Annotated in this window: 111 protein-coding genes and 2 pseudogenes (1 of these 113 running past the window's edge); 67 read left to right on the top strand and 46 right to left on the bottom strand. The window is 67.4% G+C overall.

Annotation, left to right across the window (positions count from 1 at the left end; translation table 11 throughout):
* Positions 1–359 precede the first annotated feature (359 nt).
* The 5 genes from AC0IZS_RS18645 to AC0IZS_RS18625 form a co-directional block, all read right to left on the bottom strand.
* A complete protein-coding gene (locus tag AC0IZS_RS18645; RefSeq protein ID WP_471636962.1) occupies positions 360–605 on the bottom strand; it encodes a hypothetical protein in 246 nt (81 codons plus the stop codon).
* Positions 602–1,285: a hypothetical protein gene (locus tag AC0IZS_RS18640; RefSeq protein ID WP_471636961.1), complete on the bottom strand. Its 684-nt coding sequence runs from the start codon at positions 1,283–1,285 to the stop codon at positions 602–604. The genes AC0IZS_RS18645 and AC0IZS_RS18640 overlap by 4 nt, the downstream gene beginning before the upstream one ends.
* A gap of 123 nt (positions 1,286–1,408) precedes the next feature.
* Positions 1,409–1,831, bottom strand: a complete 423-nt coding sequence (locus AC0IZS_RS18635; RefSeq protein ID WP_471636960.1) for a hypothetical protein — start codon at positions 1,829–1,831, stop codon at positions 1,409–1,411.
* Between the two features lie 33 nt (positions 1,832–1,864).
* Complete coding sequence (locus tag AC0IZS_RS18630; RefSeq protein WP_471636959.1) at positions 1,865–2,686, bottom strand: ankyrin repeat domain-containing protein; 822 nt, start codon at positions 2,684–2,686, stop codon at positions 1,865–1,867.
* Between the two features lie 438 nt (positions 2,687–3,124).
* Complete coding sequence (locus AC0IZS_RS18625; protein WP_471636958.1) at positions 3,125–4,135, bottom strand: AraC family transcriptional regulator; 1,011 nt, start codon at positions 4,133–4,135, stop codon at positions 3,125–3,127.
* A 74-nt stretch (positions 4,136–4,209) separates the two neighbouring features.
* Here AC0IZS_RS18625 and AC0IZS_RS18620 point away from each other — a divergent pair, with 74 nt between their 5' ends.
* Together AC0IZS_RS18620 and AC0IZS_RS18615 are read left to right on the top strand one after the other, a co-directional pair.
* The gene (locus tag AC0IZS_RS18620; RefSeq protein WP_471636957.1) at positions 4,210–5,460 is read left to right on the top strand and encodes an MFS transporter; all 1,251 of its coding nucleotides are present in this window, start codon (positions 4,210–4,212) and stop codon (positions 5,458–5,460) included.
* 18 nt (positions 5,461–5,478) lie between these two features.
* Positions 5,479–6,498 (top strand): NADP-dependent oxidoreductase, encoded by a 1,020-nt coding sequence (locus AC0IZS_RS18615; RefSeq protein ID WP_471636956.1) that lies wholly within the window; start codon positions 5,479–5,481, stop codon positions 6,496–6,498.
* Between the two features lie 17 nt (positions 6,499–6,515).
* Here the strand turns inward: AC0IZS_RS18615 and AC0IZS_RS18610 are convergent, their stop codons facing one another.
* From AC0IZS_RS18610 to AC0IZS_RS18575, 8 genes are all read right to left on the bottom strand, one after another.
* Entirely contained in the window at positions 6,516–7,505 is a 990-nt protein-coding gene (locus AC0IZS_RS18610) for a DUF3014 domain-containing protein (protein ID WP_471636955.1), read from the bottom strand.
* Between the two features lie 161 nt (positions 7,506–7,666).
* Positions 7,667–8,323 (bottom strand): alpha/beta hydrolase, encoded by a 657-nt coding sequence (locus AC0IZS_RS18605; RefSeq protein ID WP_471636954.1) that lies wholly within the window; start codon positions 8,321–8,323, stop codon positions 7,667–7,669.
* A 136-nt stretch (positions 8,324–8,459) separates the two neighbouring features.
* Positions 8,460–9,296, bottom strand: coding sequence for a DODA-type extradiol aromatic ring-opening family dioxygenase (locus AC0IZS_RS18600; RefSeq protein ID WP_471636953.1), 837 nt, complete (start codon positions 9,294–9,296; stop codon positions 8,460–8,462).
* 157 nt (positions 9,297–9,453) lie between these two features.
* On the bottom strand, positions 9,454–9,963 hold the full coding sequence (locus AC0IZS_RS18595; protein WP_471636952.1) for an HAD family hydrolase: 510 nt from the start codon (positions 9,961–9,963) through the stop codon (positions 9,454–9,456).
* 63 nt (positions 9,964–10,026) lie between these two features.
* Positions 10,027–10,491 (bottom strand): alternative ribosome rescue aminoacyl-tRNA hydrolase ArfB, encoded by a 465-nt coding sequence (gene arfB, locus AC0IZS_RS18590; protein ID WP_471639553.1) that lies wholly within the window; start codon positions 10,489–10,491, stop codon positions 10,027–10,029.
* Positions 10,492–10,552: 61 nt separating this feature from the next.
* Positions 10,553–11,479 carry an alpha/beta fold hydrolase gene (locus AC0IZS_RS18585; protein WP_471636951.1) on the bottom strand — a complete coding sequence of 309 codons (927 nt, stop codon included), beginning with the start codon at positions 11,477–11,479 and terminating at the stop codon, positions 10,553–10,555.
* Positions 11,479–11,931 carry a type II 3-dehydroquinate dehydratase gene (gene aroQ / locus AC0IZS_RS18580; protein ID WP_471636950.1) on the bottom strand — a complete coding sequence of 151 codons (453 nt, stop codon included), beginning with the start codon at positions 11,929–11,931 and terminating at the stop codon, positions 11,479–11,481. Before aroQ ends, AC0IZS_RS18585 begins: the two co-directional genes overlap by 1 nt.
* Positions 11,932–12,089: 158 nt before the next feature.
* The gene (locus AC0IZS_RS18575) at positions 12,090–12,449 is read right to left on the bottom strand and encodes a hypothetical protein (protein WP_471636949.1); all 360 of its coding nucleotides are present in this window, start codon (positions 12,447–12,449) and stop codon (positions 12,090–12,092) included.
* A gap of 334 nt (positions 12,450–12,783) precedes the next feature.
* Here AC0IZS_RS18575 and AC0IZS_RS18570 point away from each other — a divergent pair, with 334 nt between their 5' ends.
* The 4 genes from AC0IZS_RS18570 to AC0IZS_RS18555 all read left to right on the top strand — a co-directional run bounded on the left by AC0IZS_RS18570 (position 12,784) and on the right by AC0IZS_RS18555 (position 15,947).
* Positions 12,784–14,607, top strand: a complete 1,824-nt coding sequence (locus AC0IZS_RS18570) for a glutamine--tRNA ligase/YqeY domain fusion protein (RefSeq protein WP_471636948.1) — start codon at positions 12,784–12,786, stop codon at positions 14,605–14,607.
* A 94-nt stretch (positions 14,608–14,701) separates the two neighbouring features.
* Entirely contained in the window at positions 14,702–14,950 is a 249-nt protein-coding gene (locus AC0IZS_RS18565) for a type II toxin-antitoxin system Phd/YefM family antitoxin (protein ID WP_471636947.1), read from the top strand.
* A 138-nt stretch (positions 14,951–15,088) separates the two neighbouring features.
* On the top strand, positions 15,089–15,511 hold the full coding sequence (locus AC0IZS_RS18560) for a nuclear transport factor 2 family protein (RefSeq protein ID WP_471636946.1): 423 nt from the start codon (positions 15,089–15,091) through the stop codon (positions 15,509–15,511).
* A 115-nt stretch (positions 15,512–15,626) separates the two neighbouring features.
* The gene (locus tag AC0IZS_RS18555) at positions 15,627–15,947 is read left to right on the top strand and encodes a DUF2322 family protein (RefSeq protein WP_057199499.1); all 321 of its coding nucleotides are present in this window, start codon (positions 15,627–15,629) and stop codon (positions 15,945–15,947) included.
* A 44-nt stretch (positions 15,948–15,991) separates the two neighbouring features.
* Here AC0IZS_RS18555 and AC0IZS_RS18550 read toward each other — a convergent pair.
* The 5 genes and pseudogenes from AC0IZS_RS18550 to AC0IZS_RS18530 form a co-directional block, all read right to left on the bottom strand.
* Positions 15,992–16,561, bottom strand: a pseudogene (locus tag AC0IZS_RS18550) (transporter substrate-binding domain-containing protein); the annotation flags it as partial.
* A 266-nt stretch (positions 16,562–16,827) separates the two neighbouring features.
* A pseudogene (locus tag AC0IZS_RS18545) lies at positions 16,828–17,041 on the bottom strand (transporter substrate-binding domain-containing protein); the annotation flags it as partial.
* 137 nt (positions 17,042–17,178) lie between these two features.
* The gene (locus AC0IZS_RS18540; protein WP_471636945.1) at positions 17,179–18,702 is read right to left on the bottom strand and encodes a TgpA N-terminal domain-containing protein; all 1,524 of its coding nucleotides are present in this window, start codon (positions 18,700–18,702) and stop codon (positions 17,179–17,181) included.
* Positions 18,699–19,874: a DUF58 domain-containing protein gene (locus AC0IZS_RS18535; RefSeq protein WP_471636944.1), complete on the bottom strand. Its 1,176-nt coding sequence runs from the start codon at positions 19,872–19,874 to the stop codon at positions 18,699–18,701. The genes AC0IZS_RS18540 and AC0IZS_RS18535 overlap by 4 nt, the downstream gene beginning before the upstream one ends.
* An 8-nt stretch (positions 19,875–19,882) precedes the next feature.
* A complete protein-coding gene (locus tag AC0IZS_RS18530) occupies positions 19,883–20,848 on the bottom strand; it encodes an AAA family ATPase (RefSeq protein WP_471636943.1) in 966 nt (321 codons plus the stop codon).
* A gap of 171 nt (positions 20,849–21,019) precedes the next feature.
* Here AC0IZS_RS18530 and AC0IZS_RS18525 point away from each other — a divergent pair, with 171 nt between their 5' ends.
* On the top strand, positions 21,020–21,271 hold the full coding sequence (locus AC0IZS_RS18525; RefSeq protein WP_471636942.1) for a hypothetical protein: 252 nt from the start codon (positions 21,020–21,022) through the stop codon (positions 21,269–21,271).
* 64 nt (positions 21,272–21,335) lie between these two features.
* Here the strand turns inward: AC0IZS_RS18525 and AC0IZS_RS18520 are convergent, their stop codons facing one another.
* A complete protein-coding gene (locus tag AC0IZS_RS18520; RefSeq protein WP_471636941.1) occupies positions 21,336–22,382 on the bottom strand; it encodes a hypothetical protein in 1,047 nt (348 codons plus the stop codon).
* Positions 22,383–22,581: 199 nt separating this feature from the next.
* Between AC0IZS_RS18520 and AC0IZS_RS18515 the strand changes: the two genes are divergently transcribed.
* Positions 22,582–22,821 (top strand): addiction module protein, encoded by a 240-nt coding sequence (locus tag AC0IZS_RS18515; protein WP_471636940.1) that lies wholly within the window; start codon positions 22,582–22,584, stop codon positions 22,819–22,821.
* Positions 22,822–22,857: 36 nt separating this feature from the next.
* Here AC0IZS_RS18515 and AC0IZS_RS18510 read toward each other — a convergent pair whose 3' ends face one another.
* Positions 22,858–24,141, bottom strand: coding sequence for a phospholipase D-like domain-containing protein (locus AC0IZS_RS18510; protein ID WP_471636939.1), 1,284 nt, complete (start codon positions 24,139–24,141; stop codon positions 22,858–22,860).
* Positions 24,142–24,321: 180 nt separating this feature from the next.
* Here AC0IZS_RS18510 and AC0IZS_RS18505 point away from each other — a divergent pair, with 180 nt between their 5' ends.
* The gene (locus AC0IZS_RS18505) at positions 24,322–25,188 is read left to right on the top strand and encodes a peptidoglycan DD-metalloendopeptidase family protein (protein WP_471636938.1); all 867 of its coding nucleotides are present in this window, start codon (positions 24,322–24,324) and stop codon (positions 25,186–25,188) included.
* 11 nt (positions 25,189–25,199) lie between these two features.
* Positions 25,200–25,412: a hypothetical protein gene (locus AC0IZS_RS18500; protein WP_322592854.1), complete on the top strand. Its 213-nt coding sequence runs from the start codon at positions 25,200–25,202 to the stop codon at positions 25,410–25,412.
* A gap of 1,032 nt (positions 25,413–26,444) precedes the next feature.
* Here AC0IZS_RS18500 and gltS read toward each other — a convergent pair.
* Positions 26,445–27,641: a sodium/glutamate symporter gene (gltS, locus tag AC0IZS_RS18495; protein WP_471636937.1), complete on the bottom strand. Its 1,197-nt coding sequence runs from the start codon at positions 27,639–27,641 to the stop codon at positions 26,445–26,447.
* Positions 27,642–27,869: 228 nt separating this feature from the next.
* Between gltS and AC0IZS_RS18490 the strand changes: the two genes are divergently transcribed.
* The 4 genes from AC0IZS_RS18490 (at position 27,870) to AC0IZS_RS18475 (ending at position 31,194) form a co-directional block, all read left to right on the top strand.
* Positions 27,870–28,418, top strand: a complete 549-nt coding sequence (locus tag AC0IZS_RS18490; protein ID WP_471636936.1) for a pseudouridine synthase — start codon at positions 27,870–27,872, stop codon at positions 28,416–28,418.
* Between the two features lie 91 nt (positions 28,419–28,509).
* Positions 28,510–29,256: a GntR family transcriptional regulator gene (locus AC0IZS_RS18485; protein WP_471636935.1), complete on the top strand. Its 747-nt coding sequence runs from the start codon at positions 28,510–28,512 to the stop codon at positions 29,254–29,256.
* Between the two features lie 36 nt (positions 29,257–29,292).
* Positions 29,293–30,297 carry a tripartite tricarboxylate transporter substrate binding protein gene (locus AC0IZS_RS18480; protein WP_471636934.1) on the top strand — a complete coding sequence of 335 codons (1,005 nt, stop codon included), beginning with the start codon at positions 29,293–29,295 and terminating at the stop codon, positions 30,295–30,297.
* A 78-nt stretch (positions 30,298–30,375) separates the two neighbouring features.
* Entirely contained in the window at positions 30,376–31,194 is an 819-nt protein-coding gene (locus AC0IZS_RS18475; RefSeq protein ID WP_471636933.1) for an amidohydrolase family protein, read from the top strand.
* A gap of 17 nt (positions 31,195–31,211) precedes the next feature.
* On the opposite strand, the gene AC0IZS_RS18470 is transcribed toward AC0IZS_RS18475, so the two are convergent.
* Positions 31,212–31,814: a DUF2242 domain-containing protein gene (locus AC0IZS_RS18470; RefSeq protein WP_471636932.1), complete on the bottom strand. Its 603-nt coding sequence runs from the start codon at positions 31,812–31,814 to the stop codon at positions 31,212–31,214.
* A gap of 462 nt (positions 31,815–32,276) precedes the next feature.
* Between AC0IZS_RS18470 and AC0IZS_RS18465 the strand changes: the two genes are divergently transcribed.
* Complete coding sequence (locus tag AC0IZS_RS18465; protein WP_471636931.1) at positions 32,277–33,353, top strand: tetratricopeptide repeat protein; 1,077 nt, start codon at positions 32,277–32,279, stop codon at positions 33,351–33,353.
* 186 nt (positions 33,354–33,539) lie between these two features.
* Complete coding sequence (locus AC0IZS_RS18460) at positions 33,540–34,847, top strand: UDP-N-acetylglucosamine 1-carboxyvinyltransferase (protein ID WP_471636930.1); 1,308 nt, start codon at positions 33,540–33,542, stop codon at positions 34,845–34,847.
* A gap of 7 nt (positions 34,848–34,854) precedes the next feature.
* Here the strand turns inward: AC0IZS_RS18460 and AC0IZS_RS18455 are convergent, their stop codons facing one another.
* The gene (locus AC0IZS_RS18455; protein ID WP_471636929.1) at positions 34,855–35,514 is read right to left on the bottom strand and encodes a hypothetical protein; all 660 of its coding nucleotides are present in this window, start codon (positions 35,512–35,514) and stop codon (positions 34,855–34,857) included.
* Positions 35,515–35,636: 122 nt separating this feature from the next.
* Between AC0IZS_RS18455 and AC0IZS_RS18450 the strand changes: the two genes are divergently transcribed.
* From AC0IZS_RS18450 to AC0IZS_RS18430, 5 genes are all read left to right on the top strand, one after another.
* Positions 35,637–36,113: a thermonuclease family protein gene (locus AC0IZS_RS18450; RefSeq protein ID WP_471636928.1), complete on the top strand. Its 477-nt coding sequence runs from the start codon at positions 35,637–35,639 to the stop codon at positions 36,111–36,113.
* 115 nt (positions 36,114–36,228) lie between these two features.
* The gene (locus tag AC0IZS_RS18445) at positions 36,229–36,735 is read left to right on the top strand and encodes a pilin (protein ID WP_471636927.1); all 507 of its coding nucleotides are present in this window, start codon (positions 36,229–36,231) and stop codon (positions 36,733–36,735) included.
* Positions 36,736–36,827: 92 nt separating this feature from the next.
* Positions 36,828–37,277: a hypothetical protein gene (locus AC0IZS_RS18440; protein ID WP_471636926.1), complete on the top strand. Its 450-nt coding sequence runs from the start codon at positions 36,828–36,830 to the stop codon at positions 37,275–37,277.
* Positions 37,274–38,323: a type II secretion system F family protein gene (locus tag AC0IZS_RS18435; RefSeq protein ID WP_471636925.1), complete on the top strand. Its 1,050-nt coding sequence runs from the start codon at positions 37,274–37,276 to the stop codon at positions 38,321–38,323. The genes AC0IZS_RS18440 and AC0IZS_RS18435 overlap by 4 nt, the downstream gene beginning before the upstream one ends.
* The gene (locus AC0IZS_RS18430) at positions 38,320–38,838 is read left to right on the top strand and encodes a pilin (RefSeq protein WP_471636924.1); all 519 of its coding nucleotides are present in this window, start codon (positions 38,320–38,322) and stop codon (positions 38,836–38,838) included. Before AC0IZS_RS18435 ends, AC0IZS_RS18430 begins: the two co-directional genes overlap by 4 nt.
* A gap of 15 nt (positions 38,839–38,853) precedes the next feature.
* Here AC0IZS_RS18430 and AC0IZS_RS18425 read toward each other — a convergent pair whose 3' ends face one another.
* Positions 38,854–40,554, bottom strand: a complete 1,701-nt coding sequence (locus AC0IZS_RS18425) for a flagellinolysin (protein ID WP_471636923.1) — start codon at positions 40,552–40,554, stop codon at positions 38,854–38,856.
* A 559-nt stretch (positions 40,555–41,113) separates the two neighbouring features.
* On the opposite strand from AC0IZS_RS18425, the gene AC0IZS_RS18420 reads away from it, so the two are divergent.
* The 3 genes from AC0IZS_RS18420 to AC0IZS_RS18410 all read left to right on the top strand — a co-directional run bounded on the left by AC0IZS_RS18420 (position 41,114) and on the right by AC0IZS_RS18410 (position 45,336).
* A complete protein-coding gene (locus AC0IZS_RS18420; protein WP_471636922.1) occupies positions 41,114–42,388 on the top strand; it encodes an MFS transporter in 1,275 nt (424 codons plus the stop codon).
* Positions 42,389–42,544: 156 nt separating this feature from the next.
* Positions 42,545–44,122, top strand: coding sequence for a DUF1800 domain-containing protein (locus AC0IZS_RS18415; RefSeq protein ID WP_471636921.1), 1,578 nt, complete (start codon positions 42,545–42,547; stop codon positions 44,120–44,122).
* 11 nt (positions 44,123–44,133) lie between these two features.
* Complete coding sequence (locus AC0IZS_RS18410) at positions 44,134–45,336, top strand: DUF1501 domain-containing protein (protein ID WP_471636920.1); 1,203 nt, start codon at positions 44,134–44,136, stop codon at positions 45,334–45,336.
* Positions 45,337–45,348: 12 nt separating this feature from the next.
* Here the strand turns inward: AC0IZS_RS18410 and AC0IZS_RS18405 are convergent, their stop codons facing one another.
* A complete protein-coding gene (locus AC0IZS_RS18405; RefSeq protein WP_471636919.1) occupies positions 45,349–46,266 on the bottom strand; it encodes a DHH family phosphoesterase in 918 nt (305 codons plus the stop codon).
* Between the two features lie 118 nt (positions 46,267–46,384).
* Between AC0IZS_RS18405 and AC0IZS_RS18400 the strand changes: the two genes are divergently transcribed.
* Entirely contained in the window at positions 46,385–46,852 is a 468-nt protein-coding gene (locus AC0IZS_RS18400) for a tellurite resistance TerB family protein (protein WP_471636918.1), read from the top strand.
* Positions 46,853–46,864: 12 nt separating this feature from the next.
* Here the strand turns inward: AC0IZS_RS18400 and AC0IZS_RS18395 are convergent, their stop codons facing one another.
* The 4 genes from AC0IZS_RS18395 to AC0IZS_RS18380 all read right to left on the bottom strand — a co-directional run bounded on the left by AC0IZS_RS18395 (position 46,865) and on the right by AC0IZS_RS18380 (position 49,445).
* Entirely contained in the window at positions 46,865–47,200 is a 336-nt protein-coding gene (locus AC0IZS_RS18395) for an ankyrin repeat domain-containing protein (protein WP_471636917.1), read from the bottom strand.
* A 25-nt stretch (positions 47,201–47,225) separates the two neighbouring features.
* Positions 47,226–47,879 carry a tetratricopeptide repeat protein gene (locus AC0IZS_RS18390; protein ID WP_471636916.1) on the bottom strand — a complete coding sequence of 218 codons (654 nt, stop codon included), beginning with the start codon at positions 47,877–47,879 and terminating at the stop codon, positions 47,226–47,228.
* 124 nt (positions 47,880–48,003) lie between these two features.
* On the bottom strand, positions 48,004–48,630 hold the full coding sequence (locus AC0IZS_RS18385; protein WP_471636915.1) for a DUF6151 family protein: 627 nt from the start codon (positions 48,628–48,630) through the stop codon (positions 48,004–48,006).
* An 86-nt stretch (positions 48,631–48,716) separates the two neighbouring features.
* On the bottom strand, positions 48,717–49,445 hold the full coding sequence (locus AC0IZS_RS18380) for an alpha/beta fold hydrolase (RefSeq protein ID WP_471636914.1): 729 nt from the start codon (positions 49,443–49,445) through the stop codon (positions 48,717–48,719).
* Between the two features lie 144 nt (positions 49,446–49,589).
* Between AC0IZS_RS18380 and AC0IZS_RS18375 the strand changes: the two genes are divergently transcribed.
* The 8 genes from AC0IZS_RS18375 (at position 49,590) to AC0IZS_RS18340 (ending at position 56,671) form a co-directional block, all read left to right on the top strand.
* Positions 49,590–50,336: a pseudouridine synthase gene (locus AC0IZS_RS18375; RefSeq protein ID WP_471636913.1), complete on the top strand. Its 747-nt coding sequence runs from the start codon at positions 49,590–49,592 to the stop codon at positions 50,334–50,336.
* 70 nt (positions 50,337–50,406) lie between these two features.
* Entirely contained in the window at positions 50,407–51,363 is a 957-nt protein-coding gene (locus AC0IZS_RS18370; RefSeq protein WP_471636912.1) for an NAD(P)H-dependent flavin oxidoreductase, read from the top strand.
* Positions 51,364–51,430: 67 nt separating this feature from the next.
* Positions 51,431–52,063, top strand: a complete 633-nt coding sequence (locus tag AC0IZS_RS18365) for a DUF7482 domain-containing protein (RefSeq protein WP_471636911.1) — start codon at positions 51,431–51,433, stop codon at positions 52,061–52,063.
* 1,023 nt (positions 52,064–53,086) lie between these two features.
* A complete protein-coding gene (locus AC0IZS_RS18360) occupies positions 53,087–53,638 on the top strand; it encodes an MgtC/SapB family protein (protein ID WP_471636910.1) in 552 nt (183 codons plus the stop codon).
* A 190-nt stretch (positions 53,639–53,828) separates the two neighbouring features.
* Positions 53,829–54,761, top strand: coding sequence for a DMT family transporter (locus AC0IZS_RS18355; protein ID WP_471636909.1), 933 nt, complete (start codon positions 53,829–53,831; stop codon positions 54,759–54,761).
* Positions 54,762–54,866: 105 nt separating this feature from the next.
* Positions 54,867–55,100 (top strand): hypothetical protein, encoded by a 234-nt coding sequence (locus AC0IZS_RS18350; RefSeq protein ID WP_110536811.1) that lies wholly within the window; start codon positions 54,867–54,869, stop codon positions 55,098–55,100.
* 168 nt (positions 55,101–55,268) lie between these two features.
* A complete protein-coding gene (locus tag AC0IZS_RS18345) occupies positions 55,269–56,072 on the top strand; it encodes a DODA-type extradiol aromatic ring-opening family dioxygenase (RefSeq protein WP_471636908.1) in 804 nt (267 codons plus the stop codon).
* Positions 56,073–56,128: 56 nt separating this feature from the next.
* Positions 56,129–56,671, top strand: a complete 543-nt coding sequence (locus tag AC0IZS_RS18340) for a DUF924 family protein (RefSeq protein WP_471636907.1) — start codon at positions 56,129–56,131, stop codon at positions 56,669–56,671.
* Positions 56,672–56,684: 13 nt separating this feature from the next.
* On the opposite strand, the gene AC0IZS_RS18335 is transcribed toward AC0IZS_RS18340, so the two are convergent.
* The 3 genes from AC0IZS_RS18335 to AC0IZS_RS18325 form a co-directional block, all read right to left on the bottom strand.
* Positions 56,685–57,452 carry a fumarylacetoacetate hydrolase family protein gene (locus AC0IZS_RS18335; protein ID WP_471636906.1) on the bottom strand — a complete coding sequence of 256 codons (768 nt, stop codon included), beginning with the start codon at positions 57,450–57,452 and terminating at the stop codon, positions 56,685–56,687.
* A gap of 5 nt (positions 57,453–57,457) precedes the next feature.
* The gene (locus AC0IZS_RS18330) at positions 57,458–58,435 is read right to left on the bottom strand and encodes a Bug family tripartite tricarboxylate transporter substrate binding protein (protein WP_471636905.1); all 978 of its coding nucleotides are present in this window, start codon (positions 58,433–58,435) and stop codon (positions 57,458–57,460) included.
* Positions 58,436–58,662: 227 nt separating this feature from the next.
* Positions 58,663–59,904, bottom strand: coding sequence for a pyridoxal-phosphate-dependent aminotransferase family protein (locus tag AC0IZS_RS18325; RefSeq protein ID WP_471636904.1), 1,242 nt, complete (start codon positions 59,902–59,904; stop codon positions 58,663–58,665).
* A gap of 122 nt (positions 59,905–60,026) precedes the next feature.
* Here AC0IZS_RS18325 and AC0IZS_RS18320 point away from each other — a divergent pair, with 122 nt between their 5' ends.
* From AC0IZS_RS18320 to AC0IZS_RS18310, 3 genes are all read left to right on the top strand, one after another.
* Complete coding sequence (locus tag AC0IZS_RS18320) at positions 60,027–60,719, top strand: GntR family transcriptional regulator (protein WP_471636903.1); 693 nt, start codon at positions 60,027–60,029, stop codon at positions 60,717–60,719.
* Between the two features lie 10 nt (positions 60,720–60,729).
* On the top strand, positions 60,730–63,774 hold the full coding sequence (locus AC0IZS_RS18315) for an FAD-binding and (Fe-S)-binding domain-containing protein (protein WP_471636902.1): 3,045 nt from the start codon (positions 60,730–60,732) through the stop codon (positions 63,772–63,774).
* Between the two features lie 441 nt (positions 63,775–64,215).
* On the top strand, positions 64,216–64,512 hold the full coding sequence (locus AC0IZS_RS18310; RefSeq protein WP_471636901.1) for a YrhB domain-containing protein: 297 nt from the start codon (positions 64,216–64,218) through the stop codon (positions 64,510–64,512).
* A gap of 27 nt (positions 64,513–64,539) precedes the next feature.
* On the opposite strand, the gene AC0IZS_RS18305 is transcribed toward AC0IZS_RS18310, so the two are convergent.
* Positions 64,540–64,947, bottom strand: a complete 408-nt coding sequence (locus AC0IZS_RS18305; protein ID WP_471636900.1) for a hypothetical protein — start codon at positions 64,945–64,947, stop codon at positions 64,540–64,542.
* Positions 64,948–65,110: 163 nt separating this feature from the next.
* Positions 65,111–66,049 (bottom strand): M14 family metallopeptidase, encoded by a 939-nt coding sequence (locus AC0IZS_RS18300; RefSeq protein WP_471636899.1) that lies wholly within the window; start codon positions 66,047–66,049, stop codon positions 65,111–65,113.
* Between the two features lie 137 nt (positions 66,050–66,186).
* Here AC0IZS_RS18300 and AC0IZS_RS18295 point away from each other — a divergent pair, with 137 nt between their 5' ends.
* On the top strand, positions 66,187–69,294 hold the full coding sequence (locus AC0IZS_RS18295; RefSeq protein WP_471636898.1) for a WD40 repeat domain-containing protein: 3,108 nt from the start codon (positions 66,187–66,189) through the stop codon (positions 69,292–69,294).
* 24 nt (positions 69,295–69,318) lie between these two features.
* Here the strand turns inward: AC0IZS_RS18295 and soxR are convergent, their stop codons facing one another.
* The gene (gene soxR, locus AC0IZS_RS18290) at positions 69,319–69,786 is read right to left on the bottom strand and encodes a redox-sensitive transcriptional activator SoxR (RefSeq protein ID WP_471636897.1); all 468 of its coding nucleotides are present in this window, start codon (positions 69,784–69,786) and stop codon (positions 69,319–69,321) included.
* 88 nt (positions 69,787–69,874) lie between these two features.
* Between soxR and AC0IZS_RS18285 the strand changes: the two genes are divergently transcribed.
* Together AC0IZS_RS18285 and AC0IZS_RS18280 are read left to right on the top strand one after the other, a co-directional pair.
* Positions 69,875–70,327: a RidA family protein gene (locus AC0IZS_RS18285; RefSeq protein ID WP_471636896.1), complete on the top strand. Its 453-nt coding sequence runs from the start codon at positions 69,875–69,877 to the stop codon at positions 70,325–70,327.
* 117 nt (positions 70,328–70,444) lie between these two features.
* On the top strand, positions 70,445–70,588 hold the full coding sequence (locus AC0IZS_RS18280) for a hypothetical protein (protein WP_471636895.1): 144 nt from the start codon (positions 70,445–70,447) through the stop codon (positions 70,586–70,588).
* Positions 70,589–70,665: 77 nt separating this feature from the next.
* On the opposite strand, the gene AC0IZS_RS18275 is transcribed toward AC0IZS_RS18280, so the two are convergent.
* Entirely contained in the window at positions 70,666–72,957 is a 2,292-nt protein-coding gene (locus AC0IZS_RS18275) for a putative bifunctional diguanylate cyclase/phosphodiesterase (RefSeq protein ID WP_471636894.1), read from the bottom strand.
* Positions 72,958–73,071: 114 nt separating this feature from the next.
* Complete coding sequence (gene ylqF / locus AC0IZS_RS18270; protein ID WP_471636893.1) at positions 73,072–74,055, bottom strand: ribosome biogenesis GTPase YlqF; 984 nt, start codon at positions 74,053–74,055, stop codon at positions 73,072–73,074.
* A gap of 114 nt (positions 74,056–74,169) precedes the next feature.
* On the opposite strand from ylqF, the gene AC0IZS_RS18265 reads away from it, so the two are divergent.
* From AC0IZS_RS18265 to AC0IZS_RS18240, 6 genes are all read left to right on the top strand, one after another.
* Positions 74,170–74,409, top strand: a complete 240-nt coding sequence (locus tag AC0IZS_RS18265; protein ID WP_057268064.1) for a hypothetical protein — start codon at positions 74,170–74,172, stop codon at positions 74,407–74,409.
* Positions 74,410–74,471: 62 nt separating this feature from the next.
* Positions 74,472–74,639 carry an oxidoreductase-like domain-containing protein gene (locus AC0IZS_RS18260; RefSeq protein ID WP_471639552.1) on the top strand — a complete coding sequence of 56 codons (168 nt, stop codon included), beginning with the start codon at positions 74,472–74,474 and terminating at the stop codon, positions 74,637–74,639.
* A 238-nt stretch (positions 74,640–74,877) separates the two neighbouring features.
* On the top strand, positions 74,878–76,341 hold the full coding sequence (locus tag AC0IZS_RS18255; protein ID WP_471636892.1) for a DUF3375 domain-containing protein: 1,464 nt from the start codon (positions 74,878–74,880) through the stop codon (positions 76,339–76,341).
* Between the two features lie 2 nt (positions 76,342–76,343).
* A complete protein-coding gene (locus tag AC0IZS_RS18250) occupies positions 76,344–76,994 on the top strand; it encodes a DUF4194 domain-containing protein (protein ID WP_471636891.1) in 651 nt (216 codons plus the stop codon).
* Entirely contained in the window at positions 76,987–80,367 is a 3,381-nt protein-coding gene (locus tag AC0IZS_RS18245; protein ID WP_471636890.1) for an ATP-binding protein, read from the top strand. The genes AC0IZS_RS18250 and AC0IZS_RS18245 overlap by 8 nt, the downstream gene beginning before the upstream one ends.
* Complete coding sequence (locus AC0IZS_RS18240) at positions 80,364–81,554, top strand: DUF3322 domain-containing protein (protein ID WP_471636889.1); 1,191 nt, start codon at positions 80,364–80,366, stop codon at positions 81,552–81,554. The genes AC0IZS_RS18245 and AC0IZS_RS18240 overlap by 4 nt, the downstream gene beginning before the upstream one ends.
* Before the next feature lie 43 nt (positions 81,555–81,597).
* On the opposite strand, the gene gshA is transcribed toward AC0IZS_RS18240, so the two are convergent.
* Together gshA and AC0IZS_RS18230 are read right to left on the bottom strand one after the other, a co-directional pair.
* On the bottom strand, positions 81,598–83,127 hold the full coding sequence (gshA, locus tag AC0IZS_RS18235) for a glutamate--cysteine ligase (RefSeq protein ID WP_471636888.1): 1,530 nt from the start codon (positions 83,125–83,127) through the stop codon (positions 81,598–81,600).
* A gap of 68 nt (positions 83,128–83,195) precedes the next feature.
* A complete protein-coding gene (locus AC0IZS_RS18230) occupies positions 83,196–84,104 on the bottom strand; it encodes an SDR family NAD(P)-dependent oxidoreductase (RefSeq protein WP_471636887.1) in 909 nt (302 codons plus the stop codon).
* A 183-nt stretch (positions 84,105–84,287) separates the two neighbouring features.
* Here AC0IZS_RS18230 and AC0IZS_RS18225 point away from each other — a divergent pair, with 183 nt between their 5' ends.
* The 14 genes from AC0IZS_RS18225 to AC0IZS_RS18160 all read left to right on the top strand — a co-directional run bounded on the left by AC0IZS_RS18225 (position 84,288) and on the right by AC0IZS_RS18160 (position 95,123).
* Complete coding sequence (locus AC0IZS_RS18225; protein WP_007858480.1) at positions 84,288–84,569, top strand: DUF427 domain-containing protein; 282 nt, start codon at positions 84,288–84,290, stop codon at positions 84,567–84,569.
* Positions 84,570–85,165: 596 nt separating this feature from the next.
* Entirely contained in the window at positions 85,166–85,810 is a 645-nt protein-coding gene (locus tag AC0IZS_RS18220; protein ID WP_471636886.1) for a DUF938 domain-containing protein, read from the top strand.
* Complete coding sequence (locus tag AC0IZS_RS18215) at positions 85,807–86,100, top strand: 2Fe-2S iron-sulfur cluster-binding protein (RefSeq protein WP_471636885.1); 294 nt, start codon at positions 85,807–85,809, stop codon at positions 86,098–86,100. Before AC0IZS_RS18220 ends, AC0IZS_RS18215 begins: the two co-directional genes overlap by 4 nt.
* Positions 86,101–86,311: 211 nt before the next feature.
* A complete protein-coding gene (gene ribBA, locus AC0IZS_RS18210; protein WP_471636884.1) occupies positions 86,312–87,433 on the top strand; it encodes a bifunctional 3,4-dihydroxy-2-butanone-4-phosphate synthase/GTP cyclohydrolase II in 1,122 nt (373 codons plus the stop codon).
* 18 nt (positions 87,434–87,451) lie between these two features.
* Positions 87,452–87,916: a 6,7-dimethyl-8-ribityllumazine synthase gene (ribH, locus tag AC0IZS_RS18205; protein ID WP_471636883.1), complete on the top strand. Its 465-nt coding sequence runs from the start codon at positions 87,452–87,454 to the stop codon at positions 87,914–87,916.
* On the top strand, positions 87,913–88,542 hold the full coding sequence (nusB, locus tag AC0IZS_RS18200) for a transcription antitermination factor NusB (RefSeq protein WP_471636882.1): 630 nt from the start codon (positions 87,913–87,915) through the stop codon (positions 88,540–88,542). The genes ribH and nusB overlap by 4 nt, the downstream gene beginning before the upstream one ends.
* Before the next feature lie 113 nt (positions 88,543–88,655).
* A complete protein-coding gene (locus tag AC0IZS_RS18195; protein ID WP_471636881.1) occupies positions 88,656–89,840 on the top strand; it encodes a pyridoxal phosphate-dependent aminotransferase in 1,185 nt (394 codons plus the stop codon).
* 819 nt (positions 89,841–90,659) lie between these two features.
* Positions 90,660–91,088 carry a tol-pal system-associated acyl-CoA thioesterase gene (ybgC, locus tag AC0IZS_RS18190; RefSeq protein ID WP_471636880.1) on the top strand — a complete coding sequence of 143 codons (429 nt, stop codon included), beginning with the start codon at positions 90,660–90,662 and terminating at the stop codon, positions 91,086–91,088.
* Positions 91,085–91,789, top strand: coding sequence for a protein TolQ (gene tolQ / locus AC0IZS_RS18185; protein WP_471636879.1), 705 nt, complete (start codon positions 91,085–91,087; stop codon positions 91,787–91,789). The genes ybgC and tolQ overlap by 4 nt, the downstream gene beginning before the upstream one ends.
* 16 nt (positions 91,790–91,805) lie before the next feature.
* Positions 91,806–92,228 (top strand): biopolymer transporter ExbD, encoded by a 423-nt coding sequence (locus AC0IZS_RS18180; RefSeq protein ID WP_471636878.1) that lies wholly within the window; start codon positions 91,806–91,808, stop codon positions 92,226–92,228.
* Positions 92,229–92,297: 69 nt separating this feature from the next.
* Positions 92,298–93,284 carry a cell envelope integrity protein TolA gene (gene tolA / locus AC0IZS_RS18175; RefSeq protein ID WP_471636877.1) on the top strand — a complete coding sequence of 329 codons (987 nt, stop codon included), beginning with the start codon at positions 92,298–92,300 and terminating at the stop codon, positions 93,282–93,284.
* A gap of 83 nt (positions 93,285–93,367) precedes the next feature.
* Complete coding sequence (locus AC0IZS_RS18170; RefSeq protein WP_471636876.1) at positions 93,368–94,336, top strand: TonB family protein; 969 nt, start codon at positions 93,368–93,370, stop codon at positions 94,334–94,336.
* Between the two features lie 206 nt (positions 94,337–94,542).
* Positions 94,543–94,746, top strand: coding sequence for a type II toxin-antitoxin system VapB family antitoxin (locus tag AC0IZS_RS18165; RefSeq protein WP_322592771.1), 204 nt, complete (start codon positions 94,543–94,545; stop codon positions 94,744–94,746).
* Positions 94,746–95,123, top strand: a complete 378-nt coding sequence (locus tag AC0IZS_RS18160) for a type II toxin-antitoxin system VapC family toxin (protein WP_471639551.1) — start codon at positions 94,746–94,748, stop codon at positions 95,121–95,123. Before AC0IZS_RS18165 ends, AC0IZS_RS18160 begins: the two co-directional genes overlap by 1 nt.
* A 2-nt stretch (positions 95,124–95,125) precedes the next feature.
* Here the strand turns inward: AC0IZS_RS18160 and phnY are convergent, their stop codons facing one another.
* The 6 genes from phnY to phnD are packed head-to-tail and all read right to left on the bottom strand — an operon-like array spanning position 95,126 to position 101,447.
* On the bottom strand, positions 95,126–96,571 hold the full coding sequence (phnY, locus tag AC0IZS_RS18155) for a phosphonoacetaldehyde dehydrogenase (RefSeq protein WP_471636875.1): 1,446 nt from the start codon (positions 96,569–96,571) through the stop codon (positions 95,126–95,128).
* Positions 96,568–97,677 carry an iron-containing alcohol dehydrogenase PsrA gene (psrA, locus tag AC0IZS_RS18150; RefSeq protein ID WP_471636874.1) on the bottom strand — a complete coding sequence of 370 codons (1,110 nt, stop codon included), beginning with the start codon at positions 97,675–97,677 and terminating at the stop codon, positions 96,568–96,570. The genes phnY and psrA overlap by 4 nt, the downstream gene beginning before the upstream one ends.
* 11 nt (positions 97,678–97,688) lie before the next feature.
* A complete protein-coding gene (gene phnA / locus AC0IZS_RS18145) occupies positions 97,689–98,933 on the bottom strand; it encodes a phosphonoacetate hydrolase (protein ID WP_471636873.1) in 1,245 nt (414 codons plus the stop codon).
* Positions 98,933–99,748 carry a phosphonate ABC transporter, permease protein PhnE gene (phnE, locus tag AC0IZS_RS18140; protein WP_471636872.1) on the bottom strand — a complete coding sequence of 272 codons (816 nt, stop codon included), beginning with the start codon at positions 99,746–99,748 and terminating at the stop codon, positions 98,933–98,935. The genes phnA and phnE overlap by 1 nt, the downstream gene beginning before the upstream one ends.
* The gene (phnC, locus tag AC0IZS_RS18135) at positions 99,745–100,569 is read right to left on the bottom strand and encodes a phosphonate ABC transporter ATP-binding protein (protein WP_436218982.1); all 825 of its coding nucleotides are present in this window, start codon (positions 100,567–100,569) and stop codon (positions 99,745–99,747) included. Before phnC ends, phnE begins: the two co-directional genes overlap by 4 nt.
* Positions 100,566–101,447, bottom strand: coding sequence for a phosphonate ABC transporter substrate-binding protein (gene phnD / locus AC0IZS_RS18130; RefSeq protein ID WP_471636871.1), 882 nt, complete (start codon positions 101,445–101,447; stop codon positions 100,566–100,568). The genes phnC and phnD overlap by 4 nt, the downstream gene beginning before the upstream one ends.
* Positions 101,448–101,615: 168 nt before the next feature.
* Here phnD and AC0IZS_RS18125 point away from each other — a divergent pair, with 168 nt between their 5' ends.
* Entirely contained in the window at positions 101,616–102,479 is an 864-nt protein-coding gene (locus AC0IZS_RS18125) for a LysR substrate-binding domain-containing protein (protein ID WP_322592764.1), read from the top strand.
* Positions 102,480–102,727: 248 nt separating this feature from the next.
* On the opposite strand, the gene AC0IZS_RS18120 is transcribed toward AC0IZS_RS18125, so the two are convergent.
* Complete coding sequence (locus AC0IZS_RS18120; protein WP_471636870.1) at positions 102,728–104,068, bottom strand: MFS transporter; 1,341 nt, start codon at positions 104,066–104,068, stop codon at positions 102,728–102,730.
* Positions 104,069–104,346: 278 nt separating this feature from the next.
* Between AC0IZS_RS18120 and cyoA the strand changes: the two genes are divergently transcribed.
* From cyoA to AC0IZS_RS18085, 7 genes are all read left to right on the top strand, one after another.
* A complete protein-coding gene (gene cyoA, locus AC0IZS_RS18115; RefSeq protein WP_436177225.1) occupies positions 104,347–105,411 on the top strand; it encodes a ubiquinol oxidase subunit II in 1,065 nt (354 codons plus the stop codon).
* Between the two features lie 24 nt (positions 105,412–105,435).
* Complete coding sequence (cyoB, locus tag AC0IZS_RS18110) at positions 105,436–107,445, top strand: cytochrome o ubiquinol oxidase subunit I (RefSeq protein WP_471636869.1); 2,010 nt, start codon at positions 105,436–105,438, stop codon at positions 107,443–107,445.
* Complete coding sequence (cyoC, locus tag AC0IZS_RS18105) at positions 107,438–108,097, top strand: cytochrome o ubiquinol oxidase subunit III (RefSeq protein WP_471636868.1); 660 nt, start codon at positions 107,438–107,440, stop codon at positions 108,095–108,097. Before cyoB ends, cyoC begins: the two co-directional genes overlap by 8 nt.
* Entirely contained in the window at positions 108,098–108,550 is a 453-nt protein-coding gene (gene cyoD, locus AC0IZS_RS18100; RefSeq protein WP_436218986.1) for a cytochrome o ubiquinol oxidase subunit IV, read from the top strand.
* Positions 108,551–108,688: 138 nt separating this feature from the next.
* On the top strand, positions 108,689–109,480 hold the full coding sequence (locus AC0IZS_RS18095; protein ID WP_471636867.1) for an SURF1 family protein: 792 nt from the start codon (positions 108,689–108,691) through the stop codon (positions 109,478–109,480).
* Positions 109,481–109,489: 9 nt separating this feature from the next.
* On the top strand, positions 109,490–110,836 hold the full coding sequence (locus AC0IZS_RS18090; protein WP_471636866.1) for an ATP-binding protein: 1,347 nt from the start codon (positions 109,490–109,492) through the stop codon (positions 110,834–110,836).
* A 125-nt stretch (positions 110,837–110,961) separates the two neighbouring features.
* Positions 110,962–111,170, top strand: the beginning of a protein-coding gene (locus AC0IZS_RS18085) for a response regulator transcription factor (RefSeq protein WP_471636865.1). The gene runs 394 nt beyond the window's last position; only the first 209 of its 603 coding nucleotides appear in the window; its start codon is at positions 110,962–110,964; its stop codon lies off the right edge, out of view.

Below are 111,170 nucleotides of genomic sequence, written 5' to 3'. Positions count from 1 at the left end.
CACGGAGTCCTGGTGGGTCAGCTCATTGGCAACGCCGTGGTTGCTGTCATCGCTTTAGGCCTGTGCTGGATCTTCGTGAGGCGCCAGACCATGACTTTGCAGGCGTAGTTGTAGGGGCGGCGTGGTGCTGTCCGTTGGAACGCCCAGGCCCTAGTGTCCCGAGTTGGAAATTCGTCGAATAAATCGTAAGCGGCCGGGCATCCCATCTTGACGGGCAGGTCCGGTGGAGCGTTGGGCTAGACTTCGGCTGTCGGCCGAGGCTGTGTGAAAACGTCGATAGACGACTTTTTCGGGGGGTACTTTAATGATCGTGCGTTGTAGGCCGATCTAAGCGGTCGATTTCTGAGTCGGCCGGCAAGTCAAGGGCGCAACGTGCGTTTCCACACAGCCTCGGCCGCTACCGGAAGTCTAGCCCACCGCCCCAACTGTTCCTCAGCGATGGTTTGGCCGACCATCCACGGCCCTTGCTCACGGTGCTGAACTCTGTCCACAGTGCCGATCTGGCTGTCCAGAAGAGCCGAAATACGCTGCAGGCTCTCGAGGGAGAATTCCTCGATGGCCTCTGCAAGTGCAAGGGTGCGGTGGTGGGCGGGTTGCATGCTCATGCGCCCAGAGAGTTGTCGATGCCGTTGTCGCGCAGCCAGACCGGGTCGGTCTTCCACAGGTGGTCCTGGTCTTCGTGCTCCAGATCTTCGCGGAACTCCGTGCCGCTGCCCTCACGCCAGTTCAGGTGGCCCAGGTGCATGAACCAGGTCTGCACGCGCGGGGCCTGCACGCTGCCTTGCACGCAGGCATAGCTGCGGCCCACGTAGTCTGCCCTGTCGGGATCGTCATGCCCGGCGGTGGCCAGCACGGCGCGCGTGGTGTCCAGGTCGCCGGTGATCCAGGCCAGGTCGCCCTGCCAGAACTCAAAGGCGCCACAGCGCACGCTGCCGAAGACGAACAGCGCCTGGCAGCCACGCGTGTCGATGCGCGGAGCTTGCAGGCTGCCATTGACGACCACGGTACAGGCGCGCTCCAGCAGTTCTTCCAGCGGGGTGATGGCGCCGGCCATCTGGCCGCGCCGCTTGGCGCCTGCGGCCATGGCATCGAAGGGTTCATCGAGCCGCGTGTCGCCATCGAGTACCAGCGCCATCAGCGGGCCGCCGGCGTGGGGCGATCCGAAGGAAGGGACCATGGTGTCCTCCATCGCATCGTAGCGGCCGTCGCGGTGGAACAGTGCCTCCAGTCCGAACGTGGCGATGGCGGCAGGCAGGGGAATCAGGCGGTGGTTGGCAGGGATCATGGGAGGCAACGGGGTTCTCATACGGATTTGCATTCAATCGTATAACTAGGAGGGAAGCCGCAGACAGTGCTGTAGCACGGCAAGGCGGACCAACGAAGTTAGACGGTTGAAGGCAAATCCGTATCAATGCCGGTCTTCGCCGGGCTGGTAGGTGTGCAGCAGCACGGCGGCGAAGCCGGTGCCGGCCGCGATGTGACCACACAAGGCGTCGAGCTGAGCCAGCTCCTCGGGCGTGTCCGTTGCGTGGCCGGGACGGTTGAAAAACAACGTCCAGCCTGCCTGCGGGCGCTCCGGAAAACGCAGCACTCCGCGCTGGTCCGCATTGGGGTATAGGTCGAAATACCATCTGGGAGACTGCTTGTGGAACTGGCAGTAGCAGTGGCTGTACTGCGGCTCCAGATCAGGTCGCTCGGGGTTGCGCAGGCCCGTGGGCTGCTTGCGGTACAGCGGGCGCCAGCCCTGCGCCGCGAGAAAGGCGTTGAGGTTTTTCACCAGCAACGCTTCATCATCGGTGGCGCAGACCAGTCCGTATTCGCAGGCTTGCATGGGGACTTTTCCTTTCGGTCTGCGTGGCAGTCCTTAGCGCACCGGCAGCAGCTTGTCGGGCTCTTGCCCGCGCTCACGCATGCGTTGGCGCTCTTCGTCGCGCGAGGGCGGGGGCCAGGCCACGCCCATGCCGATGATGCGGTCGCGGACCTGCAGCATACGGCGCTGTGCCAGTGAGCCGCCTTGCTGCCGCCCGATCTGGAACTGCAACTGCCCTGCGAACGATACGCCATTGATGTTGACGAAGTGCGGGCTGGCGCCCCGGTCGAGCAAATACACCACCTGGTCGAGTTGCATGCCTTGCAGCGCCTGCATCAGTGCGGTGTTGCCCAGCGTGTTCTTCTTGTCGATGGTCGCGCCGCGGTCGAGCAACAGCGCGAGCGTGGCGGCGGTGTGCTGTGTGGCGGCATCGAACAGGATGGGCGAGCTGCCGCGCACGGTGTCGGGGCTCACGCCGCCGTCGAGCAGCGCCTGCACGTGCAGCGGGCTCTGGGCACGCAGCGCAACGCCGAGCACGCTGCCGAGATCGGGCACCTCCTGCATCGGGTCGGCGCCCGCGCGCACCAGCGCGGTGATGATCTGCAGTGGCCGGGGCTTCTCGCCCATGGCGTTTTGCAGCGCGAAGAACAGCAGCGTCATGTCCTGCGCGCCGGGGCGGTTCAGCCCCTCATGGCCCAGGCGGTGCGCCAGCGGGGCGATGTCTGCCATGGCCCCTTGGTAAATGGCCTGCGCCAGGGTGAGCTGGTCTCCGGAGAAAAACGTTGGTGGCTGCCGGGCTGCGGCACCACCGGCCAGCAGCGATTGCAACGCAAGCACCAGAGAGCAGAGCAATGCACGCAGAGGGCGGTGGGTCATGGTGTCTCGTCCGTCAGATGCAGCAGAACCTTGCCATGGTCGCGGCGTGTCTCACAAGCAGTTCGGGCACTTTGTCATCCTTCGGCTGGGTGGCGCAAGGTGTCCGCAGCCTTGGCCATCTTTGGTGGCCTGTTTTAACGCAGGCTGACGTGCCCTGCGGCCCCACGGCTTCAAGACGCAGGTCAATTTCGTGAAATTGTTGGCTTGTTTCGTGAGGGGACATGGAGAATCTCAGCCCAGCGGTCGCCATCAAAATACGCAGCACCACCGGAGTTCCATCGTCCACCACGACGCCCGGACTGCCGGACTGCCGGGCTGCATATCGCCGCAGCCTTGCTCAGCAGGCTGCCTCGGTGCGCGTGCTGCCTGCGCCCCAACGCCAGGTTGCGTGCCAGGCTGCGTGGTTGACACCATCAGCCCAGGTGCCCGCGGGCTCCTTCACGCCCGCGCCGTGCTCGGCGGGTGCCCGATGATGCGCTTGTACGCCCGGCTGAACGAGGCCTCGGACTCGTAGCCCAGGCGGTTGGCCGCCACCGCCACGCGCATGCCGTCGCGCGCAATCCAGCTGCGCGCCTGCGACATCTTGACCTTGGCCACATAGCGCGCCGGGCTCTCGCCCATGGTGCGCGTGAACGATTCGGAAAAGCTCGAGCGCGAGGCGCCCATCAGGTCGGCCAGCAGCGGCACGCTCCAGTCGCGCTCGGGGTCGGCGTGGATCGCGGCGATCACCTTGCCGATGCGCGGGCAGCGCACGGCAGCGATCCAGCCCGTGGGGTTGTTGCAGCTGCACTCCACCCAGGCGCGGATGATGCTGGCGGCCAGCGCATCGGCCAGGCGCGCCAGGATGGCGCAGGCGCCCATGCGGTCCTGCGCCACCTCGCGCTCCATGGCTTCAAGCAGCACCGGCACGGTGGTGTCGCGCCGCGCCAGGTCGCCGGCCACCATCACCTCGGGCATCATCGCCATCAGCGGGTGCAGCGGGTCGAGGTTGAAGCGCAGCGCGCCGCAGAACATCACATCGGGCGCCTGCGGCGGGGGCGGTGCCACGGCGGCGCCCAGGTGCGCGTTGTTGGCATCGCGCCCGTCCACCAGGTAGATGTTCTCGGACACGGCCCTGCGCGCCAGCGAATCGATGTCCACCGGCGGCACGTCGGGCGAGCTGGCCAGCACGTGAAAACTGCCGTGCGGCAGCAGCACCGCGTCACCCGGGTTCAGGCGCTGCCAGTCGGTCGTGGGTGTGCGCAGCCAGGCCCCGCCATGGCCCACGAAGTGAAAGCGCGCCGAGCGCTGCGCCGGGAAGGCAATGGCCCACGGCGGGTGCAGCACGCAGCGGCCATACTCCACGCCATCCAGGCGCAAGCCGAGCAGGATCTGGGTCAGCAGGTCTGGCGGGTCCGCAAAAGGCTGCTGCGGCACCTGATTGAAGGGCTTGGATAAAAAGTCAAGCATTTCGGCTTTTATGGCATGGAAACGCCGCCATCTTATCCCTACGATGGCTTTCCATCCACCCGAAGGCCTTTCCCGTGTCCTCCTCTCCCTCCTGCTCCGCCTGCCTTGATGCGCCCACCGGTGCCGTCGCTGCCGAGGCCACGCCCGCCCCCCATTCCACCCCCGAGCCCACCGAGGCACGCTGGGCCGCCGTGGCATCCATGGCCCTGGGTGTCTTCGGCCTGGTCACGGCCGAGTTCCTGCCCGCCAGCCTGCTCACCGCCATGGCCAGCGACCTGCGCGTGAGCGATGGCGCCGCCGGCCAGGCCGTCACCGTGACGGCGCTGGTGGCCGCCGTGGCCGCCCCGTCGCTGCCGCTGCTCACGCGCCGCATCGACCGGCGGCTGGTGATGATCGCCTTCACGCTGCTGCTGGTGCTGTCCAACGTGATGTCGGCCCTGGCCGGCAGCATGGTCACGCTGCTGGCGGCGCGGGTGCTGCTGGGGGTGGCGCTGGGCGGCTTCTGGTCCATGTCGGCGGCGCTGGCCATGCGGCTGGTGCCGGCGTCGCTGTTTGCGCGGGCCATGTCCTTCATCCTCACAGGGGTGTCGGTGGCCACCGTGTGTGCGGCACCCATCGGGGCCTGGATGGGCGACCTGTGGGGCTGGCGCAGCGCCTTCATCGCGGCCGGCGTCATCAGCCTGATCACGCTGGCCGTGCAACTGGTGGCTCTGCCGGCCCTGCCCCCGCGCGACAACCCCAACCTCAAGGTGCTGGGCGAGCTGCTGCGCCGCCCGCCCGTGCGCGTGGCGCTGCTGGCGGTGCTGCTGGTCATCTCGGGCCACTTCGCAGGCTTCACCTACATCCGCCCGCTGATGGAGCAGGTCACCCACCTGTCGGTGGCCACCATCACGGCCGTGCTGCTGGGCTATGGCGTGGGCGGTTTCTTCGGCAACTTCGTGGGCGGGTGGATCGCCGGGCGCAGCGAGCGCCAGGCCATCGTGGCCGGCGGTGCCGTCATCGCCGTGCTGGCCGCCACCCTGTTGGTGGCCGGGCAGTCGGCCGCCATCACGGCCGTGGCCGTCACACTGTGGGGCTTTGCCTTTGGCGCCTTCCCCGTGGGCTTCCAGACCTGGATCGTGCGCGCCGCGCCCGACCAGGCCGAAGGCGCGGGCGGGCTGCTGGTGGCGGCCTTCCAGATCGCCATTGCCAGCGGCGCCATCTTCGGCGGGCTGATGGTGGACCATGTGGGCGCCCTGGGCGGCCCGGCCTTCGCGCTGGCGGCCCTCACGCTCGGCACGCTGCTCACGCTGCGCCACGGCCCCCGGCCTGCCGCGGCCGCCTGATCGAGGGGAGCACGCACCATGGCAAGCAACCGCCGCATCACGCTCGCCGCGCGCCCGCAAGGGCTGCCTGAACCCAAGCACTTCGGGTTGGAGACGCAGCCCGTACCCGAGCCTGCCGAGGGCCAGGTGCTGCTGCAGACGCTGTACCTGTCCATCGACCCCTACATGCGCAACCTGATGGACCCCATCGGCCCGGGCTACGCGCCGCCTGTGGAGATCGGCGCGCCCATGGTCGGCGGCACGGTGAGCCGGGTCATCACCTCGCGCAACCCGCAGTTCCGCGAAGGTGACCTGGTGCTGGCCAACGCCGGCTGGCAGGACTACGCCCTGTCCGACGGCAGCGACCTGCTGGCGCTGGGCGATGCGGCGCAGCCCTCGCAATCCCTGGGCGGCCTGGGCATGCCGGGCTTCACGGCCTATGTCGGCCTGCTCGACATCGGCCAACCCAAGCCCGGCGAGACGGTGGTGGTGGCAGCGGCCACCGGTGCCGTGGGCGCCATCGTGGGCCAGATCGCCAAGATCAAGGGCGCGCGCGTGGTGGGCATTGCCAGCGGCGCCGACAAGTGCCGCCATGCGGTGGAAGAACTGGGCTTCGACGCCTGCCTGGACCGGCGCGAGCCCGGCCTGGCCGAGCGGCTTGCAGCGGCGTGTTCGCAGGGCATCGACGTGTACTTCGAGAACGTGGGCGGCGAGGTGTTCGATGCAGTATTGCCGCTGCTCAACTTGTATGCGCGCGTGCCAGTGTGCGGCTTCATCGCCCACTACAACGACAGCACGCCCAATCCCGGGCCTGATCGGTTACTCCAGCTCACGGCCACGCTGCTGCAAAAGCGCGTGCGCATGCAGGGCTTCATCATCCTGGACCACTACGGCGAACGTTTCGACAGCTTCCGCCGCGAGATGGCGGCCTGGATCGCTCAGGGCCAGGTGCGACTGCGCGAGGACATCGTGGACGGGCTGGAGAGCGCGCCCGAAGCACTGCGCCGAGTTCTGCAGGGGCAGAACTTTGGGAAAACCGTGGTCCGCGTGGCGGAGTAGGCCAGGCCAGCAGGCGCTTACTGCGCCTTCTTCACCGCTGTTGTGGCCTTGGCCTGCCCCTTGCCCGCAGCCTTGGGCCCCACCCCCGTGGCCACGCGCTTGCGGAACTCGGCCAGACGGGCCTTCAGGCGCTTTTCGTTGTCCGGACCCATGCGCACCAGTATCTTCTGCCCGCTCGACAGCGCCTGCAGCTGCGGGTCCACGAACTCGTAGCGCACCCAGGGCCGGGTGGAGGTCACCTCGCCCTTCACCTCGGTCAGTTCCACCAGCAACGGGCCGGTGGGCTCGGGCGTCTTGAGCAGGTGGTCGAGCACTGCCACCAGGCGGTCGTTGAAGTATTTGCCCGGGTAGCCCAACTCTTCGTAGGCTTGCTGGAACAGCGGGTACAGCCGCGCATACACCGCCACGGCCTGGTCGATGGGGATGGCCTCGGCAAAGGCCACGAAGGCGCTGTAGCGCCCGGCATTGCCATCCGCAATGGCCAGTTGGCCGTGGGTGCCGGGCACGCCCTCCACGCTGAAGCGGCGCGGCGCCAGCTGCACCGGCCACATGCGCGAGGGCGCCTGGGCGCGCGGCAGGTTGTCCACCGTGGCCACCACGCGACGCACAAAGCCGTCGAGCTGCAAAAACGAGCCCACCGAGGGCTGGCCCAGCAGCTCGGTCAGCGCCTGGGCCACGGTGGCATCGGACTCGGCCAGTTCAGGCAGCTGCGCGGCGTCGGCCGGGGCCAGAGGATCGATCAGGTTCTGCGGGCCCGTGGGCTCCGATGCAGCAGCCACGGGTGCCGACGCAGCGGCCTCAGGCGGCGCCGCGGCGGCAGGCGGCTCGGCCACCGCGTTGTTCTTGGCCTGCCATTGCCACCATGCGTAGCCGGCACCCACCAGGGCCACCGCCAGCACGCCCGCCACCCAGCCTGCCGCCCCGCCCGTGCTGCGCGGCGGAGTCGGGTGGTGGTCGCTGCGCAGTTCGGAAAAATCGCGGTCGTGGTCGAGCACTGGATCGGGCATGCAGGGGTCCTTGCGTCATGAGCCGGGGTGCGGCCAACGCAGCGGCCCGGGTCATGGCCTGACCATTGGAAACCCTTTAGGTTCCGGCAAGACGTAACGCCCTGTTTTCGTCATGGGCACGCTGCATGCAAGCAACAGCGCCCGCAGTACGCGGGAGAGTCCTACACCGACTGCAACCAGTCCACCGTAGCCGCCAGCTCGGCCTGGCGGATCTCGTGCATGCCGGGGAACTCGCGGTAGGTCAGGGTGACGGGCAGCTGCGCGAAGTGATCGCGGATGGCATGGGCCTGCGCCAGCGGGATCACGTTGTCCTGCGTGCCGTGGCTCACCCACAGCTGCTTGCCCTGCAGCGCAGCAGCCGGCGCGGCGGCTGGCATCACCTGGGGCAGCAGCCGGCTGTGCCACACCATGGCGGCCTGCAGCAGCGCCGGCTGGGTGAGCAGCAGCGACAGCGACATGATGCCGCCCTGGCTGAACCCGCCCACCACCACGCGGCTGGCCGGCACACCCAGTTGCGATGCAGCGGCCTCCACCGCCTGGGCCACCAGCGCGCGGCTTTGCAGCTCCTGCGGCTCGTTGATGGTGCGGTCGCCATTGGGCGCCACCGAGAACTCGAACCAGGCATTGGCCCCCGGACCCATGCGGAACGGCGCGCGCAGGCTCAGCACATGGAAGCGCCCGGGCACGTGCGGCGCCAAGCCGAACAGGTCCTGCTCGTTGCTGCCCACGCCATGCATCAGCACCAGCAGCCAGGGCTCGGTGGTGCCGGCGGCGGCGGGGCGGTGCAGGTAGGTCAGCGGCAGTTGAGGTGTAGTCATGATCTTGATGTTGAAGGGATGCCCGAGAGCGGCGAACAAAGCTCAGCGAAGCGGTTCTGGCTAGGCGCTGCGTCGCAGACAGTACTGCAAGTACGGCAAGACGCAGCAACGACGCCAGAAGAGGTTTTTTCGTCGCTCAGTGTGCAGCAGGTTGCAAGGCGAATGCATCCATCGACAACATGCTGTACATCACCTCGCGGCTCAGGTACTGCGCCTGCAGGTCATCGCCCGCCGCGCCCAGCGCGAAGAAGATGGGCAGAAAATGGTCTTCGGTCGGATGTGCCCGCGTGGCATGCGGGGCCTGGCTGCGGTAGTCGAGCAGCGCCTGCATGTCGCCACGGGCCAGCGCATCCTCGATCCAGCGGCTGAACTCGAGCACATAGGGCGCTGGCTCGCGCGCCCCGCCGAAGAACTCGGACAGGTTGTGCGTCATGCTGCCCGAGCCCACCACCAGCACGCCCTGGCTGCGCAGGCCACGCAGCGCGGCGCCCAGCGCATACACCTCGGCCGGGCCCGCGCCCGAAGGCAGGGCCACCTGCACCACGGGCAGGTCGGCATCGGGGAACAAATGCATCAGCGGCACCCAGGCGCCATGGTCGAAGGGGCGCGCGGCATCGCCCTGCGCGGCCACGCCGGCGGCCTGCAGCATACCGAGCACCTCCTGCGCCAGCGCAGGCGAGCCCGGCGCCGGGTACTGCAACTGGTACAACGCCTGCGGAAAACCGCCAAAGTCATGCCAGGTGGCCGGCTGCGGCCCCGTCATCACCTGCGGGCTGCGCGCCATCCAGTGCGGCGACATGATCACCACGCCGCGCAGCCCGGGAAACTGCGCCCGCAGCCCTTGGCCCCACTGCGTGAGCGCAGGGCCGGTAGTGCCGGCGTCGATGGCGAACAGCGGTGCGCCGTGCGATACGAACAGGGCGGGGACCGGGGTGGAGGAAGAAGGAGAAGGGGCTTGGGTGGTGGCGGACATGGTCGGCGTACTTTCTCTAGGGTCTGATAGGTACTGTAGGACTTGCCAAGGCCGAGACCAAGCCCCGGAGAGCAAACGGATTGTTGCGTTTTTGGGGTGAATCAGGGGTTTGAAACCCATCGAAGCCAAGAGCCGCTGTCGCAACAATCGCGCTAAATCAGCTGATCGCGCCTGCGCGACTTTGCGAAAGCATTGCTTGAAGGGCCGACTTGATTTCAAGCAACTCGCAATCCTGGAAATCTCCAGTGAATGGCTTCACAGGCAGATGACTGCGCGGCTGCCGCTGCACCTTTTCAGGGCTGTCATCGATGATCGTGATGCGCTCTGGCTTGAACCCCAGGCTTTGCAATTTGCGAAGGTCTTTGATGTACACGTAACCGTTGGTTCTGGGATCAGGCCGCTGAACACACTTCTCGACAGACCAGGCAAACTTGAGGGGGTAGTTGGAGAACAGGTGTTCCGTAACCGCAGCGACATACTCTTTGCTCGATGAAGACCAGACACCCACGTCGAAGAACTCAAAGGCAAAGCCCAAGAGCTCATGGACAAAGGGGCGCTGGTAGACGAAGTACGGTGGAACTTCCATATCGTGGACGCCAGCAAGCGGCACCTGGGTGGCGTGCACCAAAGTTTCATCAAGATCAAAAATGACGAGTTTGCGTTGCACAGATGCCGGGCCGTAAATATCCGCTGAAGACAGTCTAGCGTCACCTCCAGTTGGCGCTGCCGCTCAATCCACCACCCGCCCCCGCAACGCCTTCGTCTCACTCCGCTGGCTCTTGCCCTCCAGCCGCCGCTGCTTGGACCCATAGGTCGGCTTGGTCGCCCGCCGCACCCGCGGCGGCGCAGCTACGGTGTTGACCAACGCATTCAGCCGCTCGATCGCATCGCTGCGGTTCTGCTCCTGGCTGCGGTACTGCTGGGCCTTGATGACGACCACGCCGTCTTGCGTGATGCGCGAATCGCGCAGGGCCAGCAGGCGCTCCTTCACACCCTCGGACAACGAAGACGCCGCGATGTCGAAGCGCAGGTGTACGGCGCTCGAGACCTTGTTGACGTTCTGCCCGCCGGCACCCTGGGCGCGCATGGCGGTGATCTCGACCTCGCGCTCGTCCACCTGCAGCACGGCGACCTGGCCGTTGACGCGCGGGGCCTCCTGCGGCGGGCGCGGTGGGCGTGGTGCGGCCTCGGGCAAGGCAGCCGCTGCAGCTGCTGCAGGCGCCAGGGGTTTGAGGTCGAGCGGGGTGTCTGCCATATCAGCCCCTTCTACCCGCTGCGCCATCGGCAAGTGCCGCCAGCAGCGCCTGCAAAAAGGCCTCGGGCCGCTCGAACTGCACCCAATGCCCGGCATCGGCCACCATGGCCATGCCACGAAAATCAGGCGCGGCAGCGGCGTAAGCGCCCTCCAGCTGGCCGATCCAGCCCTGGTACAGCGCATCGGCTTCGCCATAGATGGCATGCACCGGGCAACCCACCTGGGCCAGCGAGCGGGCCAGGATGTCGGTGCGCGCCAGGCGTCGGCGCGTCATGCGGTCGCGCACCACATTGCCCACGTGTACTTCAAGCGCCAGACCCTCCACCAGGGCCGGGTCACGCAGCATCAGCACGGCCAGGTTGTAGCGGTGCATGTCGAGCTGCTCGGCGGGCGGCAGGTGGCGCCAGCCCTTGAGGCGCACGGGCCGCTCGGCCACCACGCCCATGGCCGGGGCGCCCACCACCACCAACTGGCGCGCCAGTTCGGGGTGGGCAGCCAGCATGAGCCCCGCCGTCATCCCGCCAAACGAGAAACCCACCAGGTCCACGGGCCGCGGGCCGAACAGGGCGCGCAGGCCGTCGGCCATGGGTTCGACCAGGGCATCGGCATCGCCGCCCGTGGGCGGGGTGGCCGAATCGCCAAAGCCCGGCAGGTCGGGTATCCAGATCTGGCGGCCGGCAGCGACCAGGGGTTCGATGTTGCGCACCCAGTGCGTCCAGCTGCCGCTGCCGCCGTGCAGCAGCACCAGCGGGGGCTGGCTCTCAGAAGCCTCGCCCCAGCTGTGCCAGACGGTGTCACCACTGCCGCAGGGTGTGGTGTGGCGCTGCGCCAGGGCGCGCAGGCGGTCGATCTCGGGGGAAGGCAGGCGGGCGACCTCGCGCGCAGGGGCTGCGGGGTTCTCGTCCTCGTCGTCGTCCCCAGCGGCCATCACATGCCCGCCAGGCCGTCGATGGCCAGTGCATAGCCGCGCACGCCAAAGCCACACATCACGGCCTTGGCCGCTGCGGCAATGTAGGAGTGGTGGCGGAAGGCCTCGCGCGCATGCACATTGCTGATGTGCAGCTCGATCAGCGTGATGGCCGTGCCCTTGGTGGCATCGTGCAGGGCCACGCTGGTGTGCGTGTAGGCGCCGGCATTGAGCACCACGCCAGCCAGTTCACCGGCGGTGTGCAGACGGCCGGCCTCGTGGATCCAGTCCACCAGCGCGCCTTCGTGGTTGCTCTGGTGAAAGCGCAGCGCAAAACCGTGGCGTTCGCAGGCCTCAACGCACATCTGCTCGACATCGGCCAAGGTGTGCGCGCCGTACACGGCGGGCTCGCGCGTGCCCAGCAGGTTCAGGTTGGGGCCATTGAGGACAAAGACGGTTTTCTGGGCAGACATGCTTTTTTGCACTTTCGGGCGTTGGGGTGGGCCTGCCGATCACTCGCCAAGCAGGCCACCATGGTCATTACCAACGCGGGATTATGCTGCGGTGCCCGTCACCCTGCCCCACTGACCCGGTACGGCGCGCCACAGCCGTGGCACGCCCCCTCTGGGTATCAGCGGTCGCGACCGTGGCCGTGGCCGCGATGGCCGTGGCCATGGTGGCGGTGGCCGTAGTCACGGTAGCCACCACCATAGTAATAGGTGGGAGCAGGCGGGGCGTAGTACACCGGTGCGGGCGGTGCGTAGTACACCGGGGGCGCTGCGTGGTAGATGGGGCGCGGGGCGTAGTACACCGGGGCGGGGGCAGAGTACACCGGGTAGCCGTTGCCCACGCCCACCACCACACCTGGCGAACTCAGGCCTATCGACCAGTTGACATCGCTGCGGGCCTGGGCGGAGCCGGCAGCTGCAAAGAGCGCCAGTGCCACACCAGCGGCGGCGGCCATGGACTGGATAGAACGGGTTTTCGTCATGTAAATCTCCTGGTAGTGGAGGCGGCACCCTTGGTTGGGATTCGCCTCACTGGTACTCAACGCACCAGATGTCCGAAAGGATGGCACGAAACTCCATCTTTATTGTTTCTTTACGTACACGTGAGTGCGCACTCCTGCGCAATAGTTCACACCAGAATGCTCCAGTTGCAGATCAGGCAGGCAATCGTCTGCGCACGCAGGCCGTTTTCGGGAGGCTGTGCGGTGTTACAAATCCAGCGCTGTAAGCCCCCGTTGCGGCGCGCAGCGAGCCCCCTGGCGCCCCTGGCCGCGCTGCACTGCAGCAGACGACCCGGCCTCCCCCTAAAATGGGCCAATGACCACGTCCACCCCAGCCAACACCCCTGCCGCAGCCCCCGAAGCGGCCCTTGAGACCGCCAAGACGAGCAACTTCCTTCGCCAGATCATCGAGAGCGACCTGGACAAGGGCACCTACGCCAGCCGCCAATGGGGTGGCACACCGGGCGACGCCGCCCACCACGCCAAGGGCCAGCCCGACCCGGCGAAGATCCGCACGCGCTTCCCGCCCGAGCCCAATGGCTACCTGCATATCGGCCACGCCAAGAGCATCTGCATCAACTTCGGCCTGGCGCGCGACTATGGCGGCGTGTGCCACCTGCGCTTTGACGACACCAACCCCGAAAAAGAAGACACCGAGTACGTCAACAGCATCATCGATGCCGTCAAATGGCTGGGCTTCGACTGGAACGGCAGCCCCAACGCCGCGCCCTACCAGGCCAGTGATTATTTCGACTTCATGTACCGCGCGGCCGAGTACCTGGTCGAGGCCGGCCACGCCTACGTGGACGAGCAGACCGTGGAGCAAATGCGCGCCAACCGCGGCGACTTCGGCAAGCCGGGCGTCAACAGCCCCTTCCGCGCCCGCACGCCGGCCGAAAACCTGGCGCGCTTTCGCGAAATGCGCGATGGCGAGCACGAAGACGGCTCCATGGTGCTGCGCGCCAAGATCGACATGGCCAGCCCCAACATCAACATGCGCGACCCGGCCATCTACCGCATCCGCCGCGCAACGCACCACAACACCGGCGATACCTGGTGCATCTACCCGATGTACACCTACGCCCACCCCATCGAGGACGCGCTCGAGCAGATCACCCACAGCCTGTGTACGCTGGAGTTCGAAGACCAGCGCCCGTTTTACGACTGGCTGCTGGAGCGCCTGACCGAAGGTGGCCTGCTGGGCAACCCGCCCCCGCGCCAGTACGAGTTCTCGCGCCTGAACCTCACCTACGTGATCACCAGCAAGCGCAAGCTCGCCCAGCTGGTGTACGACCACAAGGTGAGCGGCTGGGACGACCCGCGCATGCCCACCATCGTCGGCCTGCGCCGCCGCGGCTATACGCCCGAATCGCTGCAGGTGTTTGCCGACCGCATCGGCGTGACCAAGAGCGACAGCTGGATCGACTACAGCACCCTGGAAGGCTGCCTGCGCGAAGACCTGGAGCTCAAGGCCTTCCGCGGCATGGCCGTGCTCAACCCCGTCAAGCTGGTGCTCACCAACTGGGATGAGGTCATGGGCGCCGGCCACCTGGAGCCCTGCACCCTGCCCTCGCTGCCCCACCCGCCCGAAGGCGTGGAAAGCCCCGAGCGCCACTTCACCATCGGCAAGGAAGTCTGGATCGAGCGCGAGGACTTCGAGGAAGTGCCGCCCAAGGGCTACAAGCGCCTGTTCCCCGGCAACAAGGTGCGCCTCAAGGGCGGCTACGTCATCGAGTGCACCGGCTGCACCAAGGACGCCGACGGCAAGATCACCGAGGTGCTGGCCACGGTTGTGCCTGACACCAAGAGTGGCACCCCCGGCGCCGACAGCGTCAAGGTCAAGGCCGCCATCACCTGGGTGGGCGTGGCCGACGGCGTGAATGCCGAAGTGCGCATGTACGACCGCCTCTTCCTCGAAGCCCAGCCCGACGCGGGCGGCAAGGACTTCATCGAAGGCCTGAACCCGAGCAGCCTGAAAACCGTGACAGCCATCGTGGAGCCGTCCCTGGGCCACGCCCACAAGGACGACAAGTTCCAGTTCGAGCGCCACGGCTACTTTGTGGCAGACCGGGTGGACCACGAGCCGGGCAAGCCAGTGTTCAATCTGGCGGTGGGGTTGAAGGACAGCTGGGGTAAGTAAACCCTTCCCAACACAAAGGCGCTTCGGCGCCTTTGTTCTTTCAGCGCCTGCGGGTCACAATCTGACCTGTCCAGTCAGATTGCAAGGAGGCGATATGCAGACATGGCCAATGCAGGATGCCAAGGCCCGCATGTCCGAGCTGGTGAAATCCGCCCAGAGTCAGCCGCAGGACATTACCGTGCATGGCAAGTCGGTTGCTGTGGTGCTTTCTCGCGAAACCTTCGACCGGCTCTCGCAGGCGCAAGGCTCGCTGGGGGACTTCATGCAGCGGTCGCCCCTGTTCGGAGCCGATGACGTGGAGTTCGACCGCGACACCAGCCCCACCCGGGATACCGGGCTCTGAGGTGGACGCGCTGTAAAGCCCCGCCCTTTTTGCCGCACTGTCAGCCAACCCCTACCCGCCCCGTCGCCTCCAGCCGATGCCGGCAGAGGCCGCCACGGCGCACCATGGCCCCATGTTCGTGAAACAACGGAGGTCCCCATGCCCGCGACATCTGCACCCCGCCAGACCCTCATCGACCTGGAAACCCAATTCTGGCAAGCCATGGTCGACGAGAACGTCGGCGCCGCCACCGACCTGCTGGCAGAGCCCGCCATGATGGTCAGCGCCCACGGCGCCCTGCAATTCGACCGCGCCATGTACGGCAAGATGGCAAAAGAAGGCCCGATGGTCGTCACCTCGTTTGAGTTCAGCGACATGCAGGTGGTGTTCCCGACCGACGCGATGGGCATCCTTACCTACCGCGTGAAGCAGGGCGTGGCGCCGCGCGGCGACAAAGCCCAAAGCACCGAGCAGGTAATGCACGACAGTTCGACCTGGATCCATGTCGATGGGCAGTGGCAGTGCGTGATGCACACCGAAACGCCCGTGGACGACTCCATGAAGGTGCCGGCCAAGCACTGATGGCGAAGTGGCTGCGACGCAAATGCGTGTGCGGGGTTTTAAGATCGGCGGTCTTCCTTCAACCAACCGCAGGCGGACATGTCCGCCCCGAATCTTCTCTTTTCTCCGCATCCGCATGAACTTCGCCGCCCGCCTCCAGCAACTGCCTTCCGCTTCCCACCTCGCCGCCCTGCAACTGCTGGGCGCCGATGGCGAGGTGCTCGCCACCATTGAGAACAAGCCCGGCCAGACCGGTTCGCTGGTGGTGTATGCCGCGCTGGCTGCGCTGTATGGCGGCAGCATCACGCCGGCAGCGGCGCGCCTGGGGCTGGAGTGGTATGGCGAGCATGTGGCCGATGCCAAGGCCTTTCCGGGCAAGCACCCCAACATCGACCGCCTGCTGGGCTGGGCCGAGGGCAGCGAGAGCTACCGCGCTCAGGTGATTGCCCAGGCCTGATGGCACGGCGCACCGGGCTCCAGTCAGCCCGGTGAATCAGCGGCTTATTTCAGCCACTTGTCCGAGGCACCTTTCAGGACGCCCCGGCTGTCGATCTGGCCCCAGACGAAATTCATCACGCGCGTGTAGTCCGCATCGTCCTTGGGCAGCATGAAGCCCAGGTAGCTCTTGGGCGTGAGCGGCGCATCGATGAAGGCGGCGTGAAGGCGCGGGTCGGCCTTGCTGTAGACCAGGGCCTCGTAGGTCTCGGTGATCATCACATCGCCCTTGCCTTCGGCGATCAGGGCCGGGATTTCGGCGTTCTTCTCGTGCGTGCTCACCTGTGCGCTCTTGAGATTCTGCAGCACGAAAGTTTCGTTGGTGCCGCCGGGGTTCTTGATCACGCGCACGGTGGGCTTGTTCAGGTCGTCCACGGTGTTGTACTTGGCCTTGTCGGCCGAGCGCACCAGGGCCACCTTGCCGAAGGGCGCGTAGCCCGGCAGCATTTCGATCAAACGGATGCGCGCCACGTTGCGCGTGATGCCGCCCACGGCGATGTCGAACTGGTCGGATTGCAGGTCGGCCATCAGCTTGGGCCAGGAGGTCTGCACGTACTCGATCTTCACGCCGAGCTTCAGTCCCGTGAACCATAGAAATGACACCCCCCGCCGGGGCGGGAAGGGGCGCAGGCGTAGGCGCGCGCCGCAGTCCAGGCTGGCCGCCTGGACAAGGTGCGCAACGCCCGCATGCGCCCCTTCTCGCCCCGGCCCTTCGGGTGAGCGCCACACAGGCCGCATGCGGCGTTGCCAATCCTCGCCAGGTGTCCAACCTGGCTGCGGTTGGCGCCTTGCCTGCGGCCTGTGTGGCGCTCACGGGGGGTGCCATTTCTATGGTTCACGGGACTAGGCCATGGCTTCGATCACGTCGATGTCGTGGCCCGACAGGCCGGCGTCGGTCTTGATGGCGAACGGGCGGTAGTCGCCCGGGGTGCCCACGCGCAGCACCTTGGTTTCCATGATCTTGTCCAGCCGCGGGCCGGCCTGGGCGCCCTGGCTCAGGGCAAGGGTGGCGACCACGGCGGTCACGGCCACGGCAAGTAGTTTCTTGGCGATCATTTCAGGGCACTCCGAAGGGGAAAGGGTGAGGGTACGGCTGCGTGCGACCGCACCATCTGCGCAGGCGGTTCGCAACAAAAGGATACAGCAGCGTGGGCCGGTGTAGCACGCACACCCGCCGTGCTGCCAGCCAGCCGTCAGCGGGCCAGTTCGGGCGCCACACCGCCCATCACGTCCGCGGCGCCCAGCACTTCCTCGCGCATGCGCAAGGCCTGCTCGCGCGTGGCGGGCCGGCCGCCGAAGCGCATGGCGCAGTACGACTCGAGCGCGCGCTCCATCCACTGGCGCGCCAGCGGCGCCAGGCCCGGGGCCGACAACCAATGCTCGCGCACGGACTGCCCGCGCAGGGGCACATGGCGGCGGCCGCGCAGGCACCAGCCCATGGCGCGCGCAGACAGCTGCATGGACCGGGCGGGCCACCAGCGCGACAAAGCCCACGCCGCCGCCAGCGCCACGCGCAGGCCCCAGCGGTAGCGCAGACGCCACAGCAGCCAGGCAGTGAGCGCCGCAGCCAGCAGGAGCAGCAGGTCGGCCAGGCTGGGCGCGATGACCACCCCTTCGGACACCTGCAGTTGCATGGCCGTGCCGGGCTGGTCGCCTTGCCCCGCCATGCCGCTGGCCGAACCCCCGGGCGAGCCCCGGCCCTTCCACCAGTTGCGCAGCGCCTGGGCCCCGTCCAGCGCGCCGTTGATGGCGTTGCGCTGCCACTGCGGGGCAAAGGGGTCGCGGCCCGCCTCGCGCATGGAGTCGAGCATGCGGTCCCACTGCGATGGCCGTGCGGGCATCGGCCTGCCGGCCCCCGCGCGCGCCGAGCCGGGGCGCTCGGGGCCCCAGCCGCCGTCGCTGTTGCGCGAGCCCATGCCGGCGGCCCCGCCCTGGCTGCCCATGCCCCCTTGGCCCGCATCGTCGGCACGCGGCTCGCCACGGTCGCCGCCCCGGTCGCCAAAGGGCGGCTCGTACAGGCCCGGCACATCACCGCCGGGCAGAAAGCCAAAGCCCAGCACCGGCGGCCGGGGCAGGAAGAGGAACATGCAGGCCGCGATCGCGAACGACACGGCGACGAAGCCCGTCGTCATGGACAGCTTGGCCCAGCGCGAGATGTCCACCCCGTCGGCATGCAGCCAGGCCAGCGCAAGGCCGGCGAACAGCCATGCGGGGCCCAGGTAGAACCACAGGCTCCAGTCGGCGGCGTAGTGCGTGGTGGTGAGAAAGCACACGGTGAAGACCACCGTGAGGGTGAGGTACAGGTCGCGCCGTGTGCGCATGCATGCGGCGCGCGCGCCCATCACGATCAGCAGCACCAGGCACACCCAGCGCGCGAACGGGTACATCAGGAACCCCGGGAACAGCGCCAGCATGCCGCCAAAAAGCCCCATCGCCCACCACTGCCTGCGCCCTGCACCCTCGGCGCGGCGCTGGTTGAACACGCCGGCGCCGAAACCCAGCACCGCCCACACCAGCCACAGCATGCACAGCACACTGAAGGCGCGGTAGCCGCGGTCCACGTACGCGAACGCGAAGCCGGTGAACAGGTAGCTCAGCCCCACAAAGACGATGGCGCCGCGGCTTTGCAGCGGGACGGCCACCTCGGCCGCAGGGGCTGCCGCGGCCTTGAACGGCTTGCCGGTGGCCGGGGTGGTGCTGCGGGCAGCCTGGCTCATGGCGCCTCCACCAGGGTGGCAACGCCGGCCTGCCCGGCCGCTGCGCCGAGCAGTGCGGCGTTGGCACGGTGGCTGGCGGCACCGGCCGGCCCCAGGGCGATGCAGGCCACCACCGTGCAGGGCAGGCGCGCGAACTGCGCCAGCGCGGCCTGCAGGTCCGGTATGGCCAGGTCTGCGGGCACGACCAGCGCGATCTGCTCGCCCGCACGCGCGTCGGCCGCCAGGCGGGCACAGGCCTGCATCAACTGCGCGGGGCTGCTCGGCAGTGCCGATGCCAGGGCCTTGCGCAGCGGGGCGGCGTCCTGCACGGGGGCGCCGCCCGCTGCGGGGTACAGGGTGACCTTGGCCCCATGGGCCAGGGCCACGTCGCACACGCCGGCAGCCAGGCGCACGGCCTGCTCCCCCGCGCTGCGCGGGTCGCCCAGGGCCGGTGCGCGGGGCGCATGCACCACCAGGCGCAGTGCCACGGCCCCCATCTGCTGGAAATGCTGGATCACCAGCTCGCCCAGGCGCGCCGATGCGCGCCAGCTCACCCGGCCCACCGATTCGCCCTGCTGGTACTCGCGCAGCAGGCCCAGCTCGAACGACTGGCCCGTGTGCCGCGTGGCCAGGGTGCCCGAGGCATCGGGCGACACGTTCCACGGAAGCGGCCAGTGCACGGGCTGTGGCCGGGGCAGCACGTGTACGGCGATGCCGGTGTGCTGCTGCGGCATGCTGTGCCGCGCCTGCAGCAAGCCCAGCGGAAAGCCGCTGGCCAGGCGCACGGCCACCAGCCGGTAGTGGCCACGGCAGTCAAAGCGCGCCAGCCGCCCCAGCACGGGCGATGCGCCCTTGCGGATGACCGGCACCGTGTGCCGCAGCACCGTGCGCTGGCCGGCCCATTCCCATTCGGTCTCCACGTCGACCATGAAGGCGGGCCAGCGCACGCTGCGCTCCACCACCAGCCCCAGGTCGCAGGCGGCGCCCTCCTGCACCTCGGCAACCCCTTGGCTCTTGAGGCGCACGGCCATGCCGCGCAGCGACAGCCAGGGCAGCACGAAGCCCAGCACCGTGAGGGTGGCGAGAAACAGGAACATGCCGTAGACCATGGGGTCGCGGCGGTTCAGCGCGGCCAGCAGCAGCGTGCCGCAGAACGCGATGAGCACGCGCGAGCGGGTGAGCAGGCGTTCCATGCCCGGCCTCAGACGGGGGTGCGTTGCAGCATCAGGATGGCATCGATGATGTCGGCCGCATTCTTGGCCTGGGCGCCCTGCCCCTGCACGATGATGCGGTGCGCCAGCACCGGCGCCGCCACTTCGCGCACCACCGCCGGGTCCACATAGCTGCGCCCGCGGATGCAACTGAGCGCGCGCGCCATGCGCGCCAGGCCCAGCGTGCCGCGCGGGCTGGCGCCGAAGCGGATGTCCACGTGCTTGCGCGTGGCCCCCACGATGGCCGCGATGAACTGCGCCACCTCAGGGGTGATGGACACCTCGTGCGCAGCCGCCACCAGCCGCTCGAAATCGCCAGCCCCGCACGCCGGCTGCAGCCGGCTGATGGGGTGCGAGAACTGCTGGCTCTGGATGAGCGCGGCCTCGGTGGCCGCATCGGGGTAGCCCAGCGACAGGCGGATCAAAAACCGGTCGAGCTGCGCCTCGGGCAGCGGGTAGGTGCCTGCCATGTCGATGGGGTTCTGCGTGGCCAGCACGGCGAACGGGGCCGGCAGCGGCAGGGTCTGCCCGTCCAGCGTGACCTGCCCCTCCTCCATGCATTCGAGCAGGGCCGACTGGGCGCGCGGGTTGGCGCGGTTGATCTCGTCGGCCAGCACGATGTTGGCGAACACCGGGCCGGGGCGCAGGGTGAACGAGCCATCCTTGGGGTTGTAGACCGGACCGCCCACGATGTCGGACGGCATGAGGTCGGCCGTGAACTGGATGCGCTTGAACGACAGCCCCACCGACACCGCCAGCGCACGCGCCAGCATGGTCTTGCCCAGGCCGGGCACGTCCTCGATCAGCAGGTGCCCGCCGGCCACGATGGCCGCGAGCGCCAGTTCCACCTCGCGGTGCTTGCCCTGCAGGACTTTTTCGACGTTGTGGATGATGGCTTGCGCCGTATGGGCGCTGCCTTGCTGTGCGGCCCCTGCGGCCGATTGTGTGAGATCCAACGAACTTCCCCCTGTGTGTGGCAAAAATTCTAAGGGGCAGCCCCTGCCCGGGCCAAGACACATATTGCACAGGGCCAATCGCCGGCCCCGCCGTCAAACCGCATCCACGGCGCCGCACACGAGGCCGAATCAGGTTACCCTGCCCGCATTCACCAACTGAGAACTCACACCATGACCAAAAAACTCAAAGTCACCATCGAAGTCGAAATGTCCGTGCCCGAGGACTGGACGCTGGTAGAAACCTCCGAAGGCACGCCCGTGCTGAGCTTGCCGGACGGCCGCTTCATGGACATCGCCATCGAGCCCCTGTTCGCCACCGACCCCGAAGAGCTGTGGAGCAGCCCCGAGGATGACGATGCGCTGCACGAGGTGCTGGACATGGTGGACAGCGAAGCCGTCACCTACGAATTCGTCACGCATTGATGCGCCCCGTGGCGCTGCGCGCCGCCTCCCCTTGATGGAGGGCGCACTGCGGCGGCACGGAAGTTCAATACATGCTGTAGTGGTGGTCGTAGCTGCGCAGCCGCAGGCGCGGCCGACGGGGGCCGTCGAAGCTCAGTTGCAGCAGGTTGGCGCGGGGGTTGGCCGTGTCCAGCACGAGTTCATCATCGGTCTCCGCAGCTTCCCCGGCCGACAGAACGAAGCGCTGGAACACATGGGTCAACGCCGCTTCGGCCGTCCTGGGACGGTAGTCGTCGTCCAGCAGCAGCACGGGCTCATCGATGTGTTCCTGGTGCACCCAATACCACACCCCTTCGCCCGCAGGCCCTGGCCGGGCGCCGGGGTTGCCCTTGTCGTTCGCGGTGTTGGGCGGCTCGCCAGCGGTGACGCCCGCAGGGTCCCACGCCAGGGTGCCCAGGCCGTCGCCGACCTCCAGGAACACGCCCACGCTGCGGTCGTAGCGGGCACGCACGCCGGGCGAGAGCATGGTGTCGAGCCCCAGCTTTCCCGTGGGCGTGTATCCCCCCTCGGCCAGCAGCATGGCCGTGACGCTGCGCATGTCGGCGGCCGGCACAAAATTGGAATGGTCCACCTTGATCTGCCAGTCCCCCAGCGCCTTCACCGGTGCAGGGAGCGCCGCGCCCAGGCTTTTCTCCAGATCGGCGAACGCGGCCTTGGCGGGCTTCTTCTTGGCGCCGCCATCGCCGGGCTGGATGGTGAATGCCCCCTCCAGCCTGGCCGCCAGACCGCGGATGCGTTCCACCAAGGGCTTGCCCTGCTCGTACAAAGGGGCCGAGTAGGGGGCGAGGTCCCGCACCTTCCAGGTCTGGTCGAACGACGCCGCCACGCCCTGCAGCGTGGCCTTGCCGCGCAGCCGCACCCGCTTGAGGCCCACAGGCAGCGCAAACACCAGCGCTGGCGGCTTGGTGAGCCCCTCCACCGCAGCCTGGTGGTCGAGCCTGGCGACCACCTTGCCATCGACCATCACATCGGCCACCACGCTGTCGCCCGCCTTGAGCCAGGGATGGATGCCGGCCCGGCCAGCGGTGGCGCCATCTGCCGCGGCCCCTGCCGCGCCGGGAGCACCCGCCATCAGAGCCCCGAGCCATGCCCACATACCTGCCAGAATGCTTCGCCGCTGCGCCATGAAAATCCCTCTCCCTTTTGTTGGACGCGGGATTGTAGGAAGGAACATTCTGATCCCCCGATGATCAAGGTATCCAGATATGTCGGTCGCAGCACCAAGATGCTTGTGCAAGAATCAATGCCAGCACCGCTCCGAGGACATCACCATGCCTGCCAACGCCAACGCCGACGCCATCAGCGCACAAGCTTTGCAGCTCCCACCCGGTGAGCGGCTGGCCTTGGTGGAAGGGATATTGGACAGTCTGGACGTGCCGGACCCAGCACTGAATTCGCTGTGGACCCAAGAATCGCAAAACCGATTAGCAGCTTTTCGCCGAAGCGAACTCCGGGCCGTAGACCTGAAGGATGTGATCGCCAAATACCAGGTGCCTGGACGCAGCACGTGACCATGTGGCTTCACCGCACTTGTTCAGTCATCCAGTTCACAACTGCGACTCCAGCAACGCCGCCAGCCGCTCGGCCAGCCTTTCCTTGAGCGGCCGCTCCAGCCACTCCTGGTACGTCACGCGCCGGGACTTTGCCAGGTCCTCCTCGAACACGCGCGTCTGCCGCTCGGCGAACGCAGCGTCGTAGACATTGAGGTTGGCCTCGTCGTTGAGGCGAAACGAGCGGTTGTCGAAATTGGTGGAACCGACCGACACCATGCGCTGGTCCACGATCATGACCTTGCAGTGGTACATGCTGGGCTGGTACTCGTAGATCTCGGCCCCGGCCTCCAGCAGCGGACCCCAGGTGGCACGCGAGGCGGCCTTGACGGTCTCGGTGTCGGTGTGCGGGCCGGGCGTGATGAGGCGCACGCGCACGCCGCGCTTCAAGGCATCGAGCATGAGCTGGCGCGTGAGGTCGTCGGGAACGAAGTAGGCCACCGACAGGTCCAGGCTGCGCTCGGCCGCGGTGACGGCCATGTGGTACATGAGCTGCATGCTCTCGCTGCCGCTCGACGGCGAGCTCGAAAACATCTGCGCCCGCTGCGTACCCTGGGGTGCAATCGCCGGAAAGTACGCGTCCCCATGCACCACCTTGCCCGTGACCTTGAGCCAGTTGTCCAGGAAGGTGGCCTGCATCTGCGCCACGGCCGGCCCGCGCACCTGGTAGTGCGAGTCGCGCCAGTGGTCGGGGTCCTGGCCATTGCCTGTCCACTCCGGCGCGATGCCCACGCCGCCGGTGAAGCCGACCTGCCCGTCCACCACCAGCAGCTTGCGGTGGGTGCGGTTGTTCAGGCGCGCCAGGTTGTACCAGTGGGGCTTGTGGAATTTTTCGACCAGCACGCCCGCCTCCTTCATCTCGGCCAGGTAGCTCTCCTCCATCTTGGCGCTGCCCACCCAGTCGAGCAGCACATGCACCGCCACGCCCGCGCGGGCGCGCTCGGCCAGGGCGTCGGCAAACTGCTTGCCAATGTCGCCGGACCAGTAGATGTACGTCTCGAAGGTCACGCTCTTTTGGGCCGAGCGGATGGCTGCGAGCATGGGCGGAAAGATCTGGTCGCCGTTGATCAGTTCCTTGACCTCGTTGCCGGGGAGGATGCCCGGGCCCAGCAGGCTGCCCATGGCGCGCTCGAACTGCGGGCTGGCGCTGGTGTACAGGCGCGGTATCTGGTGCTGCACCTTTTTCTCGCCGGCCGTGAAGTTCAGGGCAAAGAGCACCAGCGCGGCCGTGGCCACGAAGGTGAGCAAGACGATGCGCAGGGTGCGACCTGTTTTTTTCATGGCGCGATTGTGGGTGGGGCCCTGGCGGGGCGATGTAGGCCGACATCGTTTCAAAGGCCCGGCACAATGGCGGCTTGCCCGCCTGCCCGCCTGCCTGCCCGCCTGCCGACGATCTAACGAACAAACGCTCTACCCTCTGTGCCCCAGCAAGACACTCTCCCCATCCTCCGACACGCCGGCATGACCCGGCGCACCGCCCTTCTCGGCGCTGGCAGCGGCCTGCTGGCACTGCATGCCACCACACTCCATGCCAAGGCACCGCCTCCCCCCACGCTGTGGCCGCAGCCGCTGCAGGTACCGGGCGGCGTGGCCCGCCTGTCGCTCGGCCCAGCGGCCCAGCGGCCGGTGGCGCATGTGGGCGACGTGCCGGTGCTGGTGGTGGGCGATGCCATCGAATGGACGGCCATCGTCGGCATACCGCTGGCCGCCCAGCCGGGACAGGCGCACATCACCGTGCAGCCAACCGGCGGTGGTGCGGCCCGCGAGCTGGCCTACACCGTGGCGCCCAAGAAGTACAAGGAGCAGCACCTGACCGTGTCGCCGCGCACGGTGGACCTGTCGCCCGCAGACCAGGCGCGCTACGAGCGCGAGCGCGACCACCAGGCCCGGGTGATGGCCACCTTCACCGAGCCGCCTGCAGGCCAGGCGCTCGACTCGCTGCGCATGCGCGTGCCGGTGCCCGGGCGCCGCTCCAGCTCGTTCGGGCTGCGCCGGGTGTTCAACGGCCAGGCGCGCAATCCGCACAGCGGCATGGACATCGCCGCGCCCACGGGCACGCCGATCCTCTCGCCCCTGCCGGCGCGGGTGATCGACACGGGCGACTACTTCTTCAACGGCGGCACCGTGTGGCTGGACCATGGCCGGGGCCTGCTCTCCATGGTCTGCCACCTGAGCGCCATCGACGTGAACGTGGGCGACGTGCTGGCCACCGGCCAGCGCCTGGGCGCCGTGGGCGCCACCGGCCGTGTGACGGGGCCGCACCTGCACTGGGGGGTGATGCTCAACCGCACCATGGTGGACCCGGCGCTGTTCGTGCCGCAGGCGTGATGGCAAGCGCCATGGCACTTGACCACGACACACTTCGCACAGGCCGCGCCCTGGCCTCTGCCGCCTTGGCACTGTGCTGCACAGGCTGCGCCGTGGTGGCTGTGGCCGATGCGGCGGTGAGCGTGGCGGCCACCACGGTGAAGGTGGGGGCCAAGGTGGTTGGGGCTACGGTGGACGTGGGGGCTGCTGGGGTGAAGGCGGTAACGGGCGGCAGCAACGATTGACGTGCCGCCTTGCATGCACTCTGCAGGCGGCGTTTGATTGCCGTGGCCTATGGCTGTGTTCATGACCTGCAGGTCGGGGTCAGGGCCAAGGGGTTCTGCGGTTCTGCGGTTCTTGTTGGGTGGGTGCTGCGTGCCTTGATGAAGGGCGGAGGCCGGGATGTGCGCCCGGCGGCGCAGTAACTTTCTCTTGGCCGCCAAGAGAAAGTCACCAAAGAGAAGGCGGCCCCCAGTCTGCGTCCCCCATTCGCCCTGTCGGGCGAATGGGGGCAGCCTGCGATGCTCGGATCTGGGGTGGTGCCGATGAACTCGCTGCGTTCCCCCGGCGGGTGAACTCCGCTCAGACAGCATCGGCAAGCCAGATGACGAAGTGCGTGTGTCCTTCGGCACACGCACCCACCCCAGCCCCTGCGCTTCTCGGCGCAGCCAGCAGGGGTGGGGAGCGGGTACCGCACGGCTGCTGCTTCGCAGCTGCGCCTGGGGTCGGGGACGCGCGCGGTGCGCGCTGCCGACAGGTTGGGCGCGATCACTCTGGCGAGCCGAGCGCAGCGAAGGACCACAGGCCGAGCGAAGCAATGGCCCGTGTGGAGCCCGCTCCCACCCCCTTCTGACCGTGCCGAGAAGCGCAGGGCCTGGGGTGAGCGCGTGCCGAAGGACACGCGCCTCGTCATCTGACTCGCCGAAGCTGTTTGACCGGAGCTGCTTCGCAGAGGCAGCGCAGGGAGTTCTTCGGCGTCACCCCAGGACCGAGCATCGCAGGCTGCCCCCTCGCCCCCGGCGAGGGGGACACGGGCAGCGGGGTCGCCTTTTCTTGGCCTACCTTCTTTTGGCGACGCAAAAGAAGGTAGGTGCGCCGCCGGGCGCACATCCCGGCCTCCGCCCTCAGCAAAAGCACACAGCAGCCATCGACCACGAGCGACGACGGCAGAAACCCGCCATGCCTGCCTACTCGCCACGGCAAAAGGCAACTCGGCCTCCGCCTTCAGCAAAGCAAAAGCAAAAGCAGCAATCGAGCAAAACGGCTTCAGCGGCCCATCATTTCAAGAAATTCATGAACGCCGTAATGACCACCGCATTGAAGAAATCAATGAACAGCGAACCCACCAGCGGAATCACGAAGAACGCCTTGACCGACGGCCCATTGACCGCCGTGAACGCCTGCATGTTCGCCATGGCATTGGGCGTGGCCCCCATGCCGAAGCCGCAGTGCCCTGCGGCAATGACAGCGGCGTCATAATCCCGGCCCATCACGCGAAAGGTGACCCAGTAGCCGTAGGCGAACATCAGCGCCGTCTGCGCCACCAGGATCACCAGCAGCGGCCCCGCCACCTCGGCCAGTTCCCACAGCTTCATCGACATCAGCGCCATGGCCAGAAAGAAGGCCAGCGACACATGGCCCACCACCTCGAACTGCCGCAGCGGCAGCTCGCTGTTGCGCCAATCGATGAGGTTGCGCACCAGCGCCGCCACCAGCATGGGCCCCAGGTACGAGGGCAGCGTGACGCCCAGGTCCTTGAGCCAGTTCACCAGCAGCGTGCCGATGCCGATGGACACGGCAATCAGGATGCTGGCGTACATCACCGTATCGCCACCACTGCCCGTGTTGGCCGTGACGGGCACCGGTATGGCCGGCGCGGTGGCAGCGCTGGCGCCATGCGCGTGCAGGCCGTTGCGCCGCATGAGCAGCGTGCCCAGGGGGCCGCCAATCACGCAGCCCGCCACCAGGCCATAGGTCGCGGCAGCAATCGCGGCCGGCAGGGCGCCGGCTGCGCCAGCCTGCTCCAGCAGGGGGCCGAACGCGGCCGAGGTGCCATGCCCGCCCGTGAGCGCAATGGAGCCCGCGGCCACGCCGATGAGCGGATGCACGCCCAGCAGTGTGGCCAGGCCCGCGCCCAGGGTGTTCTGCAGCAGCACCAGCCCCACGGCCGCCGCCAGGAACAGGGCCACACCCACCCCGCCCTTCTTGAGCAACTCGAAGCTGGCAGAAAAGCCGATGGTGGTGAAGAACACCAGCAGCAAGAAGGCGCGCATGTTGTCGTAGAACTCGAACGCGAAGCTGCCGCTCAGGTGACCCACCAGCGCGATGAGCGAGAACACCAGCCCGCCGATGATGGGGCCTGGTATGAAGTAGCGCGACAGCACGCCTACGTGCTTCTTGATGAAGTCGCCCAGGACCAGGAGCACGGCGGCAACGCCGATGGTCTGTGCAATGTCCAGCTGGATGGTGATCATGGTGGAGTTGGCTGGTGCCAGGCAGCAAGGCCGGGCCGGAACGCAGCCACCGCGTGAATGGGGTGGCCAGGGGGATGCAGCAGCACGCTGCGCGAGCCGGCGAGTGTATCGCCGCAGAAATGCCCCTCCAGCGCATTCGCAGGCTGCGCGCAGCGGCCCCCTGGCTGCGGCTATGCTTGGCGGCCCGCCCACCCACCGCTGCACTCCCTGCGCCACCGCGCCGCCCCCATGCCACCCCGCCTGATCCGCTTCAACAAACCCTATGGCGTGCTGAGCCAGTTCACGGCCGAGGGCAAGTGGCAGGGGCTCAAGGACTACATCGACCAGCCGGGCGTGTACGTGGCCGGCCGGCTCGACGCCGACAGCGAAGGCCTGCTGCTGCTGACCAGCGACGGGCCACTGCAGGCGCGCATTGCCGACCCGCGCTTCAAAATGGAAAAGACCTACTGGGTGCAGGTCGAAGGCCTTCCCGGTGAAGAGGCCCTCGCGCAGCTGCGCAGCGGCGTGCAGCTCAACGACGGCCCGACCCGGCCCGCGCGCGCCCGCCTGATGGACCCACCGCCAGCGGTGTGGGAGCGCACGCCGCCCATCCGCGAGCGCAAGGCCATCCCTACGGCCTGGATCGAACTGGCCATCCGCGAGGGCCGCAACCGCCAGGTGCGGCGCATGACAGCGGCCGTGGGCCTGCCCACGCTGCGGCTGATCCGCGCGGCCATCGGCCCCTACACGCTCGACGGGCTGGCACCGGGGGCGTGGGCCGAACAGGCCGTGCTGTAGACCACAGCGGGCCCACCGTGCCGACAAGGGCAGTCCCCATCAAGGGTAAACCCGGATTTTTCAAGTCCTATAGAGGACTATAGTTCTTTGCATGGAATCCCCCTCGCACCTCGCCCTGGTCGACAACTCCCCCGGCATGCGCCGCTATGCCGCGCTGGCCAATGCCCTGCGCGTGCGCGTGGTGGCGGGCGAGTGGCCGCCGGGCAGCGCCCTGCCGGCCGAAAGCCTGCTGGCTGCCGAGCACCAGGTGGCCCTGGGCACCATGCGCCGCGCGCTGGAGCTGCTGGTGGAGCAAGGGCTGATCGAGCGCATCCATGGCAAGGGCACCTTCGTGCGCCAGGGCATTGCGGGCGGGTCCATGCTGCGGTTTTTTCGCTTCGGCGGCGGTGGCGGCAGCGAAGTGCCGCAGTCGCGCATCCTCGTGCGCAAGAGCGTGACCGCAACGACCGCCGTGGCGCGCGGCCTGGGCATTGGCCCGGGTGAGCCCGTGCTGCACCTGCTGCGGCTGCGTCTGCTGGCCAGCCAGCCCTGCCTGATCGAAGAGATGTGGCTGCCGCTGGACCTGTTCGCACCGCTGGCCGACGACGACCTGGCGGGGTGGGACGACCTGCTCTACCCCATGTTCGCGCGCCGCTGTGGCGTGCACGTGCACCGCGCGGTGGACCAGATCGGCTTTGGCGCAATGACCGGCGCCCAGGCGGCCCAATTGCGCCTGCCGGCCGGCCACCCCTGCGTCGCTGTGGAGCGCAGCGCCTACGACCTGACAGGCCGCTGCGTCGAATGGCGCACCACGCGCGGCGATGCCCACGCCTTCCACTACTCCGTAACGATCACCTGACCCTCTCGTCCCCCGACCCCAGCAGGAGCACCCACCATGGCACCATCCACGCCCACTTCCCACATCCCCCGCCGCCTGCTGCTGCAGGCCGCAGGCGCCGCACTGGCCGCACCCTGGGTGGCCCACAGCCACGCGGCCACGGTGGCCGGTGGCCGGCCTGTCACGCTGGTGGTGTCCTACCCTGCGGGCGGCGGCGCCGACCTGATCGCGCGCATCATCGCGCCGCGCCTGGCCGACGCGCTGGGCCAGAGCGTGGTGGTGGAGAACAAGCCGGGCGCCAGCGGGCAACTGGCCGCCTCGCAGGTGGCGCGCGCCACGCCGGACGGCAGCACGCTGCTGCTCGATGCCTCGTCGTTCGCGGTCAACCCCTCGCTGTTCCCCAAGCTGCCCTACGACAGCGCCAAGGCCTTCACCCCGCTGGCGGTGCTGGTCACCTTTCCCAACGTGCTGGTGTGTACGCCTGGCTTCTCGGCCAAGTCCGTCAAGGACGTGATCCAGCTGGCCAAGGCCAAGCCGGGCGAGCTGACCTATGCGTCGTCGGGCAATGGCTCGGCCCAGCACCTGGCGGGCGCCATGTTCGAGGGGCGCGCGGGCGTGCAGTTGCTGCACGTGCCCTACCGCGGCGGCGGCCCGGCCATGACCGACGTGATGGGCGGGCAGGTGCCACTGTTCTTTGCCAACGTGGCCTCGTCGCTGGGCCATATCCAGGCCGGCAAGCTGCGCCCGCTGGCCGTGACCAGCATGGTGCGCGCCCGCTCGCTGCCCGAGGTGCCCACCATGGCCGAGGCCGGCGTGCCCGGCTACGAGGTGCTGGAGTGGAACCCGCTGCTCGCCCCCGCCGGCATCGCGGCAGACACCAAGGCCACGCTGGTGGCCGCCATCCGCAAGGCCCTGGCCGACCCCGAGGTGCTGGGCCGCGTGCGCCAGTTGGGGGGCGATGTGTTCGCCGATGCCTCGCAGCAGACCGCCGGCAAATTCATTGCGGCGCAGCAGGAGCAGTGGGCCAAAGTGGTGCGCGAGCGCAAGATTTCTGTGGGATAAGCCCCCGCCCCGGGTGGCCGGCAGGGAGCGCGCACGCTTCGTGCATGCGCCACCGGAACACCGCAGCGTGTGACTGAAATGACTTTTTCCACCTCTCCCCTTTCCCCTCCTGCCCCGCCCCAGGGTTGGGACACCCACGTACACGTGTTCGACAGTGCCGCACCCGCGCAGGCCGGCCACTACCAGCCCGTACACCGGCCGCTGGCCGATATCGAGGCGCTGGCCGCAGCGCATGGCGTGGGCCACCTGGTGCTGGTGCAGCCCAGCGTGTATGGCACCGACAACCGCGTGCTGCTCGATGCGCTGGCCCAATCCAGCGGCCGCCACCGCGGCGTGGTGGTGCTGGACGGCGCCGTGCCCGATGCGGAACTGGACCGCATGCATGCCCTGGGCGTGCGCGGCGTGCGCTTCAACCTCGTCTCGCCCGTGGGCAACGGCCCCGAGACCATGAAGACCCTGGCCCCGCGCCTGGCCGAGCGCGGCTGGCATGTGCAGTGGTACGCCAACCCCGAAGACCTGGCCACCATCGTCCACCTGCACCAGGGCACGCCCGTGGCCTGCGTGCTTGACCACCTGGCCGGCCTGCACGGCTTGCTGCCGGCAGAGGACCGCGCCTGGCAGGCCCTGGCCAAGCTCGCGAGCCAGGGCGCCTGGGTCAAGCTCTCGGGCTGGTACCGGCTGCAGGCCAGCGCGCCCTACGGCCTGCTGCACCCGGCGATCACCCGCGTGGCCGCGCACATGGGGGATCGCCTGGTCTGGGGCTCCGACTGGCCGCACACCTCGTTCGCGCCCGACGCGCTGCCGCGCTATGCCAGCGTGTGGGAGCCGGTGGTGAATGCGCTGGGCCATGAGGCCGCGCTGCGCATCCGCGATGCAGGCGAAAAGCTGTACCGCTGAAACAGCAGGCCCACCGCCTACTCGTTCACCTGCGCCGCCTCGTCGATCACCAGGTAGCGCTTGACCAGGTCGAAGAAGCTTTCATAGAAGGTGTCCGCCGTGATGGTCTCGCTGCCCACGCGCACCAGCGATTCGCTGCTCGACGAGAACGGCAGCGATACCGACCCGATGGCCCCCACACCCAGGCTGGCCGAGTTGTTGGTCTTGCGCAGCGCAAAACTGTCCTGGATGGCCGTGACGAAGCCCAGGCTGATCTTGCCGGTGGGCGACTCGGGCACGCAGACCACGCGGATCACCATCTGCATATGCGTCTCGGTGCCGGGCTGGAAGTTCTTCTTGCCCTCCACCAGCTCAGCCGAGCTGGTGTTGATGATGTAGCCCTGGCTGAGCAGCGCCCGGCGCGATGCCTCGCAGGTCTGCGCCGGCGTGGCATCGAACAGCCGCGAGTAGGTGGCCAGCGAGCCGAATTTCTCCTGCGGCGCCTGGGGGCCCTGCGTGCTGCTGGGCAGGGTGCCGCAGCCAGCCAGCAGCATGGCGACGCCAGCCAGCAGTGCGGCAAGCGGGCGAAGGGCGCGTGGCGTGGCGCCGAAAGGCACAGGGGCAGACGGGTTCGAGGGCATCGTCGGATTCAAAAGCGGCACTCCGAAAAGGCAGGCATGGGAGGGGGTCCGGGGCGCCCGGCACTGCAGACAATGGCGGGCAACTGTCGCTGTGAGGCGCCACACTTGCGGTCGGTTCCCGGCATTCTAAAAATGAAATTCGTCCATGGAATGGCATTTCGTCGGAACACGGCGCCCGGACTGTGAAGTTCTCAGCCGAGGCACCATCATGCCATGTTGCTCTCATTTCGATAGCCCGCAAGCCCCCCTGCACGATATTGGTCTTGATTGTTACAAATGGCGCTGCAAGTTGCCGGTGGGGATGGGGATACCTTTGCCCTCGTTACACATCTGGACATACAAAAAACCATTTACTACAAATACACTATGTGGCTATGGGCCAGCTGGCGCCCCTATGGGAGGGAGCCGCACCAAGATGCCCGAGGAGGGCCGCGCTTTCGTGCGCGGTGAAGGAAGAGATACGTGAACCAAAAAGCCGACCTGTCCTTTTCGCTGGAACCCATCGAGAAGGAATCCGCCGCCACCAAGACCGTCTTCACGGAGCGCACCTGCCCTCGCTGCAAGTACGCACGGCAGCCGACCGATACCGCGCCCGACTGGCAGTGCCCCAGCTGCGAAGTGGCCTATGACAAGGTAGACCCGCCCAAGCCCCGCGAACCCGAGGCTGCTGCCCCTGCGCCGGCACCCTATGTCGGCAAGGCCGCCCGGCAGCGCGCCGAGGCGGCGGCTGCCGCCGAAGCCGCAGCAGCGGCCAAGAAGAAGGAAAAATCCCGCAAGAAAGCTCCGCGCGAGCTTCCCACGACCTGGATTGCGTTGGCACTGGCCGTGGCCATCGGCGGGGGCCTGATCGGCTGGAAGTTCCACGCCGACAAGGTGCGCGCGCAGGAGCGCGCCGCCAAGGTCGAGGCCGATGCCCGCGCGGCGGAAGTGGCGGCGCAGAAAGCCGCCCAGGACCAGCAGGCACGCATGAAAGACCTGGAAAAGCAGGCCCGCCGCAGCAGCGAAGGACCCGAAGCGGTGAAGGAGCTGCAGGCCCTGGCAGACAAGGGCGACCTGCGCGCCATGCTGGTGCTGGGCACCACGCTGCGCGACGGCCGCGGCGTCCCCAAGGACCCCGACCAGGCCATCCGCTGGCTGACCAAGGCATCCAGCGAGGGATATTCCCTGGCCAGCGTCCAGCTGGGCTACAGCTATGAGCGCGGCCTGGGCGTGACCCAGCAGGCCGAGCAGGCCGAAAACCTGTACCAGCGCGCCGCGCGCCAGGGTGACCCGTCGGGCCTGTACAGCCTGGGCCTGCTCTATTCCACGGGCCTGGACAATGTTGGCCGCCGCCCCGTGGCCGCCCACATGCTGCTGGACCTGGCGCAGCGCGCGCACAAGGAGCAGCAGCAGGACGACACGCTCGTCCCGCCCAACCGCGGCGCCTTCTGGGCGGCCGGCACCATGCGCCGCCTGGCACCCGGCATGAGCATCGTGGAAGTGGCCGAGGCCAAGCGCCTGGCCGACGCCTGGAAGCCAGGGCAACCGTTCGGGTTCTGACCCCCTGGCTTTGGAGTGGCCGATCTAAAGCCGACCTGCTGAGCAGCAGATTACCGGCGGATACACGCGCCGGTGCGCGGTACGGGTACAGTGCAGGGCTTTCGCGGAGCGCAGCGCCAGCAGGCGCAGCGCCCGCCGTGCCTTTTTCCGCCCTGCTCGCCTTCCCCCTTTCTTTCCGGTTTCCCCATGTCCAACCTCATCGTCCACGGCGGTACGCCCCTGCGTGGCCGCATCACCCCGTCCGCCAACAAGAACGCCGTGCTGCCGGTGCTGTGCGCCACCCTGCTCACGCGCGAGCCGCTGCGCCTGCATGGGGTGCCCGACATCACCGACGTGCGCAAGATCCTCGACATCTTTCGCATGCTGGGCAGCAGCGTGCAGCTGGACGAGGCCACGGGCACGCTGAGCCTGCACCACCAGAACACCGTGTTCGACCCCGCGCAGCACCGCCTGCCCGAGGAGATGCGCTCGTCCATCATGCTGATCCCGCCGCTCCTGGCCCGCTTTGGCGTGGCGCGGCTCGAAGACAACGTCAAGGGCTGCACCCTGGGCGTGCGCGAGATCGACCCGCATGTGGAAGTCTTCCAGCGCTTCGGCGGCACGGTGGAGCGCGCCGAGGGCTCGCTGCTGGTGCGCAGCAGCCACCAGGGCGCGCTCACGCCCACGGACCACTGGCTCGACTACGCCTCCGTCACCACCACCGAGAACTTCGTGCTCTGCGCCGTGGCCGCCAACGGCACCTCCACATTGACCAACGCGGCATCGGAGCCCCACGTGCAGGAGTTCTGCCGCTTCATGGTGATGCTGGGCGCGCGCATCGACGGCATCGGCACCTCGCGCATCACGGTGCAGGGTGGCGCGGCGCTGGGCGGTGGCGAGTTCCGCTTTGACGAAGATTTTCACGAGATCACCACCTTCCTGGCGCTGGGCGCCATCACCGGCGGCGACGTGATCGTGCGCAACAGCGCGCCGGGCAACTTCCCGCTGATCGACCGCACCTTCGCCAAGTTCGGCGTGGTGGTCACGCACGAGGACGGCTGGTCGCGCGCCCACTGCCCTGGCCCGCTCAAGGTGCAGACACCGTTCACGAGCAACGTGCTGACCAAGGTCGAGGCCGCGCCCTGGCCCTACTTCCCGGTGGACCTGCTGCCCATCTTCATCGCCCTCGGGGTGCGTGCACAGGGCAATTGCATGTTCTGGAACAAGGTGTACGACGGCGCCCTGGGCTGGACGGGCGAGCTCTCCAAGTTCGGCGCCCATGTGTTCTCGTCCGATCCGCACCGCCTCATCACCTTCGGCGGCAACCCGCTCTCCCCCGCGCTGGTGGAAAGCCCCTACATCATCCGCGTGGCCATTGCCCTGTTCATGGTGGCGGCCAGCATCGAAGGCCGCTCGGAGATCCGCAATGCCGCGCCCATCCGCCGCGCCCACCCGCGCTTCGTCGAGAACCTGCGCAGCCTGGGCGTGAACGTGGAGTGGACCAGCGAGGAGTAAGGGCCCGCTACTGGCGACGGAACCAGAGCACAACGCCCAGGAACACCACGCCCGTGAGAATGGGCGACCAGGACATTAGCAGTTCGATCCACGTCGATTTGCGGATGCCCGACCAGACCTCGACCTGCACGCGGTCGATGCGCAGGTTGCGCGACGATTCGAACTCCAGCGAGGGGGCCGCCATGCGGTCTTCCTTGAAGCTCACGCCCTTGGAGGCACCGACCATGGACACCGGCTGGCCCGCACGCGCGCCCTTGTGTACCAGCTCGGGCAAAAAGGAGATGGGTGACGGGCCGTCGAACTGCAGGCCCGTCTGCCAGCGCGAACCGGCGTCGCCATCGGCCAGCGCCACGCCGGAGACCTTGACGACGATGGTGAAGGGGTTCTTGCTGGTGGGCAGCGACAGCTCGTCGCCGCGCCAGCGCTCGGTGTCGGCGTAGATGCCCTTGCCCTTGTCACCCGGCTTCTGCGCCTGCTTTTCCTGGAAGCGCTGGAACTTCGCCAGAGTCTCGGGCGACAGGTCGTAGATCTTCTCCAGCGTCTTGCCATAGGCGCCGGCTTCGTCCTTGGCCTGCACGCAAGGCAGGGCAGCCGCCAGCATCAGAAACGCCACGGCAGCCCATCGCCGCACGCTGCCCGAATGGGTGGCGCAAATCACGGTACGCATCTGAAACTCCCTCTCTCGTGCTGTTGTCGTTCGTTGTGCACGCAGCCTGCATGGGCCGCGCAGCACGGAGTGTAGGAGACAATGCGCGTGCTTTTCACTGCCCGCCAGACGCCTCCCGCCCCATGCCCCTGCCTGCTGCTGCCCTGCTCTGCCTCGTGGTCGCCATCAGCGATGGCGACACCCTTACCGCCCGCTGCGGCACGCCCGGGGCTTACCAGCAGATGAAGGTGCGGGTGGCAGCCATCGATGCGCCCGAACGCAAGCAGGCCTTCGGCCAGAAGGCGCGCCAGCACCTGGCGCAGATGTGCTTCAAGCAGCGCGCCACGCTGCAGCCCATCGAGGAGGACAGCTACGGCCGCACGGTGGCCAATGTGCGCTGCGGCGGCACCGACGTGGCCACGGCGCAGGTCACGGCGGGCCTGGCCTGGGTGTACACGCCGTATGCGCAGCAGCACCCGCACCTGGCACCGCTGCAGCGCCAGGCGCGTGCCCAGGGCGAAGGCCTGTGGGCCCAGAAACGCCCGCTGGCGCCCTGGGACTACCGGCACCGGCACCAAAAACCCTACGGCCCCGTTGGGATCCGCGCCACCACCGGTTGAGACCACCTGGGCCGGCCATGGAATACTGGTCTGGTCGCCGCGCGTGTGGAAGAATCCGGCGCGCACCTACGGCCCCACCTTCCCATCCACAATCCGCCCTCGTCGCACCACCTGCATGACCCGCCCCCTGCGCCGCACATCTGCTGGCTTTACGCTCCTGGAGCTCATGTTCGTCACCGGGATCATTGGCATCCTGGCCGCCGTGGCCTTGCCCGCATACCAGGACTACCTTTTGCGAGCCCGCGTTGCGGAAGGCCTTGAGTTGGGCCGGGCCGCCCAGCAAAACATTGCCGAATACTATGACCGCTGGGGCGTACTACCCCGGGACAATGCAGCTGCGGGCCTGCCGGCACCGGCGCTCATGAAAGGCGCCTGGGTCGACGGCATCGACGTAGCACAAGGGGTGTTGTCGATCCGGTTTTCCGATGCCCTGGGCAAGGACCTTCCCAAGCCCGCCCTGCTGGTGATGCGCCCCGCCATACGGGACGCTTCGCCCACCGCCCCATTGGCCTGGATATGCCAGAACGCCCCTTCTCCCGCAGGCACCCGCGTGGCACCGATGCCGGCGGCCCCATCCTTGCTGGAGAACAAACACCTGCCTTCCGCATGCCGCCCCCGCTGATGCTGCGCCACCCAGCCTGGTTGCGTGAGCGGATGAAGCCGCTCGAGATTGCGATAAGTGCGCTCATCATCGCAAGCGCCGCAGCCGCATGCATGACCACGCTGTGGCCCTTGCGAGAAAAGGCCCATGCGATGGAGGCCCTGACCCTGCTGGGCGGTGCCCGGCTGGAAGCAGCCCTGGAAATCGCCATGCGCGGAACCTTGCAGGAGGCCGGCGCCCGCGCCCAGCCGCTGCCGATCAGCCAGTCAGCGGGCATGCTGCACGACCCCCGCGACGACGGCCGGTTGAAGGACATGCGGTACGAGCGGCTTGGGGACAGCGTGCGGGCCGCAGGCCAGTTGCGCAGCGGCGCACATCCCGTGCTGCTGGGCTTGCGGCCGGCACTGCCCGACGACGCACCGGCCTGGACCGTGCTCTGGCTGTGCGGAGGCAAGCCCGTACCCGCTGGGTGGGCAACCCCCTACCCCGCCGCCATCAGTGGCATGGCCCCAGCAGAGACACCCGCGGCCTGCAGGGGCGCTGCCACCGACAGGAATCCATGAAGAAGAACCAAGACACCCTGCAGGACCAAGCGCTGCTGCTGCGCCATCTGGCGGCAGCCACACGAGCGGGCAGTGCCCTGCCGCCTGTCACACGCCTGCTGGCGCAAGACGCGCAATTGCCGCGCGCCACAAGGCGTGCCTATGCAGACACGGCACAGGCCCTGGAACAGGGCGCTGGGCTCGGCCAGGCCTTGCAGCAATTGCCCGCATTCTCCAGTCCCGACACTGCCGCCTGGCTCCAGGGCACCGAAGGACCGCACCAGCAAGCCGACACGCTGCAGGCACTCGCCGCAGACACGGAACTGCGCGTGCGCGGCCGCACCGATCTGGCACTGCTGCTGATCTGGCCCTCGTCCCTTGCATCCGCGGCATGCGCGCTCTTTGTCTCCATGCTGATGTTCGTCGTACCGTCGATGCGCGAGGGCATGGAAGCAATCGGCCACGAACTGCCGGCCCTCACCCGTGCGGTGTTCGACAACGGCCCGCTGCAGTGGCTGCTGATCGGATGGCAGCCCGCCTTGATCGTGGCCTTGCTCCTGTTGTGCATGTTTGCAAGGCATTTGCCCGCTGGATGGACCAGGCGATTGGCCGATGCAGGCCACGCCTCGGGATTGACGCGGCGCCTGGGCAAGGCGGAGCTTGCCGTCCGCGCGCTGGCCATCCTGCGCGCATCGGCGGGCAGCAGCATCCAGCCCGCTGCAGCACTGGGCCACCTGGCCTCGACCACCGGACCGACCCCGCTCAAGAAAGCCGCTCAGGAGCTGCAGGCGGCCATCGCCGCCGGGCACAGCTGGAGCAAAGCGTTCGAGACTGCCGGGGTGCTGCCACAACGCTATGCGCTGCACCTGGCCGTGGCCGAGCAGGCCCACGACGCGAGCATGCCACTGCCCTATCTGCAAGCCTGGGCAGACACGGAATGGGCCGAAGCCTTGGCCCGCCTTGATCGCACCATCGTGTTCGCCCTATATGCCTGCGTGGGCTCTCTCATCGGCACCTTGCTGGTGTCGATTTATCTCCCCATCCTGAAACTGGGCCAGATGCTATGACCGATCGCTTCCCACATCTGCCCACCTGCCGCAACCGGGGCTTCACGCTCATCGAGCTGATGGTGGTGATCGCGATCATGGGCATCATGGCCACGATGGCCATGCCGTCCTACCAGGACCGCATCATCCGCACCCAGGTCACCGAAGGCCAGAACCTGGCGGAGTTTGCCCGGCAGGCCGTGGGCACCCACTACGCCCGCACGAAATCGCTGCCGGCCAGCAACGCGGCGGCGGGACTGCCGCCTGCCGACCAGATCATGGGCAACTACGTGACGCAGCTGGTGGTGGAGCAAGGCGCATTGCACATCCGTTACGGCAACCTGTCCAACCGCAACCTGGCCGGCAAGACGCTGACCTTGCGGCCCGCCGTGGTGGAGGGCTACCCGCAGGTGCCCATCGCATGGATTTGCGGACAGGCCGCCGTGCCGGAGAAAATGAAGGTCCATGGCAGCAACGCCACCGACCTGCCAAGCCACTTCCTCCCCCTTGAGTGCCGGGGCGCGCCCGTCTCCTGAACGCCCAGTCGCAGATCAGCGCAGCAGCGCCAGCACGCCCTGCGGCAACTGGTTGGCCTGGGCCACCATGGCCGAGCCGGCCTGCTGCAGGATCTGCTGGCGCGCCAGCGTGGCGGTCTCGACCGCAAAGTCGGCATCGAGGATGCGCGAGCGGCTGGCCGACAGGTTCTCGCTGGTGTTGTTGAGGTTGGCCATGGCCGACTCCAGGCGCGAGGCCTGGGCCCCGATCACGGCGCGCTGGCTGTTGACGTAGTCGAGCGCGCGGTCTACCGCCACGATGGCCTGGGCCGGCGAGATAGTCACATCCAGCGTGCTGCGCAGCCCCAGCGACGACAGGCCCATCGCGCCTATCGATGTTTCCAGGGTCTGGTTGGCATTGGCACCGATCTGGAAGACCTTGGTCGTCGTGCCGCCCTTGGAGGTGGCAATGGTTTCGAAAGACTCGGCAAAGCCGTCGAGCACGTCGGTGCCCGAGCGGCTGCCGCTGTTGGGCACGGTGCTGGTGGCGGTCTTCACGTCACCGCCGTCCACATCCTGCCCGCCGATGGCGCCGGTATCGGCATTGTTCAGGTCGAAGCCGCTGATGAAGGCCGCGCCGTTGGCGGAGAACTGCGTCTTGAAGTCGGCGGCGCTGGCAAACTGCCCCTGCGAGGCGTTGGCCAGCGCCTGGTCGAGCGTCGAACCCGGGTTGGCGCTCAGGTAGGTGAGCACATCCTTCACGCCCTCGCCGCCCGCACCCTTGATGCGGCTGTGCATGTAGCGCACGGCGGAATAGCTCGATGAGTAGAACTCGCTGGTGTTCGAGGGTCCGTTGATGGCCGCCACCACGGCGGGCAGCCCGACGTTGGCGATGTCGCCCTTGACCCGCTCGTCCGCCCCCTGGATGAACTCGGCCGTGCCCTCGGCAAACCACAGGTTGTTGCTGGTGATGTCCTGCCAGTTGGTGGCCCGCGCCATCACGGCGTGCACCATCTCGTGCGCGATGATGCGGTCGTTGTAGTACGGGGCATTGCCCCCGTCGGGGAAGTTGGGCGGCACGAAATCGGCCATGTCCACCTGCAGGGTCAGGTTGGTGCCGCGCCCCTGACCGTCAAAGCCGGTGGCCTGCACGTAAGCGGCCACTCCGCCCGCGCCATCGGTGTAGCCCGTGTACTTCACCGCCAGCGCCGCCCCGTCGGCCTTGATGCCGTAGAGCTTGCCGATCAGCGTCTCACTGCTCTCCAGCCAACTGCCCACGCTGGTCATGCCGTCGAACACGGCCAGCAGGCTGGCATCCCCCACCAGGCTGCCCCGGGTGGGGTCGAACACGTTCATGCCATTGAACTGCGCCGTGTTGGCGGTGCGGTCGATCTCGGAGGCCAACTGGGCCACCTCGGCCTGGATGGCCTGGCGGTCGCTGGCGCTGTAGCTGCCATTGGCGGCCTGCACGGCCAGCTCGCGGATGCGCTGCAGGCTCGATGCGATGGTGCTGATGGCGCCTTCGGCAGTCTGCAACAGGGAAATGCCGTCGTTGGCGTTGCGCGCGGCCTGGTTCAGGCCGCGGATCTGGCTTGTGAAGCGTTCGGAAATGGCCAGGCCTGCCGCATCGTCCCGGGCGCTGTTGATGCGCAGGCCCGAGGACAGCCGCTGCAGGGAAGTCGCCAGAGCGCTCTGCCCCACGCTCAGGTGGCGCTGCGCACTCAGCGACATCACATTGGTGTTGATGCTCAACGCCATGGCATGCCCGAAGAAGAACTCCTGACCGACCTAAGAACGTGTTTGCGATCTTTACGGGGCCGCGTTGGGGCGCAATCGGGATGAGTGGATGCTTCGGATGCGCCGCATGGGCTCGTGCCCATGCAAGCAGCCGGGGCGTCCAATCGCCCGATTTCGCCCCAACCCTTCGGGCAAGTGCCTTTTCGGGCGGTCTGCGGCGTTGCGGTGCTTGCCAATAGCCAGCTATTGGCTGCACCCCGCGCCTTGCATCCCATCCCGAAAAGGGACTTGCGCGTCCCCGTAAAGATCGCAAACACGTTCTAACAGGCAGGGCTGCGCACGCGCCGCCGCTGCCAGGGCTGGCCCCATGCCGGCCCTTCTTTTTCGGTTATCGGCGGATGTAACAGAAACTTTCGGGGATTTTTTGCACTGGCCGGCCAGGCCGCGTTCAGCAGCCCCGGCGCAAAGCCGGTAGCATCGAGCCCCCGGTACAAACCCTGATAGGCTGGCCTGGCACCGGCCCAGCGCAGCTTTCTGCGGCCCGCCCGCCCCCCGCGCCAGCCCATTTTCCGCACATCCCGTGTCCCAACCGTCCCCGACCTCTCCCCCGCTCCCGGCAGGCCAGCCCGCCCCCAGCGTCTACCGCCACACGGGCTTCCTGGCCTTTCTCACCGCCCGCCTGATCGCCGTGTTCGCCACCCAGGTGCAGGCCGTGGTGGTGGCCTGGCAGGTGTATGACCTGACGCGCGAACCGCTGGCCCTGGCCTACGTGGGCTTGGCGCAGTTCCTCCCCATGCTGTGCCTGCTGCTGCCGGCCGGCGACCTGATCGACCGCTTTGACCGCCGGCGCATCCTGGCCATCAGCTGGGCCGTGGGTGCCGTCTGCAGCGCGCTGCTGTGGTGGCTGTCGGGCCATGGCGCCACGGGCGTCAACGGCATCTATGCGGTGCTGGTGCTGTTCGGCTGCGCGCGCGCCTTCTCGGGCCCGGCCATGCAGAGCCTGCTGCCACAGATCGTGCCGCGCGAGCAACTGGCCCAGGCGATTGCCGCCAACAGCATGCTGATGCGTGCCGCCAGCATCGGCGGGCCGCTGCTGGGCGGCATGCTGTACGCCGTGGGCGGCGGCGAGCTGACCTATGCACTGTGCTTCGTGTGCTTTGCACTGGGTGCCGCGCTGCTGGCGCGCGTGGCCGTCCCCTACGCCATGCCCCCGGCGGCGGCGCAGGGCACCATGTGGCAGCGCTTTGGCGCGGGCATCGTGTTCATCCGCTCGCGGCCCATCATCCTGGGCACCATTTCGCTGGACCTGTTCGCCGTGCTGCTGGGCGGCGTGGTGGCCTTGCTGCCCATCTACGCGCACGAGGTGCTGCATGTGGGCCCCGCCGGCCTGGGCGCATTGCGCAGTGCCATGGCCGTGGGCGAGGTGGGTGCCGGGCTGTACCTGAGCCTGCGGCCCTTCAACCGCAAGGTGGGGCAGACCATGTTCATCGCCGTGGCCATCTTCGGCGCGGCCAACCTGGTGTTCGCGCTGTCCACGCTGTTCTGGCTGTCCTTTGCGGCCCTGCTGGTGGCGGGTGCCGCCGACATGGTGAGCGTGTACATCCGCGGCGCGCTGGTGCAGTTCTCCACGCCCGACGAGATGCGCGGGCGCGTGAATGCGGTGAACATGCTGTTCATCGGCTCGTCCAACGAACTGGGCGAGTTCCGCGCCGGCACCAGCGCCGCCTGGCTGGGCGTGGTGCCTGCTGCCGTGCTGGGCGGCATCTGCACGCTGGGCGTGGTGGGCGCGTGGACGCTGGGCTTCAAGCAACTGCGCAAGGTGGACAAGTTCGAGGAAGCGGCCAAGACCCGCTGAGCCTGCGCGCATGCCGCGCACACACAAGTGCTCACAACCTGCAGGGCATTTGTTTCGCCCGCGTAAAACCCGGCGCAGGCCCTTGCCTTGGCCCGGCGGCAGGCGCAGCATGGTGTTCTGACCCCGGCTTCGATGGGGTCGACGGAAGACCGCAGCATGCCCCTCCACGGCGTTTTCTCCAGCCCACCGATCAACCGCCGCCAGTGGCTGGCGCTGGCCGCCCTGGGCGCCTCGGCCAACACCGTACCGGCATGGGCGGCTGGAGCCTCCCTGGCACCTTCGGACACCCCTGACGAGGCCCTGCGCGCACGCCTGGCGGACCGCATCACCTGGGGCTGCACGGCCCAGGGCGCACAGGCGCTGGCCACCCTGGGCCGGGATGCATGGCTGGCCGCCCAGTGGCACGGCTCCGCCAGCGCGCCGCTGCCGGCCGCAGCCCAGGCGCAGATCGATGCCATGGCCATCACCAAGACCCCGTTCGAGGCCCTGGCCCTGCAGATGGACGCGCGCCAGCGCGAGGCCCGCACCCTGCCCACCGAGGACGAGCGCAAGGCCGCGCTGGAGGCCTGGCAGAAGGACATGCGCCAGCTGCAGCGCGAGGCCAGCCAGCGCTTCGTGCTGCGCGCGCTGTACTCGCCCGCCCAGTTGCGCGAGAAGATGACCTGGTTCTGGATGAACCACTTCAGCGTGTTCGCCGGCAAGGCCGACCTGCGTGCCAGCGTGGGCGACTACGAGGAACGCGCCATACGCCCACACGCGCTGGGCCGCTTCCGCGACCTGCTGGGCGCCGCCACGCGCCACCCCGCCATGCTGCGTTATCTGGACAACGCGCAGAACGCGGTCGGCCGCATCAACGAGAACCATGCGCGCGAGCTGATGGAGCTGCACACCCTGGGCGTGGACGGCGGCTACGGCCAGCAGGACGTGCAGGAACTGGCGCGCGTGCTCACGGGTGTCGGTGTCAGCCTGCGCCCGCTGGACAGCGAGCCCCCGCGCATGAAGCCCGCGCTGCGTGCCCACTACGTGCGCAAGGGCCTGTTCGAGTTCAACCCCCAACGCCATGACTGGGAGGCGAAGACCCTGCTCGGCCAACCCATCCGCTCCCAGGGCCTGGCCGAACTGGACGAGGCCCTGGACCGCCTGGCCCGCCACAGCGCCACGGCCCGCTTCGTCACCCGCAAGATGGCCGTCTACCTGGTGGGTGATGCGCCCCCGCCCGCGCTGCTCGACACCCTGGCGCGCACCTTCGAACGCACCGATGGCGACATCGCCAGCGTGCTGGAAGCGCTGTTCCAGTCCAGCGACTTCCAGGCCTCGCTGGGCCAGCGCTTTCGCGACCCGGTGCAGTACCTGCTGGCCGGTGCGCGCCTGGTGCATGGCGAGCAGCCGGTGCTGGCCAGTACCGATCCCCTGCTCAACTGGCTGCAGCGCCTGGCCGAGCCGCTGTATGGCCGCGCCACGCCGGACGGCTATCCGCTGGATACCGCGACTTGGTCGGGCTCGGGCCAGATGAGCACGCGCTTCGAGGCGGCGCGTGTGCTGGGTGCCGGTGCCCTGGCACCACCCGATGCGCAGGGCAAGCGCCCGCCGCTACCGGCGCTCTCGCAAACGCCTTACCTGCAGCAGATCGACGCCACGCTGGCACCCGCCACGCGAGCCGCGCTGGTGCAGGCTACGTCGCCACGCGAATGGAACCTGTTGTTCCTCTCGTCACCCGAATTCATGCACGGCTGAAAGGACTCCCCATGTTGCGACGCCACTGCCTGCAAGCCCTGGGTACCGGCGCGCTGGGCCTGGCCACCGCCCAGGTGGCCGCCGCCCCGCGCGCGGGCGATGCGCGCCTGCTGCTCGTCTTTTTGCGGGGCGGGTACGACTGCGCCAGCCTGCTCGTGCCCACCAGCAGCAGCTTCTACTACGAGAGCCGGCCCAATATCGCGATTGCCCGCCCCGGGCAGGAGGGTGGTGCGCTGGAGCTCACCAGCGACTGGGGCCTGCACCCGGTGCTGGCGCCGTCACTGCTGCCGCTGTACCAACGGCGCGAGCTGGCCTTCGTGCCCTTCGCGGGCACGGACGACCTCTCGCGCAGCCATTTCGACACGCAGGACAGCATCGAGCTGGGCCAGCCCCTCTCCGGGCGGCGCGACTACGGCTCGGGCTTTTTGAACCGGCTGGCGGCCGAGCTCGGTGCCAAGCGCACCACGGCCGCCCCCATGGCCTTCACCAGCACCCTGCCCCTGGTGCTGCGCGGCACCGTGGACGTGCCCAACACGGCGCTGGCCGCTGCGGCAGGCAAAGCTGGCGTGGACGAGCGCCAGGCCGGGCTCATCGGCATGATGTACCGCAGCACCGCGCTGGCCGGCCCCGTGGCCGAGGGCTTTGCCACCCAGGGCGAAGTGGCGCGCAGCATGCAGGGCGAGATGGACGCGGCCAGCCGCAACGCGCTGAGCACCAAGGGCTTCGAAGGCACGGCACGGCGCATGGCACGGCTGATGCAGACGCGTTACCACCTGGGTTTTGTCGATGTGGGTGGTTGGGACACCCATGTGGGCCAGGGCAACGCCACGGGCGCTTTGGCCAACCGTTTCGAGGAACTGGGCCGGGGCCTGGCCGGCTTTGCCGACGAGATGGGGCCCGTGGCCTGGAAGAGCACCGTGGTGGTGGTGGTCAGCGAGTTCGGCCGCACCTTCCGCGAAAACGGCAACCGCGGCACCGACCACGGCCACGGCACCGTCTTCTGGGTGCTGGGCGGCAGCGTGGCGGGCGGGCGCATTGCGGGCGAGCAGCAGGCGCTGAGCGCCACCACGCTGTTCCAGAACCGCGACCACCCCGTGCTCAACGACTACCGCGCCGTGCTCGGCGGCCTGTTCGGCCGCTTGTACGGGTTGAATGCCACGGCCCTGGCCCGGGTGTTCCCGGGCGCACGCGCCAGCGATCTGCGGCTCGTGTGAGCCGCGAGCGCATCACGCGTTGAGGACCCCGCTCATCAGCTCGGGCAGGCGCTCGATCTTCATCTTGAAGCCGCAGGCCTGCGCATGGCCGCCCCCGCCCATGCTTTCGGCCAGGGCGATGCAGTCGAAATTGCGCTGCGAACGCAGCCCCGCTTTCACGCCCTTGGCACCGGCGCTCCACATCAGCGCGAAGGTGCCGGTTTGGGCCGAAAGGATGTCGCCCACCAGGCTGTGGAACATGCCGGGCGCATTCACCATCAGCCCCTCGATGCCGTTGAACACCAGGGGCTGGGCGCCCTCGGCGATGTCGGCGCAGAGCTTTTTGTATTTTTCGTCCATGGCCGAGCCGCGCGCCATGAAGCGCTCGAGTTGCTCGGGCGTGAAGCGGGCAATCTCCTGCCAACGCTCGAAGGTCTGCGTCTCCATGTCCAGCGCGGACAGGAAGGCCGCGCTCTCGGGGAACTCCCATTTCCAGATGTCGCGGTCTTCCACATACTGCAGCAGCGCGGGCACGGGCTGGTGCGGATGGAAGAACTCCCAGGCCAGGCGCGCGCCCGACTTGTCCATGTCGAAGTGCACGACGCCGCAGCGGCAGGCAAAACCGGTGAGCTTTTCGGCCGCGCTCTTGTGGTGGTCGAGCATCACCAGGCGTGCCGCACGCTCGTCGATGGCCGAGAGGATCTCGGCCGAGAACGAAAAGTCCAGGATGTAGACCGAACGGCCATCGAGCGCGGGCAGGTCGTCCACCGACTGCACGTCGCCGTGGTCCAGGCCCACGTATTCGGCCTTGTCGCCGTAGTACAGCCAGGCCGCCAGCGCGGCGCCAAAACCGTCCGGGCAGCTGCGGCCGTGGTACAGAACCAGGGGCGCGGGATCGTTCAGGTCGGGGGCAACCAGCAGTTGCAGGGGAAGAATCGATTTTTTCATCATTGCCGCCGATTGTCGCGCGCCTGCGTGACGGCGGGAACCAATACATTGCAGACGGGCTCGATAGGGTATGGTGTTTCGCATTCCATCCCCCTCTCTCTCCACCTTCTTTGGCCGGCCCATGTTCCAGACCCTCAAAGAACTGTTCGACAGTTTCACCGCCCCTTTTTCGCCTGAGGCCACCCCTTCAGAGCGCGCCCATTCCGTGCAGTTGGCGGCCGCCGTGCTGCTGGTGGAGGTGGTGCGCGCCGATGCCGCCATGGACGCCGCGGAACGCGATGCCATGGTCCGCGCCCTGCGCGAGCGCTTCACCCTCACCGACGATGAAATCGACCGCCTGGTGGAACTGGCCGTGGACACGGCCAAGACCGCCTACGACTACCAGCGCTTCACCGGCAACCTCAACGACCACTTCACCCAGCCGCAGAAGATCGAACTGGTCGAGGCGATGTGGCAGGTGGCCTATGCCGATGCCCGCCTGGACGAGAACGAGATGCACGCCATCGGCAAGGTGGCCGGCCTGCTGCACGTGACGCACGGCGAGTACATCGCCGCGAAGATGCGTGCCAAGGAAGCGGCTGGCGTATGAGAGGCTGAGCCGCTATACCGGCAACCAGCGCCACCAGAAGGGCGTTTTCACCTCGCGCGCTCCACGCTCTTGCAACAGCTGCACAAACTCCGAGCGCCCATGGCGCCTGGCGGCCTGCAATGGTGTCATGTCGTCGAATTCCGAGCGCAGCTGCGGGTCTGCGCCATTGTCCAGCAGGTAGTGCGCGATGGCATCGTGCCCGTGGATGAGTGCGGCCACCAACGGCGTGCACAGGATCTCGGGGTGCTGGTAGTTGGGGTTCACGCCTGCGCTGATGTGGTGGCGCACCAGCGCCAGATCGCCGGCCACGGCGGCGGCATACATGTCTTTCCAATCGCCTGCGGACATGGGTGGGTTCTCCCTGCTTGAAAAATCAGCGTGGCTTGCCGTACCTGGCTGCGTACTCGGCAGCCAGCTTGCGCGCAGCCACCTGCCCCCTGGCATCGAGGATGCTCAGCAGCTGCGCCCGGTTCTTGATGGCGTGGGGCTCGCCTGCGCTGGCCGGCATGTCGATCCAGGCAAAGGCCTGCACATAGTCCTGCGGCACGCCATGGCCCTGGGCGAACAGCAGGCCGTATTCGTTCTGCGCGGCCAGTGAGCCGGCCTCGGCCGCCTTGCGGTACCACTGCGCGGCCTTCTCGTGGCTCTGGGGCACACCGGTGCCCTTGCGGTAGGACTGGCCCAGGTTGAACTGCGCCTGCACGTCGCCCTTCTCGGCGGCCAGCGTGGCGTAGTGGAGCGCCCGCTGCAGGTCCAGGGGCACACCATCGCCCTTGGAGTACATCAGGCCCAGGTTGGCCATGGAGGGCGTGTAGCCCGCCTGCGCCGCCTCGGTGAACAGCGCGACCGCCTTCTTCAGGTCCTTGCCCACGCCCTGGCCGGTGTAGTAGAGGCTGGCCAGCATGTGCTTGCCAGCGGCATCGCCTGCGTTCGCCGCGGCGCTGAATTCCTTGAACGCGGTGGCGTAGTCGCCCATGCCGTAGGCGGCGATGCCATCGTTCACGGCAGCGAGGGCGGAAGAGGACATGGCGGCGGCAACTCCCAAGGTCAGGGCGGCAGCAAAGGCACGCGGGGTCATCATCGGCATGGGCTCCTTCGGCTATTGGCGCGCATTCTGGCACAGCCTGCCGAGCCATCTGGCACGCCAAAGACTATGCGGCGGCCTCCACAGCCGCCATCGCGTGGGCATGCTCGGCCGGGCCCAGCACCTGCACGGTGGCAACCGGCACGCCCGCACCATCGAAGAACGGCGTGCGCCGGTAGCTGCCGGTCAGGCGCGATGCCGCGATGCGCGGCATGAAGCCCAGCAAGGCCTTGGCCTGCTTCCACCCACCCAGTTGGGGCGGCGTGCCGCCCTTGGCACCGGCCGTCTCCAGATGCATCTGCACAGGCCCGAAGGCGGGCGGTGCCAGGGTTTCGCCCCCCTGGCGCAGGCAGCTGTGCACCAGGCCCACATAGGGCATGCGCCAGTCGCGCCCGGTATTGGCCAGCGGCGTGTGGCAGCAGCGCGCGTACCAGCGCAGCAGGCCCTTGCCGGTCAGCGACACGCAGGCCAGCTGGTCCGTGCCGCCCGAGAACGACACATGGCGCGCATGCGTGCCCACGACCTCGGTGCCCGCCAGCGCATCGAGCACAGTATCCGCCTGGCCCAGGTGGTGGGCATAGGCCTGGCAGTCGCGGCAGTAGCACACGGCATGCAGGGCCGAGCGCGTGTCGGCCACCTCGCCGGTGACCTGGCCGCACCGGCATTGGAAGCGGTGGGGGTGCTGGTGGTTCATCATGTCTCCGTCTGTTCGATGGACCGGAAGCTTATCGCCCCTGCTGCCAGAATCTGTCAGCAGCGTTGGCCATCCCGCACCAAAAATCACCCGCCTTGTGCCATCTGGTGGATGGTCTGCGCCAGCCGATCCGGGCATGAGAAATAGGCCGAGTGGCTCGCATCGAGCGAAGCCACGCTGGCGCAGAGCGAGGCGGCCTGCATCTGCCGCTGCAGTGCAATCGTCACGGCCCGGTCCTGCGTGAGCTCGATGTAATGCCGACGCACCTGGCCATAGCGCTCAGGGGTGAGCTTCAGCCGCGTGAGCGCGGGCAGCGCGGGCTCGGGCGTCAGCAGCGCACTCGCCAGGGCCACATCGGCATCGGAGCAATCGGCATACAGCGTCTCCCGGTAGGCCTCGGGTGCCAGGCTGTCGGTGAGCGTGGCACGGTGGATGCGCAGGTGCCTGCGCACCAGCGAATCCCGGTCCTGGCGGAAGAAGTCGGCCACGCGCTCACCGCTCTGGAGCATGTAGGCTGCCAGGTAGGCCAGGCCCACCACCTTGCCCGGCCGCACCATCTCGGCCACGGTGGAGGCGACGATGCCGCCCCGGCTGTGCGCGACGATGAAGACCGGGCCATCGAGCGCATCGACCAGCCGGCACACATGCCGTGCCATGTCGGCCAGCGTGGTGCGTCCGCGCGCCAGCCGCCAGTGGCGGCCGTGCGCAGGCAGGTCGGGCACGTGCACGACGTGCCCTGCCGCTTGCAGGTGCGGCACGACCTTGTGCCAGCACCAGGCGCCGTGCCAGCTGCCGTGAAGGAGGACAATGTTCATGGTGTTCAAGGGCTTTTGCAAGCCGGAAGTGGTGAAATCAGCCCGCACGATAGGGGCCCTTACCGTTCGCGGCTCGCCATTTGCGGACCTGCGAATGCCCCGCACCCTGCCCCATAGCGCCATCTCCTAGCCCATCCCCTCACCATGACCCCGCTCCACATCCTCTGGCGCGACGAGCACCTCGTCGCCGTCTACAAGCCAGCGGGCTGGCTGGTACACCGCACGGGGCTCGACGCGGGCGAGACGCGCTTCGTGATGCAGACCCTGCGCGACCAGTTGTGCCAGCATGTGTACCCCGTACACCGGCTCGACAAGGGCACCTGCGGCGTGCTGGTGATGGCGCTGCACAGCGATGCAGCACGCGCCCTGTCGCAGGCCTTCGAGCACCAGGCCATGCACAAGCGCTACCTGGCCATGGTGCGCGGCTTTGCACCGGCGGCGGTGGAGGTGGACCACGCCCTCAAGCCCGACGACGCGCCCGCCGACGCGCCGGTGCAGGAGGCGCACACGCGCTTTCGCACCCTGGCGCAGCTGACCCTGCCCGAGGCCAGTGACCCGCGCTTTGCCAGCACCCGCGCTTCGCTGGTCGAGGCCGTGCCCACCACCGGCCGGCGCCACCAGATCCGCCGGCACCTCAAGCACCTGGCCCACCCCATCATCGGCGACGCCACGCACGGCAAGGGGCCGCTGAACCGCTGGTGGGCCGAGCACCTGGGCCTGCAGCGGCTGTGGCTGCATGCCTGGCAACTGCAGGTGCCGCACCCGGTGACGGGCGAGACGCTCGTGTTCGACAGCGGCTTGCGGCTGGGCACCGGCGCGGTCCAGGAGGCCGACCCCACCGCCGACTGGCAGCGCCTGCTGGCCCAGAGGCCCTGGTCCATGGCCCCGTAACCCGGGCGACATGCGCCGCGCGGCTGGCCCCGAATAATGGGTTTTCCCCAGAACAACGGAGACCGCACGTATGACCCCCCCGACCACCGGCCACAACCGCGTCCTCGCCCACACGGGCGCACGCTACCCCATCATCCAGGCGCCCATGGGCTGGATCGCGCGCACGCAGTTGGCCTCTGCCGTATCACGCGCCGGCGGGCTGGGCATCATCGAGACCTCGTCGGGCGAGACCGCCAACTGCCAGGCCGAGATCACCAAGATGCGCGCGCTCGGCCTGCCCTTCGGCGTGAACCTGCCCATCCGATTTTTGAAGGACGACGCCATGCTGCGCTTTGTCTGCGCATCGGGCGTGAAGTTCGTGACCACCTCGGCCGGCAGCCCGGCCAAGTTCATCGCGCCGCTCAAGGACGCCGGCATCACCGTCTACCACGCCGTGCCCACGCTGGAGGCTGCGCTCAAGTGTGTGGATGCGGGCATCGACGGCCTGGTGGTCGAGGGCGGCGAAGGCGGTGGCTTCAAGAACCCCGAGGAGGTGTCGACCCTGGTGCTGCTGCAGGCCATCCGCGCACGGGTCGATGTGCCGCTGGTCGCCGCCGGCGGCATCTGCGACGGGCGCGGCATGGCCGCAGCCTTTGCCCTCGGTGCCGAGGCGGTGCAGATGGGCACGCGCTTCGTGAGCTGCGCCGAAAGCCCGGTGCATGCCAACTACAAGAACGCCATCGTCGGCGCCAGCACCACCGGCACCTGGATGCTCAACACCCGCGCCAGCCCCTGCATCCGCGCGCTCAAGTCCGAGCGCACCGCGGCGATCCACGCAGCCGGGCTGATGCCGGCCGACAGCTTCGAAGGCATACAGCGCGTGTACTTCGATGGCGACATGGAGGCGGCGCCGGCGCTGGCGGGGCAGACGGCGGGGTTGATCGATGGGGTGAAGACGGCGCAGGAGATCATTGACGACACGGTGGCGGAGTTCTTTGCCATCACCGCGCGGCTGGGTGCGTTGGGCGCGGCGCGTTCCTTCGGTTGAGGCACGGGCCCACAATGGCCCGGTGAGCCGCCCTTCCACGGGATCGATCATTGACAGGACCATTGCCATGCAGCCCACCCACTGCCGAGAACTCACCACAGGCCGATACCGCCCGTACCCCGGAGCCGGCCGGTTGTTGCTGCTGCTGCTGATGGCGGCCGCGCTGCTCACGGGCTGCGGTACTGTGCCCGCCGTCCACCCCGGCCCGGCAGCCCATGCCGAGCGGGCGCACCTGCCGCTGCTGCGCGGCTGGTTCGACGGCAAGGAGGTGCTGTACGTGACCACTGATGCCTCCGACGCCGAGGTGGCGCGTGAGCACCTGGCCAACCACGTGCCCCAGCTCGCCCATGCGCTGGCCGACATGCCCAGCGCTGGGGGCGGCAGCCGGCGCCCTGGCGCCACGTCGCGCGTGTACGGCAGCACCAACTTCCGCCAGCCCAGCGTGTTCGCGTCGGCACCCGAACCCGTGGGCCATGCCAACCGCAGCGCGGCTTATAGCCCGCTGTGGCAGCTGGTCAAGGTCACGTGGCGCGAGCCTTTGCAGGCGCGCGTGCTGCGGTCGGAGGAGGAGGTACTGGATGCTGCCGACAAGGGTTTTGTGGTGCTGGAGGTGACGCGGGTGGTGCTCAACTGTCCTATTGTTCATCGTGGGGAGTTGGGGGTGTTGCCGGGGGTGACGGTGGATGGGCGCACGCCGTGAGCGGATTGCGCTGCTGGGGGTATGCGCAGCGGTGCATCTGCTGTCCTTTTTTGGCGGCGTGCTCTGGTTGAAGGCGGAGGCCGGGTCTCGGCCCGGCGGCCGAGGTACTTGTTCTTTGCTTCGCCAAAGAAAAGTACCCCAAAGAAAGGCGACCCCGCTGCCCGTGTCCCCCTCGCCCGGTGGGCGAGGGGGCAGCCTGCGATGCTCGGGCCTGGGGTGCACCGCGGAACTCGCTGCGTTTGGCCTGCGGCCAAACTCCGCTCGGACAACCGCGGTGAGTCAGACAACGAGGCGCGTGTCCTTCGGCACGCGCTCACCCCAGGCCCTGCGCTTCTCGGCACGGTCAGAAGGGGGTGGGAGCGGGCTCCACTCGGGCCATTGCTTCGCTCGGCCCGGGGTGCCTTCGCTGCGCTTGGCCTGGACAGGGCGGCTGCGCCCGCACCGTCGGCAGCGCACAGCGCGAACCGACCCCAGGCGCAGCTGCGAAGCAGCAGCCGTGTTTGTCCCCGCTCCCCACCCCTGCTGGCTGCGCCGAGAAGCGCAGGAGCTGGGGTGGGCGTGTGTGCCGAAGGACACACACGCTTCGTTATCTGGCTCGCCGATGCTGTCTGAGCGGAGTTCACCCGCAGGGGGAACGCAGCGAGTTCATCGGCACCACCCCAGTTCCGAGCATCGCAGGTTGCCCCCATCGCCCGGCAGGGCGATGGGGGACGCAGACTGGGGGCCGCCTTCTCTTTGGTGACTTTCTCTTGGCGGCCAAGAGAAAGTTACTGCGCCGCCGGGCGCACATCCCGGCTCCCGCCCTCAACCAAGGCACGCAGCAACCATGAACGCACAACTATGAACGCACACCTCAGCGTCGGCCGCGTCCTACCCAAAAACTCGCATTCCGCTGCTAGCGCCCCAAGCAACAAGCAAGCACATTGTCGCCAGTGCCCGCCGTGGGCACGGCACCCGGAGATGCCATGCGCGCCCCCATAACCACAACACACCACCACAACCCCCACCAACCAGGCCGCCGCCATGGCTGACGCATCCCAAGCCTGGTGGCAACAAATCGCCAACACCATCGCCTCCGAATTCTCCGACGTCCCCGACGCCGGCGAAGCCACCCGAATCGTCGTGCGCCTCACAGTGGCCGGTGTGCTGGGCGGCCTGCTCGGCTGGGAGCGCGAGCACGCGGGCAAGGCTGCCGGCATACGCACCCACATGCTGGTGGCGATGGGCGCGGCCCTGTTCGTGCTCGTGGCGCAGCAGGTCGGCATCGGCCCGGCGGACAACAGCCGCGTGATCCAGGGCATCGTCGCGGGCGTCGGTTTTCTTGGCGCCGGCACCATCCTCAAGGGCGATGGCGATGGGGAATCCCAGGTGCGGGGCCTGACGACGGCCGCCGGCATCTGGCTCACGGCCGCCATCGGCGTGGCCGCGGGCCTGGGGCGCGAGGTCACGGCGGTGCTGAGCACCGTGCTGGCCCTGGCCGTGCTCTGGGCCATCCCGATGCTGCACGACGCGACGCAGAGCCGTTCGCAGCGCGGTGGCAAAGAAAATGAAAAGGAAACCACGAAGGCCGATTGATCAGCCGGCAGGGCACGCGTCTCGCGGCATGGGAATGCTGGCAGCGCGCTGGCAGCAGGCCTGGGCTACACTTTTTGCAAAGCCCCGCACTGCGCTGGGGACCGGTCCCATAGCCCACGATTGTTTGCCGCCATGACGCACTACCCCACCCCGGCTGCCCTTGCCGCCATTGCACCACCAGGAGCCGCCGGTGGCTGAGCCCAGCGCCCAGGCCACCCCGTCCAGCCAGCCCTCCACCACCGCGCCCCTCTCGGCCAACCTGCGCGGCATCATCGCCATGTGCCTGGCGGTGGGCTGCTTTTCGGTGATGGACGCGCTGCTCAAGACCCTGTCGGGCAGCTACCCGGCCATGCAGGTCGCGTCCATGCGCGGCCTGGCGGCATTGCCACTGGTGACGCTGTACGTGCTGTGGCGCGGCGAGGTGCGCGGCCTGCTCAAGGTGCGCTGGCCGCTGCACCTGCTGCGCGGCGCAATCAACATCACCATGCTGGCGCTGTTCGCCTTTGCGCTGCGCGAGCTGGGCCTGGCCGAGGCCTACACGCTATTCTTCATCGCCCCGCTGCTCATCACGGCCCTGTCCACCGTGGTGCTGGGCGAGAAGGTGCGCGGCGCGCACTGGGTGGCCATCGTGCTTGGCCTGGTGGGCGTGGTGGTGGCCCTGCGCCCGAGCCAGGAGGCCATGCTCTCCGTGGGCGCGCTGGCCGTGCTGGGCGCGGCCACGGGCTACGCCATATCGGCCATCGCCGGGCGCCTGCTCACGCGCACCGATTCGAGCGCCAGCCTGGTGTTCTGGACCACGGCCATGCTGGCCCTGGGCGCCACGGCCCTGGCCCTGCCGCAGTGGAAGGCAGTGGATGCATCGCACTGGCCACTGGTGGCCGCCATGGGGGTGTCGGGCTTTCTGGGCCAACTGGCGATTACCGAGGCCTTCCGCCACGGCCAGGCGTCCGTCGTCGCGCCGTTCGAGTACACCGCCCTGGCCTGGGGCATGGGCCTGGACTGGGTGCTGTGGCAGGCCGTGCCCGGCGCTTACACCCTGCTCGGTGGGGCCATCATCATCGGCAGCGGGCTGTACCTGGTGCGCACCGAGCGCAATACGCAGCAGGCAGTCCTGCCGCCTTGAGCCCCTGGCCCGCGCCCGCACGGCGCGTGGTCCGACAGTGCGCGGGCGCGCGCAGCGCTGTAATGGGCAAATGCCAACAGCGGCCCTGCCGCACGAGGATTTGCCATGACACAACCAGCACACACCCAGCACGCCACCATCCACGGCCATGTGACCTACACGCCCGGCGACGGTGCGCCCATCGCCATCCCCGAAGGCCCGGTGGAGCTGATCACCTCACCCGACAGCACCACGCTGAGCTGGTCGGTCGAGGACGACATCGCAGGCTCGGCCGCGATACCAAAGGACCAGTACAACCAGTACGTCCGCGACGGCAAGATCCGCCTGACGAAGCACTGACCAGACCCGCCCCCGCTCCAGACCAGACAGCGAGGTGTGGAGCGGGCTTCGATTGTCCTGCCTGCCGGACAGTGTGTCCCGGCCATGCCGGCTTGTGCGCCTTGTGATGGACCCTATATTCGATCCATCGCACCGGGAACCCCGTTTCTCCCCGGGCCAAGGAGCTGCATGACCACCACCCCCACCTTTCCCACCTTCTTCGTCTCGCACGGCGGTGGCCCCTGGCCGTGGGTCGATGGCATGAAGCAGCTATTCGCCAAGACGGCGCGCGAATTCGCCCAAATGCCGCGCCTGCTGCCCGACAAGCCCAAGGCCGTGCTGGTCATCACCGGCCACTGGGAGGCGCAGGAGTTCACCGTCTCCACCGCCGAGCACCCGCCCATGGAGTACGACTACTCCGGCTTTCCCGAGCACACCTACCGCATCCAGTACAAGGCACCCGGATCGAAGGCGCTTGCAGGGCGCGTCGGCGAACTGCTGGGTGCCGCCGGCATCGGCTGGAAGGAAGACGCCCACCGCGGCTTCGACCACGGCACCTTCGTCCCCCTGAGCCTGATGTACCCCGAGGCCGATGTGCCGGTGGTCATGCTGTCGATGAAATCCTCCTACGACCCGGCGGAGCACATCCGCCTGGGCCAGGCCATCGCACCGCTGCGCGACGAAGGCGTGCTCATCCTGGGCAGCGGCCTCACGTACCACAACATGCGCGGCTTCGGCCGGCCGCAATCCACGCCGGTGGCCGAGGCCTTCGAGGCCTTCCTGAACACCGCCATCACCGCACCCAGCGCGCAGCAGCGCAATGACATGCTGGTGCATTGGCAAGAGGCCCCCGGCGCACGCCTGGCGCATCCGCAGGAGGACCACCTGATCCCGCTGATGGTGGTGGCAGGTGCCGCCGGTGCCGACGTGGGGCACCGGGTTTTCGTCGACCATGCCATGGAGGTGGCCATGGCCTCCTACCAGTTCGGCTGACCGGCCCGCAGGCCAGCACCTATGATGGTGCCCCCCTATCCGCAGATCCATTGCCCATGCCACGCGAAGAAGACATCCTCCGGTTCTGGTTCCAGGAACTCACGCCCCAGCAGCAATTCGTGAAGGACGAGGGGCTCGACCAGACCATTGCCACCCGCTTCGGCGCCATGCTGCAGGCCGCACGCCAATGCGAGCTGTCGCCCTGGCGCGCCACGCCCGAGGGGCGGCTGGCCGAGATCATCGTGCTCGACCAGTTCTCGCGCAACATCCACCGCGACACCGCACTGGCGTTTGCGCAGGATGCGCAGGCGCTGACCCTGGCGCAGGAGCTGGTGGCCAGCGGCCAGCACAAGGCCCTGCCCGTGGCGCAGCGCGCGTTTGCCTACATGCCCTACATGCACAGCGAGTCACTGGCCATCCACACCCAGGCCATGGAGCTGTTCGACCAGCCGGGGCTGGAAAACAACCTGGCCTTCGAGGTCAAGCACCGCGAGATCATCGCGCGCTTTGGCCGCTACCCGCATCGCAATGCGGTGCTGGGGCGCACCTCCACCCCCGAAGAGGTGGAATTCCTCCAGCAACCCGGCTCTTCGTTCTGAAAGGGCCTGGCGGTCAGAGCTGCACGGCGGCGCTGCCCACGCCGTCGAATTCGACGTCCACCTTGTCGCCCCGCTGCGCGGGCAGCATGCCCACCCACGAGCCAGTCGTCACCACCGTACCCGCAGCCACCGTGGCGCCATGGCGCGTGGCGTGCTGCAACCAGGTGGGCAGCAGCCACACCGGATCGGCCAGCGGATGCGAGCCCGTGCGCAGCACCGGCTCGCGCGTGCCGATGCGGGCCACGCAGCGCTGGGCCGCCCAGTCGCGCGCCACATAGGGCAACCACTCGCCCAGCACCAGCGCGCCGTGCGACTGCAGGTCGGCCAGGCGCAGCAGGGCCGGTGCGGCGCCAGCCTCGGCCCAGCGCGAATCCACGATCTCGATCGACACCGCCATGGCGTCGACGAACATGCCCGCCGTCTCGGGCGTCAGCGCCGCCGCCTGCGCGGGCGAGACGGCCTGGCCCAGGCGCAGTGCGATCTCGGCCTCGATGCCGATGGTGTGGAACTGCATGTCGGCATACTGCGCCGGGCTGCTGCGCACGCCCGCTGGCGGCAGCGGTGCATGCGTGAGCACGGCCTGGCGGTTGGGCCCGCCCGACTTCCAGTGCAGCGCCGGCCCCGGCGGGAACCAGCCCATGGCCTGCGCCAGCGCATCCTGCGCGGCATAGGCTGCAGCGGCATCGGCCAGGGCCCAGGGTTGGGCGCTGGTGGTCTGCCCGCCCTGCCATGCTGCGGCAAGCGCTTTGGCTACTGCGTTCGTCGGGTCGTTTTCGGCCATTGTTTTCAGCTTTCTACCTTGACGTTGCCATCCTTCACCACCTTCGCCCACTTGGCGATCTCGGTGTTGATGAAGTTCTTGAACTTGTCGCGCGATCCACCGCCGTCCTCGGCACCGTAGGTGTCCAGGCGCTCCTGCACGTCGGGCATGGCCAGCACCGTGTTCACATCGCGGTTGATCTTGTCGGCGATGCCCGATGGTAGCTTGCCCGGCCCTGCTAGCCCGTACCAGGTGGTGGCCTCGAAGCCTTCGAAACCCTGCTCCTGCATGGTGGGCACGCCGGGGTGGCCCTTGGCGCGCTTGGTGCGTGTCTGCGCCACGGCGGCCACCTTGCCGCTCTTCACATGGGGCGTGGCGGCGGTCATCGTCTCGAAGCAGTACTGGATCTGGTTGCCCATGAGGTCGGCCAGCGCGGGCGCGCTGCCCTTGTAGGGCACGTGCAGTGCATCCACACCCGCCTGCAGCTTGAACATCTCCAGCGCCAGGTGCTGGGCCGAGCCGGGGCCGGCCGAGCCAAAGCTCACCTTGCCGGGGTCGGCCTTGCACAGGGCCACGATCTCCTTCATGGTCAGCGCCTTTTGCGCCGGCCCCGCGATCAGCAGGTTGGGCGTGACGCCCACCATCACGATGGGCACGAAGTCGCGCTGCACGTCGTAGCGCAGCTTGGGCTGCAGGCTGGGCGCCAGCGCATGGCTGTTGATGTGCGCCATCAGCAGCGTGCTGCCGTCGCTGGGCTGCTGCGACACGTACTCGGCCGCCAGCACGCCCGAGACACCGGCCTTGTTCTCCACGATGACCGACTGCTTCCACATGGTGGACAACTTGGTCGCCACCACGCGCGCCAGCGCATCGGTGCCGCCGCCGGGCGGAAAGCCCACGATGATGCGCACCGGGCCGCTCGGCCACTCCTGCGCGAACAGGCGCGGCGCGCCCAGGGTGGCCACCGCCGCGCCTGCGGTCTGGATCAGGGAACGTCTTTTCATCATCGCTTGTCTCCTTCGTTGGCCCTTTTTTGTGCAGGCCGGGTTGAATGAACTCAGCACCGCCCCGGCAGCTCGGCCGGTGCATGGAACACGGGTCTATCGATCAATCGAGGAATCCACCGCTGGGCCGCCAAAGGCCGCAAGCGGGTCAACACATGCCAGCGGCCAACGCCTCCCGCAGGCGCCGGCCGTCAATCCATCCGCAGGAAGAAAACAAGGGGCCGGGCTCAGGCCGCCTTCTTCAACGCAGCGGGCGCCGCATGGCTGGCGAAGTAATCCATGCTGGCCTGCACCCCACTGCCGGCCAGGGCGATGCCCGAGAGCTTCATGCCCATCTCCACGCCAGCCACCATGGCCACCAGCGTGAGGTCGTTGCTGTCGCCCAGGTGGCCCATGCGGAACATGCGGCCTTTGAGCTTGCCCAGGCCGGTGCCCAGCGAGAGGTCGAAGCGCTGGTGGATCAGGCGGCGCAGGGCATCGGCGTCCACGCCCTCGGGCGTGATGACGCCCGTGAGCACGGGCGAGTACACCGCCGGGTCGGCGCACTGGATGGGCAGGCCCCAGGCGTTGACGGCGGCGCGCACGCCCGCGCCCCAGCGCTGGTGGCGCGCGAAGACGTTGTCGAGCCCTTCCGCCAGCAGCATGTCCAGCGCTTCGGACAGGCCGTACAGCAGGTTGGTGTTGGGCGTGTAGGGCCAGTAGCCGTCCTTGTTCATCTCCACGATCTCGTCCCAGGCCCAGAAGGCGCGCGGCAGCGTGGCGGTCTTGGAGGCTTCGAGGGCACGCGGCGACAGGGCGTTGAAGCTGATGCCAGGCGGCAGCATCAGGCCCTTTTGCGATCCGCTGATGGTCACGTCCACGCCCCATTCGTCGTGGCGGAAGTCGGCGCTGGCCAGGCCCGAGATGCTGTCCACCATCAACAGGGCCGGGTGGCCCGCCGCGTCGATGGCCTTGCGCACCGAGGCGATGTCCGATGTGACGCCGGTGGAGGTCTCGTTGTGTACCACGCACACGGCCTTGATCTTGCGCTCGGTGTCCTTGCGCAGGCGGGCCTCGATCAGGTCGGCCTGCACGCCGCGGCGCCAGCCGCCGGCCAGGGGCAGGTGCTCGTCCTTGCCCTCCCAGGTGAGGAACTCAGTGGAGATACCCAGGCGCGTGGCCATCTTCTGCCACAGCGAGGCGAAGTGCCCGGTCTCGAACATCAGCACATGGTCGCCCGCACTCAGGGTGTTGCACAGCGCCGCCTCCCAGGCTCCGGTGCCCGATGCGGGGTAGATCGCTACCGGGTGGCGGGTCTGGAAGATCTTCTGGATGCCCGAGAGCACCTTGAGGCCCAGGCCCCCGAATTCGGGGCCCCGGTGGTCGATGGTCGGCAGGCTCATCGCCCGCAAAATGCGGTCTGGCACCGGGCTCGGGCCCGGGATCTGCAGGAAATGGCGGCCAGTGGGATGAAAGTCGAGTTGAAGCATGGAGCGTCCTTTCTGCCCTCAGTTTTGCATGCAAAAAACACAATTGCATGCGGGAATACCCTTAAATTACAGGATTGCTTCGCCAATTTTTTGCATGCAAAATTCAATTCAGAAAGCGACACATGGCTGAAATCATCGAAATCTCCCGCCTCGCGCTGCACGACCAGGTCGCCGCGCGGCTGCGCACCATGCTGGTGGAAGGCCAGATCGCGCCCGGCGCCAAGCTCAATGAGCGCGAGCTGAGCGAGCAGTTGCGCGTCTCGCGCACCCCGCTGCGCGAGGCCATCAAGCTGCTGGGTGCCGAGGGCCTGGTGGACCTGCTGCCCAACCGGGGCGCGGTGGCCGTCAAACTCACCGAGGCGGACGTGGTGAACACCTTCGAGGTGCTGGCCACGCTCGAAGGCATGTCGGGCGAGCTGGCAGCGCAGCGCATCAGCGATGCCGAGCTGGCCGAGCTGCGCGCCCTGCACTACGAAATGATGGCCTGCTTCGCGCGGCGCGACCTGTCGGGCTACTACCGCATCAACGCCAGCATCCACACCGCCATCAACGAGGCGGCCAACAACCCGGTGCTCACGGCCACCTACCGCTCCATCAACGCGCGCGTGCAGTCGCTGCGCTTTCGCACCAACCAGAACGAAGCCAAGTGGAAGCTGGCCGTGACCGAGCACGAACAGATGATCGAGGCCCTGGCCGCCCACGACGCCGAGGCCATGCGCCGGGTGCTGGTGGCGCACGTGCTGCGCAAGCGCGACACGGTGCTGGAGCTGCTGCGTGCCGGCGAAATTTACCCCCAGAGACAAGCCTCCACCTAGGAACACGCCCATGCGCATCGAACCCGCCAGCAGCCTGCAGCCAGCCGGTACCACCCTGCCCCCCAACGAAACCTGCGAGGCGCTGGCGCGGCGCCTGGCGGCAGAAACCGAGGGCGAGGTGCTGTTCGATGCCGGATCACGCGGGCGCTATGCGACCGATGCCTCCATCTACCAGATCATGCCGGCCGGCGTGCTGGTGCCGCGCACCGAGCGCGACATCGCGGTCGCCATCGACATCGCGCGCGATCTCAAGGTGCCCGTGCTGGCGCGCGGCGGTGGCACCAGCCAGTGCGGCCAGACCACCGGTGCGGCGCTGGTGATCGACAACACCAAGCATTTCCGCAAGGTGCTGGAACTGGACGTGCAAGCCCGCACGGCCACGGTGGAGCCCGGCATCGTGCTCGACCACCTCAACGCACAGCTCAAGCCCCACGGCCTGTGGTACCCGGTGGACGTCTCCACCAGCGCCCAGGCCACGCTGGGCGGCATGGCGGGCAACAACTCCTGCGGCTCGCGCTCCATCGCCTACGGCAACATGGTCCACAACGTGCTGGGCGCCAGCGCCTGGCTGAGCGACGGCGAGCTGGTCGATTTCGGCCCGCTGGCCACGCTGGGCCCGCGCGCCACGGCCATCGCCCAGCACGTGCGCCAGTTGGCCCTGCAGCACCGCAGCGACATCGCCGAGCACTGGCCCAAGGTGCTGCGCCGCGTGGCGGGCTACAACCTCGACATCTTCGACAACCAGAACGAAAAGCCCTACACCGCCGACGGCAGCGTGAACCTGGCGCACCTGCTGGTGGGGTCCGAGGGCACGCTGGCCTACACGCGCAGCCTCACGCTCAAACTCAGCGAGCTGCCGCGCGCCAAGGTGCTGGGCATCGTCAACTTCCCCACCTTCCACGCGGCCATGGATTCGGCGCAGCACATCGTCAAGCTCGGCCCCACGGCGGTGGAGCTGGTGGACCGCACGATGATCGAGCTGGCGCTGGCCAACCCGGCCTTTCGCCCCACGGTGGAGACGGCCCTCATCGGCAAGCCCGCCGCCATATTGCTGGTGGAGTTCTCGGGCGCCAACAAGGCCGCCCTGCTGCCGCAACTGCGCCAGTTGGTGGAGCTGATGGGTGACCTGGGCCTGCCCGGCAGCGTGGTGGAAATGCCCGACGAGGCCCCGCAGAAGAACCTGTGGGAGGTGCGCAAGGCGGGCCTGAACATCATGATGAGCCTCAAGGGCGACGGCAAGCCCGTGAGCTTCATCGAGGACTGCGCCGTGCCGCTCGAACACCTGGCCGAATACACCGACGGTCTGACCGAAGTGTTCGCCCGCCACGGCAGCCGGGGCACCTGGTACGCCCACGCCTCGGTGGGCACGCTGCATGTGCGCCCCATCCTCGACATGCGAACCGATGGCGCCGCCAAGATGCGCGCCATTGCCGAAGAGGCCAGCGCCCTGGTGCGCAGGTACAAGGGCGCCTTCAGCGGCGAGCACGGCGACGGCCTGTGCCGGGGCGAGTGGATCGAGTGGCAGTTCGGCCCCGCGATCAACGAGGCCTTTCGCGCCATCAAGACCCACCTGGACCCGATAGGCCTGTTCAACCCCGGCAAGATCATCGACCCGCCCAAGATGGACGACGGCGCGCTGTTCCGCTTTGCCCCGCCCACAGCGCCCAGGCCCTACAAGCGCATCCCCCTCACCCCCGTGCTCGACTGGTCGGCCTGGAACGTGCAGGCCGACCCCGTGACCGAGGTGACCACGGCCCCCGGCAGCGGCGGCGACGTGACCGGCGGCTTTGCCAAGGCCGTGGAGATGTGCAACAACAACGGCCACTGCCGCAAGTTCGACGCCGGCACCATGTGCCCCAGCTACCGCGTGACGCGCGACGAGCAGCACCTGACGCGCGGGCGCGCCAACACCCTGCGCCTGGCCGTGTCGGGCCAACTCGGGCCCGACGCCTTCACCAGCGAAGCCATGCACGACACCATGGACCTGTGCGTGGGCTGCAAGGGCTGCAAGCGCGACTGCCCCACGGGCGTGGACATGGCCAAGATGAAGGTCGAGTTCCTGGCCCACTACAAGCGCAAACACGGCCATACGCTCAAGGACCGGCTGGTGGCCCACCTGCCCGGCTACGCGCGCACCGCCAGCCACTTCGCCTGGCTGCTCAACCTGCGCAACACCGTGCCCGGCGCGGCCTGGCTGGGCGAAAAGCTGCTGGGCTTCTCGGCCAAACGCTCACTGCCCGCATGGCGCAGCGACACCTTCTGGCGCAGCCACGATGCCTCCCTGTTTGCCGGCAAGGACGACACCATCGCCGCCGCCCAGGCCGGCCGCAAGACGGCCGTGCTGTTCGTCGACACCTTCAACGGCACCTTCGAAGCCGAGAACGCCCTGGCCGCCGCGCGCGTGCTGCACGCCGCAGGCTACATGCTGCACACGCTGGAAAAGGCCGGCGGCCACCACTGCTGCGGCCGCACGTACCTCGCCACCGGCATGGTCGATGAAGCCAAGGCCAAGGCCGGCGCACTCATCGACGCCCTGCTGCCCCTGGCCCAGGCCGGTGTGCCCATCGTCGGCCTGGAACCCTCGTGCCTGCTCACCCTGCGCGACGAGGCCCTGGTGATGGGCCTGGGCGAGAAGGCCGTGACCGTGTCCCGGCAGGCCCTGCTGTTCGAGGAATTCCTGGCCCGCGAGGCCAAGGCCGGCCGCTTCGCGCCATCCCTAAAGCCCGCAGGCCAACCCATCCTGCTGCACGGCCACTGCCACCAGAAGGCCTTTGGCGCCGTGCCCCCCATCCTGGAAGTGCTGCGCCTGATCCCCGACGCCAAGCCCGAACTCATCGAAAGCTCCTGCTGCGGCATGGCCGGCAGCTTTGGGTATGAAGCCTCGCACTACGAGGTATCCATGCAGATGGCCGAGGCGGCGCTGCTGCCCGCGGTGCGCAAGAACCCCGATGCCATCGTGGTGGCGGATGGGACCAGTTGCCGGCACCAGATTGCGGACGGGGCGCAGCGGGAGGCGGTGCATGTGGCGAGGTTGCTGGACAGTTTGAGGGTGTGACTTGAAAGACTCATGGTCTAGACTTCTTTGGCGCGCCTGCAGGCGTCCATACCATGCCTTTGATCGCCCCCTTCCTGAGCCCTGTTCTTGCAGCAGAACCCTACGAACCAACGCGGGACGTAGTCGCCTGCCAAGTGTCAGTTGACGGGTTGACCGCAGCAGAGATCTTCTCGCACACTGACGGCAGCTTGGGTTTCCGGTTCGCCGCTTGGGTAGCCTGGCGGGACGCGGGTGGCGAAGCGAGAGGGCATGGATGGGAATGCATTTATCCAGAGCACAGCCTCTTTACGGATCGCTTTGAAGTCGCTGCAGATGGAGCAGCCCGGTATGCGGAGTTCTGCGGACTGCGGCTCGAAGGCTGCTGGGTCAAACCCTGATGGCAAGCACAGCAAAGCCGCCTGCAGCAGCCATACACAATCAAACCGATAAAGGAGCCTGTTCGTGCTGGAGTACAAAGATGCCATCGCACTGGTGGAAAAGGCAATTGCATCCATGTCCCCGCTACCTGACGGCGATACGTTGATCCTGCTTCACGAGCACACAATCGAACGCCCCTTCGGGTGGGTGTTCTTCTATACCTCGCGGCTACACCAGGAAACTGGCGATTTCAAGTACGCGTTGGCCGGCAATGCGCCGCTCATCGTGGACCGGCATGCAGGCACAGTCATACCCACAGGCACGGCCCGCCCCATCCTGCACTACATCGAAGAATATGAAACGCGCAGCGAGAATGACTAGCCCAATCTTGCAGCAGCGCGCCCTCGCTCAGGCCGCCGCCCCTCGCGCTACAGCGCTGCTTTTGCTTCGCTTGAGCACGGCAATCAGAAGGTGAGCCCCCACGGCCAGGGCCAGAAGTACCAGCGCCCCCACACCCCAGACGGCCCAGGCCAGCAGCGAGATGGCGCCCGAGAGCGCGGGCACGGCCTCCAACGCGCCCTGGATGACAGGACCGATGGAGGCGACCAGCGACCCGAACTCCTGCGCCAGCGCAGGCGGCAACCAGACCGCCAGCCAATCGGGCAGCGCGACCTGGTCCACCACAGCGGGGCCGCTGCCGGCCAGTGTGCCCGCGCCCGATACGGCCCACAGCGTCACCGCGTGCGCGCTCCAGCAGGCAACGGACCACAGGGCCAGGAGCGCCAGCGCGAGAAACCAGCTGATTGCGTAAAACATGGGGGCATCGTCCTTTCAAGGTGGCAAGCAAGCCCCGGAGTATGGGCAAGGCGTCGAGAAAGAGACAGCAGTCCAGGGCGAAACCTGAATGCGGTTTTTACGAACTTATTTCGGCTATTTCAGCAGAAAAGAACGAAACCCCGATCAGCCACCCGCCTGGCCCTCAGATCGGCCGTGTCAAGTACACCGCCTCGCGCCCCACGATGGGCTCGCGGGTGGGCATCAGCACCGTGCAGTCGTCGCACAGCGCGCGGATTTCCACGGTGCCGTCGGTGGCAATAAGTTCATCCTTGGCAAAGGTCTCAAAGCCCTGCACCGGGCGCGTGAACGCAAAGTCCGGCGTGAGCACCATGCAGGTTTCCAGCAGCTCGAAGCGGCGCTGCGGGCCGGGCGCGGCGCGGTCGGCACGCGGGGCGGTCAGGCCGAAGTGGGCGATGAAGTCCTGCGCCACCTGGGTCGCCAGGTCGGCCGCCGATTGCAGGAAATGCTGGCCGCATTCGACCACCATGGCCACGCCGGCATCGCCCAGGGCCTGGCCGTGGCGGCCGTGCTGGATCAGCGGCGTGCCGGAGCCCAGGCCGTTGGGCATGACCATGTGCACGGGCGGCAGGCCGATGGCCAGGGCCGCCGCCGAGTTGCGCTCGTACGCCGGGTAGACCCAGAAGGGCGGCACGTCCTGGCTGGTGGAGTGGATGTCGAGGATGTGGTCGGCCGCAGCCACCACGGGGCGCAATTCGCGCGCGCGGCGCAGCTCGGGGCTGTCGTCGCTGCCGTCGAGCTCGGCCGCCGACCAGACGCGGTTGAGGTTGTGTACCAGCTGGCGGCTCTCGAACGGCCGCGACTCGTCGAACGACTCATACGCCGCCACGTTGGCGAAGCTGATGGTCAGCGTGCCGATGAGCGGGCGCACGCCGCTGTCGAGCAGGTGCGTGGCCGCAACCATGCCGCAGATCTCGTTGCCGTGCGTAAGCGCATTGACCAGCACATGGGGGCCGGGCTTGCCCGATTCGAAGCGGTGCACATAGTCGATGCCGACATTGCCCTGGCGGTAGGCGGACAGGTCGCGGGGCAGCACTTCAAACAGGGGCGGGTTCTGGCTCATGGTGGGAGGGTTTCATTAACTGATAAGAGAACACATCATTGTCGGCCCAAACGGCCAGGCATGCACGCCGTACCGTGCTGCGGCGGGCCGCGTGCGGTGTACGATGCCCTCCGACTGTTCATCGCCCTGAAAGCACCATGCCCAGCCTGCCCCGCCTGCGTTTTGTACCCCTGGCCGATGTGGCCCACCTGCTCCCGGCCGAATGCCGGATCGCCAAGCGCCTGCGCGACGACCCCGAGGGGCTGGCCGATGAAACCGCCGCCTGGGTGACCGGCGACGTGCAGTGGCCCGAGCTGCACCTGGACACGCCGCTCGTGGCCGATGGCGGCCTGCACCATTTGGCCCAGACCCAGCCGGACGCCGCCCCCCTGCCCCGCCGCGCGCCTTACCTGGTCCTCATCGAAGGCAACCTGCGCATCGACGGCGCACTCACCGCCAGCGACACCGATGGCACGACGAACCTGGTGGTGCTGGGCAGCCTGCAGGTGCAGCATGCGGTGATCGGCGGGCAATTGGTGTACGTGCAGGGCGCGCTCGCGGTGGACGAGCTGCTCTGGGGCCACTACAACCACGGCGACCTGCAGGTGAACGGCGGCCTCACCGCGCGCGTGGCGCTGTTCACCGACGAGTACCACGTGCAGGTGGCGGGCGGCGAGCAGGTGGAATTTCTGCTCGACGAAGCGCGCGGCGTGCCCAGCCTGGCGGAGTTTTCTGCCGAGGTGGCAGGCCTGGTGTTTGCGCCCGAGTTCTTCGATGGCATCGACGACGGTGCGGACGGCATCGGCGCCCTGCTCGACCGTGACCGCGTGGTGGAGGCCGTGCGCGCCGGCGAGAGCCCCGTGCGCTCCAGCGCCGAGATCACCGCCGACATGCCTCTGGCCAGCGACCTTTTCGCCGACGAAGCCATCAGCGTGGCCAACATCCTGGCGGTGGTGAATTCGCCCATCGTCACGCACAAGGAGAAGAAGGCGCCCGGCTGGTTTGGCCAGACCGACTTTTCGCTGTGCCGCCGGCATGTGGATGCCGATGGCGACCAGCGCGACGACAACGTGTTCATCACCGTCTGGAAGACCTGGGACTTCTACCTCTCGGTGGAGCACGAGCCCCAGCGCACCGGCCTGCTGACACGCCTGGCGGCTGCCGTGCTGCGCCGGCCCATCCCATTCACCGAGGTGGCCACGCTGATCTACCGCAGCTACACCGAGGGCACGCCCGACGGCTGGAAGGTGCTGGGCGACGAGGCGCCAGCCGAGGCACGCGAGGCCGCTACCCGGGCCTGGCGCGGCGTGCTCGACTATGTGCGCCGTGCGGTGGGCCAGTCGCGCGCCGGCTACCCGCTGTACCACCGGCTGCAGGCCGAGCTCACGCCCCGGCGCATCGAGCAGTTCACCAGCCTGCCCTACTTCACCGAGGAGTACAACGACTGGTGGGACAGCGACAAGAACGGCACCTGGCACGGCGACGTGTGGGTGGGTGCGCGCCAGCCCTGCCTGCACGAGGGCGAGCCCTACGGCCGCGCGCTCAAGCTCAGTTGGGAGAACGGCGAACCCCGGCCCGGCGACGATCCGGACGACGCCTACGGCGCCTACCAGCTCGACATCGACGAGGCCCGCGCGGGCCCGCCGGTGGTGGCGTTCAAGTACACCCAGCGGCAGAGCGAGGCCCGGACCACGCTGCCCCGCGGCGCGGTGGACCACATCGCGCGGCTGCTGCGCCTGTACACCCAGGTGGAGGCCAGGATCCAGGAAGAGCACGAGCAGCAGCAGGCGCAACAGACCGAGCAGCGCCGCATCGAGACCAGCGTGCAGTTGCTGGCCACCCCGCCGCTGGCGCACGACCTGCCGGACGCGGCCGTGTTCCCGGCCGAGCTGATGCTGCTGTCCGGGCAATGGCAGGCCGATGGCGAAGCCTATGTGGCGGCGATCCGCGCCCACCAGTTCGCGATGACCGCCCGTGCGGACGAAGAAGACGAAGTGGACGACGGGGACGAGGATGAAGACCCGCCCGAGGCCGACCTGCCGGACGACCCCCGCAAAGCCAGCGCCCCTGCGGTGCTGCAGCTCGCCCGCCTGGTGAACCGGCATGCCGACGAGGCGCTGGCCGCGCGCTTTCGCCAGCGCTTTGCCTTTGCCCCCGATGCCTACGTGCGCACGGCGTCCAAGGCCGGTCAGTTCATCGGCCCGGTCTTCCTGCTGGCCGATGGCCGCATGCTCGTGCGCATTGGCCCCAGCTACAGCGAATCGGTGCACTGGGTGCAGATCGAGGGCGCGGCGCTGACCCTGCTGCCGGCACTCAAGGGCCTGGGGCGCTCAGCCGATGGCAGCTGCTTTGCGCAGAGCGACGGCACGCACATCACCACGCACCGCGGCTTTGGCGGCGCGCAGATCGCCCAGCTACCACTGCCAGCCGGCAATGAGGGCATCCCGCCCTCCATGGGTCTGGTGGCCGGCGCGCTGGGCCAGCGCTGCGACGAGATCATTCCCTTCAACGACGGCCAGCGCGTGCTGCTGCGCAACCCCACCGGGGTGTACCTGGTCAGCGCGGCCCATGGCGTGCAGCGCCTGCACCCGCAGGAGTTCGACGAGGGGGATGGCGACGAAGACGATGGCGGCCCCTACACCTGGCCCAAGAACCACCAGGATGCGGCCGACGGCGAGCCCCAAGGCAGCCTGCTGGCCATGGACATGCTGCACATGGCCCTGTCGCCCGACGAGCGCTTCATCGCCGTGGGCGACCAGGACAGCGCCCACATCCTGCTCAGCGCGCAGGACGGCCGGCCGCTGCGCACGCTGGCCGCCCAGTCCTCCTACCCGCACCACGCGCGCTTCTCGCACGACGGCGCGCGGCTGTGGTTCAACTCCTGCCACCTGTACAACGGCATCACCATCGCCACGCCCGTGGAGGCGGCCGACGACACCGAGGGTACGGTGGTCAATGCGCAGTGGCGCGTGTACGCCTCGGCCACCCTGCCTGGCATGGTCGTCATGGGCGACGCCAGCGGCTACGTGTACGCCATGGACGATGAAGGCCGCACGCTGTGGCGCCACCACGTGGGCAGCAGCATCAGCGCCATCGAGGCCTCACCCGATGGCAGCACCTTGCTGGTGGGCAGCTACGGCGGCTACCTGGCCGTGCTGCAGCGCACGGAGACGGGGCTGGACCCCTACTCCATTGGCACCTCGCCCTATGCGGAGGTGAGCCGCTGGATTTTCTGGAACAACGAGAACGCACCGCTGCGCTGGTAAGCGGGGACGCTGCGCACGCACCGATCAGAAATGCGGACCGGGCCCTTCCTGGGCCAGCGCATCCTGCGCATTGCGCAGCGGGCAGACCTTGAGCGACAGGCAGCCGCAGCCGATGCAGCCGTCGAGCTGGTCGCGCAGCGACGTGAGCGTGCGGATGCGCTCGTCGAGGTCCTCGCGCCAGCGCTCGGAGAGCCGGCGCCAGTCGGCCACCGTGGGCGTGCGGCCTGCGGGCAGGGCCTGCAGCGCTTGCGCGATGGCGGCCAGCGGCACGCCCATGCGCTGCGCCACCTTGATCACCGCCACCCGGCGCAGCACCGAACGCGGGTAGCGCCGCTGGTTGCCCGCGCTGCGCACGCTGGCGATGAGGCCCCGTGTTTCGTAGAAATGCAGCGCCGACACCGCCAGCCCGCTGCGCCGCGCTACCTCGCCCACCGAAAGATCGGCGGCCAGCTCTGCCATGGAATCGCCGTGTGTGTCGCCCTGCTGCTTCATGACCCTGCTCCCAAAAGTGCCCGTTGACCTCAACTTAACTTGAGGTTGAATACTAACAGCCTCTTCCACGATTTTCAGGACCTCCCCCATGCCACGGATCGCTTCGCGCCTGACCCCGGCCCACGCCACCAACCTCGCCCACATCAACCCCGAGGGCGTGTACGACCCGGCCCCCAACGGCTATACGCATGTGGTGGTCGCGCCCCTGGCGGGCCGCACCGTCTATGCCTCGGGCCAGGGCGGTGAGAACCTGGCGGGCGAGCTGTCACCCGACTTTGCCGAGCAGTTGGCGCAGGCGCTGGCCAACATGCGCACCGTGCTGGAGGCGGCGGGCGCCAGCGTGCATGACGTGGTGCGGCTCACGCTGCTGGTGGTGGACCACACCGAGGCCCGCCTGGCCCTGTGGACCGAGGCCGCGCGCCGCGTCTGGGGCGATGCGCCCACGCCCGGCTGCACGCTGATCCCCGTGCCGCGCCTGGCGCTGGATGGCATGCTGGTCGAGGTGGAGGCCACGGCCGTGGTCGCGGCAGCGCAGGCCTGACACCACCACGCAGCCCGGCACCCCGAAAAAGAGCCCCCGTCGGTCATCCCGGGTACCCCGGTTGTGGCGTACCATGCTGCGCAGCGGTCCCATCCGGAGACCCACACAGGAGGACCCATGGCCAAAGGTGAACAGCGCAGCAACAAGATGGCGAAAAAGCCCAAGAAGGACACGTCGATTCCCAAGGAATCCCACGGCTCCGACCGTCCCATGCCGCCCGTGACGGCCGTGGTGCCACGCGGCAAGGACAAGAACAAGTAAGAAAGTCCGGCGACTCCCGTTGCCGTACCGAAGAAAGGCCCCCGTTGCCCCAGGCAGCGGGGGCCTTCTTTTTTGAATCAGACGATAGGGCCTGGTGAGAGCCTGGCCAGCCAGTCCTCCTGCGGCTCGGGCCGACCGAACAGGTAGCCCTGGTAGAAGATGCCGGGCGCACGCTGGCGCAAAAAGTCGGCCTGGGCCCGCGTCTCCACCCCTTCGGCCACCACGCGCAGCCCGAAGTGGCTGGCCACCGACAGGATGCCCTCGACCAGCACCCCATCGTCGGCGTTGGTGGGCGCCTCGTGAACGAAGCTGCGGTCGATCTTGATCTCCCGGATCGGCAGGCGCTTGAGGTAGGCCAGCGACGAGTAGCCCGTGCCGAAGTCGTCGAGCGAAAACTCCACGCCCAGCGCGCCCAGCTCGCGGATCTTGGCCACGGCGTCGTCGAAATCGTCGATCACCAGGCCCTCGGTGACCTCCAGCGTGAGCAGGGACGGATCGGCCCCCGAGGCGGCCAGCAGCGAACGCAGCTGGGGGATGAACCCTGCCTGGCGGAACTGGCGCGCGCTGAGATTGACCGACAGGCGCAGGCCCCGCTCGCGCATGGCGGGCAGGGCCAGCAGCGCACAGGAGTGCGCCAGCACCCAGGTGCCCAGGTTCACGATCAGGTCGGACTCTTCGGCGATGGGGATGAAGGCGCCGGGCGCCAGCAGCCCATCGCGCGGGTGCTGCCAGCGCACCAGCACCTCGGCCCCGGTGAGCTGCCCGTGCGCATCCACCTGCGACTGCAGGAACAAGCGCAGCTCGTCGCCCGCGATCGCCTGGCGCAGCGTGCGTTCCACCAAAAAGCGCTGCTCCACCGCCTCGCCCATGCCCTCCTCGAAGAAGGCCGAGCGCCCGCCCCCTGCCTGCTTGGCCCGGTGCAGCGCGGTCCCCGCGCGGCGCAGCGCCTCCTGGGGCGAATCGGCCGGGCTCTGCGGGTACAGGGTGATGCCGACGCTGGCACCGAGCTGCGCCTCGTCCGCATAGCCCTCCAGGCGCAACGGCTGCAGCAGCTGCGCCTGCACCTGCTCGGCAAAGGCCAGCGCGCGGCGGCTGGCCTGCGGAGCCTGGGTCGCCAGGTCGTGCAGCACGATGGCGAACTCATCACCGGCCACGCGCACCAGCAGGCCCTGCTCGGGCAGCAACTCCGACAGGCGCAGCGCCACGGCGCACAGCAGGCGGTCGCCCATCTCGCTGCCGCGCGCGTCGTTGAAGGTGGTGAAACGGTCCAGGTCCAGCAGCACCAGCGCGTGCAAGGCCCCCGGTGCACCAGGGGCACGGCCCGTGCGCCACTGCAGGGTGGCGAGCCGGTCCACCAGCATCCGGCGGTTGGGCAGGCTGGTCAGGGCGTCGAAATGCGCCAGGCGGTGGATCTCCTCGGCCGCGCGCTTGCGCTCGGTGATGTCCTGCTTGAGCTCCACGTAGTGGCTGATGTGCCCATCGGTCTGGCGGATGGGGGCCACCACCACGGCCTCGATGATCTCCGCGCCGTCCTTGCGGCGGTTGACCTGCTCGCCGGCCCAGTTCTCGCCGCGCGCCAGCGTGTCGCGCAGGCCCAGGCGCTGGGCCGCGGCCATGCCGTTGCTCGACACCAGGGCCGAGGGCTGGCCCAGCACCTCGTCGCGTGCATAGCCCGTGCGGGCCAGGAAGGCGGCGTTGACGTACTCGATGCGCCCGGTCAGGTCGGTGATGGCAATGCTCTCGGGGCTTTGCTCCACGGCGCGCAGCAGCTTGCGCAGCTCGGCCTCGCTGGCGGCCAGGCTCGATGCGGTGTGCTGCGCCTCCTGCACACGGCGCAGGTAGCTGCGCCGCGACAGCAGCGTGGCCGCAGCCGTCACCGCCAGGACGCCGGTGAGGTAGGCCAGGTACGCCAGGCGGTTGCCGTAGCGTGCGTCCGGCAGCCAGCCGCGCAGGTCGGCCCAGAGGAAGAACAGCAGCAGCACGCCCGTGCAGCCGGTGAGCCACAGCGTGGCGCGTGCGCCCAGGATCCAGCCGGCAAACACGATCAGCACCGGGAAATTGAGCAGGTTGGGCCCGCGCAGGCCGCCATTGCTGGCCGCCACCAGCGCCACCACGCCCCACACCCCCCAGACCAGGACCAGCGCCGCCTGGTGCCAGCGCCCCATTCGGCCCAGCACCACGGACAGCACGCCCATGCCGCCCGCGCCCAGGTTGAGCAGCACATGCGTCCAGGACAGCGGGCTGTCCCGCAACAGCAGCGCGGCGATCAGGGTCCCGGTGACCGCGACCACCCACGAGCCGGCACGCACCAGCTGCTGCGTGGTGGCGTCGTCTCGCTCAGAGGGCAACAGGTGGGCAACAGCGCGCATGGTGGTAGCAGTGGCAACCGGTGATAGGCCATGGTAACGCGATAACCCGCGCCTATCGAGTCCTCAATTGCCACCGGCCGGGCAGCCAGTTCAGCCGCCCGTCACCCGGCGCGTTTATGAGCCGGCGTCGCCGCTGTCGTCGCCAGGTGCCAGCTCGCGCACGCCCGAGCCCTTGCCCTTGGACTTGGCGCGCGCGTCCTTCTTGGCCTGGCGCTTGGCGTCCTCGGCCAGGCCCACGACGCGCCAGGCCTCGAACTCGGTGGGCGTCTCCAGCGTGATGCGCCCCAGGATGGCCGTGCGAAAGTCGGTCATCACGATCTCGGCGGTCTTTTGCAGGTTCACCCGGCCGCCGCCCAGCATGGCGCCGCGCTTCCTGCCAATGGCTTCGAGCAGTTCCTCGTCGTGCATGGTGGCCATGGCGCCCGCAGGCAGGCCCAGCTTGTAGCGCGCCTCCAGCAGCGGCGCATAGTGCTGCTGCAGGCGGCGCAGCAGCTCCAGCGCCACCAGTTCCTCATCGTAGGCATTGCGGCCCACGGCGCCGCTGGCGGCCAGGTTGTAGCCGCTTTCGGGAATGATGATGCGCGGCCACAGCATGCCGGGCGTGTCCCACAGGTAGAAATCGTCGGCCAGCGTGATGCGCTGCTCGATCTTGGTGATGCCGGCCTCGTCGCCGGTCTTGGCCTGGCGCTTGTTGGTCAGGGTGTTGATCAGCGTGGACTTGCCCACGTTGGGCACGCCGCAGATCAGCACCCGCATGGGCTTGGCCATGCCGCCCCGGTTGGGCGCCAGGCGGTGGCAGCCGTCGATGAGCTTGCGCGCGGGCGCGGCTTCGGAGGCATCGAGCGCCACGGCGCCCGTGCTGAGCTGGGCGTTGTACCAGTCGAGCCACAGCGCCGTGCGCGCGGGGTCGGCCACGTCCTGCTTGTTGAGCACCTTGAGCGTGGGCTTGTGCCCCGTGAGCTCGACCAGCAGCGGATTGGCGCTGGAGCCGGGCAGGCGCGCGTCCAGCACCTCGATCACCACGTCGATGTCCTTGACACGTTCGGTGATGGCTTTCTTGGTCAGGTGCATGTGACCGGGGAACCACTGGATGGCCATGCGGGGGGTACTTTCTTGAGCGTGCGGAGCGGGAATCAGGGAGGGAAGGATAATCGCGGTTGGCTCCAACGCTTTCCGCGCGGTTTTTCGGCGCCCGCTTTTGCCCTCATTTCCATGCCAACCAACAACACCCCACGCACCTCCACCCAGGCCAAGGCCGACAAGGAGATGCTGTTCAAGGGCGTCACCTGCGCCCTCATCGGCCTGGTGATCCTGCTGGCGCCCTACGTGGCGCGCTCGGGCAGCGTGCGCGACCTCATGGCCCAGGCCACGCTGGTGGGTTGGTTCGCGCTGGTGCTGGGCGGCGGCTTCATCGTGAACTACCTGCTGCGCCGGGCCAAGCGCAAGCCGTGAGCGGCACCACCGCCACCAGCGGCGTGCCCGCCCGCGCGACCGACGCTGCGTCGGCCCAGGCGATGTTCGCACAGTTGCAGCAGCAGGCCGTGGCGGCAGGCATCAGCTTGCGCGCGCCGCCGCCCGAACCCGTGGGTTGCTGCGGACGAGGGTGCAATGGCTGTGTGTGGGAGGGGTTTCTGGATGCGGCCAACTATTGGCGCGAGGAGGCACTGCTACAGCTCGGCTGAGAGGGCTTTGCACGCACAGTGTTCAGGGCAACGCTGAATGAGTCCTCGCGATGGCACGTACCCTGATTGGGGATGCGCCGCCAGGCGCAAAGCACAGCCATCGCACGTGCTCTGGCGAGCATTTGCAACGCCGCAGACCGCCCCAAGCAGGGTGCGCGACGCGCGAAGGACTTGTTCAGCCTTGCCTTAGGATAGCCCAGTGACGCATCCGCGCCCAACAGCTTCCTGAGCCCCATTCATGCCCCTGGACTATGCCACCCTGGAACAGCAACGCCAAAGCCATTCCGCCTGGCGGCTCCTGCGCTCGGACCATGCGGCCCTGGTGGCCAGTTTCCTGCACCGGGTCTTCGTGGCACCCAACGTGCGGGTCATGCCCCAGGCGGATCTGTGCGAGGCACTGGAAGACGACCTCTACATGCTGCGGGAGCAGTTGGGAGAGCAAGCCTTCCCCCGACCGGCCCTGGAATACCTGAACGACTGGGCGCACCCCGAAAAAGGCTGGCTGCGCAAGTTCTACCGTGCCGGCTCGGATTCGCCCGTCTTTGACCTGACGCCCTCCAGCGAAAAAGCCATTGCCTGGCTGGCCACCCTCACGGAGCGCAGTTTCGTGGGCACGGAGTCCCGGCTGCTCACCTTGTTTGAGCTGTTGCGCCAGATCAGCACCGGAACACAAACCAACGCCCAGACACGGCTCGTGGACCTGCAGCGCCAGCGCGACGAGATCGATGCCGAGATCGCGCGCGTTCTGGTTGGCGACCTTCCCCTCCTCGGAGACACGGCGGTCAAGGAACGGTTTGCACAGTTCACCCAGCTTTCGCGCGAGTTGCTGACCGACTTCCGGGAGGTGGAAACCAACTTTCGCATGCTGGACAGGACGGTGCGCGAGCGCATCACGCTCTGGCGGGGTTCGCGCGGTGCCCTGTTGGAAGATATCTTCGGCGAGCGCGACGCCATTGCCGACTCCGACCAGGGTCGCAGTTTTCGGGCATTCTGGGACTTTCTGATGTCCAGCCGGCGCCAGCAGGAGCTCTCTGCCATGCTCGATCAGGTGCTGGGCCTCGCGCCCGTGGCGGCACTCCAGCCCGACGCCCGCCTGCGCCGCGTCCACTACGACTGGATAGAAGCCGGTGAGCATACGCAGCGCACCGTGGCCCTTCTTTCCCAGCAGTTGCGGCGCTTTCTGGATGACCAGTCCTGGCTGGAAAATCGCCGCATCATGGACCTGCTGCGCAATATCGAAGAACACGCCCTGTGGCTGCGAGATACCACCGCACCCGGCCCCGGCATGGAGGTGGACGACACGCAGGCCGACATTTCGCTGCCGTTCGAACGCCCCCTGCATGCCCCCAGCGTCAAGACGGTGATCGCCAACCTGGCGCTGCAGGCCGGCGAGGCGGACATGGACGCTTCAGCGCTGTACTCGCAGGTTGTGATAGACAGGGCCAGGCTCGCCCAGCACATCCGCCGTGCCCTGCAAAGCCAGGGCCAGGTCACGCTGGGCGAACTTTGCGCCGAGCACCCCTTGCAGCACGGCCTGGCCGAACTGGTGGCCTACCTGCAGTTGGCCGCAGGCTCCTTCGCTTCCACGGTGGATGAATCCATCTCGGACACCATTGTCTGGAACGCCGTGTCGGGCAGCGGCGCCGACACCCTGCCTGTGACCCGGCACGCCCATGTGCCGAGGGTGATCTTTGCAAAGTGACTATGGAAGACAACGCCAACAATGCCCCGCCCGCAGCACCGGCCCATGACCTCTCCGCCCTGGTGGTCCCCCTGCTCAAAGGTGTCCTGTACCAGGAAGCAGACACCGCCGGCTGGCATGCGCTGCTGGGCCTGCAGGCCCGGGTCCGCGACTACGTGGGCGTTTTGGGACTGGAGCTGCATGTCGATGAGGCCGAGGGCTTTGCCTACCTGCGCGCAGGCCCCGACCCCGACGAACCCGGGCTGGTACTGCCCCGCCTGGTGGCGCGCCGCCCACTGACCTTCACGGTGAGCCTGATGCTGACCTTGCTGCGCAAGAAGTTGCTGGAGTTCGATGCCGCAGGCGGCGATACGCGGCTGGTGCTCTCACGCGACGAGCTGGTGGACATGGTACGGGTCTTCCTGCCTCCGCACAGCAACGAGGCCCGCCTGATCGACCAGATGGACTCACACCTGAACAAGATCGTTGAACTCGGGTTTCTGCGCCGCCACAAGCACGCCACACCGGAACAGACAGCCATGTACGAGGTGCGGCGCATCCTCAAGGCGTTCGTCGATGCGCAATGGCTTGGCGAATTCGACGCACGCCTGGCAGCCTACAGGGCGCAACTGGCCGGACCGGCAGACGACACAGCCGAGGCGCTCCATGAATGATGGTGCGCACAGCGACCCCTCGCAGCCCGCCGCAGGCGACGCGCAGCCCGGCGCGCGGCTGCAGCGATTCGAGGTTTTCAACTGGGGAACTTTCGACGGCCGCGTCTGGAGCCTGCACCCGGGTGGCCACAATGCCTTGCTCACCGGGGACATAGGCTCGGGGAAATCCACCGTGGTGGATGCCATCACCACCTTGCTGGTGCCGGCCCAGCGCATTGCCTACAACAAGGCCGCGGGAGCCGAGGGCAAGGAGCGCTCACTGCGCTCCTACGTGCTGGGCCACTACAAGTCCGAGCGCAACGAAACCAGCGGCAGCTCCAAGCCCGTCGCGCTGCGCGATGCCAGCAGCTATTCGGTGATACTGGGCGTCTTCCACAACCCAGGGTACCAGCAGACCGTCACCCTGGCGCAGGTGTTCTGGATGAAGGAACCGCACGGCCAGCCGGCGCGCTTTTACGTGTGCGCCGAGAAGGACCTCTCCATCATCGGCGATTTTTCCGATTTTGGCGGTGACATCAACCTGCTGCGCAAGAAGCTGCGCAGCCAGGGCGCCAGCCTCCACGAGAGCTTCCCACCGTACAGCGCCTGGTTTCGCCGCCGCTTCGGCATCGAGAACGAGCAGGCACTGGAGCTGTTTCACCAGACCGTCTCCATGAAGTCGGTGGGCAATCTCACCGGGTTCGTGCGCAGCCACATGCTGGAGCCATTCGACATGGCCGCCCCCATTGCTGCGTTGATCGGCCATTTCGACGACCTGAGCCGGGCCCATGCGGCCGTGCTCAAGGCCCAGGACCAGGTCGAGCGGCTGACCCCGCTGGTCGCCGACTGCGAGCGCCACGATGCCCAGAACGCACAAACCGAGGGCCTGCGCGGTTGCCGCGACGCACTCAAACCCTATTTCGCCCAACACAAACTGGGCTTGCTGCAGGAGCGCATCGAGAACCTGAACGGCGAGTGGGAGCGCCACGACGGCCACGTCCAGCGCCTGCACCGCCTGCGCGCCGCCAAGCAGGCCGAGGAAAGCCAGTTGCGCCGAGACATGGCGGACAACGGGGGCGACCGGCTGGAACAGCTGGCCCGGGAGATCGAGGAAAAGCATGCCCTGGCGCAACGCCGCAAGGCCAAGGCAGACAGCTACAACGCGCTCGCACAGGCAGCAGGCCTGTTGACGATGGGCAGCGCGGCAGACTTCGTGGCGCAGCGGCAAAGCCTGGCGGGCATGCAGCAACTGGCGCAGGAGCGGGAGGCCGAGCTTCAGAACCGGCTGATCGAAGACGAAGTGGCCATGACCGAAGGCCGGCGCGAGCATGCGCAATTGCGCAGCGAAATCGCCAGCCTGAAGGCCCGCAGCAACAACATCCCCGCCCACCACATCGCGTTGCGCGCCCGCCTGTGCGAGGCACTGGGGCTGCCTCCCCGGGCGCTCCCTTTTGCCGGAGAACTGCTGCAGGTACGGGATACCGAGCGCGACTGGGAAGGCGCCGCAGAGCGCCTGCTCGGCGGCTTCGGGCTGTCGCTGCTGGTGGCCGACAGCCACTATGCCGCAGTGAACGAATGGGTCGATGCCACCCATTTGAAGGGCCGGCTGGTGTACTACCGCGTCCGCGCCAGCCAGCGTGCCGACATGCCCGGCTTGCACCGCGAATCCCTGGCGCGCAAGCTGCAGATCCAGCCGGACACACCCTTCTACCCCTGGCTGGAGCGTGAGCTGGCGCACCGGTTCGACCTGGCCTGCTGCACCACGCCCGAGCAGTTCCGCCGCGAGACGCACGCCATCACCCCACGCGGGCAGATCAAGTCCGGCGGCGAGCGCCACGAAAAGGACGATCGCCATCGCATCGACGACCGCAGCCGCTACGTGCTGGGGTGGGAAAACCATGAAAAGGTCAAGGCACTGGAGTTCCAGGCGAGGCAGCTGGAGGCACAACTGGGCGATATCGGCCAGCGCATCGTGCAATGGCAGGACGAGCAAAAGAAACTCAAGCAGCAGACACTGACGCTTTCTCGGCTGGACGTGTACAGCGATTTTCTCGACCTGGACTGGCAACCCCTGGTGGCAGACGTCGCCCGTCTGCAACTGGAGCAGAACGCCCTGCGTTCAGCCTCCGACATGCTGCGCCAGCTGGGCGAGCAGAGGGAAGCGGTACTCGGGGATCTGAAGAAGATCGAGGACGACATGGACCGCCACCGCGACGCCCGTGCCAAGACCGAGCAGCGGCGCTCCGACGCCCAGGCCCTGCACGCACAGACCCGATCCCTGCTGGAAGAGCACGACCAACCCAGTGACCCGCAACACCTGGACCTGCTGGAGGCCCTGCGCGCGCAGGCGCAGGCCGGGCAGGCCCTGACCCTGGAGTCGTGCGATGCGCGCGAGCGCGACCTGCGTGACTGGCTCCAGAAGAAAATCGATGCGGAGGACGCTCTGCTCAAGCGGCTGCGCGAACGCATCATCCGCGACATGTCCGGCTACAGGAGCCGCTACCCTCTCGAAACGGCGGAGGTGGACGCCAGCATGGAGGCCGCTCACGAATACCGCACCATGCTGGAGAATCTGCAGGCGGACGATCTGCCGCGCTTTGAAGCCACCTTCAAGAACCTGCTCAACGAAAACACCATCCATGAGGTGGCCATGTTCCTGTCCATGCTGGAAAGGGAGCGGGAGACGATTCTTGACCGCATCGGCCGAATCAACACCTCCCTCACGCAGATCGACTACAACCCCGGCCGGACCATCCGCCTGGAGACGCAGATTGCGCAGGATGCAGACATCCGCGACTTTCGCAATGATCTGCGCGCATGCACCGAGGGCGGCATCACGGGCTCCGACGATGCACAGTACTCGGAAGCCAAGTTCCTGCAGGTGCAGCGCATCATCGAGCGCCTGCGGGGACGCGAGGGCACGACCGAGGCAGACCGTCGCTGGGCGGCCAAGGTCACCGACGTGCGCAATTGGTTCATCTTTGCTGCCAGTGAGCGCTGGCGCGAGGACGACAGCGAGCACGAACACTACTCTGACTCCGGCGGCAAGTCGGGCGGGCAAAAGGAAAAGCTGGCCTACACCATCCTGGCCGCCAGCCTGGCCTACCAGTTCGGTCTGGAGTGGGGCGCAGCGCGCTCGCCGAAGTTCCACTTCGTCATGATCGACGAGGCCTTCGGCCGGGGCTCCGACGAATCCGCCCAGTACGGCCTGCAGTTGTTCTCCCAGCTCAAACTGCAGTTGCTGGTGATCACCCCGCTGCAGAAAATCCACACCATCGAGCCCTTCGTCTCCAGCGTGGGCTTTGTGCACAACGCGGATGGCCGGTCCTCGCAGCTGCGCAACCTGTCCATCGAGGAATACAGGGCCTCGCGGCCCGAGGCGGCGGTCGAATGAGCTGGAGCCACCCCGATGAGCTGCTGTCCCAACTCAAGAAGCGCTGGGACAGCGGCGAGCTTCTGGCATGCACGGTACCGGGCGGGCACACCCTGGCCGCGGATACCGCCCTTTTCCCGTGCCAGCTCAGGCTGCGCGGCCCCAGCTCCAGGGAGATCACCGACCAGTTTGGCGCGGTGCATGGCTGGGTGGCCACGCTGCGAGCGCTGCCCCACTGCCGTGTGGAAATGCGCAGCGTTCACCACCGCGTGGTGGGAACCAACGCGGTGCCAGACCAGATCTGGGTAGACACCCTGGAAGACGCGACGGCGTGGCTGGGCAAGCAAAAGGATCTGGCACGCTTTGAGTCCCTGGTGAAGGCCACACACGCGCGCCAACCCACGCTGCTGCCCTGGCTGGCAAGGCGCCCCTTGCAGGCCCTGGCGCTGGCAGATGAATGGGCTCGCCTGCTGGATGTGGTGCAGTGGCTGCAGCACAACCCGCGCCCCGGCATCTACCTGCGGCAGATCGATGTGGCGGGCGTGCACAGCAAGTTCATCGAGGCGCATCGCACCGTGCTGACCGAACTGCTGGACATGGCACTGCCAGAGCACGCTGTCGACAGGACCGCATCGGGCGCCAGCCGCTTCGAAGAGCGCTACGGGCTGCGGCACAGGCCGATGCGCATCCGCATCCGCATGTTGGACCCGCATGTACTGCCAGGCCCGCTGGGCCGGGACGTGGCCCTGCATGCCAACGATTTCGCCCGGCTGGACCTGGGCGGAACCCGTGTCTTCATCACCGAGAACGAGATCAACTTCCTGTCACTCCCCCCGCACCCGAACAGCGTGGTGGTTTTTGGTGGCGGCTATGGTTTTGATGTGCTGCGGCAGACCCACTGGCTTGCCGACTGCCCGATCCACTATTGGGGTGACATCGATACGCACGGCTTCGCCATATTGGACCAGTTGCGCCACCAATGGCAGCACGCCCAGTCGCTCCTGATGGACCGGGCCACGCTGCTGCAGCACATCTCGCTGTGGGGCAGGGAGGACAAGCCCACGGCACGCGATCTGCCGCGCCTGACCGGCGAAGAACAGGCGCTGTACGACGACTTGCGCGACAACCGCTTGCAGGCGAATTTGCGGCTGGAGCAAGAGCACATCGGCTTTCGCTGGGTGCAGGCCGCGCTCAGCCAGCTCCCTTGACATACACGCGGCGGCAGGACGGCGGCCCCGCCCCTGCGTCGGCTCAGCCCAACCCCCCCACCGCCATGTACTGCTCCAGCCACGGCTCGAACGCCAGCGTATCCGCCGCCTCGATAGCCTTCTGCGCGGCGATGGACTCGCCGGCCAGCGCCAGGTAGTGCGCCTGCTGCGCATCGCTCCAGGGCAAGGCCAGCAGCGTGTTCTGCGCCTTGGCCGACTGCTGGAAGGCAAAGCGCTCGAAATTGCTCTGGTGGTCCTGCACCATGCTGGCCAGCACGCGGGCCGAGGGCGTGCGGTCTGGCGTCTCCATCAGCCCACGGGCGTCGCGCAGGGCCTCGCTGTAGTCCTTGCTACCGTGCGTGGCGTCGAGCGCCGCAGCCAGGGGCTCGCACTCGGCCAGCACCTCGGCGCCCCAGGTGGTCAGCGGCACGGCCTTGCCGGCGCGGTGCAGTTCCAGGCCGGGCTCGCGGCCGCGCTCGGCCGTGAGGTGCTGGTTCTGCTGGAGCTCGGCGATCTCCTCGGGGGTATCGGGCGGGCTGTCGGACAGCAGGCAGTGCAGCAGGAACACGTCCAGCAGGCGCATGGTCTGCGCCGTGATGCCCACGGTGACGAAGGGATCGAGGTCCATCAGCCGCACCTCGACATACTCCACCCCGCGCTCGCGCAGCGCGTGCAGCGGGCGCTCGCCCGTGCGCACGGTGCGCTTGGGGCGGATGGTGCCGTAGAACTCGTTCTCGATCTGCAGCAGGCTGGTACCGAGCTGGTTGTAGTCGCCGCCGGGGTTGCGCACGCCCACCGTCTCATACGCCGGGTAGGGCTTGGTCAGCGCCTCGTGCAGCGAATTGGCGTAGCCCTTGAGGCCGTTGTAGCTCACCGCCAGCGTGGCCTGGGCATCGCTCTGGTAACCCAGGCGCCCCATGCGCAGCGAGGTGGCGTGCGGCAGGTACATGGCCTGGCCCTTGTCGCCCAGCGGCAGCAGCCGGTGCTCGCGCCCCTGCACGAAGCACGGGCACAGCGCGGGCGAGGCGCCAAACAGGTACAACAGCACGAAGGCGTGGCGGCGGAAATTGCGGATCAGCGCAAAGTAGTCATCGCTGCCCACACCGGGCAGCGACCAGTTGTAGTGGATGCCCGAAATGGTCTGCATGCGCCGGCCATAGCGGTGGCCCAGGCCCATGCGGTAGACGCTCTTGGCCCGGCCCACGTTGGAGCTGCCGTAGCGGCCGATCGGGATCGTCTCGTCGGTGGGCAGGCCGCAGGGCATGCTCGATGCCCACATCAGCTCGCCGCCCTGGGCGTGCAGTGCGCGGTGCACGAACTGGTGTACCTCGGCCAGCTCGTTCAGGCAATCGTCCACACCCTTGTGGGCGCCGGTGATCAGCTCCAGCTGCGATTCGCTGTAGTCGGTGGTGATCAGCGGGTGCGTGAGCGCCGAACCCAGTGCCGCCGGGTGCGGCGTCAAGGCCAGCCCCCCGCTGGGCAGCACGCGCAATCCCTCCTTCTCGATGCCGCGGCGTATCCCCGCCAGGGCGTCGGCGGGGTAGGCGGTCAGTCGTTCCTGCAAAGTTCTCATATGTTTATTACCGATCTCGTGTCGGCCCGGAACTTAGCACGGCGCACGATTGCGCGTGTGGATCTGGCTTAAACCCTGGCCGCCATGGCCTTGCTCACCTCGTTGGTTCCCTGCGCTGCGCCGCTTTGTGGTACTTGCTCGCCAGCGCGCTCGGTCACTTCCGAGAGGCGGGCTGCCAGTTGCTCGGGGGTATCGACACCCATGCCTAGGTGAATACCCTGGGTCAGGGTGATGTGCGCCGCCTCGAAGGTGCCGGCACCTGCACACAGGATGGTGCGCGTGGGCGCGCTCTCGTGCGCCAGCACCAGCATGGCGGGCACCACGGCCTCGGGTTTCAGGGCGTCGAGCACTTCCTGGGGCATCAGGCCCTCGGTCATGCGCGTGGCGGCCGTGGGCGCCAGAGCGTTCACGTGGATGTGGTACTTGGCCCCTTCGATGGACAGGGTCTGCATCAGCCCCACCTGCGCGAGCTTGGCCGCGCCGTAGTTGGACTGGCCGAAGTTGCCGTACAGGCCGGTGGACGAGGTGGTCATCACGATGCGGCCGTACTGCTGGGCCACCATGTGCGGCCACACGGCCTTGCAGCAGTGCGCGGCGCCCATGAGGTGTACGTCCACCACCAGGCGGAAGTCGTCCATCTCCATCTTGCTGAACGACTTGTCGCGCAGGATGCCGGCGTTGTTCACCAGGATGTCCACGCGGCCCCAGGTGTCGATGGCCTGCTGCACCATGGCCTGCACGGCCGCATAGTCGGTGACGGAGGCACCGTTGGCAATCGCCTCGCCGCCGGCCGCGATGATCTCGTCCACCACGGCCTGCGCTGCGCCGACCGAGCCGCCCTTGCCGTCCAGCGCCCCACCCAGGTCATTGACCAGCACCTTGGCGCCGCGCGCCGCCAATGCCAGCGCATGCTGGCGGCCCAGGCCGCCACCGGCGCCCGTGACGATGGCCACACGGCCCTTGAAATCGATACCCATGGTCAATGTTCTCCTGTGGTGGTTTGGTTTGAAATGGCGGCCAAGATCGCGCCGCGACAGCGCAGCGACTGTAAGCCACATCGCGCCGCAGCCCGGTACCGTGCGTGACTGCTGGCCATGCAGGCAAAATCGCGGCTGGCACCGGGCACTTGCTCCCCTTTCCCCCTCTCCCAAGGATCTCCCATGAAAGCAACCTGGAACGGCGTGACCATCGCCGAAAGCGACGACACCGTGGTGGTCGAAGGCAACCACTACTTCCCCGAAGCCTCGCTCAAGCGCGAGTACGTCACCTTCAGCAACCACAAGACCATGTGCGCCTGGAAGGGCCAGGCCAGCTACCTTTCGCTGCTGGTCAACGGCGAAATGAACACCGATGCCGCCTGGTTCTACGCCGATCCCAAGCCCGAGGCCGACGAGATCCGCGGCCGCGTGGCCTTCTGGAAGGGCGTGAAAATCGAGGCCTGAAGCGCATGGCAGTTATCCCTGCCGGCACTGGACAATCATGTGGATAAGTTTTGGCGAGCCCTGTATGGCATCGCCAAGCCATTGATTCACAAAGGAAACCACTGCAGCGCCCATTTTTTGGGCAGCCCGGCACGCCGGCCAGCCCAGGGTTATCCCTGAGAGCACTGGACAATCGTGTGGATAACCCAGGGCAAGTCCTGTATGGCCGATGCAAGTGCTTGATTTGAAAGGAAAACCGACGCAGCGCCCATTTTTGAGGCAGCGCCGGGCCGCCAAAAACCAGTGGTTATCCCAGCCTGCGCTGGACAATCATGTGGATAAGTTTTGGCAAGCCGTGTATGAGCGATCCAAGTTATTGATTCACAAAGGGAATGAATGCGTTGCCCATTTTTTGGGCAAAAGGCGCCTGGTTATCCCTGCCAGCACTGGACAATTGTGGGGATAACTCTGGAGAACCCGTGTATGGCCGCTCCAAGTGCTTGATTTGCAATGGATATCCCTGCGCTGATGAAAATTCAGGCAAACCGGCAAAGACCCTGCCAACCCACTTTTGCTTTCAATTTGATAGCATCGCGCCCCGCACTTTGTCCACACCCATGACCGCTCCCGCCCTCCCCTGCAGCCCCGCTTCCGAACGCAACCAGGCGCCCATCCTGGCCCTGCTGCGCGGCCTGCTGCCCGAAGCCGGCTGCGCGCTGGAGATCGCCAGCGGCACGGGCCAGCATGTGGCTTTCTTCGGCGCCGCACTGCCCGGCTGGACCTGGCAGCCCACGGACCTCAAGGACGAGCTGTTCTTCGCCATCGCCGGCTGGGCCCTGCAGGCCGGTGCCACCAACGTGCAGCCCGCCGTGCTTCTGGACGTGCGCTCCGGCACCTGGCCCGATGGCCAGGCACCCTTTGCCGAGCCCTTCGACCTCATCTATTGCGCCAACATGCTGCACATCGCCCCCTGGGCCTGCTGTGCGGGGCTGATGCAGGGGGCGGCACGCCACCTGGCACCCGGTGGCCGCCTGGTCACCTACGGGCCCTACATCGAAGACGGCGTGCCCACCTCACCTGGCAACCAGGGCTTCGACGCCACCCTGCGGGCCCAGAACCCGGCCTGGGGCATCCGCAACCGCGCTGACGTGGAGCGCGAAGCCGCAGCCGCCGGCCTGCAACTGGCCGAGCGCCACGCCCTGCCGGCCAACAACCTTTTGCTGGTGTGGCAACGCACCCCAGCCCCTCGCAACACCGCATGACCCAGCCCGCCATCCCCTTCTTCACCGCCCGCATCGAGCCCGACGGTGCCCAGTGCGATGCCTGGCCCGAACAGCCCCTGCTCGTCTCCATCGAGCAGGGCGGCATCGACTGGCCCAGTTCCTGCCGCAACGGCACCTGCCGCACCTGCATCGGGCAGCTGGTGGAGGGGCGTGTGCGCTACGACATTGAGTGGCCGGGCCTGTCGCCCGAGGAAAAGGCCGAGGGTTGCGTACTGCCCTGCGTGGCCTACCCTGAGTCAGACGTGGTGATCCAGGGCAGCGCCATCTGATCTGGCACAGGCCCATCCCCACCCGCCGAGCTCGCGGGTAGACTAAAATCGCAGCCTTCCGGGGCAATATGCTCCGTTGACGTGCGGCAGCGCCGCATCGCATGTTCTTTGGGCGGTTTCTTGGAGGTGTGTGCCGTGTGGCGACCTCCGGCCACGGGAACCTGCGCTGCGCACCCTCGCCAGCCGTCCCCACAGAAAGCCCAAGCCTTCCATGAACACCCCCCTCACCCCCGTGCCGATCTCGCCCGTCGAGGACATCGTGGCCGAGATGCGCGCCGGCCGCATCGTCATCCTGGTGGATGAAGAAGACCGCGAAAACGAAGGCGACCTGGTATTGGCCGCCGACCACGTGACGCCCGAGGCGATCAACTTCATGGCCCGCTTCGGCCGCGGCCTGATCTGCCTGACGCTGAGCCGCGAGCGCTGCGAGCGCCTGCGCCTGCCGCCCATGGTCACGCGCAACGGCACCAAGCACGCCACGGCGTTCACCGTGTCGATCGAAGCCGCCGAGGGCGTGACCACCGGCATCTCCGCCGCCGACCGCTCGCGCACCGTGCAGGCCGCCGTGGCACCCAATGCACGCGCCGAAGACCTGGTGCAGCCCGGCCACATCTTCCCGCTGCAGGCGGTGGATGGCGGCGTGCTCATGCGCGCCGGCCACACCGAAGCCGGCTGCGACCTGGCCGTGATGGCCGGCTGCAGTCCCGCCTCGGTGATCTGCGAGATCATGAAGGACGATGGCACCATGGCCCGCCTGCCCGACCTGCAGCTGTTCGCGGCCGAGCACGGCCTGAAGATCGGCACCATCGCCGACCTGATCGAATACCGCAGCCGCAACGAGACACTGGTCGAGAAGGTCGGAACGCGCACGCTGCAGACCGCCGCGGGCGAGTTCACCGTGCACGCCTTTCGCGACCAACCCAGCCAGGCCGTGCACCTGGCGCTGGTCAAGGGCCAGTGGGGCGCCGACGACGTGGTGCCCGTGCGCGTGCACGAGCCGCTGTCGGTGTTCGATGCGCTCGAGGTCAACCGCTCCATGCACTCCTGGGGGCTGGATTCGAGCCTCCAATACCTGGCCGCCCAGGGCAAGGGCGTGGCCGTGCTGCTCAACTGCGGCGAGACGGCCGAGCAACTGCTTGAACAGTTCGAAGGCACGGCGCGCGCCGCCCAGGCGCCCGAGCGCGGCCGCATGGACCTGCGCACCTACGGCGTGGGCGCGCAGATCCTGCGCGAATGCGGCGTCCACAAGATGCAGCTCATGGGCCAGCCCCGCCGCATGCCCAGCATGGCCGGCTACGGCCTCGAAATCACCGGCTTCATCCCCAAAGAGTAAAAGAACAGGATCACCCCTATGTTTGGCGCAGAAAAAGGAACAGCGGACAAGCTGGACGGCAAGAAGCTGCACATCGGCATCGTGCAGGCCCGTTTCAACGAAAGCATTACCAACACCCTGGCCGCGGCCTGCCGTGCCGAACTGCTGGCCCTGGGCGTGCAGGAAAAGCACATCACCCATGTGCTGGTGCCCGGTGCGCTCGAAGTGCCCGTGGCCCTGCAGGCCCTGTGCGAGGCCGACGAGTACGACGCGCTGATCGCGCTGGGCTGCATCATCCGCGGCGAGACCTACCACTTCGAACTGGTGGCCAATGAATCGGGCGCGGGCGTGACGCGCCTGTCGCTCGACTACCAGATCCCGATTGCCAACGCCATCATCACCACCGAAAACCTCGAACAGGCCATTGCGCGCCAGACCGAGAAAGGCACAGACGCCGCCCGCGTCGCCGTGGAGATGGCCAACCTGCTGGAAGACCTGTCATGAGCGATAACAACAACCACAACAGCGACGACGGCACCACCGCCGGCAACAGCCATCCTTCGTCGCGCCCGCCCAAGCAGGCACGCACCGGCCTCAAGAGCACCGGCGTGCGCAAGGCGGCCTCCAAGTCCAACCGCAGCCGCGCACGCGAGTTCGCGCTGCAGGCGCTGTACCAGCACCTGGTGGGCGGCAATGCGCCCGAGGCCATCGACGCCTTCACGCGCGACCTGGCCGGCTTTCACAAGGCCGATTCGGTGCACTACGACGCCCTCCTGCACGGCAGCATCAAGCTGGCCGCCGAGATGGATGCGCTGATCACCCCGCTGCTGGACCGCAAGATGGCCGAGATCTCGCCCATCGAGCATGCCGTGATGTGGATCGGCGTGTACGAGTTCCAGCACTGCCTGGATGTGCCGTGGCGCGTGGTGCTCAACGAATGCATCGAGCTGGCCAAGGAATTCGGCGGCACCGACGGCCACAAGTACGTGAACGCCGTGCTCAACGGCCTGGCCCCGCGCCTGCGCGCGGCCGAAGTCGCGGCCGACAAGGCCTCGGGCGCCACCACGGCGCCTGCCGCAGCGTCGGCGCCTGAGGCCGCCGCTGCAGCCGACGACAGCGCAGAGGGCTGATAGCCCCTCCCTGCCCCGGGCCCGCCGCCATGGTGCGCAGCCCGGCCCCGCCCCACCCCTTATCCCCCGCGCCAGCCACCCCCTGCCCCCAGGCAGGACCAGGACCCACCCCCATGAAGTTTTCTTCGCGCGCCGAGCGCATCGAACCGTTTTACGTGATGGAAGTGGCCAAGGCCGCGCAGGCCCTGGCACGCGAGGTGGCCGGCACGCGCGAGCCGATGATCTTTCTGAACATCGGCGAGCCCGACTTCACCGCCCCGCCCCTGGTGCAGGAGGCCGCGGCCCGCGCCGTGCGCGACGGCGCCACCCAGTACACCAACGCCCTGGGCCTGGAGCCCCTGCGCGAGCGCATCAGCGCCTGGTATGCGCAACGCTTCGGCGTCAACGTTCCGGCCCGGCGCATCGTGGTCACGGCCGGCGCATCGGCCGCGCTGCAGCTGGCCTGCCTGGCGCTCATCGAGTCGGGCGACGAGATCCTCATGCCCGACCCGAGCTACCCCTGCAACCGCCACTTCGTGAGCGCCGCAGACGGCAAGGCCGTGCTCGTGCCCACCACCGCAGCCGAGCGCTACCAGCTGAGCGCCGAGAAGGTGCGCGCCGCCTGGACCGAAAAGACCCGCGGCGTGCTGCTGGCCTCGCCGTCGAACCCCACGGGCACGTCGATCGCGCCGGATGAGCTGCGCCGCATTCACGATGTGGTGCGCGCGCACGACGGCATCACCCTGATCGACGAGATCTACCTGGGCCTGTCGTACGAAGAAGAGTTCGGCCACACGGCGCTGGCCATCGACGAGAACATCGTCAGCATCAACAGCTTCAGCAAGTACTTCAACATGACCGGCTGGCGCCTGGGCTGGATGGTGGTGCCCGAGGCCATGGTGCCCGTGGTCGAGCGCCTGGCGCAGAATTTGTTCATCTGCGCGAGCACGGTCTCGCAGCATGCCGCGCTGGCCTGCTTCGAGGCCGAGAGCATTGCCGAGTACGAGCGGCGGCGGGCGGAGTTCAAGGCACGGCGCGATTTCTTCATTCCCGCCTTGCAGTCCATGGGGCTGTCGGTGCCGGTGATGCCGGATGGCGCGTTCTATGCGTGGGCGGATTGCTCCGAGGCTGCTTCTCGCCTTGGGGTCAGCGGTAGCTGGGATTTTGCGTTTGAGGTGATGAAGCGGGCGCATGTGGCGGTGACGCCTGGAAGAGACTTCGGGACGGCGGAGACTGAGCGGTTTGTGCGGTTCTCTACTGCGAATTCGATGGCGCAGTTGGAGGAGTCTGTTGCTCGGTTGCGTCGTCTGCTGGGGTGATCTGGCTGGTGGTTGCTTCTGTTTCTTTGCGCAGGGCGGAGGCCGGGATGTGCGCCCGGCGGCGCACCTTCTTTCTTTTGCGTCGCCAAAAGAAAGAAGGCAAAGAAAAGGCGACCCCGCTGCCCGTGTCCCCCTCGCACTGCGTACGAGGGGGCAGCCTGCGATGCTCGGTCCTGGGGTGTACCGCAGAACTCGCTGCGTTCTTCGAACTCCGCTCAAACAGCTGCGGCAAGCCAGATGACGATGCGCGTGTCCTTCGGCACGCGCTCACCTCAGGCCCTGCGCTTCTCGGCACGGTCAGAAGGGGGTGGGAGCGGGCTCCACACGGGCCATTGCTTCGCTCGGCCCGGTGTGCCGTCGCTGCGCTCGGCCTGGCCACAGAGATCGCGCCCAACCCGTCGGCAGCGCGCACCGCGCGCGTAACCGACACCCGGCGCAGCTGCGCAGCAGCAGCCGGGTGGACCCCGCTCCCCACCCCTGCTGGCTGCGCCGAGAAGCGCAGGAGCTGGGGTGGGCGTGTGTGCCGAAGGACACACACGCTTCGTGATCTGACTTGCCGCAGCTGTTTGAGCGGAGTTCGAAGAACGCAGCGAGTTCTGCGGCACCACCCCAGGTCCGAGCATCGCAGGTTGCCCCCATTCGCCCGACAGGGCGAATGGGGGACGCAGACTGGGGGTCGCCTTTTCTTTGCCTACTTTCTTTTGGCGACGCAAAAGAAAGTAGGTGCGCCGCCGGGCGCACATCCCGGCCCCCGCCCTCCGCCGAGGCACGGAGCAACCATGCACACCAGCACCAGCAAACCAGAAAAGAGGCAAGCCCATGGCCTTTGAATTCCCCATCCGAATTTATTGGGAAGACACCGACGCGGGCGGAATAGTCTTCTACGCCAACTACCTCAAATTCTTCGAACGCGCCCGCACCGAATGGCTGCGCTCCCTGGGCATAGGCCAACAACACCTCAGGGAACAAACCGGCGGCATGTTTGTCGTAACCCACAGCCAGGTACGTTACCTGCGGCCTGCAAGGCTGGACGATGAACTCATTGTTACCGCCCAACTGCAAGAGGCCGGCCGCGCATCGTTGACAATACTGCAGCAAGCGCTCCTGAAACCAGAGCACGACATGACCGAAAATCCGCCCGCACTGCTCAGCGAAGGCACCATCCGCATCGGCTGGGTGGACGCCGCCACCCTGCGGCCCGCGAGAATACCGAGCACCCTTCTGGAACAACTCTCAACAACACCATGAATTCCCAAAACATGTCCATCCTCAGCCTGGTGCTGCAGGCCAGCTGGGTGGTGCAACTCGTCATGCTGCTGCTGCTGGTCGTCTCCGTCGCCAGCTGGGCCGCCATCTTCCGCAAGCTGTTCGCGCTCAAGCGCATCAAGTCGCTCAACGACGATTTCGAGCGCGACTTCTGGTCCGGCACCAGCCTGAACGACCTGTTCGCCAGCGCCGCCCAGAACGCCAAGAACGCCGGCCCCATGGAACGCATCTTCGCCAGCGGCATGCGCGAGTACCAGAAACTGCGCGAGCGCCGCATCACCGATGCCGGCACCCTGATGGACGGCGCACGCCGCGCCATGCGCGCCAGCTTCCAGCGCGAGATGGACGTGGTCGAGTCGAGCCTGTCGTTCCTGGCCACCGTGGGCTCGGTGTCGCCCTACGTGGGTCTGTTCGGCACGGTGTGGGGCATCATGCACGCCTTCACCGGCTTTGCCGGCATGGAGCAGGTGACCCTGGCCACCGTGGCCCCCGGCATCGCCGAGGCGCTGGTGGCCACCGCCATCGGCCTGTTCGCCGCCATCCCGGCCGTGATCGCCTACAACCGCTTCGCGCGCGACATCGACCGCGTGGCCACGCACCAGGAGACCTTCATCGAGGAGTTCTCCAACATCCTGCAGCGCAACCTGGGCGCGCAGCAACCCACTTCGGCCTCCGGCCACTGAAGCGAAGGGAGCCCGCATGCCCGCCATGGCGTCCCGCGGCCGAGGCCGCCGCACCATCAACGAGATCAACATGGTCCCGTTCATCGACGTGATGCTGGTGCTGCTCATCATCTTCATGGTGACGGCCCCCATGCTCACCCCCGGCATGGTCGACGTGCCCAGCGTGGGCAAGGGCCGCAACCTGCCCAAGGTGGTCGCCCAGATCGTGGTGAACAAGGACGGCTCGCTGCAGCTCAAGACCCCCGAGGCCACGCGCAGCATGAGCCAGCGCGAGATCGGCGAAGCCGCGCTGCGCTGGCAAAAGAGCCAGACCAAGGAGACGGCTGTCATCATTACCGCCGACAAGGGCGTTATGTACGACAACGTGGTCAAGGCCATGGACGCCTTGCAGAAGGCGGGTGTGCAGCGGGTCGGTCTCTCCGTCAAACAGGGTGGCTGAAGCCGAAGTGCCCCGCCCTGCCTGATTGATTGATTGAACCGAAGACGACGCACACGCTCTACCCTCTCCATGCACGCCCAAGACGACCGCGACCAGTTTGCGCCCCCCGCACCCCCTGCCCGCCTGCGAGCCATCTCGCTGGCGGTGCTGGTGCACCTGGCGCTGATCGGCGCACTCACCTGGGGCGTGAACTGGAAGGCCAGCTCCGACCAGCCCGCCGTGCAGGCCGAGCTGTGGTCCGCCGTGCCCCAACAGGCCGCGCCGCCCGAGGTGACGCCCCCGACCCCGCCGACGCCGCCCGAGCCGCGGCCGGTCCCCACGCCCGCACCGCCACCACCGCCGCCCCCACCGCCACCGCGCGCCGTGGAGCCCGACACGCGCGAGGCCGACATCGCCATCGAGCGTGAGAAAAAGCGCCTGGAGCAGGAGAAGAAGGCCCGCGCCGAGAAGCTCGAGCGCGACAAGCGCGAGCGTGAACGTGAGCGCAAGGAAGACGAGCGCGAGGAACGCCTCGAAAAGGAAAAGAAGGAAAAGCTCGCCGAGCAGAGGAAGGCCGCCGAGCAGGAAAAGCAAAAGAAGCTGCTCGCCGAAGAAAAGCGCAAGGCCGAAGAGGCCAAGGACGCCAAGGAAGCCAAAGACGCAGCCGCCAAGAAGCAACAGCGCGCCGAGGCCGAGGCCAAGCAGCTCGCAGCCCAGCGCGAGGCCAACCTGCGCCGCATGCAGGGGCTGGCGGGCTCCGAAGGCAACGAAAAGTCCACCGGCACCGCACAGCGCGACTCCGGCCCCTCGGGCAGCTACGGCGGTCTGGTGGCAGCCAAGGTCAAACCCAACATCGTCTACCCCGACGCGATCTCGGGCAACCCGCGCGCCGAGGTCGAGGTGCGCTTGGCCCCCGACGGCACCATCGTCGGCAAGCGCCTGGTGCAATCGAGCGGCAACAAGGCCTGGGACGACGCCGTGCTGCGCGCCCTGGAAAAAACCGAAACCCTGCCGCGCGACATCGGCGGGCGCGCGCCACCGTCCTCGCTGACCATCGGGTTCCGGCCGCAGGACTGACAATCGGTGGGGCCAAGACGGAGGGGGCCGCGCCCCTCCCACCGGTCAATATTGGCCAACTCAAGCCACAAGGCATCCGCTTCATGCAACTGCACCGCGTCTTTCTTTTGTGCACCCTGGGTCTGGCCGCTGCCATATCGGCTGCCCAGGACATTGCAGAGCCTGCAGCAACGGCGACGCCTACCAAGCCCACGGCGGGTGCCCAGACCCACAACGCACGACCGGTGTATCCCGCCTTGTCCAAGCGAATGGGTGAGCAAGGCCGGGTCGAGGTCAAGGTACTGGTTGACGCCCAGGGAATGCCTGTGAAAGCGGAGATCGGCCGCTCCAGCGGCTATCCCAGGCTCGATGCGTCCGCGATTGATGCGGTCATGCGGTGGCGCTTCCAGCCCGCACGCCGCAACGGCGTGGCGCAGGCGACCTGGGCGTTCGTGCCAATCAACTTCAGTCAGGATGGTCCCCCGTCCAACGCCTCAGCATGGAATGACCAGGCCGCAGCCGCCATCAGAAGCCATTTCAGGCTTGCAGGCATCTCCCAAGTCCGCGCGGACTCTCCGGCGAGCTTCTTCGTCGACATTCTTCCGGACGGAACCATCACGGACAAAGCCCAGCAGGGCTCCAGCGGCGAGCCTGAATGGGACAGCTTGGCCGCCCGAATACTCGACAAGGTGCACATCCCACCGAATCGCTTTGGGTTGATTCCGCGCAAAGCGCTGATTTCCATGGCTAGCAACCAGATCTACGTGACAGCCCTGACGGGCTGGCAGGAGCAACGGCTGGATACCGAACAGCGCTACGAAGACCGGGTAGCGGCCAAGATACGGGGCCGCCTCGCCTACCTCAGCGCGATCACCGGCAACCTGCATGCCGAGGTGGAATTGCGCCTCTTGCCGGATGGCAGCATCACCGGCAGGCGCCTTGCACAGTCCAGCGGCAACCAGGATTGGGACGATGAGGTGCTGCGTGCGGTGGACAGAACCCGCTTCGTGCCGCGCGATGTTGGAGGGCGCGTTCCGCCCTCGCTGACCATCGCGTTCCGGCCGCAGGACTGATTGACCGGCCTACCAAGCCCCTCGTTTCATGGCAATGCAGTGCCGATCCCGCCTCACAGGGCGCCCCCTCGCAAGCGGAAATCAGCCGCTCCAGGCAGGGAGCCTAACAGCGACGGCGGCAGGGGTCCCTCTGCCAAGCACTGGATTTTGTAGTGATGCAATTTTTGATGCAAAATCACATCAATACAAGCATCCGGAGAACAACCATGCGAACCACCGTGACCATTGACGACGCTCTGTTCGAAGAAGCACTGGAAGTTGCAGAACCTGGAATAGACAGGGCTGAGTTGATCCGGGAGGCCATCAAGACCTTTGTCCGGGTTCAAGCTGCAAAGCGGCTCGCATCCCTGGGCGGCACCACCCCCGACATGGCAGATGTTCCCAGGCGCAGGGAAGGTTCAGCACAGTGATACGCGTGCTGGTCGATACCTCCGTGTGGGTCGATCACTTTCGCCAACGCAACGCCTCTTTGGTGGAATTGTTGGTGTTGGATTCGGCCTTGGTGCATCCCATGGTTTGGGGAGAGCTCGCTTGCGGAACCCCGCCGTCACGGGCAAAGACCATGGCCGACCTGAAACGTCTCCAGCCAGCCTCAGAGGCAGCCTTGCCGGAAGTCGTGGCGTTCGTGGAGAGGGAACAGCTTTTTGGCCTGGGCTGCGGTCTTGTCGATCTGACCCTTCTTGCCTCCACATTGTTGACACCTGGCGCCAGGCTCTGGACCCTGGACAAGCGGCTCGCCGCCCTGACCGAGCGCTTTGGCGTCGCGCATCAGCCCAGGGTGCATTAGCCTCACCACGGCAGGGTGAACGTCTTGCAGTTGGTGAACGACTTGATCGCCTCCTGCACCCCTTCCTTGTAGCCCAGGCCCGAGTCCTTGATGCCGCCAAACGGCGTCAGCTCGATGCGGTAGCCCGGCACCTCCCAGAGGTTGACGGTGCCCACCTGCAGCTCCTTGGCAAAGCGGGTCACGTCGTCCATGCGGTTGGTGCAGATGCCCGACGACAGGCCGAACGCCGTGCCGTTGGAGATGCGGATCGCCTCGTCGATGTCCTTGAAGGTGATGATGGGCGACACGGGGCCGAAGGTCTCCTCGCGCACCACGATCATCTCCGGGCGAACCCGGTCCAGCACCGTGGGGGAATACAGCGCGCCCTCGCGCACATTGCCCGCCAGCAGGCGCGCGCCCTGGGCGATGGCCTCGTTCACCACCTTCTCGAAATGGCGGGCTGCGGCCTCGTCGATCACCGTGCCCATCTCGTTGGCCTTGTCCATGGGGTCGCCGTAGCGCCAGGCCCGGGTCTTGGCCACCACGCGCTCGGTGAACTCGGCCGCCACCTTCTCGTGTACCAGCATGCGCTTGACCGCCGTGCAGCGCTGGCCCGAGTTCTTATACGAGCCCTGCACCGCCAGGTCGCTGGCCTTGTCCAGGTCGGCATCGTCCATCACGATCAGCGGGTCGTTGCCGCCCAGTTCCAGCACCATGCGCCGGTAGCCGGCCTTCGACGCGATGTACTTGCCGATGGCCACCCCGCCGGTGAAGGTGACCAGGTCCACATGGCGGTGGGTCAGCAGCTCGTCGGCGATCTCGCGCGGATCGCCGGTCACCACCTGCAGCATCTCCACCGGCAGGCCGGCCTCGTACAGCAGGTCGGCGAAATAGTAGGCCGACAGGGGCACCTTCTCCGAGGGCTTGAGCACCATGCGGTTGTTCGTGGCCACGGAGGGCACCACCTTGTGCGCCACCTGGTTCATGGGGTGGTTGAAGGGCGTGATGGCCGTGATCACGCCCAGCAGCGGCTCGCGCGTGGTGATCACCTTGCGCTTCTTGCCGTGCGGCGTGAGGTCGCACGAGAACACCTGCCCATCGTCGCGCAAGGCTTCGTTGGCGCCAAAGTTCAGCACGTCGGCCACGCGCCCGATCTCGTAGGTGCTGTCCTTCTTGCACAGGCCCGACTCGGCGGTGATGATGCTCGACGCCTCGTCGGTGCGCTCGCGCAGCAGCGCCGCCGCCCGGTTCAGGATGGCCGAGCGCTCGTAGCGCGACAGCGTGGGCACATAGGCATGGGCGATGTCCATCGCCCGGCGCACATCCTCCACGCTGGCCATGCCCACCGTGCCCACGCGCTCGCCGCTGTAGGGGTTGACGACGTCGATGTTGCGCTCCGTGCGCACCTTGGCGCCGCCGATGCGCAATGCCTCTGCGCGAAAGTCCGCGCTTTCCATGATGCAACTCATGCCGCCTCCTTGAGTGGTGCTGTGTTGGTTCCGATGAAGTTCTTGCCGCGTGCGCCGGTCAGCGCGTGGGCCACCATCTCGCGCGCCTGGTCGTCGCTCACGCCGTAGTCGGCAAAGCGCGTCCTCACGCCCAATGTCTCGATGAAGCGCACCAGCCGGCCGGGCGCAGCATCCAGGCGGCCCAGCGCGCGCTCCAGCACCGCATCGCGCTCGGGGCTCTGGCCAATGGCGCGCTCCAGCACCATGGGCAGCGGAAAGCTGCAGGCAATGCCGTGCGGCAGCCCATAACGCAGCGTCATCTCGTAAGAGATGGAATGCGCCAGCGCAGTGCGCGTGTTCGAAAAGGCCATGCCTGCCTTCAGCGCCGCCAGCGCCATGCGCCCGCGCAGCGCCGCATCATCCAGGCGCTCCATCAGCTGCGGCAGCGCGTCCAGGATCTCATGCACCGCCGCCACCGCAAAGGTGTCGGACACCGGGTTGGCATTCACGTTCCAGATCGACTCCAGCGCGTGCGACAGCGCGTCCAGCCCGCTTTGCAGCGTGACCGATGCGGGCAGCGACAGCATCAGCTCGGGGTCGATCAGCGCCACGCTGGGCCAGGTCTCGGGCAGGTGCAGCGAGTATTTCTTCTGCGCGCCCCGGTCCCACACCGTGGCCCAGGGCGTCACCTCGCTGCCCGTGCCGGCCGTGGTGGGCACGGCGATCAGCGTCTTGGTCCGCGCTGGCGTGAAGGCCGTGCCGGACGCCAGCAGCGCCACCAGTTCGGCAAAGCGCCCGCTGGGCGTGGCCACCATCAAGGCCTTGGCTGTATCGATGGCACTGCCGCCGCCCACGGCGATGATCACCTCGGCCGCAGCACTGCCGCCGGACCAGAAGGCGTCGTACAGCGCCGCGAGCTCGGCCACGTCGGGGTTGGGCCGCACGTCGTCGATCACGCCCACCAGTTGGTCGCCCAGCAGGGCCTCGATGCGCGCCACCAGGCCGAGCTGGCGCGCCTCTGGAAAGGTGACCAGCAGCGCGCGCCGTCCGGCCAGCAGCCCGGGCAGGGACGACAGTGCCCCGGCCCCGTAGACGCTGCGTACGGGGTTGAAGTATTCATGTGGCATGGAGAGAACCTCTAGACGGAAGAAAAGGCGTGGTTCAGCGCGAGGTCGAACACGTCGAAATTGCGCAGCCGCCGGCCGGGGGCAACGCCCTTCAAAGGCCGGTTGAACAAGAGCGGCACCTTCTGCTCGGAGATGCCGCCATGCGAGCGCAAGGGCACGGTCAACCCGCTCAGGTCATGCCGCGCCGCGCTGGTGCCCAGCACCGTGAGGTGGTCCGACACCACCACCAGGTCGCCAATGCGGTCGCCCGCCAGCTCGAATCGGGCCGCCGCCTCCTCGCGCGTCAGCACCACCTCCACGCCGGGCAGGGCCAGCAGCGCACTGCGCACGCCCTCCAGCGTGGCGCCGGCATTCACGTAGATGGTCGCGAACGAGCCCAAAGCGCCGTGGTGCACCACGTAGGGATCGGTGATGGGCAGGATCACCCGCGTGCTGCCCGCGCCCAGTTGCGCATCCAGCTCCTGCTGCAGGTAGACCACGCGCGGCTTGCCTGCGGCATCGGTCTTGGGGCTCATGCCATGGTCGGCGGTGAGGCCGATGACCGCGCCCAGCGCATCGAGCTGCTGCAGGTAGCCGTCCATCATCGCGTAGAAGGCATTGGCCTCCGGCGTGCCGGGCGCGCACTTGTGCTGCACGTAGTCGGTGGTCGACAGGTACATCAGGTCCGGCCGGCGGGTCTCCATCAGGCGCACGCCGGCCGCAAAGACGAACTCGCTGAGGTCGGCGCTGTACACCGAGGGCACGGGCCTGCCCACCAGCTCCAGCACCTTCTCGATGCCGCACTCGGCCAGCGTGGCCTTGTCGGCCTTCTCGGCCGAAAAGCAGATGCCCTTGAGCCCGTGGCCGAGCAGGGTGCGCAGCTTGTCCTTGGCCGTCACCGCCGCCACCAGCGCGCCGGCATCGGCAAACGCGGCCAGCAGCGTCGGGGCGCGCAGGTACGCGGGGTCGTTCATCATGACCTCGCGGTCGGCGGCCACATCGTAGAAGTAGTTGCCGCAGATGCCATGCACCGAGGGCGGCACACCGGTCACGATGGACACATTGTTCGGGTTGGTGAAGGTGGGCACCACGCAGTCCCCGATCAGCGAGCCGCCCCGGGCCTGCATGCGCGCCAGGTAGGGCGCGACGCCGGCCTGGATGGCCTGGGTCAGGTAGTCGGGCTCGCAGCCATCCACGCAGACCACCACCACCGGTGCGGCGGGCCGGGCGTACTGCCGGCCATTGGCCTGCACGAAGTCGATCACAGCGGCATTCATCAGCGGGCTCCTTTTTGAATCCAGGCACGCAGCCGGGTCGATACATAGTCGGCCACCATCACCATGGCGATGATCACGGCGATGCAGGTGGCGGTGTCCTGGTACTGGAACAGCTTCATGCTGCCCACCAGTTCGAAGCCGATGCCGCCCGCGCCCACCATGCCCAGCACGGTGGCCTGGCGCAGGTTGGTCTCGAAGCGGTAGAGCACCACGGCGATCCAGGCCGTCACCACCTGGGGCAGCACGGCAAAGATGATGGTCTGCAGGGCCCCGGCCCCGGTGGAGCGCAGCGCCTCGATGGGCCCCTGGTCGATCTCCTCGATGGACTCGGCAAAGAACTTGCCCAGCATGCCCGCGCCATGCACCGCCAGGGCCAGCACGCCCGGAAACGGCCCCAGCCCCACGGCCGCCACGAAGATCAGCGCCAGGATGATCTCGTTGACCCCGCGGGTGAAGTTGAACAGCTGCCGCGTGAGCTGGTAGACCACCACGTTCGGCGTAAGGTTGCGCGCTGCGAAGAAGCACACGGGCACCGCCAGGATCACGGCCAGCAGGGTGCCCCACACGGCGATCTGCACGGTTTCGATCGCCGGGACGATCAGCTTGTCCAGAAACGCCCAGTTGGGTGGCAGCATGCGCCCCATGAAGTCGCCGATCCACGGCAGGCCCTTGCCCAGCTCGCCAAAGCTGACCTGTGCGCCGCGCGCCGCCCACCACAGCACGCCGACGAACAGCGCGCCAATACCAATGCGCGGCCACCAGCCCAGGCCACCGCTGGGCCGGGCCACCAGAAAGGTGTAAGAACCGATGTTCATGCTCCTGCCTCCTCAAGTTCCAGCTGGCGCAGCGCGGGTGCGGCTGTGGCCGCCACACAAGGGGCGCTGCGGCTGCGCGCATCGCCCTCGTCCAGGCCGGGGTAGATTTTTCGCAGCACCTCGTCCGTCAGCCCCTCGGGCCCGCCGTCATAGACGATGCGCCCGCCCGACACGCCCACGATGCGTTCGCCGAACTCGCGCGCATAGTCGATCTGGTGCAGGTTGCACACCACGGTGATGCCCAGTTCGCGGCTGGCCTGCTTGAGGTAGTTGAGCACCGTGCGCGAGGTCTTGGGGTCCAGGCTGGCCACCGGCTCGTCGGCCAGGATCACCTTGGGCTGCTGGGCCAGCGCACGGGCAATGCCCACGCGCTGCTTTTGCCCGCCCGAAAGCGTGTCGGTGCGCAGCTCGGCCTTGTCCTGCAGCTCCACGCGGCGCAGGCATTCCAGGGCAATCGCCACGTCCTTGCGCGGAAACCACTGCAGCCACGACAGCACGGCAGGCATGGCCCCCATGCGCCCGGTCAGCACGTTCTTCTGCACCGACAGGCGCGGCACCACGTTGTAGTGCTGGAAGATCATGGCCACCTGGCGGCGCAGCGCGCGCAGGCTGGCACCGCCGGGCTGGGCCAGTTGCCCGTCGATGTGGACCTCGCCACTCGTGGGCTCGGCCAGGCGGTTGATGCAGCGCAGCAGCGTCGACTTGCCAGCACCCGAGGGGCCCAGCACGACCAGGAACTCGCCGGGGGCCACGTCCAGGTCGATGCCCTTGAGCGCGTCGAAGTCGCCATAGCGCTTGTTCAGGCCACGGATCTTGATCATTTCATGGCCCTCAGGTCGAGGTTCAGGATCTTGGCCGTCTCGCGGATGACGTCATAGGCCTTGTCGTTGGTGGGGTGAAAGCCGTTGAGCATGCCCTGGTCCGACCAGGGGATGTCCTTCACGTCCAGGAAGGCGGCCTGCACGCGCTTCTTGAGCGCGGGGTCCAGGTCCTTGCGCCACACCGTGGGCGACTCGGGGATGGGGTCCGACTTCCACACCACCACCAGATCCTCGCGCTTGGCCAGGCCCTTGGCGATGGCCGAGTCCAGGATGCGGTCGGCAATCGCCACGGCCTCGATCTTCTTGTTCTGCACCGCCACGGCATTCGAGTCATGCGATCCCGAGAAGATCACCCGGCCAAAATCCTTGTCGGTATTGAAGCCCTCCTTCATCAGGCCGGCCTTGGGGAACAAGTGGCCCGAGGTGGAGGTGGGGTCCACAAAGGCAAAGGTCTTGCCCTTGAGGTCGGCCACCGTCTTGATCCCGCTGTCCTTGTGGGCCACGATCAGCGCGTGGTAGAAGGCCCGACCGGCCTTCTTGGTCTCGGCCACGGCAAAGGCCTCGATGGGCGCCACGGTGGTGCCCATCACGTACGAGAACGGGCCGAGGTAGGCCACATCGAGCCGCTTGGAGCGCAGGGCCTCGATCACGCCGTTGTAGTCCGCCGCCACGAAGGGCTTGACCGGCATGCCCAGCGATTTGGACAGCATGTCCATCATCGCCTGGCTGTTGGCGATCATGGCCCGTGAATCCTCGGAAGGAATCAGGCCCACCGTCAGGGTGCCGGCTGCGGCCCTGGCGCTGGCACTCAGGCCCACCAGGGAGGGGGCCAGCACCAGGGATGTGCTGGCCAGAAGGGATCGTCGCGTGAATTTCATCGATGTCTCCTAAGGGTTGGGTTTGAACCTCTTGTGTGCGCATGCCTCACGGGGCCCGACGCATGGCGCTACTGTCGGCGCTGCGCCACTATCTTGCAAATTCAACTTTTTTCACCGTTGCATTCATTCAATCTATAGTTGGCCCGGGATAACACGGAGAAAAATGTCATGCGCCTGACACAGTTGCGATCCTTCCACGCCGTGGCCACGGAGGGCAGCTTCACGCGCGCGGCCCAGGCCCTGCACGTGAGCCAGCCCACGGTGACCACCCAGGTCAAGCAACTGGAGGAGCTGTACCAGGTGGAGCTGTTCCACCGCACCGGCCGGCGCATCCGCCCCACGGAGATCGGCGAGCGCCTGTTGCAGCTGTCGCGCCAGATCTTCGGGCTGGAGCACGAGGCCGTGCAGGTGCTGCGCGATGCCGGCGAGCTGCGCTCGGGCCACCTGCGCGTGGCCGCCGTGGGGCCCTCGCACGTCACGAAGATGCTGGCCGCCTTCAACCAGCGCTACCCGGACATCAACATCTCGGTGGGCACCGGCAACTCCGAGGACGTGCTGACCCGCCTGCTCGACTACTCGGCCGACGTGGGCGTGCTGGCGCAGGTGCTCAAGGACAAGCGCTTTGTCTCGGTGCCCTACAGCGAGCACCCCATCGTGATCTTCTGCAACGCCAACCACCGCTTTGCGCGCCGGCGCAGCATCCGCACCGCGGAGCTGCAGGGCGAGAAGCTGATCCTGCGCGAGCAGGGCTCCACCACGCGCAAGGCCATCGAATCAGCCCTCAAGGCCGCAGGCGTGCAACCCACGGTGGTGATGGAGGTGGCCAGCCGCGAGATCATCCGCGAGGCCGTGCTGCAGGGCCTGGGCGTGGCGGCGGTGTCCGAGGTCGAATACGTACCCGGCGCGGGCCTGCACGCGGTGCGCATCAGCGACGCGCAGATCAAGACCTATGCCCACGTGGTCTGCCTGGCCGAGCGCCGGGACATGCGCCTGATCCGGGCGTTCTTCGAGATCATCGGCCGCGACTCCTGAAACCAGGTTCTGAACAACAAAAAACCCGGTGGCCACCAAGGCAGCCACCGGGTTCTTGCATCGCTTCTCAGCGGGGCCGCCCTCCCGTGGGCCCGCCCCTCGCTCTCTCTTGTGAATCTAAATAAGATCGGAGAACAAAACTCAGCGCAGCGGTTCTGGCTAGGCGCTACACATCCGATTTCTTACAGGCAGTACGTTTAGTACGACAAGACGCGGCAACGACGCCAGAAGAGTTTTGTTAGCCGCTCTTATCGGTCGCGGCGCTCCATGCGGCGGTTCAGGTTCAGTGCGCCCAAGGTGCAAGCCACGCCCGACAGCAGGTACACCGTCACGGCCAGCAGGCCGAACTGGGCCGACAGGCCCAGGGCCACCAGGGGCGCAAACGCGGCGCCGATGATCCAGGCCAGGTCGGCCGACAGGGCCGCGCCCGTGTAGCGGTACTTGGGCGAGAAATTGGCCGTCACCGTGCCCGATGCCTGGCCGTACGACAGGCCCAGCAGCACAAAGCCCAGCAGCAGGAACATGGTGCTGCCCACCTCGCCGCTGTTCAGCAGCACCGGTGCCATGAAACTGAACACGCCGATCAACACCGCCATGCCGCCCAGCAGCTTGCGCCGGCCCAGGTGGTCCGACAGCCAGCCCGAGACCATGATGGCCCCGGCCGCCAGGAAGGCGCCGACGATCTGCACGCCCAGGATCTGGGTGACGGGCTGGTCCGAGTACAGCGTGATCCACGACAGCGGGAACACGGTGACCAGGTGGAAGAGCGCAAAGCTGGCCAGCGCCGCAAAGGCACCCAGCAGCACGTTGCCGCCCTCGTCGCGCATCACCTCGTGCACGGGCACGGGCTGCAGCTCACGGTCCTGCAGCAGCTCGGTGTACGACTGCCCCACCACCAGGCGCAGGCGGGCAAACAGGGCCACCACGTTCACGGCAAAGGCCACGAAGAACGGGTAGCGCCAACCCCAGGCCAGAAACTCCTGCACCGTGAGGTTGGCGTACAGGTAGGCAAACAGGCCGGCCGCAAGCACGAAGCCCACGGGCGCGCCCAGCTGGCCGATCATGGCGTACCAGCCGCGGCGGTGCTTGGGCACCGACATCGCAAGCAGCGACGGCAGGCCGTCCCACGAGCCGCCCAGCGCCAGCCCCTGGCCGATGCGCAAAATCAGCAGCGCCACGATGGCCGTGGTGCCCAGGTCCTTGTAGCCCGGCAAAAAGGCCATGCCCACCGTACACACGCCCAAGAGGAAGAGCGCGATGGTCAGCTTGGTGCCGCGCCCCCAGCGCCGCTGGATGGCCATGGAGATGGCGGTGCCGATGGGCCGCACGACGAAGGCCACGGCCAGCAGCGCAAAGGCGGCCAGCGTGCCATCCAGGCGCGACATGAAGGGGAACAGGAACGACGGGAACACCAGCACGCAGGCGATCCCGAAAACGAAGAAGTCGAAATACTCGGACGAGCGTCCGATGATCACGCCCACGGCGATTTCGCTGGGGGTGACGTCTTCATGGGTGTCCGCGCGGGAGAGGGATGCCTGGCCTTCTTCAAAGCCATTCGCTGGGTAGATAGCAGAGGCGGGACTGCTCATGAACAGGGTTCCTTGTTGTGTAACGGATACACCCACGTTTTACACCCAGCCGCCCGGCCCGACAAGGGCGGTTTCACCCACGTTCCTGCAGGACAAATGCCCATAGGCTGTCTGCGCAGGGATTTCGGTACTGGCAGTGTGTTCGCTGGTTGCCCCAAAAAGGGGCAAAAACTTGACCTTGGACAAAATGTCCAATGGACAAATTTGGCTGCTCTATTACATTGAGCGGCAAATTGTCATTCGCGTTTACCCCTAAACGCCTTTGTTGGGCCCATCACATGTTCAAACTTCCCCAACTTCGCGGGCCGGCATGGCTTGCGTTGGCGGCCACAGCCACCAGCCTCGCCGGTTGCAGCAAGGCCGTCGTCCTCAACCCCGCAGGCGACGTCGCCTCGCAGCAAGGCCACATGGTCGTGCAGGCCACCTTGCTGATGCTGATCATCATCGTCCCGGTGATCGCCCTCACGCTGTGGTTCGCCTGGAAGTACCGCCAGTCCAACACCGCCAACACCGAAGAGGACTACGACCCCGACTGGCACCACTCCACCACGCTGGAGCTGGTGATCTGGACCGTGCCCCTGCTGATCATCATCGCGCTGGGCGCGCTGACCTGGATCGGCACCCACAAGCTCGACCCCTACCGCCCGCTGGACCGCATCTCGGCCACCAAGCCGCTGGAGGCGCAGGCCACCCCCCTGGTGGTGCAGGTGGTCGCCATGGACTGGAAATGGCTGTTCTTCTACCCCGAGCAAGGCATTGCCACGGTGAACGAGCTGGCCGCCCCGGTGGACCGCCCCATTCTGTTCAAGCTCACCGCCACCTCCACGATGAACTCGTTCTACGTGGCCGACCTGGCCGGCATGATCTACGCCATGCCCGGCATGCAGACCGAGCTGAACGCCGTGATCAACAAGCCCGGCGTGTACCCCGGCATCGCCTCGCACTACAGCGGCGCGGGCTTCTCGGGCATGACCTTCAAGTTCCACGGTCTGAGCCAGGGCGACTTCGAGCAGTGGGTGGCCAAGGCCAAGACCGAAGGCAAGGCGCTGGACAAGACCACCTACCTGAACCTCGTCAAGCCCAGCGAGCGCGACCCCGTGCAGCGCTTTGCCAGCGTGGAAGACGGCCTGTACGACAAGGTGCTCAACCGCTGCGTCGAAGAAGGCAAGATGTGCATGCACCACATGATGACCATCGACGAGCGCGGTGGCGAGGCCTACATGAAGGCCATGGGCCTGAACCTGCCCCAGGACGTGTGCACCATCGACAACGCCGGCCAGATCGTGGCCGCCCTCGAAGCGCGCCACGCCACGGTCCACGACCGCACCCTTTCCCGCCAATGATCCGCGCCTAAGAGACTGACGACCATGTCCACCTCACCCGTTGTAACCGAACCGCATTGGGCCCTGGGCCGAATCACCTGGGACTCGATCCCCATGGCGCACGAGCCCATCGTGCTGATCACCTTCATCGGCGTCGTGCTCGGTGGCCTGGCCGTGCTGGCCGGCATCACCAAGTTCCGCCTGTGGGGCACCCTGTGGCGCGACTGGATCTGCAGCATCGACCACAAGAAGATCGGCATCATGTACATGATCCTGGGCGTGGTCATGCTGCTGCGCGGCTTTGCCGACGCGCTGATGATGCGCCTGCAGCAGGCCATGGCCTTTGGCGACAACATGGGCTACCTGCCGCCGCACCACTACGACCAGATCTTCACCGCCCACGGCGTGATCATGATCTTCTTCGTGGCCATGCCGCTGGTCACGGGCCTCATGAACTACCTCGTGCCGCTGCAGATCGGCGCGCGCGACGTGTCCTTCCCGTTCCTGAACAACTTCAGCTTTTGGATGACCACCGCCGGTGCCATCCTGGTGATGGTGTCGCTGTTCCTGGGCGAGTTCTCCACCGCGGGCTGGCTGGCGCTGTCCAACCTGGGGGCGCAGAACCCGGGGGTGGGGCTTGACTACTACATCTGGGCGCTGCAGATCGCCGGGGTGGGCACCACGCTCTCGGGCATCAACCTGATCGTCACCATCATCAAGATGCGCGCACCCGGCATGAACCTCATGCGCATGCCCATCTTCACGTGGACGGCCCTGTGCACCAACGCACTCATCGTGGCTTCGTTCCCCGTGCTCACCGCAGCGCTGGTGCTGATGTCGCTGGACCGCTATGCCGGCACCAACTTCTTCACCAACGACCTGGGCGGCAACGCCATGCTGTACGTGAACCTGATCTGGATCTGGGGCCACCCCGAGGTCTACATCCTGATCCTGCCCTGCTTCGGCATCTTCTCCGAAGTGGTGGCCACGTTCTGCAAGAAGCGCCTGTTCGGCTACACCTCCATGGTGTACGCCACGGTCGTTATCACCATCCTGTCGTACCTGGTGTGGCTGCACCACTTCTTCACCATGGGCTCCGGCGCCAGCGTGAACACCTTCTTCGGCATCACCACGATGATCATCTCGATCCCCACAGGCGCGAAGATCTTCAACTGGCTGTTCACCATGTACAAGGGCCGCATCCGCTTCGAGCTGCCCATGCTGTGGACCCTGGCCTTCATGGTCACCTTCGCCATCGGCGGCATGACCGGCGTGCTGCTGGCCGTGCCCCCGGCCGACTTCGTGCTGCACAACAGCCTGTTTTTGATCGCCCACTTCCACAACGTGATCATCGGCGGCGTGCTGTTCGGCCTGTTCGCCGGCATCAACTACTGGTACCCCAAGGCCTTTGGCTACAAGCTCGACCGCTTCTGGGGCCTGTGCTCCTTCTGGCTGTGGGTGGTGGGCTTCTATGTCGCCTTCATGCCGCTGTACATCCTGGGCCTGATGGGCGTCACCCGCCGTGCCAACCACTTCGAAGACCAGTCGCTGCAGATCTGGTTCGTCATCGCCGCCATCGGCGCCGGCCTGATCGCCCTGGGCATTGCCTGCCTGCTGATCCAGATCGTGGTGAGCTACTTGAAGCGCGAACAGCTGCGCGACCACACCGGCGACCCATGGGACGCCCGCACGCTGGAGTGGGCCACTTCGTCGCCCCCGCCCGACTACAACTTTGCCTTCACCCCCAAGGTGTACGAGATCGATGCCTGGTGGGACATGAAGAAGCACGCCTACGCGCGCCCCCTCACCGGCTTTGCGCCCATCCACATGCCTGCCAACACCGGCGCGGGCGTGATCATCTCGGCGCTGTCGCTGGTGCTGGGCTTCGCCCTCATCTGGCACATGTGGCTGCTGGCCGGCCTGTCGTTTGCGGGCGTGGTGCTGGTGGCCATCGTCCACACGTTCAACTACAAGCGTGACTTCTACATCCCCGCCACGCAAGTGACGGAGACCGAGAACCTGCGTACCCAACAACTGCGTGCCAGCCATGTCTGATATCACCTACAACCAAGCTGCCGCCGCCATCACGCAAGGCGGCCCCACGGGCGCCACGCTGGCGCGCCGCGAGTACCACCTGGCGCACGAGCCGCATCCCGAGAACGGCACCGCCCTGGGCTTCTGGCTCTACCTGATGAGCGACTGCCTCATCTTCGCCGCGCTGTTCGCCACCTACGGCGTGCTGGGCCGCAGCTACGCCGCCGGCCCCACCGGCGCGCAGCTGTTCGACCTGACGCTGGTGGCCATCAACACGGCCTTCCTGCTGGCATCGTCGATCACCTTCGGCTTTGCCATGATCAAGAAGCAGCAGAACAACGTGAACGGCACGCTGCTGTGGCTGGCCATCACCGGCGTGTTCGGCCTGTGCTTTCTGGGGCTGGAGCTGTATGAGTTTCACCACCTGATCCACCAGGGCGCGGGCCCGCAGCGCAGCGCCTTTCTGTCGGCCTTCTTCACGCTGGTCGGCACCCACGGCCTGCACGTCACCTTTGGCCTGGTCTGGCTGGTGGTGCTGATGGTGCAGATCAAGAAGCATGGCCTGATCCACGAGAACAAGCGCCGCCTGATGTGCCTGTCGATGTTCTGGCACTTTTTGGACGTCGTCTGGATCGGCGTCTTCACCTTCGTGTACCTGATGGGAGTGCTGTAAATGAGCGCCGCACAACACACCGCCAACGCCCACGACGGCCACGGCCATGACGATCACGGCCACGACGACCACCATGGCGACGTGGGCCCGCACAGCACCTTCTCGGGCTACATGGTCGGCTTCGTGCTGTCCATCATCCTCACAGCCATCCCGTTCTGGCTGGTCATGGCCAAGGTCATCGCCGACCGCAACACCGCTATCCTCGTGCTCGGCGGCTTTGCGGTGGTGCAGATCCTGGTGCACATGGTCTGCTTCCTGCACATGAACGGCAAGGTCGAGGGCGGCTGGACGCTGCTGTCCACCATCTTCACCGTGGTCTTCGTGGCCATTGCCATCAGCGGCACGCTCTGGGTCATGTTCCACATGAACGCCAACATGATGCCCGGCCACCCCACGCCCACCCCGCCCACCCAGAGCGAAGCCGGCGCGGCGGCAAGCCACCACACCCCCTGATGGGTGCAGCGCCCCGACGCCCCACGACGATGCGGGGCGAGGCGGGGCGGGGCGGGGCGCAACCCTTGCGAAGCGGCCGCTCACAGCGGCCGCAGCCGTTTTGGGGCCAGTGCAACCGACTGAACAAAGGAACTCCCGATGACCGCAACCAACGGTCCCCCAGCCCGCCGGCGCCTGCGCCGCGCCGTGCTGCTGGTGCTGGGCATCGCCCTCTTCCTGGGCTTTGTGGCCCTGGGCACCTGGCAGGTGCAGCGGCGGGTGTGGAAGCTCGACCTCATCGAGCGCGTGGACCAGCGCGTACACGCCGCGCCCGTGGCCCTGCCCCCGGCCAGCGACTGGCCCGGCATCAACGCCGCAGGGCATGAATACCTGCCCGTCACCCTCAGCGGCCACTGGCTGCCCGGCAAGACCGTGCTCACCCAGGCCGTCACGGCCCTGGGCTCGGGCTTCTGGGTCATCAGCGCGCTGCAGCAGGCCGACGGCACCCAGGTGCTGGTGAACCGCGGCTTCATCCCCCAGGACCAGCGTGCAGAGTGGGCAGGCAAGGTCGATGCAGCGCCCGCTACCGTGCAGGGCCTCATCCGCATCACCGAGCCCAAGGGCGGCTTCCTGCGCAACAACGACCCTGCCGGAGAGCGCTGGTTCTCGCGCGACGTGGCGGCCATCGCCCAGGCACTGCAGTTGCCCCGCCCCGCCCCCTTCTTCATCGACGCCGGCCTGCCCACGCGCGGCGTGGCCAACCTGAGCGCCGAGGCGGTGGAAGTGGCCGGCACCGCCGCCACCACGGCGGGCACCACCTGGCCGCGCGCGGGGCTCACCACCATCCGCTTTGCCAACAGCCATGCGGTGTATGCCCTCACCTGGTACGGCCTGGCGCTGATGGTGCTGGGCGCGGGCTGGTTCGTGGTGCGCTACGAGCGGCGCCGGTAGACTCCCACCATGCCCCTTCTACGCATCGCCAAGAGCGCCGAGTTCTTGCGCAACCCGCGCGCTGCCGATGCCGCCGCCGGCATCAAGAACCTGCAGCAGCTTATTCAGCTGCGCTGGATGGCCGTCATTGGCCAGGTCTTCACCATCGAGGTGGCGCACCACAGTCTGCGCCTGACCATCCCCCTGCACCAGATGCTGATGGTGGTGGGCTGCCTGGCCGTGTTCAACGTGGTCAGCCTGCTGCGCCTGCGCACGGGGGTGCAGGTGCGCAATGTGGAGCTGTTTCTGGCGCTGCTGGTGGACGTGGCCGTGCTCACCACCCAGCTGTATTTGAGCGGCGGCACCAGCAACCCCTTTGTCTTTTTGTACCTGCTGCAGATCGCGCTGGGCGCCATTCTGCTGCGCGGGGCCTATATCTGGAGCATGGTGGTCATCACCACCGTGTGCTTTTGCGTGCTGGCCACCCACCACCTGCCGCTGGAGCTGCCGCAAGACCTGCACCAGGGCCTGTCGAGCCTGTACGTGATTGGCCTCTTGGTGTGCTTTGTGCTCAACGCGATTTTGGTGGTGGTGTTCATCACCCGCATCAGCCTGAACCTGCGCGAGCGCGACGCCCGCCTGGCCGCCGCGCGCCGCCGCCGGGTGGAAGAAGAGCACATCGTGCGCATGGGCCTGCTCGCATCGGGCGCGGCGCACGAGCTGGGCACACCGCTGTCGACCCTGGCCGTGATTTTGGGCGACTGGCAGCACGACCAGGAGCTGATGGGCGACGAAGTGCTGCGCGAAGACATCGAAGAAATGCGCACCCAGGTGCAGCGCTGCAAGAGCATCGTCAGCGGCATCTTGCTGTCGGCCGGCGAGGCGCGCGGTGAGGAATCGGCCCAGACCACCGTGAGAACGTTTGTCGACGCCCTGGCCGACGAATGGCGCACCACGCGGTCGATACCCGCATTTTCGTACCGCAACGACTTTGGCGACGACACGCCCATGGTGTCGGACACCACGTTGAAGCAGATGGTTTTCAATGTGCTGGACAATGCACGCGACGCCTCGCCCCAGTGGGTGGAACTGCTCATCACCCGCGACGACAAGGCCGAGGTGCCCGCCCTGTGCATCACCGTCAATGACGCAGGCCCCGGCTTTGCGCCCGGCATGCTGGACCACCTGGGCGAGCCCTACCAGTCCACCAAGCAGCGCCCCGGCAGCGGCCTGGGCCTGTACTTGGTGGTGAACGTGGCGCGCACTTTGGGCGGCAGCGTCACGGCCCGCAACCGCGCCCCCGAGAGCGGGGCCGAAGTGAGCATCCGCCTGCCCCTGGCAGCCGTGGCGATGCCGCGCGGCCACCGGCCGGTGTGATGATGGCCACGGATTTGCGTGCGTTGGATGCATTGGCTGGACAACCAACCAGACCAACAAGCAAGCAGCTTTTGTCGCCAGTCAAAGTTGAATTCGTACTAGTACAAAACCCGAGCCCGACCGCCATGGACGAAATCACCACCGCCAGCAGCAGCAGCAACAGCCCCGCAGCAGACCCATCCTCCAAGGAAGCAAAGGAAAAACCCCAGCTGCTCATCGTCGAAGACGACGAGGCCTTTGCCCGCACCCTGGCCCGCTCGTTCGAGCGCCGCGGCTACCGCGTGCTCCAAGCCGCCAGCCTGCCCGAGGTGGAAGCCTTGCTCACCCAGCACAC

The organism is Acidovorax sp. AC410, assembly GCF_979253235.1.
This window is presented reverse-complemented; position numbering and strand designations above follow the sequence as displayed.

Coding starts and splice junctions, on each gene's coding strand:
- AC0IZS_RS18645 (WP_471636962.1), bottom strand. CDS start 605: ATGAGCATGCAACCCGCCCACCACCGCACCCTTGCACTTGCAGAGGCC.
- AC0IZS_RS18640 (WP_471636961.1), bottom strand. CDS start 1,285: ATGATCCCTGCCAACCACCGCCTGATTCCCCTGCCTGCCGCCATCGCC.
- AC0IZS_RS18635 (WP_471636960.1), bottom strand. CDS start 1,831: ATGCAAGCCTGCGAATACGGACTGGTCTGCGCCACCGATGATGAAGCG.
- AC0IZS_RS18630 (WP_471636959.1), bottom strand. CDS start 2,686: ATGACCCACCGCCCTCTGCGTGCATTGCTCTGCTCTCTGGTGCTTGCG.
- AC0IZS_RS18625 (WP_471636958.1), bottom strand. CDS start 4,135: ATGCTTGACTTTTTATCCAAGCCCTTCAATCAGGTGCCGCAGCAGCCT.
- AC0IZS_RS18615 (WP_471636956.1), top strand. CDS start 5,479: ATGGCAAGCAACCGCCGCATCACGCTCGCCGCGCGCCCGCAAGGGCTG.
- AC0IZS_RS18610 (WP_471636955.1), bottom strand. CDS start 7,505: ATGCCCGATCCAGTGCTCGACCACGACCGCGATTTTTCCGAACTGCGC.
- AC0IZS_RS18605 (WP_471636954.1), bottom strand. CDS start 8,323: ATGACTACACCTCAACTGCCGCTGACCTACCTGCACCGCCCCGCCGCC.
- AC0IZS_RS18600 (WP_471636953.1), bottom strand. CDS start 9,296: ATGTCCGCCACCACCCAAGCCCCTTCTCCTTCTTCCTCCACCCCGGTC.
- AC0IZS_RS18585 (WP_471636951.1), bottom strand. CDS start 11,479: ATGGCCGCTGGGGACGACGACGAGGACGAGAACCCCGCAGCCCCTGCG.
- aroQ (WP_471636950.1), bottom strand. CDS start 11,931: ATGTCTGCCCAGAAAACCGTCTTTGTCCTCAATGGCCCCAACCTGAAC.
- AC0IZS_RS18575 (WP_471636949.1), bottom strand. CDS start 12,449: ATGACGAAAACCCGTTCTATCCAGTCCATGGCCGCCGCCGCTGGTGTG.
- AC0IZS_RS18570 (WP_471636948.1), top strand. CDS start 12,784: ATGACCACGTCCACCCCAGCCAACACCCCTGCCGCAGCCCCCGAAGCG.
- AC0IZS_RS18565 (WP_471636947.1), top strand. CDS start 14,702: ATGCAGACATGGCCAATGCAGGATGCCAAGGCCCGCATGTCCGAGCTG.
- AC0IZS_RS18560 (WP_471636946.1), top strand. CDS start 15,089: ATGCCCGCGACATCTGCACCCCGCCAGACCCTCATCGACCTGGAAACC.
- AC0IZS_RS18555 (WP_057199499.1), top strand. CDS start 15,627: ATGAACTTCGCCGCCCGCCTCCAGCAACTGCCTTCCGCTTCCCACCTC.
- AC0IZS_RS18540 (WP_471636945.1), bottom strand. CDS start 18,702: ATGAGCCAGGCTGCCCGCAGCACCACCCCGGCCACCGGCAAGCCGTTC.
- AC0IZS_RS18535 (WP_471636944.1), bottom strand. CDS start 19,874: ATGGAACGCCTGCTCACCCGCTCGCGCGTGCTCATCGCGTTCTGCGGC.
- AC0IZS_RS18525 (WP_471636942.1), top strand. CDS start 21,020: ATGACCAAAAAACTCAAAGTCACCATCGAAGTCGAAATGTCCGTGCCC.
- AC0IZS_RS18520 (WP_471636941.1), bottom strand. CDS start 22,382: ATGGCGGGTGCTCCCGGCGCGGCAGGGGCCGCGGCAGATGGCGCCACC.
- AC0IZS_RS18515 (WP_471636940.1), top strand. CDS start 22,582: ATGCCTGCCAACGCCAACGCCGACGCCATCAGCGCACAAGCTTTGCAG.
- AC0IZS_RS18510 (WP_471636939.1), bottom strand. CDS start 24,141: ATGAAAAAAACAGGTCGCACCCTGCGCATCGTCTTGCTCACCTTCGTG.
- AC0IZS_RS18505 (WP_471636938.1), top strand. CDS start 24,322: ATGACCCGGCGCACCGCCCTTCTCGGCGCTGGCAGCGGCCTGCTGGCA.
- AC0IZS_RS18500 (WP_322592854.1), top strand. CDS start 25,200: ATGGCACTTGACCACGACACACTTCGCACAGGCCGCGCCCTGGCCTCT.
- gltS (WP_471636937.1), bottom strand. CDS start 27,641: ATGATCACCATCCAGCTGGACATTGCACAGACCATCGGCGTTGCCGCC.
- AC0IZS_RS18490 (WP_471636936.1), top strand. CDS start 27,870: ATGCCACCCCGCCTGATCCGCTTCAACAAACCCTATGGCGTGCTGAGC.
- AC0IZS_RS18485 (WP_471636935.1), top strand. CDS start 28,510: ATGGAATCCCCCTCGCACCTCGCCCTGGTCGACAACTCCCCCGGCATG.
- AC0IZS_RS18480 (WP_471636934.1), top strand. CDS start 29,293: ATGGCACCATCCACGCCCACTTCCCACATCCCCCGCCGCCTGCTGCTG.
- AC0IZS_RS18475 (WP_471636933.1), top strand. CDS start 30,376: ATGACTTTTTCCACCTCTCCCCTTTCCCCTCCTGCCCCGCCCCAGGGT.
- AC0IZS_RS18470 (WP_471636932.1), bottom strand. CDS start 31,814: ATGCCCTCGAACCCGTCTGCCCCTGTGCCTTTCGGCGCCACGCCACGC.
- AC0IZS_RS18460 (WP_471636930.1), top strand. CDS start 33,540: ATGTCCAACCTCATCGTCCACGGCGGTACGCCCCTGCGTGGCCGCATC.
- AC0IZS_RS18455 (WP_471636929.1), bottom strand. CDS start 35,514: ATGCGTACCGTGATTTGCGCCACCCATTCGGGCAGCGTGCGGCGATGG.
- AC0IZS_RS18450 (WP_471636928.1), top strand. CDS start 35,637: ATGCCCCTGCCTGCTGCTGCCCTGCTCTGCCTCGTGGTCGCCATCAGC.
- AC0IZS_RS18445 (WP_471636927.1), top strand. CDS start 36,229: ATGACCCGCCCCCTGCGCCGCACATCTGCTGGCTTTACGCTCCTGGAG.
- AC0IZS_RS18440 (WP_471636926.1), top strand. CDS start 36,828: ATGACCACGCTGTGGCCCTTGCGAGAAAAGGCCCATGCGATGGAGGCC.
- AC0IZS_RS18435 (WP_471636925.1), top strand. CDS start 37,274: ATGAAGAAGAACCAAGACACCCTGCAGGACCAAGCGCTGCTGCTGCGC.
- AC0IZS_RS18430 (WP_471636924.1), top strand. CDS start 38,320: ATGACCGATCGCTTCCCACATCTGCCCACCTGCCGCAACCGGGGCTTC.
- AC0IZS_RS18425 (WP_471636923.1), bottom strand. CDS start 40,554: ATGGCGTTGAGCATCAACACCAATGTGATGTCGCTGAGTGCGCAGCGC.
- AC0IZS_RS18415 (WP_471636921.1), top strand. CDS start 42,545: ATGCCCCTCCACGGCGTTTTCTCCAGCCCACCGATCAACCGCCGCCAG.
- AC0IZS_RS18410 (WP_471636920.1), top strand. CDS start 44,134: ATGTTGCGACGCCACTGCCTGCAAGCCCTGGGTACCGGCGCGCTGGGC.
- AC0IZS_RS18405 (WP_471636919.1), bottom strand. CDS start 46,266: ATGATGAAAAAATCGATTCTTCCCCTGCAACTGCTGGTTGCCCCCGAC.
- AC0IZS_RS18400 (WP_471636918.1), top strand. CDS start 46,385: ATGTTCCAGACCCTCAAAGAACTGTTCGACAGTTTCACCGCCCCTTTT.
- AC0IZS_RS18395 (WP_471636917.1), bottom strand. CDS start 47,200: ATGTCCGCAGGCGATTGGAAAGACATGTATGCCGCCGCCGTGGCCGGC.
- AC0IZS_RS18390 (WP_471636916.1), bottom strand. CDS start 47,879: ATGTCCTCTTCCGCCCTCGCTGCCGTGAACGATGGCATCGCCGCCTAC.
- AC0IZS_RS18385 (WP_471636915.1), bottom strand. CDS start 48,630: ATGAACCACCAGCACCCCCACCGCTTCCAATGCCGGTGCGGCCAGGTC.
- AC0IZS_RS18380 (WP_471636914.1), bottom strand. CDS start 49,445: ATGAACATTGTCCTCCTTCACGGCAGCTGGCACGGCGCCTGGTGCTGG.
- AC0IZS_RS18375 (WP_471636913.1), top strand. CDS start 49,590: ATGACCCCGCTCCACATCCTCTGGCGCGACGAGCACCTCGTCGCCGTC.
- AC0IZS_RS18370 (WP_471636912.1), top strand. CDS start 50,407: ATGACCCCCCCGACCACCGGCCACAACCGCGTCCTCGCCCACACGGGC.
- AC0IZS_RS18365 (WP_471636911.1), top strand. CDS start 51,431: ATGCAGCCCACCCACTGCCGAGAACTCACCACAGGCCGATACCGCCCG.
- AC0IZS_RS18360 (WP_471636910.1), top strand. CDS start 53,087: ATGGCTGACGCATCCCAAGCCTGGTGGCAACAAATCGCCAACACCATC.
- AC0IZS_RS18350 (WP_110536811.1), top strand. CDS start 54,867: ATGACACAACCAGCACACACCCAGCACGCCACCATCCACGGCCATGTG.
- AC0IZS_RS18345 (WP_471636908.1), top strand. CDS start 55,269: ATGACCACCACCCCCACCTTTCCCACCTTCTTCGTCTCGCACGGCGGT.
- AC0IZS_RS18340 (WP_471636907.1), top strand. CDS start 56,129: ATGCCACGCGAAGAAGACATCCTCCGGTTCTGGTTCCAGGAACTCACG.
- AC0IZS_RS18335 (WP_471636906.1), bottom strand. CDS start 57,452: ATGGCCGAAAACGACCCGACGAACGCAGTAGCCAAAGCGCTTGCCGCA.
- AC0IZS_RS18330 (WP_471636905.1), bottom strand. CDS start 58,435: ATGAAAAGACGTTCCCTGATCCAGACCGCAGGCGCGGCGGTGGCCACC.
- AC0IZS_RS18325 (WP_471636904.1), bottom strand. CDS start 59,904: ATGCTTCAACTCGACTTTCATCCCACTGGCCGCCATTTCCTGCAGATC.
- AC0IZS_RS18320 (WP_471636903.1), top strand. CDS start 60,027: ATGGCTGAAATCATCGAAATCTCCCGCCTCGCGCTGCACGACCAGGTC.
- AC0IZS_RS18315 (WP_471636902.1), top strand. CDS start 60,730: ATGCGCATCGAACCCGCCAGCAGCCTGCAGCCAGCCGGTACCACCCTG.
- AC0IZS_RS18305 (WP_471636900.1), bottom strand. CDS start 64,947: ATGTTTTACGCAATCAGCTGGTTTCTCGCGCTGGCGCTCCTGGCCCTG.
- AC0IZS_RS18300 (WP_471636899.1), bottom strand. CDS start 66,049: ATGAGCCAGAACCCGCCCCTGTTTGAAGTGCTGCCCCGCGACCTGTCC.
- AC0IZS_RS18295 (WP_471636898.1), top strand. CDS start 66,187: ATGCCCAGCCTGCCCCGCCTGCGTTTTGTACCCCTGGCCGATGTGGCC.
- soxR (WP_471636897.1), bottom strand. CDS start 69,786: ATGAAGCAGCAGGGCGACACACACGGCGATTCCATGGCAGAGCTGGCC.
- AC0IZS_RS18285 (WP_471636896.1), top strand. CDS start 69,875: ATGCCACGGATCGCTTCGCGCCTGACCCCGGCCCACGCCACCAACCTC.
- AC0IZS_RS18280 (WP_471636895.1), top strand. CDS start 70,445: ATGGCCAAAGGTGAACAGCGCAGCAACAAGATGGCGAAAAAGCCCAAG.
- AC0IZS_RS18275 (WP_471636894.1), bottom strand. CDS start 72,957: ATGCGCGCTGTTGCCCACCTGTTGCCCTCTGAGCGAGACGACGCCACC.
- ylqF (WP_471636893.1), bottom strand. CDS start 74,055: ATGGCCATCCAGTGGTTCCCCGGTCACATGCACCTGACCAAGAAAGCC.
- AC0IZS_RS18265 (WP_057268064.1), top strand. CDS start 74,170: ATGCCAACCAACAACACCCCACGCACCTCCACCCAGGCCAAGGCCGAC.
- AC0IZS_RS18260 (WP_471639552.1), top strand. CDS start 74,472: ATGTTCGCACAGTTGCAGCAGCAGGCCGTGGCGGCAGGCATCAGCTTG.
- AC0IZS_RS18255 (WP_471636892.1), top strand. CDS start 74,878: ATGCCCCTGGACTATGCCACCCTGGAACAGCAACGCCAAAGCCATTCC.
- AC0IZS_RS18250 (WP_471636891.1), top strand. CDS start 76,344: ATGGAAGACAACGCCAACAATGCCCCGCCCGCAGCACCGGCCCATGAC.
- AC0IZS_RS18245 (WP_471636890.1), top strand. CDS start 76,987: ATGAATGATGGTGCGCACAGCGACCCCTCGCAGCCCGCCGCAGGCGAC.
- AC0IZS_RS18240 (WP_471636889.1), top strand. CDS start 80,364: ATGAGCTGGAGCCACCCCGATGAGCTGCTGTCCCAACTCAAGAAGCGC.
- gshA (WP_471636888.1), bottom strand. CDS start 83,127: ATGAGAACTTTGCAGGAACGACTGACCGCCTACCCCGCCGACGCCCTG.
- AC0IZS_RS18230 (WP_471636887.1), bottom strand. CDS start 84,104: ATGGGTATCGATTTCAAGGGCCGTGTGGCCATCGTCACGGGCGCCGGT.
- AC0IZS_RS18225 (WP_007858480.1), top strand. CDS start 84,288: ATGAAAGCAACCTGGAACGGCGTGACCATCGCCGAAAGCGACGACACC.
- AC0IZS_RS18220 (WP_471636886.1), top strand. CDS start 85,166: ATGACCGCTCCCGCCCTCCCCTGCAGCCCCGCTTCCGAACGCAACCAG.
- AC0IZS_RS18215 (WP_471636885.1), top strand. CDS start 85,807: ATGACCCAGCCCGCCATCCCCTTCTTCACCGCCCGCATCGAGCCCGAC.
- ribBA (WP_471636884.1), top strand. CDS start 86,312: ATGAACACCCCCCTCACCCCCGTGCCGATCTCGCCCGTCGAGGACATC.
- ribH (WP_471636883.1), top strand. CDS start 87,452: ATGTTTGGCGCAGAAAAAGGAACAGCGGACAAGCTGGACGGCAAGAAG.
- nusB (WP_471636882.1), top strand. CDS start 87,913: ATGAGCGATAACAACAACCACAACAGCGACGACGGCACCACCGCCGGC.
- AC0IZS_RS18195 (WP_471636881.1), top strand. CDS start 88,656: ATGAAGTTTTCTTCGCGCGCCGAGCGCATCGAACCGTTTTACGTGATG.
- ybgC (WP_471636880.1), top strand. CDS start 90,660: ATGGCCTTTGAATTCCCCATCCGAATTTATTGGGAAGACACCGACGCG.
- tolQ (WP_471636879.1), top strand. CDS start 91,085: ATGAATTCCCAAAACATGTCCATCCTCAGCCTGGTGCTGCAGGCCAGC.
- AC0IZS_RS18180 (WP_471636878.1), top strand. CDS start 91,806: ATGCCCGCCATGGCGTCCCGCGGCCGAGGCCGCCGCACCATCAACGAG.
- tolA (WP_471636877.1), top strand. CDS start 92,298: ATGCACGCCCAAGACGACCGCGACCAGTTTGCGCCCCCCGCACCCCCT.
- AC0IZS_RS18170 (WP_471636876.1), top strand. CDS start 93,368: ATGCAACTGCACCGCGTCTTTCTTTTGTGCACCCTGGGTCTGGCCGCT.
- AC0IZS_RS18165 (WP_322592771.1), top strand. CDS start 94,543: ATGCGAACCACCGTGACCATTGACGACGCTCTGTTCGAAGAAGCACTG.
- phnY (WP_471636875.1), bottom strand. CDS start 96,571: ATGAGTTGCATCATGGAAAGCGCGGACTTTCGCGCAGAGGCATTGCGC.
- psrA (WP_471636874.1), bottom strand. CDS start 97,677: ATGCCACATGAATACTTCAACCCCGTACGCAGCGTCTACGGGGCCGGG.
- phnA (WP_471636873.1), bottom strand. CDS start 98,933: ATGAATGCCGCTGTGATCGACTTCGTGCAGGCCAATGGCCGGCAGTAC.
- phnE (WP_471636872.1), bottom strand. CDS start 99,748: ATGAACATCGGTTCTTACACCTTTCTGGTGGCCCGGCCCAGCGGTGGC.
- phnC (WP_436218982.1), bottom strand. CDS start 100,569: ATGATCAAGATCCGTGGCCTGAACAAGCGCTATGGCGACTTCGACGCG.
- phnD (WP_471636871.1), bottom strand. CDS start 101,447: ATGAAATTCACGCGACGATCCCTTCTGGCCAGCACATCCCTGGTGCTG.
- AC0IZS_RS18125 (WP_322592764.1), top strand. CDS start 101,616: ATGCGCCTGACACAGTTGCGATCCTTCCACGCCGTGGCCACGGAGGGC.
- AC0IZS_RS18120 (WP_471636870.1), bottom strand. CDS start 104,068: ATGAGCAGTCCCGCCTCTGCTATCTACCCAGCGAATGGCTTTGAAGAA.
- cyoA (WP_436177225.1), top strand. CDS start 104,347: ATGTTCAAACTTCCCCAACTTCGCGGGCCGGCATGGCTTGCGTTGGCG.
- cyoB (WP_471636869.1), top strand. CDS start 105,436: ATGTCCACCTCACCCGTTGTAACCGAACCGCATTGGGCCCTGGGCCGA.
- cyoC (WP_471636868.1), top strand. CDS start 107,438: ATGTCTGATATCACCTACAACCAAGCTGCCGCCGCCATCACGCAAGGC.
- cyoD (WP_436218986.1), top strand. CDS start 108,098: ATGAGCGCCGCACAACACACCGCCAACGCCCACGACGGCCACGGCCAT.
- AC0IZS_RS18095 (WP_471636867.1), top strand. CDS start 108,689: ATGACCGCAACCAACGGTCCCCCAGCCCGCCGGCGCCTGCGCCGCGCC.
- AC0IZS_RS18090 (WP_471636866.1), top strand. CDS start 109,490: ATGCCCCTTCTACGCATCGCCAAGAGCGCCGAGTTCTTGCGCAACCCG.